The organism is Pseudomonas sp. 57B-090624 (assembly GCF_003234055.1).
Taxonomy (GTDB): Bacteria; Pseudomonadota; Gammaproteobacteria; order Pseudomonadales; family Pseudomonadaceae; genus Metapseudomonas; species Metapseudomonas tohonis.
The window spans coordinates 1-83,288 of the sequence record NZ_QKRU01000028.1; the positions used below are offsets into that span (position 1 = coordinate 1).

At 65.0% G+C, this 83,288-nt stretch carries 70 protein-coding genes; 21 read left to right on the forward strand and 49 right to left on the reverse strand.

Annotated elements, in window-relative coordinates; all coding sequences use genetic code 11:
* The 3 genes from DMX10_RS14835 to DMX10_RS14845 all read left to right on the forward strand — a co-directional run.
* Positions 1 to 1,170: hypothetical protein (locus DMX10_RS14835; protein ID WP_111261796.1), on the forward strand; the 1,170-nt coding region annotated here is incomplete at its 5' end.
* 4 nt (positions 1,171 to 1,174) lie between these two features.
* Positions 1,175 to 2,971, forward strand: coding sequence for a hypothetical protein (locus DMX10_RS14840; protein ID WP_111261797.1), 1,797 nt, complete (start codon positions 1,175 to 1,177; stop codon positions 2,969 to 2,971).
* 10 nt (positions 2,972 to 2,981) lie between these two features.
* Positions 2,982 to 4,040 (forward strand): hypothetical protein, encoded by a 1,059-nt coding sequence (locus DMX10_RS14845; RefSeq protein ID WP_111261798.1) that lies wholly within the window; start codon positions 2,982 to 2,984, stop codon positions 4,038 to 4,040.
* Positions 4,041 to 4,117: 77 nt separating this feature from the next.
* Here the strand turns inward: DMX10_RS14845 and DMX10_RS14850 are convergent, their stop codons facing one another.
* The 20 genes from DMX10_RS14850 to wecB all read right to left on the reverse strand — a co-directional run bounded on the left by DMX10_RS14850 (position 4,118) and on the right by wecB (position 38,039).
* Complete coding sequence (locus DMX10_RS14850) at positions 4,118 to 5,224, reverse strand: glycosyltransferase family 4 protein (RefSeq protein WP_111261799.1); 1,107 nt, start codon at positions 5,222 to 5,224, stop codon at positions 4,118 to 4,120.
* Complete coding sequence (locus DMX10_RS14855) at positions 5,221 to 6,315, reverse strand: glycosyltransferase (RefSeq protein WP_111261800.1); 1,095 nt, start codon at positions 6,313 to 6,315, stop codon at positions 5,221 to 5,223. Before DMX10_RS14855 ends, DMX10_RS14850 begins: the two co-directional genes overlap by 4 nt.
* A complete protein-coding gene (locus DMX10_RS14860) occupies positions 6,312 to 7,463 on the reverse strand; it encodes a glycosyltransferase (RefSeq protein WP_256604818.1) in 1,152 nt (383 codons plus the stop codon). The genes DMX10_RS14855 and DMX10_RS14860 overlap by 4 nt, the downstream gene beginning before the upstream one ends.
* Positions 7,456 to 9,621, reverse strand: a complete 2,166-nt coding sequence (locus DMX10_RS14865) for an alginate lyase family protein (RefSeq protein WP_111261802.1) — start codon at positions 9,619 to 9,621, stop codon at positions 7,456 to 7,458. The genes DMX10_RS14860 and DMX10_RS14865 overlap by 8 nt, the downstream gene beginning before the upstream one ends.
* On the reverse strand, positions 9,618 to 11,219 hold the full coding sequence (locus DMX10_RS14870) for a glycosyltransferase (RefSeq protein ID WP_111261803.1): 1,602 nt from the start codon (positions 11,217 to 11,219) through the stop codon (positions 9,618 to 9,620). Before DMX10_RS14870 ends, DMX10_RS14865 begins: the two co-directional genes overlap by 4 nt.
* A 1-nt stretch (position 11,220) precedes the next feature.
* Entirely contained in the window at positions 11,221 to 13,197 is a 1,977-nt protein-coding gene (asnB, locus tag DMX10_RS14875) for an asparagine synthase (glutamine-hydrolyzing) (protein ID WP_111261804.1), read from the reverse strand.
* A gap of 24 nt (positions 13,198 to 13,221) precedes the next feature.
* Positions 13,222 to 15,219 carry an asparagine synthase (glutamine-hydrolyzing) gene (gene asnB / locus DMX10_RS14880; RefSeq protein ID WP_111261805.1) on the reverse strand — a complete coding sequence of 666 codons (1,998 nt, stop codon included), beginning with the start codon at positions 15,217 to 15,219 and terminating at the stop codon, positions 13,222 to 13,224.
* A 10-nt stretch (positions 15,220 to 15,229) separates the two neighbouring features.
* On the reverse strand, positions 15,230 to 16,924 hold the full coding sequence (locus DMX10_RS14885) for a class I SAM-dependent methyltransferase (protein WP_111261806.1): 1,695 nt from the start codon (positions 16,922 to 16,924) through the stop codon (positions 15,230 to 15,232).
* Positions 16,914 to 17,780: a bifunctional 2-polyprenyl-6-hydroxyphenol methylase/3-demethylubiquinol 3-O-methyltransferase UbiG gene (locus DMX10_RS14890; protein WP_111261807.1), complete on the reverse strand. Its 867-nt coding sequence runs from the start codon at positions 17,778 to 17,780 to the stop codon at positions 16,914 to 16,916. The genes DMX10_RS14885 and DMX10_RS14890 overlap by 11 nt, the downstream gene beginning before the upstream one ends.
* Positions 17,777 to 18,817 carry a radical SAM protein gene (locus DMX10_RS14895; protein ID WP_111261808.1) on the reverse strand — a complete coding sequence of 347 codons (1,041 nt, stop codon included), beginning with the start codon at positions 18,815 to 18,817 and terminating at the stop codon, positions 17,777 to 17,779. Before DMX10_RS14895 ends, DMX10_RS14890 begins: the two co-directional genes overlap by 4 nt.
* Positions 18,817 to 20,520 (reverse strand): polysaccharide ABC transporter ATP-binding protein, encoded by a 1,704-nt coding sequence (locus tag DMX10_RS14900; protein ID WP_111261809.1) that lies wholly within the window; start codon positions 20,518 to 20,520, stop codon positions 18,817 to 18,819. The genes DMX10_RS14895 and DMX10_RS14900 overlap by 1 nt, the downstream gene beginning before the upstream one ends.
* On the reverse strand, positions 20,513 to 21,325 hold the full coding sequence (locus DMX10_RS14905; RefSeq protein WP_111261810.1) for an ABC transporter permease: 813 nt from the start codon (positions 21,323 to 21,325) through the stop codon (positions 20,513 to 20,515). Before DMX10_RS14905 ends, DMX10_RS14900 begins: the two co-directional genes overlap by 8 nt.
* Positions 21,322 to 24,021, reverse strand: coding sequence for a radical SAM/SPASM domain-containing protein (locus DMX10_RS14910; RefSeq protein ID WP_111261811.1), 2,700 nt, complete (start codon positions 24,019 to 24,021; stop codon positions 21,322 to 21,324). Before DMX10_RS14910 ends, DMX10_RS14905 begins: the two co-directional genes overlap by 4 nt.
* Positions 24,018 to 26,192, reverse strand: a complete 2,175-nt coding sequence (locus tag DMX10_RS14915; RefSeq protein WP_111261812.1) for an alginate lyase family protein — start codon at positions 26,190 to 26,192, stop codon at positions 24,018 to 24,020. Before DMX10_RS14915 ends, DMX10_RS14910 begins: the two co-directional genes overlap by 4 nt.
* Positions 26,189 to 28,042 (reverse strand): glycosyltransferase family 4 protein, encoded by a 1,854-nt coding sequence (locus DMX10_RS14920; protein WP_256604819.1) that lies wholly within the window; start codon positions 28,040 to 28,042, stop codon positions 26,189 to 26,191. Before DMX10_RS14920 ends, DMX10_RS14915 begins: the two co-directional genes overlap by 4 nt.
* A gap of 2 nt (positions 28,043 to 28,044) precedes the next feature.
* Positions 28,045 to 30,837: an acyltransferase gene (locus tag DMX10_RS14925; protein ID WP_111261814.1), complete on the reverse strand. Its 2,793-nt coding sequence runs from the start codon at positions 30,835 to 30,837 to the stop codon at positions 28,045 to 28,047.
* A gap of 5 nt (positions 30,838 to 30,842) precedes the next feature.
* Positions 30,843 to 33,479 carry a bi-domain-containing oxidoreductase gene (locus DMX10_RS14930; protein WP_256604820.1) on the reverse strand — a complete coding sequence of 879 codons (2,637 nt, stop codon included), beginning with the start codon at positions 33,477 to 33,479 and terminating at the stop codon, positions 30,843 to 30,845.
* Positions 33,480 to 33,547: 68 nt separating this feature from the next.
* On the reverse strand, positions 33,548 to 35,686 hold the full coding sequence (locus tag DMX10_RS14935) for a bi-domain-containing oxidoreductase (RefSeq protein ID WP_256604821.1): 2,139 nt from the start codon (positions 35,684 to 35,686) through the stop codon (positions 33,548 to 33,550).
* Positions 35,683 to 36,930 carry a UDP-N-acetyl-D-mannosamine dehydrogenase gene (gene wecC / locus DMX10_RS14940; RefSeq protein WP_111261816.1) on the reverse strand — a complete coding sequence of 416 codons (1,248 nt, stop codon included), beginning with the start codon at positions 36,928 to 36,930 and terminating at the stop codon, positions 35,683 to 35,685. The genes DMX10_RS14935 and wecC overlap by 4 nt, the downstream gene beginning before the upstream one ends.
* Positions 36,927 to 38,039, reverse strand: coding sequence for a non-hydrolyzing UDP-N-acetylglucosamine 2-epimerase (gene wecB / locus DMX10_RS14945; protein WP_111261817.1), 1,113 nt, complete (start codon positions 38,037 to 38,039; stop codon positions 36,927 to 36,929). Before wecB ends, wecC begins: the two co-directional genes overlap by 4 nt.
* Before the next feature lie 580 nt (positions 38,040 to 38,619).
* On the opposite strand from wecB, the gene DMX10_RS14950 reads away from it, so the two are divergent.
* Positions 38,620 to 39,063 (forward strand): hypothetical protein, encoded by a 444-nt coding sequence (locus DMX10_RS14950; protein WP_111261818.1) that lies wholly within the window; start codon positions 38,620 to 38,622, stop codon positions 39,061 to 39,063.
* On the opposite strand, the gene DMX10_RS14955 is transcribed toward DMX10_RS14950, so the two are convergent.
* On the reverse strand, positions 39,050 to 39,475 hold the full coding sequence (locus tag DMX10_RS14955; protein WP_111261819.1) for a hypothetical protein: 426 nt from the start codon (positions 39,473 to 39,475) through the stop codon (positions 39,050 to 39,052). The genes DMX10_RS14950 and DMX10_RS14955 overlap by 14 nt on opposite strands.
* 200 nt (positions 39,476 to 39,675) lie before the next feature.
* Here DMX10_RS14955 and DMX10_RS14960 point away from each other — a divergent pair, with 200 nt between their 5' ends.
* Both DMX10_RS14960 and DMX10_RS33185 read left to right on the forward strand, forming a co-directional pair.
* The gene (locus DMX10_RS14960) at positions 39,676 to 39,960 is read left to right on the forward strand and encodes a hypothetical protein (RefSeq protein ID WP_111261820.1); all 285 of its coding nucleotides are present in this window, start codon (positions 39,676 to 39,678) and stop codon (positions 39,958 to 39,960) included.
* Between the two features lie 150 nt (positions 39,961 to 40,110).
* The gene (locus tag DMX10_RS33185; protein ID WP_256604822.1) at positions 40,111 to 40,236 is read left to right on the forward strand and encodes a hypothetical protein; all 126 of its coding nucleotides are present in this window, start codon (positions 40,111 to 40,113) and stop codon (positions 40,234 to 40,236) included.
* A 108-nt stretch (positions 40,237 to 40,344) separates the two neighbouring features.
* Here the strand turns inward: DMX10_RS33185 and DMX10_RS14965 are convergent, their stop codons facing one another.
* The 3 genes from DMX10_RS14965 to DMX10_RS14975 form a co-directional block, all read right to left on the reverse strand.
* Complete coding sequence (locus DMX10_RS14965; RefSeq protein ID WP_111261857.1) at positions 40,345 to 41,298, reverse strand: FecR family protein; 954 nt, start codon at positions 41,296 to 41,298, stop codon at positions 40,345 to 40,347.
* Positions 41,299 to 41,365: 67 nt separating this feature from the next.
* A complete protein-coding gene (locus DMX10_RS14970) occupies positions 41,366 to 41,911 on the reverse strand; it encodes an RNA polymerase sigma factor (protein ID WP_111261821.1) in 546 nt (181 codons plus the stop codon).
* Positions 41,908 to 42,627, reverse strand: a complete 720-nt coding sequence (locus DMX10_RS14975) for an STN domain-containing protein (protein WP_236204856.1) — start codon at positions 42,625 to 42,627, stop codon at positions 41,908 to 41,910. Before DMX10_RS14975 ends, DMX10_RS14970 begins: the two co-directional genes overlap by 4 nt.
* A 173-nt stretch (positions 42,628 to 42,800) precedes the next feature.
* Between DMX10_RS14975 and DMX10_RS14980 the strand changes: the two genes are divergently transcribed.
* The 12 genes from DMX10_RS14980 (at position 42,801) to DMX10_RS15035 (ending at position 51,976) form a co-directional block, all read left to right on the forward strand.
* Positions 42,801 to 43,118 (forward strand): hypothetical protein, encoded by a 318-nt coding sequence (locus DMX10_RS14980; RefSeq protein ID WP_111261822.1) that lies wholly within the window; start codon positions 42,801 to 42,803, stop codon positions 43,116 to 43,118.
* A 252-nt stretch (positions 43,119 to 43,370) separates the two neighbouring features.
* Entirely contained in the window at positions 43,371 to 44,183 is an 813-nt protein-coding gene (locus DMX10_RS14985; protein ID WP_111261823.1) for an ABC transporter substrate-binding protein, read from the forward strand.
* Between the two features lie 135 nt (positions 44,184 to 44,318).
* Positions 44,319 to 45,044: an amino acid ABC transporter permease gene (locus tag DMX10_RS14990; protein WP_111261824.1), complete on the forward strand. Its 726-nt coding sequence runs from the start codon at positions 44,319 to 44,321 to the stop codon at positions 45,042 to 45,044.
* Between the two features lies 1 nt (position 45,045).
* A complete protein-coding gene (locus tag DMX10_RS14995; RefSeq protein WP_111261825.1) occupies positions 45,046 to 45,738 on the forward strand; it encodes an amino acid ABC transporter permease in 693 nt (230 codons plus the stop codon).
* A gap of 126 nt (positions 45,739 to 45,864) precedes the next feature.
* Positions 45,865 to 46,521, forward strand: a complete 657-nt coding sequence (locus tag DMX10_RS15000) for a YjfI family protein (protein WP_111261859.1) — start codon at positions 45,865 to 45,867, stop codon at positions 46,519 to 46,521.
* A gap of 26 nt (positions 46,522 to 46,547) precedes the next feature.
* Complete coding sequence (locus DMX10_RS15005; protein WP_111261826.1) at positions 46,548 to 47,252, forward strand: PspA/IM30 family protein; 705 nt, start codon at positions 46,548 to 46,550, stop codon at positions 47,250 to 47,252.
* A gap of 73 nt (positions 47,253 to 47,325) precedes the next feature.
* The gene (locus tag DMX10_RS15010; protein WP_111261827.1) at positions 47,326 to 47,883 is read left to right on the forward strand and encodes a rhomboid family intramembrane serine protease; all 558 of its coding nucleotides are present in this window, start codon (positions 47,326 to 47,328) and stop codon (positions 47,881 to 47,883) included.
* A 43-nt stretch (positions 47,884 to 47,926) separates the two neighbouring features.
* Positions 47,927 to 48,952, forward strand: a complete 1,026-nt coding sequence (locus DMX10_RS15015; protein WP_111261828.1) for an ion channel — start codon at positions 47,927 to 47,929, stop codon at positions 48,950 to 48,952.
* Positions 48,949 to 49,611 (forward strand): DUF2491 family protein, encoded by a 663-nt coding sequence (locus tag DMX10_RS15020; protein ID WP_111261829.1) that lies wholly within the window; start codon positions 48,949 to 48,951, stop codon positions 49,609 to 49,611. Before DMX10_RS15015 ends, DMX10_RS15020 begins: the two co-directional genes overlap by 4 nt.
* Before the next feature lie 16 nt (positions 49,612 to 49,627).
* Complete coding sequence (locus DMX10_RS15025; protein WP_111261830.1) at positions 49,628 to 50,053, forward strand: DUF350 domain-containing protein; 426 nt, start codon at positions 49,628 to 49,630, stop codon at positions 50,051 to 50,053.
* Between the two features lie 25 nt (positions 50,054 to 50,078).
* A complete protein-coding gene (locus tag DMX10_RS15030; RefSeq protein ID WP_111261831.1) occupies positions 50,079 to 50,810 on the forward strand; it encodes a DUF1190 domain-containing protein in 732 nt (243 codons plus the stop codon).
* Between the two features lie 8 nt (positions 50,811 to 50,818).
* Positions 50,819 to 51,976 carry a glutathionylspermidine synthase family protein gene (locus DMX10_RS15035; protein ID WP_111261832.1) on the forward strand — a complete coding sequence of 386 codons (1,158 nt, stop codon included), beginning with the start codon at positions 50,819 to 50,821 and terminating at the stop codon, positions 51,974 to 51,976.
* Positions 51,977 to 52,224: 248 nt separating this feature from the next.
* Here the strand turns inward: DMX10_RS15035 and DMX10_RS15040 are convergent, their stop codons facing one another.
* The 11 genes from DMX10_RS15040 to DMX10_RS15090 all read right to left on the reverse strand — a co-directional run bounded on the left by DMX10_RS15040 (position 52,225) and on the right by DMX10_RS15090 (position 65,085).
* The gene (locus DMX10_RS15040; RefSeq protein ID WP_111261833.1) at positions 52,225 to 52,953 is read right to left on the reverse strand and encodes a BPL-N domain-containing protein; all 729 of its coding nucleotides are present in this window, start codon (positions 52,951 to 52,953) and stop codon (positions 52,225 to 52,227) included.
* A 108-nt stretch (positions 52,954 to 53,061) separates the two neighbouring features.
* Positions 53,062 to 53,832 (reverse strand): hypothetical protein, encoded by a 771-nt coding sequence (locus DMX10_RS15045; protein ID WP_111261834.1) that lies wholly within the window; start codon positions 53,830 to 53,832, stop codon positions 53,062 to 53,064.
* A gap of 180 nt (positions 53,833 to 54,012) precedes the next feature.
* A complete protein-coding gene (locus DMX10_RS15050; protein WP_111261835.1) occupies positions 54,013 to 54,423 on the reverse strand; it encodes a hypothetical protein in 411 nt (136 codons plus the stop codon).
* A gap of 111 nt (positions 54,424 to 54,534) precedes the next feature.
* On the reverse strand, positions 54,535 to 55,872 hold the full coding sequence (locus DMX10_RS15055) for an LLM class flavin-dependent oxidoreductase (protein ID WP_111261836.1): 1,338 nt from the start codon (positions 55,870 to 55,872) through the stop codon (positions 54,535 to 54,537).
* Entirely contained in the window at positions 55,859 to 57,415 is a 1,557-nt protein-coding gene (locus DMX10_RS15060) for a DHA2 family efflux MFS transporter permease subunit (protein WP_236204850.1), read from the reverse strand. Before DMX10_RS15060 ends, DMX10_RS15055 begins: the two co-directional genes overlap by 14 nt.
* A 225-nt stretch (positions 57,416 to 57,640) precedes the next feature.
* A complete protein-coding gene (locus DMX10_RS15065) occupies positions 57,641 to 58,390 on the reverse strand; it encodes a tRNA-dependent cyclodipeptide synthase (protein ID WP_111261837.1) in 750 nt (249 codons plus the stop codon).
* 4 nt (positions 58,391 to 58,394) lie between these two features.
* Entirely contained in the window at positions 58,395 to 59,171 is a 777-nt protein-coding gene (locus DMX10_RS15070) for a 2OG-Fe(II) oxygenase (RefSeq protein WP_111261838.1), read from the reverse strand.
* A 279-nt stretch (positions 59,172 to 59,450) separates the two neighbouring features.
* The gene (locus DMX10_RS15075; protein WP_178082957.1) at positions 59,451 to 60,386 is read right to left on the reverse strand and encodes an aliphatic sulfonate ABC transporter substrate-binding protein; all 936 of its coding nucleotides are present in this window, start codon (positions 60,384 to 60,386) and stop codon (positions 59,451 to 59,453) included.
* A gap of 2 nt (positions 60,387 to 60,388) precedes the next feature.
* Entirely contained in the window at positions 60,389 to 62,851 is a 2,463-nt protein-coding gene (locus DMX10_RS15080) for a TonB-dependent siderophore receptor (protein ID WP_111261840.1), read from the reverse strand.
* Positions 62,852 to 62,914: 63 nt separating this feature from the next.
* Positions 62,915 to 63,409, reverse strand: coding sequence for a RidA family protein (locus DMX10_RS15085; protein ID WP_111261841.1), 495 nt, complete (start codon positions 63,407 to 63,409; stop codon positions 62,915 to 62,917).
* Positions 63,410 to 63,498: 89 nt separating this feature from the next.
* Positions 63,499 to 65,085: an FAD-dependent oxidoreductase gene (locus tag DMX10_RS15090; protein WP_111261842.1), complete on the reverse strand. Its 1,587-nt coding sequence runs from the start codon at positions 65,083 to 65,085 to the stop codon at positions 63,499 to 63,501.
* Between the two features lie 603 nt (positions 65,086 to 65,688).
* On the opposite strand from DMX10_RS15090, the gene DMX10_RS32960 reads away from it, so the two are divergent.
* Complete coding sequence (locus tag DMX10_RS32960; protein WP_178082958.1) at positions 65,689 to 66,204, forward strand: hypothetical protein; 516 nt, start codon at positions 65,689 to 65,691, stop codon at positions 66,202 to 66,204.
* Between the two features lie 464 nt (positions 66,205 to 66,668).
* Here DMX10_RS32960 and DMX10_RS15100 read toward each other — a convergent pair whose 3' ends face one another.
* From DMX10_RS15100 to DMX10_RS15135, 8 genes are all read right to left on the reverse strand, one after another.
* Positions 66,669 to 67,877, reverse strand: coding sequence for a dipeptidase (locus DMX10_RS15100; protein WP_111261843.1), 1,209 nt, complete (start codon positions 67,875 to 67,877; stop codon positions 66,669 to 66,671).
* A 154-nt stretch (positions 67,878 to 68,031) separates the two neighbouring features.
* Entirely contained in the window at positions 68,032 to 68,985 is a 954-nt protein-coding gene (locus tag DMX10_RS15105; protein ID WP_111261844.1) for an ABC transporter substrate-binding protein, read from the reverse strand.
* 15 nt (positions 68,986 to 69,000) lie between these two features.
* A complete protein-coding gene (locus tag DMX10_RS15110) occupies positions 69,001 to 69,834 on the reverse strand; it encodes a class II aldolase/adducin family protein (protein WP_074971354.1) in 834 nt (277 codons plus the stop codon).
* A gap of 28 nt (positions 69,835 to 69,862) precedes the next feature.
* Complete coding sequence (locus DMX10_RS15115) at positions 69,863 to 70,807, reverse strand: D-isomer specific 2-hydroxyacid dehydrogenase family protein (RefSeq protein ID WP_111261845.1); 945 nt, start codon at positions 70,805 to 70,807, stop codon at positions 69,863 to 69,865.
* The gene (locus tag DMX10_RS15120; protein WP_111261846.1) at positions 70,804 to 72,003 is read right to left on the reverse strand and encodes an acyl-CoA dehydrogenase family protein; all 1,200 of its coding nucleotides are present in this window, start codon (positions 72,001 to 72,003) and stop codon (positions 70,804 to 70,806) included. The genes DMX10_RS15115 and DMX10_RS15120 overlap by 4 nt, the downstream gene beginning before the upstream one ends.
* Positions 72,000 to 72,761 (reverse strand): ABC transporter ATP-binding protein, encoded by a 762-nt coding sequence (locus DMX10_RS15125; protein WP_111261847.1) that lies wholly within the window; start codon positions 72,759 to 72,761, stop codon positions 72,000 to 72,002. Before DMX10_RS15125 ends, DMX10_RS15120 begins: the two co-directional genes overlap by 4 nt.
* Positions 72,762 to 72,763: 2 nt before the next feature.
* Positions 72,764 to 73,600, reverse strand: a complete 837-nt coding sequence (locus tag DMX10_RS15130) for an ABC transporter permease (protein WP_111261848.1) — start codon at positions 73,598 to 73,600, stop codon at positions 72,764 to 72,766.
* 187 nt (positions 73,601 to 73,787) lie between these two features.
* Positions 73,788 to 74,708 carry a LysR family transcriptional regulator gene (locus tag DMX10_RS15135; RefSeq protein ID WP_021221877.1) on the reverse strand — a complete coding sequence of 307 codons (921 nt, stop codon included), beginning with the start codon at positions 74,706 to 74,708 and terminating at the stop codon, positions 73,788 to 73,790.
* Between the two features lie 107 nt (positions 74,709 to 74,815).
* Between DMX10_RS15135 and DMX10_RS15140 the strand changes: the two genes are divergently transcribed.
* Positions 74,816 to 75,424 (forward strand): hypothetical protein, encoded by a 609-nt coding sequence (locus tag DMX10_RS15140; protein WP_021221876.1) that lies wholly within the window; start codon positions 74,816 to 74,818, stop codon positions 75,422 to 75,424.
* Positions 75,421 to 77,004, forward strand: coding sequence for a rhodanese-related sulfurtransferase (locus DMX10_RS15145; protein ID WP_111261849.1), 1,584 nt, complete (start codon positions 75,421 to 75,423; stop codon positions 77,002 to 77,004). The genes DMX10_RS15140 and DMX10_RS15145 overlap by 4 nt, the downstream gene beginning before the upstream one ends.
* A gap of 468 nt (positions 77,005 to 77,472) precedes the next feature.
* Here the strand turns inward: DMX10_RS15145 and DMX10_RS15155 are convergent, their stop codons facing one another.
* The 6 genes from DMX10_RS15155 to DMX10_RS33065 all read right to left on the reverse strand — a co-directional run.
* The gene (locus DMX10_RS15155) at positions 77,473 to 78,429 is read right to left on the reverse strand and encodes an acyl-CoA desaturase (protein ID WP_111261851.1); all 957 of its coding nucleotides are present in this window, start codon (positions 78,427 to 78,429) and stop codon (positions 77,473 to 77,475) included.
* Positions 78,429 to 78,992: a hypothetical protein gene (locus DMX10_RS15160; RefSeq protein WP_111261852.1), complete on the reverse strand. Its 564-nt coding sequence runs from the start codon at positions 78,990 to 78,992 to the stop codon at positions 78,429 to 78,431. Before DMX10_RS15160 ends, DMX10_RS15155 begins: the two co-directional genes overlap by 1 nt.
* A 245-nt stretch (positions 78,993 to 79,237) precedes the next feature.
* Entirely contained in the window at positions 79,238 to 79,999 is a 762-nt protein-coding gene (locus tag DMX10_RS15165) for a hypothetical protein (protein WP_111261853.1), read from the reverse strand.
* Positions 80,000 to 80,192: 193 nt separating this feature from the next.
* Positions 80,193 to 80,873, reverse strand: a complete 681-nt coding sequence (locus DMX10_RS15170) for a DUF2007 domain-containing protein (RefSeq protein WP_111261854.1) — start codon at positions 80,871 to 80,873, stop codon at positions 80,193 to 80,195.
* A 1,004-nt stretch (positions 80,874 to 81,877) separates the two neighbouring features.
* Positions 81,878 to 83,047, reverse strand: a complete 1,170-nt coding sequence (locus DMX10_RS32505; protein ID WP_146603016.1) for a hypothetical protein — start codon at positions 83,045 to 83,047, stop codon at positions 81,878 to 81,880.
* A partial coding sequence (locus tag DMX10_RS33065; RefSeq protein ID WP_218281323.1) for a hypothetical protein occupies positions 83,048 to 83,288 on the reverse strand: 241 nt, incomplete at its 5' end.

An 83,288-nucleotide genomic window follows, 5' to 3' on the forward strand; every position in this document is an offset into this window, starting at 1 on the left:
CTTGTAGCTCTGCCAGACCCTGGGGCCGCCACCGCCCCGGCCGCCAACGCCAGCCAGCAAGCCTTCGATGACTACAGCTGGCGGCTGTTCATCGCCCTCAACTGGCCAGCCATGGCCGGCCAGCGCGGGCAGCCGGACTGCAGCCAGCCCCTCGGCGGTGCCGGCCCCAGGGTCTGGCAGAGCTACAAGACGGTGAGCGAGATCTTCCTGCCCAACGGGGCCGACCCCGGCCCCTGGAATTCACCGCTGGGCACGCGCAGCCTCGGCATCATCAACATCGCCGCCCTGAAGAACACCTCGGTGGTGCAGGCCGTGGACCAGGCCGTCGGTGGCTGGCTGATCGACCAGAAGGGCAACCCGACCTACTACGACATCTCCGCCAACCAGGCCTCCTACGACTACATCGTGCAGAACGGCTTCTACAACGCCAACACCGTGTCCAGGGCGCAGAACATCGCCTTCCCGGCCCAGGCCACCGAGGTGAAGGCCGCCTGGCGGGTGCTCACCAGCCAGGACGACGCCAGCCGCTACCTGACCACCCAGGCCCAGGTGGCGCAATTCGACGCCCAGGGCCGGCCCACCGGCAGCACGGCCCCGGCCACCCTCGGGCTGGTGGGGCTGCACATCATCGTCAAGGCGCCGGGCTACCCGCAGTGGATCTGGTCCACCTTCGAGCAGGTGGACAACGTCCCGGGTTCCTCCGCCGGCAACGGCACCTACAGCTACTACAACGCCAGCGCGCCGGCGGCCAGCGTCAACCAGTCGCCCTGCAACTGGCAGCAGCAGGGCGCCCAGCTGGTGTGCACGCCCAAGCCCGGCACCACCTTCCAGACCCCCGACCCGCTCAGCCGCGTCACCCCGATCGCCAGCACCACGGCCGCCGTCAACGGCCTCTACCAGCAGAACCTCGGCAGCGACGTGCTGCGCTACTACCAACTGGTCACCACCCAGCGCCCGCTGATGCCGGACAACCCCAGCAACCCGCTGGGCCAGCCGACTCCGGCGCTGTCCGCCAACGTCACCATGGAGAGCTACATCCAGCCCAACAGCAGCTGCATGAACTGCCACTCCATGGCCACGCCGGTGCACAGCCCCTACAAATCGGACTTCTCCTACCTGTTCAAATTCGCCAAGGCGCCGGCGACGGCGCCCCACAAGGACGAGGAATGACCCCATGAGCATCCTGAACGGACCCCGACTGAACTTCTGGGGCGGCATCCGCACCGACGTGAGCCTGCCCAACAACTCGCCGACCATTCCCCAGGGCGGTCGCAAGCTGCACCTGTTCGACCTGCCCAACTCCCAGATCGCGTCCGAAGCCGCCGGCTACAGCGACGACCAGCTCAATGAGTGGATCAACGCCCCGACCGGCGACTACTACACCGCCGGGGGCTGGAACCACTACGGCCAGCACGTGGTGGACATGCAGAACGTACTGATCAGCTCCCAGGGCACCCCGGGCGCCATCAGCACCACGGGCGACCTGGTGGGGCAACCGGTCTACCTGCTCGGTTCCAAGGACCCGGTGACCAACCAGCCGCCGGTTTCCGGCCCGATGATGGTGGACCTCGACCCCTCCAGCGGCATCACCACGCAGATCTACATCGGCGGGCTGCAGATCGGCGGCACCAGCAACCCGCAGCTGGTGATCCAGGCCGACGTGGTGGCCAGCAGCTTCGACGTGGCCCCCCGGCTGCTCAATGGCGAGGACGACGCCCCGGGCTCATCGCCGCTGTCCGGCACCTTCCAGGTCACCTTCCCATTGAGCGCCATCGTCAGCTGGAACCCGAACAGCGCGATGCTCAAGGCCATCATCCAGGCGCCCGGCGCCACCGGCATCGTGGTGCGCTTCGTGATGTTCGAAATGTGCCCGGGCATGACCACACCGCAGCTCGATGCCGACTACGCCGCCGGCCAGTACACCCCCAACCCCAGCATCGGCCGGGTCATCGGCACCCTGGCCCCGGCCTTCGCCGGCGAGCCGCTGATCTGCCCGGTCGGCCGCCAACTGGTGAACGGCGGCACCGGCGGTGCGGGTTATGCCCAGCAGTACAGCCTGAGTGGCCAGGCGATGCTCAGCCTGGACATGGTCAACCTGATCCCCAAGGCCGACTTCCGCGCGGTGCGCACCGACATCACCAGCCCCATAGGCCCGAACATCGACTACGGCCCGGTCAGCATCAGTGCCGGCAGCACTCTGCTGGCAACGCTGCCCGACACCAGCCCCTACCTGGTGGACTACTCCCTCTATGGCGGCATCGTCGACCTGCCGCTGACCGCCACCCAGTCGGCGGCGGCACAGGCCACGGCCCTTGCCATCGCGGCACCGAACACCGTCGACGGCACCACCCTGGCGGTGTCCGAAGTGACCTACCGGCTCTACAGCGACCAGCGCAACCTGTACATGGACGAATACCCCGACGGGGTGACGCTCGACCTGCAGGTGCGCTACCTGGGAGGGCCGGTGCCGGCCAACGGCAGCATCGCCCTGAAGACCTCCTTCCCGGGGGCCATCGTCGACCCGAACAACTGGAACTTGCTGCAATACAGCGCCACGGTCCCGATCAGCCAGGGCCAGACCCGCGTGTCGATCCCCCTGACGCGCAAGGAAGGAACCGCCGCCAAGGCGGGCTATACCAAGCTCGCCTTCTCCCTGGGCGATGGCAAGGGTTTCAGCAACTTCCGCTTCTATTCCACCACCGACTTCGGCATCCCCGCCGGGAGCATCCCCACCTGGGACCAGGTCTACCCGGCTGTGCTGCGCTTCCACTACCTGGCCTTCCCGGCCATGTCGCGCTTCATCCCGCTGAACCAGCAGGACGCCATCTGGAACGCCCGCGCGGCCATCGTCGCGCGCACCGCCGATGCCTATCGCGGCACCACCCTGTACATGCCGGTGGTGCGCTCCATGTCGCCAAGCCAGCGGGCCCTGCTCAAGGCCTATCTCACCAGCACGCCCTGGCAGCCCTGAGGAGGCGCACATGAGCATCCACATCCCCCACAGCCCCGAGGAAGACCTGCGCCCCACCGTCGTCGTCGCCGAGGGCCTGCTCAACCCCCGGGGCCTATGCCGGCAACCTGACGGCAGCCTGCTGCTGGTGGAAGCCGGCTCCGGCCACCCCGATGCGCCCTTCAGCGGTCGCATCAGCCGGCTGCGCCCGGCCCCTGGCAGCCCGGGCGCCTACCTGGCCCCAGAACCGGTGGCCCGGGGCTACCGCTCCATGAACATGCAGGTGCGCATGCTGCGTGATGAAGTCATGGGGCTCTCCGACGTGGCCTGCGCCGATGGCCGTTGCCTGGCCAGCCTCACCGACTACGTCGAAGGCTCGCGGGTGCTCGACCTGGGGCAGGACCCGCCGGTGCCGGTGTTCCACAGCCGCGGCAACCTCAACGCCCTGTGCTTTCACCCCGGGCGACGGACCTGGTTGTCGGTGAAGCCGGATACCAACCAGGTGGTGGAATTCGACGAGCGGGGCGAACGGGTCGTCGCCCAGATACCCGACATGGACCAGGGCCAGGACGCCGTGCCGGTCACCCTGGTGTACGAGCCCACCACCGGCGCCGTCCTGGTCAGCCTGTTCTCCGGTGAACGCCGGCTGGACCCGACGCGGCAAGGCATCGACTTCGTCGAGCGGGCCGGCCAGGTGATCCGCGTCTGGCCCGAAGACGGCTCCATCCAGCCACTGGTCGACGGCCTGCAACTGCCCACCGGCCTGGCCTTCACTCCGGGCGGCGGCCTGCTGGTCCTGGAACTGTGCCGCACCCTGCTGCAACCGCTCGATGCACAGTGGCGAGGCGAGGCGCGGCATGGCGGCTTCGAGCGCTTCAGCGGCCGCCTTCTGCACTGCGACCTGGCCAGCGGCACGGTCCGTGTCCTCGCCACCGGCCTCGACACCCCATCCAACCTCTGCCTGCTCGACGACGCCGTGCTGGTCAGCGAAGGCATGGGCCTCCACGGCCGCCCCCTGCCCCTTCCCGGCGGCGGGACGGTGCCGCTGGATGGGCGGATACGGCGGGTGTCGTTGCGAGGGCGGGTCTAGAAAACTTCGTTACGTAACTTGAATTTCAAATGTTACGTAACGGTATTCGATTGTCCCAGTGCGAGGCTGTACCGCGGTCACAGTAGCTCCCGATAGAGCTTGATGTAGTCGGTAACCATGCGTTGCGCCGTGAAATACTGCCAGTAGCGCTCTTGAGCGCGCGCTCCGAGCGCACTCGCCTGCTCCGGGTTGTCCCAGAGAAACTGCATGGCATTGCGCAACGCCGCCGGATCGCTCGGAGGCACCACCAGGCCGGTTTCACCGGCGATGTTGATGAACGTGGTGCCCGTGCCTATCTCGCTGGAGATCATCGGCTTGCCGAACATCGCGCCTTCCAGCAGAGAGATGCCGAAGGCTTCGGAACGCAGGTGGGACGGGAAGACCACCGCGTAGCTCAGCTCCAGCAAGGCGACCTTGTCGCTATCGGGCAACTGACCGAAAAAATGCACGTTGCGCAGCCCAAGGGCATGCGCCTGCGCGCGCAGTTCGATCTCGATAGGGCCGGCGCCGACTATGACGATGGGAACGTGCATGTCCCGCGCCGCCTCCATGAGGATGTGCAGGCCCTTGTAATAACGCAGCACCCCCACGAACAGGAAAAATTTGGGGCCGACCCTGGCACGCCATGCCTTGAGTCGTTCCGGGTCGGCGGCCGGGTAGGTTTCACGATCGAGGCCAATGGGGATGACACTGACCTTGTCTCGATAGCGTGCAAGCACTTCGCTGGTGGCCAGGTAGTTGGGCGAGGTGGCGACGATGCGGTCCACATCGCGAAGGAAGCAGCGCTTCAGCGGCCGGTAGATCTTGAGCAGGCGCTTCTGGCGGATGATGTCGGAGTGGTAGGTCACCACCGTCGGCTTGCGGATTCCGGTCGCGAAGTGCACCACGTCCATGAACGGCCAGGGGAAGTGATAGTGGATCACGTCGGCGTGGCGGGCCAGTTGGTAGAAGCGCAGGAACGCCGATGCCGAAAAACCGGTCGATGCGATCTGCAGGTCCATCTTGGCGCGGTGTACCAGGTAACCCCCGACATCGACGGTACGGGGAACGTGCCTGCGCGTAAGGGACAGCACGTCCGTCTGCACCCCCTGCTTGGCCGCACCTAGCCCGATCTGGTGGATCACCTGCTCGATCCCGCCCATCGATTCGGGCACCGAGGTCTTGTAGAAGTGGAGTACTTTCATGGGCTTCGAGTGACCGCCTCCATGCGTTCCAGGAATAGCTTCTTCGAGAAGCGTGCCGCTTGTGTCTCACAGGCCTCGCGCATCGCCAGGGCCCTTGCCGGGGGCATGTCGCCAATGGCTTCACGCAGGCTTTCCACGTCAAGGGCCGGCGCTACGAGAGTGCCGGTCTCGCCATCCAGAACAGTTTCCAGCATCCCTCCTTCACGCACGCCGATGACCGGTTTACCGGCTGCCATCGCTTCCACTGGCGACATGCCGAAGTCCTCGTCCGTGGGCACGTAGATCGCCGCCCGGGCACCGCCTACGCATGCACGCAAGCCCTCTTCATCCTGCCAGCCGGTGAAGACGATATTGGGCGCCCCCTTGGCCAGGGCCTTCAGTCGTGCCTCGTCGCGCCCTCCCGAGGCGATCACCAGTTTCTGTCCTGGTAAACCGAGGAAGGCCTGGATGATGAGGTCAACCCGCTTGTGTGGCTCGAGCCGTGCCAGTGAGACGAAGTAGTCCCCTTGCCCCGTCCACCTGAATCGTTCTGTATCCACCGGCGGATGAATCACCTCGGACTCCAGGCCGAGATGCTGGCGAATACGACTGCGTACGTTCTCGGAGTTCGCGATGATCCTGTCCATACGCCCTAGGGCGGCTTCGTAGCGCCGTCCCAGGGCATCGAAGGCTGCGGCGGCCAGCGGCCGGAGCGGCGGTGCAAAGCGCACGAGGTAGCGATCGCGCCAGTCATAGACGTATCTAGGGGGCGTATGGCAGTAGTAGATACGCGCGCCGCCTCCCTGGTTGAACACGGCCGATGGTGCGTACAAACCGCTGTAGACGACCGTCTCCGCATCGCGCAGAAAACCGGTGCGCCAGGTGAAGCAGGCCAGGGCCTCGGCGATGCGCGGCAGCGGCCGGGTACCCACCCCGCCCAGGCAACGCAGCCCATCTGCTCCCAGTAATTCTTCTACGGCGAGAAAGCGTGCCTGCTCGTAAATACGTGAAACCACCAGTTGATATCCCGGCAGGCCCCTCACCAGATCGAGGGACAGGCGCTCGGCCCCACCGCTGACCTGGAGGTAGTCGTAGAGAACGTATCGGCTCATGTCTCGCTCGCCCACGAGAACAGCGGCGCAAGCCGCTGGGGCCAGGAAGCCGACTGCGCATACCGCTGGTAATGCGGTGCCTGGTTCGGCTCTTCCAGTGCGACCCGCACGGCGGCGACGAACTCGGCGCTCGATGAGCACAGTACGGCTGGGCTACCCAGCCCCTCCAGTTCGGCCCAGCGGCTTGAAACAACGGGCAGGCCGGAAGCCAGGTATTCATAGAGCTTGAGCGGGTGAATATGGGCGACCAACTGCCCGCATTTCTCCAGGTGGAAGGGAATCAAACCCACCTGGGCGTGACGCAGGTAGCCGGCCAGTTGGTCGTGTGGCCTGACCCCGAGAAAGTGCACATTGGCGGGTACGGTGGCCGGTGGGCTGGCGCAAGGCCCGATGAGCACGAAGTTGACCCATGGCATGGCTCGCGCGCAGGCGTCGATCAGAGTCATGTCGACCCAGGTGCTGATGTCCCCCACGAATACGGCGATCGGGCCAGAAAGTGAGGCGTATTCGGCTGGCCGCGGGGGGTGCCCGGTGAAGCGTTCGAAGTCCACGCCGTTGGGCATGTACATCACATGGCGTGCACCCTGCTCGGATGCCCACTGCGACAAGCCTCGGGAAGCCGTGACCACCAGGTCGGCCCTCGCCAGAGCGTTCATCTCGCTGCGCTGGGCCCCTGCCCCGTAGCCGTCGAAACCGGCGTTGTAGTCGGCCAGTCGAACCACACAGCGTTTGTAGCGGATGTCGTCGAGCCAGGCCGGCTGGTAGATGCTGTCCAGCAACAACAGGTCGACCTCACCGAAACCGGCCTCGTGCACCCTCTGTTTGACGTTCGGCAAACTCAACTTGCTCCAGTTCGAGAACAGCCAGGGCGAGCGCAGGAAGCGCCGGTTGGAGGGCGCCAGGAGCGAGAACGGCACGTAGTGCCAGAGCTTGCCGTCCAGGTCGCGCTGGCCGCCGGCACGGTACTCGGCCAGGCGGGCCTGGAAGACCGAAGAACCCGGTTTCAGGAAATTGAGGGGGGTAATGGGCGCGGCGACGTAGGCGACCTCCCAGCCCTGATGCACGAACTGGGTGGCGATGGCATGGCTGCCGACGCGCATCGGTGAAGTCCAGCAATGAATGCCGATATGCAGGACACGCTTAACCATGGACGGTCTCCAGCAGACGCATGCTCCAGACACAACGCTCGGGGATGTCGCGCACGCGGATCACCCGGGTCTCCGACTTGCAGCCGTAACCTGAAGAGAACGCCCCCTCCTCCAGCGTGGACCGGCCGCCGGAAACTTCCAGTCGAACCCTTATCCCGCCGCTACTCAGCAGCCAGCCCCCCTCCTCCTGCTGCTGCGCCTGGACGCGGGGAGACAGGGGAAACGCCAGCTCACGTGCAGCCGCCCGGCATTCATCGATGACCTCGAAACCATCGTCCCGGATGGCCACGCTGCGGCGGTGCGGTGCGGCGAACCCCTCGTGCTCGCCGACGAAGCCTTCCGGGGTGGCCTGGATAACCCTCGATGTCGCCACACGACAGAGGCCGAACAGTCCCGTAGCGCCCTCCAGCCAGCCGCTCTGTTCGCCAGGCGCAGCGCTCAAGGTGGCGTGCGCGCGGGTGGAACGGAAGGCGTTGCGCTGCTCCGGAAGTGGCGTGTAGAGGTAGGTGCCCGGGTCCAGTACGAAAGGCTCACCAGCGAAGCAGGCCTCCAGCGAAAGCTGATCGTTGTGCGCATGGCCACCGTTGCCGAGTTGCCCCACCTGGCCGCAGCGTACCGATAGCCAGAGCGATGGGCGTCGATAGACGTAAAGCCCGAAATCGTCGAAGGCGTGGAACGCAGCGAGCGGCTCGATGGCCGGTGCACCCTCGCCTTCCCCGAGGTCTCCCGCCAGCGCATTGATCACCCATGCATCCAGCGATGCAGGCAGAGGCCGGTCGCCCTTGCAAAGCTGAGCCACACAGTCGATGAGCACCGCATGACCATCACTCCAGGGCGCATCCGGTCGTGCATCGGGGGTGAGTTTGAAAAAGCGGCCGCTGTCGTTGTCACCAACCTGCACGACTTGCCCATCCGGCCGGGTGATGGCGCGAGAGAAACCGGCCATCCGGGCCAGCTGATGCAGCGCTTCCTGCGAGTGCAGCGCCCAGCGGGCCGGCACGCTGCGTTGGGCTGGCAGCAGGCCTGGTCCGCTACCGTCGAGACGCTCGAGGATGGACAGGTCCAGAGCCTCCAGGCGCGCACCGATACGGTGGGCGAGCGCCACGGGGAACAACACCAGCTCCGCCGAGAGACGGTGATAGCTGGTGGACGCTTCGAAGTTGCTGCCATCGGCCTGGAACTGCTGGAACATTTCCTTGCCCAGTTCGTTGGCGGCCAGCACCAGCCAGGCATCGCTTTCAGAACTTGCAGCCAGGTAGGCCGCCACGAACAGCAGGCCCGCCACGTTGGACAGGTAGTGGTTGCTGCGCAGATGGGGGAACCACTCCAAGTGGGTCACGATATGGCGCCCGTGGGCCTGTACGCTGCGCCTGAACTCGGTATCGAACCCCGGCGCGAAGCCCATGCCGACGGCGACGAAGATGTCATGGGCCAACAGCAGGTTGGCGACTCGGATCGCCACGTCCATGGTGCAGGCCCAGTTCACGCCGAAGCGCGGCGGGTTGGCCGAGATGAAGTCGAGCACCTGGTCCTGGAACTCGACACGCAGCGCCTCACTCATCTCTATCTCGCCGGCCAGCCGGTGCGCGGCAGCGGCGAGGGCCAGGCGGGGTGCATGCTGCATGCGGGCGAGCTCCCAGGGCAGCTTGATGTCCACGCCGGGCAGATGCCCGTAACGGATCTGCGCCGATGGCGTAGTCACTGACCAGCGATAGCCGGAGCGCAGGTCCAGCTGCCAGTCGATGGACTGATAGCCGGGGGAGATCAGCCGTCTCAACCGCGCCCCATGGCGGCGGTTGGAAGGATTGATTTCCGTTGTCGCGGGAGCGTTGTAGCGGTGTCCCTCCAGCCCCGCCGGCTGGCAGCCGAGGTCGGGGCAGACGTTCCAGGCACCCAGCAGGTCGAAACGGTGGGCGCGTATGCGAGCTGCGTCGATGGCCAAGGCCTGGCGCCAGGGAGCCAGCATCTCCGCCGTGAGCGGTGGCAACAGCCTCTGCAGGGGCTGCACGGGCACTTGGCTCCCGAAGGTCGGCAGGAAGCGGTCGCGTGCTTGCAGGCGCAGCCGGGCCCAATTGCGCAGTACGAAGGCCGCCACGCGACGAACGATCTCGGCCGGCGGGTGACACAGCAGGCGTCTGATTCTCATCAATCCGTTCATGGGCACAGCCGCTCCAGCGAGGAGACGATTCGCTGCGTGTGGTGCCGCCAGGTGTGCCGTTCAAGCACCTCCTGCCGGGCGCTGGCACCCAGGTGTCGGCCCAGATCGGGCTGCTGCAGCACCACGGAGAGGCCTTCCGCAAGCCTGCCCGGTTCCCCCGGCTCGACCAGCCAGGCGCTGCGCCCATGGTCCAGGACCTCACCGATCTGCCCCAGCGCCGAAGCGACGATAGGACGCCCCATGGCCATGTACTCGAAGAGTTTCGTGGGTGACCCGAAGAACGGCGTGCCGTCGGGGTTGGGTACATGGGGGGCGACGAGCATTTCGCAGCAGGCCAGGTAGCGTGGCGCGTCCTGTTGCGGCACCTGGCCGGTGAACACGCAGTTCTGGCTTACGCCCAAACGCTCCGTCTTCTCCAACGTCGCCGCATGGCGCACCCCCTGCCCCACCAGCAGCAGGCGCACGCTCTCTCGGTACTCCGGGCGGCTCTCCAGCAGCCTGGCGAACGCCTCGACCAGCTCCTCGGTGCCGTGCCAGGGACCGAAAGTGCCGATGAAACCGATGACGGTCATGCCCTCCAGGCCCAGTTCCCGCCGCAACGCGGTGGCGTCGATGGCCGGGTGAAAAGCTTCCGCATCCACGCCGTTGGGGTTGACCAGGATGCGCTCGGCCGGCACGCCGCGTTCGAGCAGTTCCTGGCGCAGTACCTCGCTGACCACCACGATGAGGTCGGCTGCATCAAGGTTGAGTTGCTCGACCCGCTCGGAAAGCGCTGGCCGTGCCACCGGCGTACCCCAGTTGCGGCTGATCCAGACTTCCGAACCGTTGTATTCGGTCACCAGCGGTACCTCCAGCGCCAGGGCCAGCCTGGCGCCGGCATAGTTGTTCAGGCTGTAGCGCTGGTAGATGAAGGAAGGCCTGCGCCCGCCAAGGGCCGCTTTCGCCTCATCACTGGCGGAGCGACTGAACAGCAGCGCCGGGATTTCACGGAAATCCCAGAATACGGGGGGTGGAAGGATCGTCCGCACGGCGATGGCGGTATCCAGGATCGGATTGCCTGCCGTGGAAAGCACCAGTGGAGGCGTCCCAGTGGTGACAGCCAGGTTGTTGATCACACCGGCCATGTGGGTCACCGAGCCACCGACCTGGGTCGAGAACCACAGGTCCGTCTTCAGGTACAGGCAAGGCGCCCCGGGGTGCAGCGCCACAGCGCCGCGTTGCTGAGCCCGCTGTGACAGCTCTGCCAGTTCATCGCGGACCCCTTCCAACAGCCCGGGCAGGCGCAGCGCTTCGCCCACGGCCCGGGTCATCTGGCGGATCAATTGCCAAGGGCCAATGCGCAGGCGGGCCAGGCTCGTGTCGACGAGGGTGACCTCGCCACGGGCGAGCAGCCGCAGCACACCCATCACCAGCAGGGGCCGCGGGCGCAGGCCCAGGTGCGGCAGGACCAGGGTGACCGAGGCATGGCGGAACAGGTGGCGGCGCAGCCCGGGGCCACGCACGGTGGCCGCGAACTCGGTGTGCGACCAGGTTTCCACGCCTTGGGGCAGGTCCAGCCCCAGGGGCGGCTCGCCATCGCAGATCAGCAGGTGCGCCATATCAGTGGCCCCGCCCGCTCGGCGCTTCGATCCAGCGGTCGTACCAACTGGCCAGGTTGTACAGCGCCCACAGGTTGGTGCCGTAGTTGCCGCGGCCGTTGCGATGCGCCTCGAACAGGCTGCGGACGTAACCTTCGTTGAACCAGCCCCCTCTGAATAGCGCACATTGGCTGATCTCGAACTCGACCCGACGGCCCAGTTCGCCCTTGAGCCAGTGGGCCACCGGGGCACCGAAACCGACCTTGGGCCGGTCGATGACCCGGTCCGGGATCAGCCCACGTACCGCGTCCTTGAGGAGCGACTTGGTGCGCCCGCCCTGGAGCTTCCAGGCGGCGGGCATTGCGTAAGCCGCCTCGACCAGGCGGTGATCGAGGAAGGGTACGCGCGCCTCGATCGAGTGCGCCATGGTCATCTTGTCGACCCGCATGAGCAGCAGTTCGGGTAGGCGATAAGCCAGCTCCAGGTTGGTCATGCGCCGCAGCTGTTCGTCATCGCCGGCCGGTAGCAGGCTCGCGGCGGCCGCCATGATCGCGTCGCTGTCCGCCACCCGCAGGGCACTGTCGTCCAGCGGGCCGGAGCCCTCTGCGAAGTCGATGGTGCCCTTGTTGAGCAGGGCACTCTTCTGGATCTCCCAGAACGTCGCCGCGCCGCCCCAGAAACACTCCTTGTCACGGCTGGCGCGGAGGAGAAAGTCCAGGCCTGACGAACGGTACAGACCGTCGCGCCCGGCCCGCTCCGCCAACTGGCCGATTCCCCGGCGCACCCCTTGCGGCAGCCAGCGTCGATACGGCGTCCAGAAGCGCCGGTGCAGTTCCAGGTAACGCAGATAGCCGCTGTAGCCGGCGAACAGTTCGTCCGCGCCCTCGCCCACAAGCACCGCCTTGACCTCGCCCGCAGCCAACCTTGAAACCTGATAGAGCGGTAGGCACACCCAGTCGGCCAGCGGCTCATCCTGATGATGGACGATAGCGTCCCAGGACTGCTCGAACGAGTCCTGGGTCACCAGGATCTCATGGTGTTCGGAGCCGAAGTGACGGGCCATGTCGCGGGCGTACTCGCGCTCGTCCATCTCGGGGAAACCGTCATAGCCCACCGAGAAGGAGTGCACCGTCGCGCCGTTGGCACGGGCCGCCATGCCCGCCAGCAGGGAGCTGGAATCCACGCCGCCGGAAAGCAGCACCCCGACGGGCACATCGGCGGCCATGTGCTCCACCAGTGCCTCGTCGAAGGCCGTTCGAACGGCACGTACCGCCGCCTCGCGGTCCGTTGGTTGCGAAAAGCCCGCCAGGGTGGGATGCCAGTAGCGCCGGAACTCCAGCGGGCCGCCATCGACAATGCGCAGGTAGCACCCGGCCGGCAGTTTCTGAATGCCGCGGAACAGTGTCATGGGGGCCGGGGCCACCATGCCACTCAGGTAGTGGTACAGGGCGGCCGGGTCGATCTCCCGCGCCACATCTGGCACCTGCAGGATCGCCTTGATCTCCGAGGCGAACAGCAGGCGTGAACTGTTTCCCTGCACATAAAGCGGTTTGATGCCGACCCGGTCGCGCCCGAGGTAGAGCGTGCGCCGTGGGACGTCCCAGAGGGCGATGGCGAACATGCCGCGCAGGCGCTGCAACAGGCCTTCCCAACCCCAGGCCAGGTAGCCGTGGACCAGCACCTCGGTGTCCGAATGCGCGGTGCGGAATCGATAGCCGGCTGCCTCCAGCTCACGACGCAGGCCCACGTGGTTGTAGATCTCGCCGTTGAAGACCACGACCACCGACTGGCCGGCATCCGACATGGGTTGGGTCGAAGACTCATCGAGGTCGACGATGGACAGCCGCCGGTGCCCCAGCCCGAGGCGACGCGAAGGGTCGATCCACAGCCCGGCAGCGTCCGGCCCGCGATGAATCAGGCTGTCGCGCATACGGGCCAGCACCGGTTCGGAAACGGCCTGGCCGCCCTCCGCTACGAATACTCCGCAGATTCCGCACATGGCGTCAGGTTCTCGCAAGCGGCATCAGAAGCAATCGGTCCGTCCTTCGATCCAGGACTCATGCCAAAGCACGGCGTTGAGCACGGTCCACAAGTGGAAGCTGTAACCTCCTCCAGTGCCCATCTGGTGTTTCAGCATGTCGCGGAAGTAGTCATTGTCGAAGAAGCCCTCGCGGACCAGTCGCGATCGCTCGAATGCGGCGAGACAGCGTCGACCGAAGTCTTCCTGTTTGAACCAGGCCTCCATGGGTGCACCAAAGCCTTGTTTCTTGCGGTAGATCATGTCGTGGTCGAGATAGGGCTCGGCGGCCTTCTTAAGCACGTGCTTGCCCACGCCGTCGCGCAGCTTGTGCCGGGGGTGCAGAGTGCGGGCGAACTCGATGATGTCGTGATCCAGGAAGGGCGTGCGCGCCTCGATGGAGTGCGCCATGGTCAGCTTGTCCACGCGCATCAGCAGGTGTTCGGGCAGGCGCAGCTTCATTTCCAGGTAGGGGATCTTCTGCAGCACATCGGGCTCGAGCAGCTTGCCCCTGATGGATGACAGGTAGTGCGCGACTACCGCATTGCTGTCGGTGCCGTGGTGCGAGTCCGGCAGCAGGCCCTTGACCGGGCAGTCGATCTGACTGGCGAAGCTCGAGTGGTCGGGAGTGAGCTGGTCACGCATGCCCCCCCACCCGCACACCGCCCCGCCCCAGAACAGTTCCTGGCCGGAGCGCGCGCGCTTCTGGATCTCATTGTCTTCGGCTGTCAACGCCGGCAGCAGCGTCCTGGGTTGTGAAACGAAGCGTCGCCACCAGGGTAAGCGGGGCCCAGGCAATGCCGGGTTGTAGACCGTCATCGCCTTGTCCCGGTAATGGTCGCACCACCAGTAGCCGAGAAAGTTCTCGTCGGCGCCCTCTCCCACCTGCACGACCGTGGTGCCGCTCTCACGCACCAGCTTGGACAGGAAGTACAACGGAATGCATACGTTGTCGGCGATCGGCTCGTCCTGCAGGCGCACCAGTTCAGGCAAGAAGTCTTGCGCATCGCGGTGGTTGATCGTCATCTCGTGATGCTCGGTGCGGTAGCGCTCGGCCACTCGGCGCGCGTACTTGAATTCGTTGGTGTCGTCCTCGCCTTCGTAGCCGATCGAGAAGGTCGTGACCGGCGCGTCCCGCAGCTCGCTCATGAGCGCCACGTTGAGGCTGGAGTCCACCCCACCGGAGAGCAGCACGCCGAAGGGCACATCCGAGACCATCCGCCGCTCGATGGCCTGGCGCATCAAGGCGGTCATCTCCGACACCGCCTGTTCGTCGGTGCGTTCGCGGATGTCGGCAGCGCTGGGAATGCAGTCCCAGTACTTGCGCGCGCTGGCCTCGCCCCGTGCATCGACGGTCATTACATGGCCTGCCGGCAGTTTGAAGATGCCCTTGAACAGGGTCAGCGGAGCCGGCGTGACGATGAAGGTCAGGTAATGCCAGAAGGCGGCGGGTTCCATTTGCGGCGATACCGCAGGATGACCGAACAGCGCACGGATCTCCGAGGCGAACAGCCACTCGCCGGCCTGGGTACGGGTGAAGTACAGCGGTTTCTTGCCCGCGCGGTCTCGTGCCAGGTGCAGGATCGGGGCGTTCGGGTTGCGCGCATCGTAGATGGCGAAGGCGAACATGCCGTGGAACCTGTTGACGCAGTCGATGCCCCAGAGTTCGTAGGCACGCAGCAGCACCTCGGTATCCGAGTGGTCGGTACGCCAGGCGAACGACCGGATCTTGGAAATCTCGCGGCGCAGCTCCGCGTGGTTGTATATCTCGCCGTTGAAGCTCAGCACCACGGAGGCGTCTTCGTTCGCCATGGGCTGGGTAGCCGCCGTCGACAGATCGATGATCGACAGCCGACGATGCCCCAGTACGCAGCGCTCCTGCCGCTCCCGCCATATACCCGCACCATCCGGCCCCCGGTGCAGCATGCGATCCCGCATGTTAACCAGGGTCCGGTCATCGCATACCTTTGCCTGTGGGTTGAAGGCGCCCGTAATTCCACACATTGAACGGCTCTCAGCGGTCGTTGTTGATGTCGTTGTCTTGCACCCGGGTCTTGCGCCGCCACCCGTCGAGCAGGTGGGATAGCTTGTAGAGCCAGGTCGATTTGAGCTGCTGCAGCTCAGCCGACAGCGCGGCGCACTCGCGGGACACGGCCCCGAGGCGGCTGCCCAGTTGTTCCACCTCGGCCTCGCGGGCTGCCAGCAAGGCGTTGCGCTCGCTCACCTCTGCTTCTGCTCGATTCACCTCTTGACGCAGCTCGGTCACCTTGCACTCTTCCCTCGCCACGCGAGCGGTTACCTGAAGCAATTCCTCGGCTACGCGATTCGCCGCGTCCTGCGCCCGTGTCGCCCCCTCGTTGTATTGCTCGGCAAGCCTGAGCGCCTCGTCCCGCAGCCGGACGATTTCCTGATGGAGCGCTTCGCTCGCCCTACCGGCTTCTTCCTGTACCCGCAGCACTTCGCGCCGCTCCGTGGCCACCTGCTCAGTCGCGCTGGACCGTGCCATCGGCGTCGCTTGCGCCAGAAGTTCCTCATCGCGTCGCCGATCCATGGCACGCGCCTGCTCAGCCAGCCCGGCTGCATCGCTTTGGCGACAGGCCACCACGAAAAGGATGGGGGCTGTCAGCGAAAGGCGCTCGAGCAGCGAGACAGCAGGACCGATGGCGTTAAGCAGCGTGCGGGTTACCAATGGCAATGGCTCGGATTCGCTGCGGCCGCCCAGCAGGTCTGCCGCGCCTCGGTGACGCCCCAGCATGTAGGCCGCCAGCTCGGGAAGACTCATGCCGTACTGCCCATCGATGTGCAGCAGGGCAAGCCCGCAACGTGCCAGCAGCTGGCTGACATGCGATGCGCCGAACAGATTGATATGGCCCGGGGTGTCGTAGCCCCCGTGCACCACGCTGCAGTCTCCGCGCTGTGCCCGCAGCAGGGGTGAGTCGAGGTTGGGGACGGTGAAGGCGATCACGCCGTTCTCGGCCAGCAGGCGATGGCACAGACCGAGCATGGCCGCGGGGTCCGCCATGTGTTCCAGGGACTCCCAGAAGCTGATCAGGTCGAAGCCGCCTGGCGGTAGGGTCTGCTCGACGTGCCTGACATCCAGCCCGGCCTCCTGGCACAGGCGCAGACACTCGCGCGAGGACTCCACGCCGAACGCCTCGAAGCCATGCGCGCCGGCCGCTACCAGCGAGTTACCGAGGCCACAGCCCATGTCCAGGTAACGTCCACCTCGGCGCTGTGCGAACAGTGGGCTCAGTCGTGTGAAATAGTCATCGAACCGAGCCAGATCGGCGCTACGGTTCTCCTCGGACATGCGCTTGTTGAAGGAGCGCAGAGCGACCTCCGCCGCCTTGGGGCAGCGCTCGAAGAATCGCTCGAAAAGCAGTGCGTCGACCACCAGCGGAACATGCCAGCAGCCGCAGCGCCCGCACTCCTCGTAGGCGTAGCCGTCATAGGACTCGAAGATCCGGCGATGCCCCCCGGTCGCTCCACAAGCAGGACAGGCACGCTGTTCGAGCCCCGCGATGAGAGGGCGGCCGTCACGGTTCCACAGGTAGACAGCCTCGCACCAGTCAGCCTGACTCATGGTGCTGAAAGGCGTCCCTATGTCCGTATCAGGCGCCTTGTCGCCGTCACCCTGGGGCGTGACCAATGCAACGACCAGTTGGGCGAGATCGCCAGCCAGATCACCGGCGGCCCGCTCAATCGGCATGGGAAGCCCGGGCCGCAGAAACCTTCGGCACCACCGCTCGCGCTGCGTAGATCAGCAACTCGCGCAGGCTCGGGTCTGCTTGCATCTCCTGGTGGTTCTCGAAGTCGATGCCGGCGAGTTCGGTTAGGCCGTAGAGGCTGTAGTTGAAGGCCTCGGACTCTAGCGTGGCGAAGGAGGACGCCTCCAGCATCCACTCGATCTCGCTGGCGGTGTACTCGCGGTGATGCCCTTCGAAAGGCAGCTGGGTGGCGAACTGGCTCTGGATCGGCGGATGGATCGACTGCCCCCGCGAAAGCTTCTGGCGATTGTAGATGTAGGCCAGATTAGGCGTATCGAGGACCATCAGTCCTTCGGGAACCAGTGCCCGGTGCACGTCGCGCAGCAGCAGGCGCGGTGTATGCGGTACATGTTCGATCACCCCCATCAGCATCACGGCGTCATGATCGCCGGACGGCTCGAAGTCGGTGAAGTTCCGCACGGTCACGCCATGCTCCGCCAGCAATCGCTTGTTGTCATCGAAGCAGGCCCCGTAGCTGTCATAGGAGTCCAGCGCTGTAACCTGGTAACCGGCCTGGGCCAGCATCAGCGCGCAGTTGCCGAAGTACGCGCCGAAATCCAGCACTTTGGCACCTGGACTCGCATGCCGCCGCAACAAGCGCAGAGCGCGGACCATGCGGATCGAGCTGAGGTTGATGTAGTTGGCCCAGTTGAATCCCTTGAGGCCCGGCGAATGCGCTTCCAGGGCCGAGTAATCCTTGCCGTCGATACAGGCCATCACCTGCCGAGCGGCGTTGTCGGCGATGCGGAACTCATCCGGGAAATCACGCTGCAGTTCATCGGTGAAGCTGAGTCTCATGCCTTGACCTTTTTGATGAGCAGACCCTGGGTCTCGTATGCCAGCGTGCCCTGCCCGACCCAATGGTCGTTGCTGGTGACGATACCGTTGTGTGCCAGCCACTGCGGGTACTCTGCGGCGCGGTGGCGGACCTGGCCCTGCAGGATGGCGTTGAAATCTTCCCGGTCGCTGATGCCGTCCACCAGTTCCTGCTGGAAGTGCACGTCGCAGGAGCAGATCTTGTCGCCCTTGTAGCAGGGCTTGGAGCCGGGGATGGCCTCGAGCCGGTTCTCGAAGATGTTGCCCAGGACCGGTAGGCCGGTGCTGATGCAGGGGGTGATGTCGCCACCCTGGCTGAGCCGTGCGGCAAAGACCCGGTCGGCGGCTACGCAGGTACGGCCCTCGCCTACCAGTACGCCGCCATCGAGTTGCATGAGGCTGGAGTAGCCGGACATGTAGGATGCCAGGTAGGCGCGCTCTTCCGCCGTGTAGGCCTTGGGGTAGCGGGGATCGAACAGGGTGGTCGGCAGGAAGCCGACGCCCGCCTCCCGGCACTTCTCGTCGAGTACCGGCAGCAGGTGCAGCACCGCGGGTGCACCGACGAAGCGGACCAGGCAGGGAATGCCCAGCTCACGGGCTTCGCGGGCGTTGTCGAAGAACTTGTCCATGGAATGGCTGCCGATGTGCCAGTCCGGATGAAAGCTGAACTGGATGTACGCCAGCGCCTGGACGGCCTTGTCGGAAAAGGCTTTGCGCACGGGTACGGAGCCGTTGCTGTAGATCGCCACGCTGTCGCCCTGCCCGGCCAGCGCCTCGCAGAAACGATCCAGGTTGGGCATCAGCATCGGCTCGCCCCCGGTCATCTGGATCTTCCAGGGGCGCCCGGCGGGTCGGTTGTCGGCGAAGAAGCGCACCAGACGGTCGATGTAGGCCGTGTCGCGGAACGGTGCGAGTTGCTCGGTTCGCTCGACCGCGCCGCTATCCACCAGGCTGCAGTAACCGCAACGGAAGTTGCAGGTATCGAACAGCCAAAGCTCCATGATGTTGGGTGCAATCATCAGGCTGACTCCGGGCAGGTGCTGCTCACCGTCACACACATCGGTAGCAGGGTGCTGGCGCCGGCGAGCTTGCCGCCATTGCCCTTGATGGTGATCTCGAGACCGCGATTGAAGGCGAAATAGACGTCATCGTTGATGGAGTAGAACTTGCCGTCATTCTCTTCGAAATAGCCGGGTCGCACCGCGAAGACCGTGAAGGTGTAGGTGCCCAGTCCAAGCTTCAGACCGGACCATTCGAAGCGCAGTCGCCCGTAACCAGGCGCGACGCTTACATTACCGGCACTGAGGCGGGCGATATCGGTAACTCCATCACGGTGGAAGGCGAAGAGGAACTCTACAGGCAGCGGACCGCTCCGTTGCTCGGTCCGGTAGTTACAGAGCACGCTGATCGCCTCACCGGCGTCGAAGACGAAGCGGGCTTGTCCGTCCTCGCCACACAATTCGATGTCCTCCAACCAGATACGGCCCGAGCCGTGCACGTCGGACTGCTTGGCCAACTGGGTTTCCGGTGGCAGCAACCCGCTGCGTACCCGCGACCACGAAGACGGCTCTGCAGCCAGATCCAGCTCGCTGCGCAGCTCGCACTTGTCCTTGAGCCACAGCTCGCACAGCAGCCTGTTGTTCGCGCTGGCCACATAGTCGATCTCCACGGCCAACGCCGAGCCCAGGACCTGCTGACGGCTGAGGTCCAGCACCAGACGGCAACGCTTGACCGCCCCGCCGTCAGCCATCATGCGCAGACCGGCCTCGCCATCGACCTCGTCGAAACCCGAGGATGGCTCGAAAACCGGGTCACCGTGCCGCATGAGGTATTCGCCAAGCAGGCGCTCGCCATCGAACAGGCGCACCGCGCGGACCAGAAGCTGCCCCTGCAGCGGGGCCTGGCCTACGGTCGAGAGTTCCAGCAGGCATATGCCCGCCTTGCGTGTGGAGATGGCCTTGGCGCGCAGGCGAGCCTCTTCCTGCAGACGTACCGAGTGCTCGTAGGCGCGGATGACCTCGTCGCTGCGGCCATCGAGCAGCACACTGCCACGGTCCATCCAGATCATGCGGTTGCACAGTTTGGCGGCCGAATAGACATCGTGCGATACCAGTAGCACGGTCGTACCGCTCTCCTCCGCCATCTCGCGGATACGCTCGAAACTCTTGTTCGCGAAGTAGGCGTCGCCCACTCCCAGTATCTCGTCGAGTACCAACAGCTCGGGGGAGATGGCGGTGGATGTGGCGAACATGAGGCGTGCCATCATGCCGCTCGAGTATGTCTTGACCGGCTGGTCGATGTACTCCTCGAGCTCGGAGAAGGCGATGATCTCCTCTACCTTCCGATTGGCGCGCTCGCCTGTAACGGCCAGGTGCGCAAGGTATGCGAGCGCGTTTTCGCGACCCGTGAAATCCGGATGGAAACCGGTGCCGATCTGCAACAGCGCATGTGCGCCCTGGCTGACCTCGAAACGGCCCTCGGTGGGTTGCGTCACCCCCGTGATCAGGCGCAACAGCGTGCTCTTGCCGGCACCATTGCGACCGATGAAGGCGACCTTCTCCCCTTTGCGGATGGTCAGGTTCACATCACGGATGGCCCAGTGTTCCTGGTAGGCATCGACGCGGCGCAAGAGGCCCAGCATGTCGAGGAACCGGTAGTGAGGCTTGGCGTAGAGCTTGTACAGCTTGGACAGCCCTTCGGCGCGGATGATCACGTCACTCATAGTCCACCAGCATGTTCTTGAAGCGCCTGAAGAAGGCACAGCCCAGGGCGAAGGTCACCACGCAGATCAATGCGAACCAGCCCAGCGCCTCCAGGTCGATCGGGTGATTCCCCAGAAGGACGGTACGGAAAGCCTCCGTCATGTAGTACACCGGGTTGAGGTAGATCATCGCCTGGAAGCCGCCCGGCACCATCTCGGGCTTGAAGCCGATGGGCGATATGAACATCAGCAGCAGCAACGACAGGTTCACGAAGTTGGCGACATCGGGCAACGCCACCACCACTGCCGAAAGCACGAACACGCAACCCAGCAAGAAAAGCACCTGCAGCACGATGACCAAAGGCAGGAGCAGAAAGCGCCAACTGATATTGCCGTCACCTGTAACCAGTAACGCCACGATCAGGATGCTGACCACCTGCCCGGCCAGGGCAACCAGTACGGTGCGAACGGGGATCAGGTCCACCGGCAGCATCACGTTCTTCACCAGATGCATGTTCTGTCGCAGGGACACCGCACCACTGTTGAGCGCTTCGCTCATGCCGATGTAGGGCACCAGGCCGGCGAACACGTAGAGCGTGTAGTCGAACTCGCTGTACCCCGGGAAGCGCATCTTGAACACCACCAGGTAGACGAACAGGTAGATGCCCAGCAGCAACAAGGGGTTGATCAGCAGCCAGGCCTTGCCCAGCGCCGAACCCGAATAGCGCTTGGCCAGCTCCACGCGGGTAATCGACGTCAGCACTCCGCGGTAGGACCAGATCATCGACAGCACGCGACCGGCCGAGCGGGCGATCCGCAGGATCATCGCTTGAAGCCCCGGAAAAGTATCGCCACCACGGGTTTCCTGAGCCTGTCCACCAGCCGGGCGGCAATGCGCCGCACAACGTGTCGACCAGCCTGCCGGTTAGTGATGGCGTACTGGGCGATGCTGGCATCCGCCAGTGTGCGATCGAAGAATGGACCCTGGTAGCCGTAGGCCATGGGACAACGCTGGCAGGGCGGCAAGGGCGTATCGGAGTTCACCGTGCGTCGGAACTCGCGCATACGCTCGCCGTTCCAGATCTGCTGGAAGTCCTGTTCGAAGATGTTGCCCAGGGCGTAGTGTTCCTGGCTTGGCCCAGTGGTGATGCAGCAGACGTCCATCCGTCCATCCACCGTGAAGTTGTTGATGTCTGTCCAGGGCTTCTGGCAGTAGTAACGCACCTTTTGCTTCGGCGCAGGCTCAGTCTTCGGCTTGGCGACCACGGCGGCTGCCTCTGGCTCGCCAGCGATGGCCTCCATCTCGATGCTCTCCACGCCCTCGCGCTCCCTGTCGGGGGCGGCTTCCAGGGTGTCGCCCCAGTCGATGCGCGCCTTCAGGGCTGCCTCACCGCGCGCGAACAGCACCACCTGCAGGCGGTGGTTGTCCGCCGTATCGATGATCAGCTCCTGTTCGTGGTGGCCAGCCTCGAAGACGAACTGGTGCGTCCATTTCTGGAAGTCCTCGCTCAATACGCCGATGACCAGCCTACCCGCCAGGACCTCGACCTTGATGGGGAGCGCCAGGCGCGTGTTCGGTGCACAGGGATTGGAATAGGACTTGATCAGGTAGCGTCCGGACAGGTTCTCCTGGGCGTCGATATCCAGCAGGTTGCCTTCCCAGCGCGCTCGCACGCCGGGGCTGTCGATCTGCCAGCGTCGTGGTAACGGTAGCTTGAACTCGCTGCGGATACCGGCCCCGGGTCGCATGACCCGGATGAAATCGATGTCGGCGACGCAGGCCTCGGTGCAACTGAACTCCAGGGACACACGGGATGAACTTCCGGTCTCGAAAGCCAGCTCCACGTCCTGATCGCCCGGGACCGGCTGGATCACCAGGCTGGCCAATACCTCGCCGGCTTCACCCCGCACCGACAGCGTAAGGGAGGAGCCATCCTGCATCACCCGGGCCTTGAACAGCAGCTTCCTGCCAGGCTCGACCGGCGTCGCTGCGCTGCGCCAGGTACCCTGCCGCGGGCAACGCAGTACTGCTCGGTTCAGCGTCCAGGAAACGCTCATGGCCGCGTCGGAGCAGTGCCAGTCATTGCGGCGTGGAGCGAGGAGGCGTCCCTCATAGCCGGGCGGCATGATGACCCGGTCCACCGGGTCGGGGCGGACGGAGCGGAAAGTGGATGGATCGAGACGGATATCGCAGTCGTTGTTGGTGTAGGGAATCCTGCGTCGAGGTACGTCCTCCAGGTATTCCCGCGCTGCGTCCAGGGCATCGTTGACCTGCGATTCATAAGGCACGATCTCACGCAGGTCCTCCACCGCACCGAGGTCGGCGCCCAACTCCGAAAGCGGGCGGATCATGATGACGTTGACACGCAGGTCGTACTCGGCGAACTGCAGGAATTCCTGCAGTTCGTGGACGTTGGTCGCATGCACCACGAACGACACGAACACGCAGGGCGTATCGCTCCAGGCTCGCTGGTCGACGATGGTGCGGATGGTACGGGTGACGCGGTCGAACTCCTTGAGCTTCATCACCTCGCGATGCGTCTCGGCGGTAGCCGCGTTGAGCGAGAAGGTAATCGATTGAAGGCTGAGCAGATGCGGGATCTGCTCAGGCTCGATCAATGCCCCATTGGTGATCAGGTAGGAGGAGGCGCCCTTCTTCTGCAGCGTGACCAGCAGCGAATTGAATTCCTTGTAGATGGTCGGCTCACCATTGCCTTCCACACCGTACATGTAGGCGGTGTTCAGGGTCGGTGCGATGAAACGCTGGACCTTGTCGAACGGGAGCTGTTTCTTGATGATCCCGGTGCGTTTGATGGTCACCGAGCAGAAGTCGCACAACGCGTTGCACTGCCCGGTCGGGCACAGCGCAAGGTACATCGGAAGGCTCAGGCTCTCTTCGCGCCCCAGGCGCATCTCCATCCCGGCCACGAATGCGTTGAACAGGCGTGAACGTTTGCAGCGTCGGTGGATATAGCGCTTGAGCGGCCCCCAGGTAGGCAGGTAGGTATCGACGTCGAGAATGCTGTCATCGGCCACATAGGGGGCGCTCAACATCTCGAGCCCGCCCAGCCTGAACTCGCTGCCTCGGGAGTAGCTACCGAAGTAGTTGATCAACGCCAGTCGGAAACGCCCGGTCTCGCCGGGAGCGTAGGAGAACGCCAACCTGTGATGGCCCGTTTGCTCCACGGCCCGTTGGCGTTGCCAGTTTTCGGGGGCTCCCGCGCTGCCCTGGTCCTGGGACCTGATCAGTACCAATGCCAGCGGAGCGGCATGCAATACCTCGACTTCGAGATCGAAGGTATAGAGCCATCCCTTCTCCAGCTGGAACTCCGAGGACAGTACCTGCGAGTTGAGCGGGCCGTGGTCGCACAGCCAATGGCCCAGCCCCTTTTCTCCATTCGCACAGACGCCTTGCCAGGACACGCCTGCGGCGATTCCCGGTTCGACGAAACCGGTGCGCTTCCTGCGCCCCGTGTCACGCTCGGCCTTGTCGGTCACTTCGACGAGTGGAATGGTCTTCATGCATGCAGTCCTTCAGTTTCCGCCTTCCATAAGGCATTGGCGCGTTCGCATCCTTGCGCGTATGACGGGCCATTCAGGGGCGCACCAACGAATGTCGCACCGGTCAAGGTAGTCGACTCCGCCACGATGGCCGCGGTGCGTATACGCACGCCGTAGCCACTTGAATACCAGGCCTCTTCGATTGACCAGTGCAGCGTCGAGGGCGCCTCGAACATCGCCTCACCTCCCGCGAAATGGAGACGGGCCCGATTCGCTTGCACCGTGACCTTGACGCTGGGGTGGAGCAAAAAGTGCCATCGCAAGGTGTGACCGGGCCTGCGGCCAATTCGATCCTCGACAACCAGCGCACCATCACTGCTCAAGCAGAGGCGACGCTCGTGCAGCAGTTCAGGTGCCAGGCGCTGATAAGACGAGTTGCGTCCGATTACACCTACACAGTGGTCCATGCAGACCGGGAACTCCCACTCCGGGTCGCCCTGCTGTACCAGTCGGAACAAGGCCTTGGGGTCCATTCCGTGCTGCTCCTCGCCATCCACCTGGACAGTGTTATGGGTTGCGGTGGAACGGAATTCATTACGTGCATCGGGATCCTGTGTGTAGGTGTAGCTGCCTGCATCCACGAAGAGCGGCTGGGCGCCAATGGCCCACTCGATAGCCAACTGATCGTTGTGCTTGTGGTTGCCGATACCAAAGGTGCCACAAACCGAATTACTCATCGCTACGTAATTCTCCCCCTGTCGAAGTACGGCGACGCCGGCACGCTCGAACAACATCGCAGGTAGAGGTGGGGGCAGTTCCGTGCAGGTTGGGGCCGGGTCCCATGGGTCGCGCCAGAACAAGGCTTCGACTCGACCGGAGGTATCCACTGAACCGCCCAGAGCCTCGCAACCCAGGACTGCAGCTCCTGCTGCCAGCAAGTGATCCATGTGCTCCTGCTCGATCTCCCAGCGGTCGTAGGCTGCGAAAATATGCGCGCGTCCGTTATCGGCATCACCGATCTGCGGCAAGCGCCCGCCATCCTGGCGCAAGGCACGAACGAACTGGAGTGCCTTCACCAACCGATCACGGTACTCGGCCGAAAACGGTTGCTTGTGATGCAGTGACAGCGCATAGGCGGAGAGGAACATCTCCGTCACCAGGCGGTGGTACGGAACGCTGGACTCGAAGCCGCCTCCGTCATCCAGCAATTGCAGGCGCACCTGTTGTTCCAGTCCGGATTCGGCTATCCCTCTCCACACACAACCGGCATCCAGCCCTGGGAAGTTCATGGCCAGCCAGTACAGGCCGAACAGGTTCGCCAGACCATGGTTGGAAACGATGATGCGCCCGTCCAGGGTGCCGAACTCCAGGTTGGCGGTGATGTGCCGCCCGTGTTGCACCAGGCTCTTGAGGAAGCGACGCCACCAACGCCTGTCGAGTTCGCCGGAGCCCTGGAAGAACGACAGCCCTGCCTGCCAACTGACCAGGCGCAACGCCACGTCCATCGGGCAGGCCCAGTGCACGCCGATACCTGGCCGGGTATGAGCGATGAAGTCTGCAATGGTACGGGCATAGCAACGCGCGTACTTCTCGTCGCCGGTCAGCCAGTAGGCCTGCCCCAGCGCTGGGAAGTGCTGGCAGCGCGTCAGTTCCCAGGGGCCCTTCACATCGGCGTTACCACGGCGCATGGCAAATGGCGACCAGCGCCATTGGCTGAACACCGAGGCATAACGCTCGCCGGATATCGGGTCACGGTTCCAGTCGATACGGTGCCCGGCACCACGCTTGCCGCGGCGCATATCCACCGGGCCGCTGCCAAGCAGATCGAATTCGCCGCTTACCAATCGGTCGGCCTTCTCGATGATGCGCTCCGCTTCGCCGGGTACCGCCCGCAACTGGCGGACCACCTCATCGCGGTCGGATGGCAGGAAGTTGCGCCGGCCGAAGTCTCCTCGCCGCTGACGGATCAGATAGGCGTAGAAGCCGGGCCAGCCGTTGCGACGCAATATCGCGGTCATTTCGCCATCGGGCGGCTGGCGTGCGAGCAGGTACTGGCGCCACTCCCAATAGCGCTCCTGGCGAGTCTCCAGACCATGCAGCCAGGACTTCAGCCGCTCGCGGTGGGGCGCCGCGACCCTGCGCAGGCCAGCGCCGATCGACCGGCGCAGAAAACGAATGCCGCGGCTGATCATGACTGGCCCTTGATTGCAGCCGAGCGCTGCACCACGTGTCGGATGATCTTGTGCACGTGCTGCTCCCAGGTGAAGTTGTCCAGCAAAGCCTGGCGCGCATTGGCGCCGAGCGCAGCCCACAGGTCGGCTCGCGCGGCCAGCCCCGCAACGGCATCGACGAAGTCGTCCGTATCGCCAGGCCTGCACAGCACCGCGCGCTGGCCATCGATCTGTTCGGGATGTACCTGTGCCAGGTCCTCGGTGGTGAGCGATGGCGTGAGCACATCGCCGATCTGCTCCAGGCGGCTGGCCACGATGGCACCGCCAAGCGCCATGTACTCGAACAGTTTGGTCGGCGAGCCGAAGAACTTGCTATCGACCATGTGCCGGTTGTGCGGCGAAACCAGGATATCGGCGCACGCCAGCAGGTTCGCAGCCTCGGTCTGGGGAACCGTTCCGGGCAAGTGAACCCGATCCTGCAGCTTGTGACGCTTGACGGCGTCGTCCACGAGATGCCGGAAATTACCATCGCCGATGAGGAGAAAGCGCAGGTTCGGGTCGCGTTCGCACAAGCGCGGCAGTGCTTCAGCGAGTACATCGATGCCGTGCCAACCGCCAAAGGTGCCAACGAAACCGATCACGCTATTGTCGGCCTCCCACCCCAGTGCCATGCGCATGGCACGCTTCTGCTGCGTATCGATCGGCGCATAGTGCTCGGGCGAGCAGCCATTGGGGTTGAACAGGATCTTCTCTGGCGCAATGCCCTGCTGGATCAGGCCATCCTCGATCACCCGGGAGATCGCTACGATGGTCGTGGCCTGGGCGAAAGCCGCCCGCTCGGCTGCGGCGAAGGCCGCCTCCAGTTCATAGCCGCGCTCGTCGAAGCTGCGTTTCATGGAAATTTCCGAGCCGTTGTACTCGAGGATGTAGGGAATCCCCAGCTCGCGGCTCAGTTGCGCGCCGACATAGCTGCCCAGGATGGCCCGCTCGTAGATATAGGCCGGCTTCAGTTCGACCAGGCGGTCGCGCAGCCACCGATAGTAGAAGCGCGAGGCCTTCAGCACGTCGATCTCATTACAGGTCGACGACGGCGAATCCATGATTACCTGCTCGATCCCCATTGCATCGAGCAGATCGAAACGGTTGGCCATGAAACACACCAGCCTTTCGGTGCGCGCGGCCAGTTCCTGCGCCACGTAGCAGGTGTGCCCGTAGCTACCGCCGGCGGCGATCTTCACCCAGTAGTCGGTACGCAGGTAAACGCCGGTGCCGGGGATTTTGTTTTCGGGGCTGGGCACGCTGCCGATGGCGAGCGGATAAGGCGAGGCCTCGGCGATATGCCGCTCGATCTCGGCGACGATGGACGACTCCGAATCGCCGAGCATGCGGGCCAGGTCGGCGGGCATCCACTCGACCACCAGGTCGGTCACGTCCAGCGACGAAGGGCCACCCAGCGCGTTGCTGAACACCAGCGTCAGTCTCTCGGAGGTCCCCGGATCGATGACGAAACGCTCGGAGAAACGGCTTCTGGGCAGCGGATAGTTGCCAAGCCAGCTGGACTCGTCGGCATTCAGGCAACCAATGGCCATGGCGCCGCTGGCCAGTTCACCGGAAACCGACAGTACCGCCATCTGCCCGGGACGCGCCGCGATCGGCAGCGAGCGCAGCTGGTAGCCCCAGTCGGAGTCGTCGCTGGCCAGATGAAAACCTTGCTCTCGGGCCATGAAAGTACGAGCCGCAACGGGGCTCCAGCCGAACTGCTGCACACGTTCGATGCGTGCCACGCGCATTGAGTGCCAGGCGCCTGCGGCACGGCGTCGGAGGAAGCGAGCTACACGCAGCGGGAGCTGAAGAATCGACAGATGGCGCACGGCTAGACTCTCTCCGAGTACGCGACGTTATGGGTGGTGAGAACCTTGATCAGCGCTTCGCGGGTAGCGGGTTCGGCGCCGGTGATCGAGATCACGCCTTTTTTCAGCAGGCCCAGCCAGATATCCGGGCCCTCGATGCCCGCCTTGCGGAGCCGGGCACGCACGGGATCGAGCATCAGGTTCACCTGATTGACGTTACGGCACAGTTGACGGCTGCCTTCGACGCTGCAGCTACCGCCCGCCTGGACCACGTCTGCCACTGAGGAGTCCAGCGGCAACAGCAGATCACGCACCGCCTCTTCGGCGGAGTGCAAGCGCACGTCGGAAGCCGGCAGCGCCAGCGCTTCGTCCAGATCGAGTTGCATGTTGTCTGCAACCTTTACAAGCCCGGCATTGAAGGTGGGGTCGAAGATGTAGAAGCGCTTGGCATCGGCGGGGCCGACGGCTACTACCGTAGTGACATGGGTGAAGGTGCCTGGTATGCCGAAGTCCATGGTGAAGGCTTCATAGCCGAACATCTTCAACAGCCGCGCCTGGAACACAGCGAAGCCGCCGCAGGAGGCGCCATTGCGCTTGGCCTCGAACGACTCGGTCAGAATCTGCCCGAGCGGCAATCCGCTCATTACCGCATGCAGGGCCTCCTCACTTTCGATCACCAGCCGCGGCGACAGCCAGTGCATCAACTGTGTGGCGCCGCCCAACCCATCCGCCTGCCGCGCCATTTCCGGAGCCAGATTCAGAGCCGGAATCTCCTGCCTGATCCGCGTCATCATCTGCGCATCGGTGGTGCAATCCGCGCAAGCCGCCAGGCTGAACGCTTCCAGCTGGTAGGCGAACTGCTGGTCGGCGTAGATCAACAGTTCTAGCCGTGTGCCTGGCGCAACGGTGACGGACAAGGGGCCATCGGGCATGCGGAAGTAAGTGCTGGGCTGATCGTCCATGGTCAGGCGCCCGCTGACTGCCTGATCCCCCAACTGGCGCCCTAGAAGCTCCAGCCTGCGAACTCCTGGCTGGCTGGCTTCGACCACCAACCCCAGGCCCGCCGGGGGAGTTTCGCTGCTGATTCTCAGATTTCCGCGTGCCAGAGCGAGAGTGGGGGTCCGATAAGGCTGCACGGCCAGGCCGCTGTCCTCGCCGAAGAAATGCCAGGCTGCCGCCAGTCCACTCGTCTGCTGCCCATCGACGACGCAGTCCGAGCAGGCCGTCAGGCTGGTCTTTTCGATCACATAGGCATAAGGCACATCGGCATAGATCAGCAGCTCGACCTGGGCGCCGGGGGCCACCGTGAGGGACAAGGGGCCATCAGGCATGCGGAAGTAGGTGCTCGGCTGGCCGTCGATGGTCAGGCGTCCGCTCACGGGCTGAGCCCCCAACTGACGCCCTATCAGCTCCAGCTTGCGCGTCCCTTGCTGGCGGGGCTCGACCACCAGGCCCAGCCCCGCCGGGCCCATGTCGCTGCTGATCTGCAGATCGCCGCGATGCAGTACCAGATCGGGGTTCTGATAAGGCTGCACGCGCAGGCCACTGTCATGGCCGAAGAAATGTTCGAGCGCAGACGGTCCATGCAGGTCCAGCAGTGTCGAGCGCGATACTGCGAGTGCGGTCAGGCTGGCAACCATCAGGGCGGCAACGCCCAGCAACCGGGGGCGCCACAGGCGCAGATCGGCGACGGAGATACGCGGCAGCTGCCAGCCGAGGTGCGCCTGGCTCAAGTGCGGACGCAGCCTCAAGGCCGGCGCCTCGACCAGAGTCCAGGACAGTGCGGCCAGCACGAAGGCCACCAGCAGCGATGCCCAGGCCAGCCAGGCCTGCCCGGTCATGCCGGCGTAGTAGAGCCCTAGCGGTAATGGCATGTGGAACAGATAGAGCCCGTAGGACAGGTCGCGGCCGCGCATCCAGCCTGACAGCTGCGGCCAGGAGTGGGCGAGCGAGAGCACTACACCCGCCAGCAGCAAGGCGCGCAGGGCGATATCCAGGTCAGGTATGCGGTACCTCACGGCCGTTGAGCCGGTTTTCAGGAAATAAAGGCCGGTGATCACCCCCCATGCCAGCAGCCACCAGGCCGCTCGCCCGACGAAAATGACCTTCAGACGTTGCCAATAGATGGCCACCGTCGCCCCGGTGAGAAACAGCCAGAAGTAAGGGAGCGGACTGGAGTGGATCAAACCGGTGGAGCTCGTGGTCGGCTCGTTGAGCAGCATGGGGCCTACGTGCATGGCGTAGGCCAGCGAACCGCCGAAACACAGGAGGATCAGCCAGGGCGTCAGCTTCAGACGTGCCAGGGTTCTGGAGAGCACCAGCGGCACCAGCAGGTAGAACCCCAGCTCGACCGGGATAGTCCACAGCACATCGGCGGGATAGCTCTGGTACAGGCCCGTCCAGGTGAAAGGCCCCCAGTTGGCGACCAGGTTGCCGTAGAAGTTGGAGCCGATGAGCATCGCCGACAACAACCACTTCCAGAACATCGGCTCCAGCAGCATCGACACGGCGAACCCGCCGGTACAGGCCAGCAGCACGATGACCAGCAGGTACTGCAGCCACAGCGCCGGATAAATGCGCAAGGCCCTGCTGCCCAGGTACGCCCAGAGGCCACGCTGGCGGCTGACATAAGAGCGTGTGATCAGGAACCCGCTGACCACGAAGAATACGGGAACCCCGGGGAAGCACTTCAACAGCAGGTCGACTTCGCGTGGTAGCGGCACCTGCAGCCACCAGAAGGTGTGCGAAAACGCCACCTGCAGAGCAGCCAGCAGGCGGATCAGGTCGAAATTGTTGTCGTGCTTGTCGGCAAGCATATCGCTCAGTCGTCCACCTCAAGGGCTCCGGTTCCCATGAGCAGCTCCTCGACCCGCAGCGCCACCGCCGTGGTCTCGATGATTTCGTCGAAAGAGATCGGAGCCGCGCCCCCGCTGGCCAGTGCTTCGGCCAGCATCTTCATCTGCGTGGCCTGCCCCTTGTCAGCCTCGGTAGCTGACCAGAGCACCTCCCCGGTGCTGGCCTTGATCAGCTGCTTGAAGTCGTCGACGACATAGGCTTCGCCGTCGCAGAACACTTCGATGCGCTCTTTCGGCAGCCCCTGCTTGGGGCCGAGGGCGGTGTAGAACAGGTTGCCGATACTGCCGTCGGCATAACCGACCGTAGCGGAAAAATTGTCGGTAACGAGGTAAGGCCGTGCGCCCGGATTGATGCCCGTGGCGGAAACGGATATGACGGCCGCCCCAGCCAGGCAACGGAACACGTCGTACATGTGGCAGGCTTCGCCGATGTTGCGTCCGCCGCCCTGCTCGGTCTGGATCCAGTGGTCCAGCGGGATGTAGCCACCGTTGAGCCGGTAGTTGATCGCCAGCGGCGCTGTGCGGTTGGAGAGGACCTCGCGCAGCGCCTGGATGGCTGGGGAGAAGCGACGGTTGAAGCCCACCATCAGCAACGGTGGGTTCGCCAGGGAATCGTGGCACTCCACCAATGCATCGAGCTGTTCCCAGGTGATAGCGAGCGGTTTTTCGACGAATACGTGCTTGCCGGCCTTGAGCCCGGCCATCGCCTGGAAAGCGTGCTCGCAATGGCGGGTCGCTATGACCAGCATGTGCACATCAGGGTCATCGATGGCGGAGTCCAGGTTGGAGGCGAATACGCCAAGCCGCCGCTCACGCACGAAATTGCCGCCACGTACGGCGTCGCGACTGACGACTCCCCGCAGGAAAATCCCGTCCTGACGATCGAGCATGGGCACCAGCATGGACTGGCCATAAGCCCCCGCCCCCACCAGCAGGTAGTTGATCTTGTCCGCCTGTGGGGTGCGCGCACCACGCAGGTGGATGCGCTCTGCCTCGGACGGTTCGACCACGGAGCGGCCAGATGTGTAGTCGAGCAGCACGCCAATAGGCGCCTCCGGGCTGCTGGCCAACATCTTGTATAGCGTTGGCGCCTCGTCCACAGGGGCCACGATGTCCACCAGGGACTCCACGTCCAGGCGCCCGGCTGCGATCAGCTCCATGTAGCTCTGCATATTGCGGTTGAGCGTCCAGCGCACGTAGGCGAATGGATAGTCGCGGCCCTTCTCCTCGTAGTTCGTGTCGTATCGGCCGGGACCGTAGGAGGTGCTCATGAGCAGGTCGATTTCCTTGCGATAGAAATGCGCACGCTGCACGTTCAGGCCTATATCGCCAACGATCACCACGACGCCACGGCGCCGCGTCACTTCCATGGCCGTATTGATCACCGCATCGGACTTGGTCGCGGCCGTGATCAGGGTACGATCACAGCCCTGTCCTTCGCTGATGTCACGCACCAGACGGAGGAATTCCGCAGGATTGGCACTGCCATACTCCATGCCCAGCTTCCGTGCACGCTCCACGCGCCTGGCGTCGAGATCGAATCCGATCACCTGGCAGCCTGCCGCTCGCAGCAGTTGCACGGTCAGCAGGCCCAGCAGCCCCAGACCGATGACGGCGATCCGCTCTCCCAGATCGGGCTGGGCACGACGCACGCCTTGCATGGCGATGGTACCGATGGTGGTGGACGCGGCCCAACGCAAGTCACAGCCATCCGGGACGCGACACACCAGATTGCGCGGCACCAGCACATAATCGGCATGGTTGGCGCGGCCGGCACCGCCGCAGGCCACTCGGTCACCGACCTTCAGCCCCTGCACCCCGGCGCCCAGGGCAATGACGACACCGGCGGCCGAATAACCGAGGTTCCACCCCGTCTCGTCCATCTCGTTATGGGGATCGCCGTCGGGATTGGGAGCTACCAGCACCACGCCGAGGCGCTCGAAATCGGCGCGTGTCACGCCGCCCTGGGCATTGGAGATGACCAGCTTGGCCGCGCCCTCCCCTTGCGGGTCGAAGATCAACCGGTCGTCCAGCGCGCCTGGCGTCAAGGTACGGTTCCCCAGCCATTTGCTGCCCGCGTCATCGAGGATGCCGATGGCCAACCTGCCACTGTCGATGGTGCCGCGTATTTCGACCGCCACCTGGTAGCCCACGGGAACCTGGAAACTGGCGGTATGGGCCTGGTATTGCCAGTCCGAGTCGTCGCTCAGCAGTGTCAGGCGCCCCCCGTGATAGCTGAACTCCGTGGCCGCATCGCGCTCCCAGGAAATGGAGTCCAGATTGTGGTCGGGCTGCCGCGGTTGCGGGCGATCGGGAATGAGGCGAGCGATTCGGCTCTTGGCGATGCCTTTGAGTCGCGAAGCCGCCAGCCGCGGGTCAGCGATGGCCTTGGCCAGATAACGCCCGGCACGACTGGTGATCTCCCTGGCCTGGTCCAGCCCGGTGGGAGCCTCGCCTGAGGAGACGGGGCGCAAACCGGCAACCTCGGTCCCCACGCTGATCATCGAATAGTGGACCTTAACCAGTACGGCGCCGGGCTCTACGCCAGGTGCGGGCATGCGTGCGACACGTACGCGATCGTTGGCCAACAGGACTTGCCTCATCAACACGCTCTCTCGTCATGAGCCGATGCATCGGGACGGCCAGCGGCATCGCCTTGGCCATCCCGATGTCAGGACTGCAGTTGCTTCTCTATCGCCAGGGCCAGGCGGGTCGTCGCCAACTGGCTCCTGATGTTCCTTTCATCTATCACGCCCGAACCGATGGCATCTGCCAGTGCCACGAGTTCCTCGTACTGGCCCTTCTGGGGCACAGGCGACGTCCAGGATCTGGCGCTGTCGCCCGACACCGATATCGTCCGGTAGTCATCAATGCTCAGCACCTTGCCGTCGGTGTAGATGTCCATTCGCTCCTTGGGATGGCTGGCAGCTCCCAGAGAGGTGTACAGCAAGGACGCCACCGAACCATCGCTGTAGCGGATGGTTGCGGTGAAATTCTCGTTGGCGCGAATGCCACCTGCGCTGACGCCGATGGCGGTCGCTTCCACCGATACCGGTTCGGCGTCGGTGAGGAAGGCGAATAGATCATAGATATGGCAGGCCTCGCCGATATTGCGGCCTCCGCCCTCCGGCCCGTGCACCCAATGATCCGGAGACAGGTAGCCTGCATTCATGCGGTAGGAAATCATCATCGGCGCGCTGCGCTGGCCCAGCATCGCCTTGAGCTGGACGATGCCTGGCGAGTGGCGCCGGTTGAAGCCGGTCATCAACAAGGGCCTGGGGCAGGCATCGGCATTGGCATAGAACGCTTCGATGGCCGCCACTTCATCCTCGAGCAGGGCCAGCGGCTTTTCGATCAGGACGTGCTTGCCGGCTTCCAGAGCCTCCCTGGCCATCGCTCCATGCAGGTGATGACGCGTGGCGATAAGCACCAGGTCGACATCGGGATCGGCCAGCGCCTCCTGGTAGTCGATACCAGCGAAACTCGCTCCGAATTGAGTGGCCACAGCCTTCGCTGTACTACCCGTGCGGCTGACGACCCAGCGGACTTCATAGCGCTCACGCAGCCTGACCAGGTTGGGCAGATGCATCCCCTGGGCGAAACCACCCGCTCCGATGACGGCGACCCGAATTCTGCCGTCGGCCCGCGCGGGCTGGCGCAGCATCAAGCTGTGTACCCGCTTGGGAGGGGCGTCCACGGGATAGCGCAACAGAGCGAGCAACGGACGCGCCTGGCCCTTGGCCAGGCGCGCGTACAGGGCTTCCGCCTCAGCGAGATCGACTATCTCGGGCGAAAGCGCCTGCAGGTCTACCTTGCCTTGCTCCAGCAGATCCAGATAAGCCGCCATATTGCGATTCTCGGTCCAGCGCACGTAGGCAAGCGGATAGTCCTGCCCCTCCTCCTCGTAGTTCGGGTCGTAACGCCCCGGGCCGTAGGAAGTGGAGATAAGGAAGTCCAGCTCCTTGCGATAGAAGTCTTCACGCTTGAGGTCCAGTCCCACATCACCCACCAGGACCACGCGCCCCTTCTTGCGGCAGGCACGCATGGCCAGGCTTATGAGGTCGCTACTGGCGGATGCCGCAGTCACGACCACGGCGTCCGCGCCCAATCCGTCGGTCATCCAGGCCACCCGGGAAACCTGATCGTCCTGGGTCGGATCGATTCCAAGGTGCATGCCGCAGCGTCGCGCAACTTCAAGCCGTCGCGGGTCCGGATCGACACCGATGACTCGGCAACCATTGGCCTTGAACAGCTGCACAGCAAGCTGCCCGAGAACACCGAGACCAACGACCATGATGGTTTCACCCAGCGTCGGAGCCGTCCTGCGTACCCCTTGCAGGGCAATGGCGCCCAGGGTCACCGTAGCGGCATGCTGAGAAGGGAGTTCCGCTGGAACCGCCACCACCAGATTGACGGGAACGTTGATGAACTCTGCGTGGTTGGCGATACCTGCGCCGGCGCAAGCGACCCGATCACCAACCTTGAATCCTTCGACCCGATCACCCACCGCGACTACCGTGCCTGCGGCCGAGTAACCGGTAGGCTGGCCAGCCGCCAAGGTGCCACGAACCCGCTCGACGGTTCGGGCAAGGCCTTGCTCGCGCACCATGTCGAGCGCCCGGCGGATTTTTTCAGGGTGCTTCAGGGCCCGCTTGTAAAGCGGTTCCGCCGCTGACGCGACGCTCGCGGCCTCGGTGCCGACGCTCACGCAGGAATACTGCACGTGCACGAGAACGTGCTTGCTTCCCACCAGGGGGGCGGGGACATCTTCCAATCGCGCGGCACCCTGCTTCAACAGCAGTTGCTTCAACGCCACGCTCCCCGGGTATCGATCACGACCTTGTCTTCCAGCAACGAACGGTCGATGGTCAGGAACATCTTGTGGTTGACCAGCAGCAGGACGATGTCGGCATCGGCGATGGCCTCTTCGGCCTGCATGAACTCAACGTTGCGATACTTGGCCAGGGCCGGCGGCAATGTGTCGACGTGAGGTTCCACCGCATAGATGAGGCCATCTATCTCATGAGCCAGATGGGCCGCGATCTCCAGTGACGGGCTTTCACGGAGGTCGTCGATGTCCGGCTTGAAGGAGAGCCCCAGGCACGCGACCTTGGGATTGCGCAACCCCTTGACGGCGTCCTTGACCCGCTCGATCACCCAACGCGGCTTGCCATCGTTGACCAGGCGCGCGGTGTGGATCAAACGCGCCAGATCAGGGGTTTGCTCGACGATGAACCAGGGGTCGACCGCTATGCAGTGGCCACCGACCCCCGGCCCAGGCTGCAGGATATTGACGCGGGGGTGACAATTGGCGAGTTCTATCAGCTCCCACACATCGATGCCTTGCCGGTCGCAGATCAGCGAGAGCTCATTGGCGAAAGCGATGTTGACGTCACGGAAGGCGTTCTCGGTCAGTTTGACCATCTCGGCGGTACGAGCGCTGGTGGTCAGGCACTGGCCTTCGACGAATACCTGATAGAAGGCCGCGGCACACTCAGCACACCTGGGGGTCAGGCCACCGATGATGCGATCATTGCTCACCAGCTCGTGGATGATCCGCCCCGGGAGCACACGCTCGGGACAATATGCCAGGCGGATATCGGAGTCCTCGCCAGCCTGGCTCGGGAAACTGAGGTCGGGACGAGCCGCATGCAGCCACTGCTCCAACTTCTCGGTGGTGCCCACCGGCGAGGTGGACTCGAGTATCACCAGGTCGCCCTTCTTGAGCACGGGGGCAATGTTGGCAGCCGCTGCCCTGATGCAACTGAGGTCAGCCTGATGGTCATCCTTGAACGGCGTAGGTACCGCGACCATGAAGACATCCGCCGCTTCAGGCTGCAGCGAGGCACGAAATCGCCCGGAGGCTATAGCGCCGGACAGCAGCACATCGAGCTCTGCCTCGACGATGTGGATCCTGCCCGAGTTGAGCGTCGCTACAACGGATGGATTGACATCGACGCCCAGGACTTCGCAGCCGCGGCTGGCGATCAAGGCGGCAGTCGGCAGACCGATGTAGCCCAGCCCGATCATCGAAACACGCTTGAATTGGATCATCCGAGTATTCTCTGCACGATTCTCTGCGCGGCCATGCCATCCCCATAGGGATTGCCGGCCCTGGCCATCATTTCGTACTCAACCTGGCTGGTGAGTAGCCGTATCGTCTCCGAGACGATCTTTCCGCAGTCCGTACCGACCAATCGCACGGCCCCGACCTGCATTCCTTCCGGGCGTTCGGTTGTGTCGCGCATCAGCAGCACGGGCTTGCCCAGCGACGGTGCCTCCTCCTGGATGCCGCCTGAATCGGTGAGGATCAGGTGGCAACGCTTCATGAGGTAGACAAATGGCAGGTAGTCGAGCGGCTCGACCAGGTGCACCTGCGGGCAGTCACCAAGAATGCGGCGGACAGGCTCCTGGACGTTCGGATTGAGATGCACGGGATAAACGATCTCCACATCCTCACGAGCAGCCAGTTCACGCAGGGCGAGACAGATGTTCTCGAAGCCCTGGCCGAAGCTCTCTCGCCGATGGCCGGTTACCAGAATCATCCGGCGATGGGGATCGAGAAAGTCGAACTCCTGCTCGAAGCGCTGTGTCAGTGCATTGTCGCTTTCGATGCGCTGGACGACGGCGAGCAAGGCGTCGACCACTGTGTTCCCAGTCACGCAGACGGCCGAGTCGGCAATGCCTTCCCGTAGCAGATTGGTCCTAGCTGCTTCTGTGGGAGCAAAGTGATGGGCAGCGATCGCACCGGTCAGGCGCCGGTTGATTTCTTCGGGCCATGGGGAATAGATGTTCCCCGTACGCAAACCCGCCTCAACGTGCCCTACAGGGATGCGCCGGTAGTAAGCGGCAAGGCTGGCAGCGAAAGTGGTCGAGGTATCACCGTGCACCAAAACAAGGTCAGGCTTCTCGCTTTCCAGAATGCTTTCCATGCCTTGCATGACACGGGTTGTGATGTCGGTCAGGCTCTGCCCGGGGCGCATGATGTCGAGATCGTGGTCGGGAACGATGTCGAAGACTTCCAGCACCTGGTCCAACATCTGGCGTTGCTGAGCTGAAACGCACACGCGACTGTCGATCAGGGATTCCGACTCCAGACGCTTGACCACCGGAGCCATCTTGATGGCTTCGGGGCGTGTACCAAAAACGCTAAGTACCTTCATTCCCCCAGAATCCTTCTGAAGTCCCAAAGCAGTGAATTTCCCCGCCTAGATAAGTAGTTCCCCGTCCTTAGGCGCCTTGAAAAAGTCCTACCGGCTGAAGGGACAATATTGCGTGCCTATTTCTAGTCGCTTATCAGTGACTTAACAAGTTTGCGTCAACTTTTTTACAGGCTGATGACCCAATTGCCAGTAGCCGACTTCCGCTCCCGAGTTTAGGCACGGCTTTGAACATGACTATCAGATCAGGTGATATGGCACTTACAACGAGTAAAGCCTCAGACGACTACAACGGGCTGACGAGTGGATCGGACAAGCACCCAATCCGAGCCAATGTCCAAGTGCACGCCGCTGCATACAGAGTGGAAGATTGGTGGCCCTTAGCCACTGGGCAAACATGATCAATGTTATAGGCTTGAAGCAACCCCCCAAATTTCTCCTTGGCTGATTCGAGCGTTCATAGCTGACATTTCCATATTCTCGTTACGTTATTAGAATGATGCGAACTCGTCAGGAACGTCCCATGAACCAGCAGGAACCACCTTCTCCTCGCAAGCGCGGCCGACCAGCGAGCGGTAACGCGATGAGCAATGCCGAACGTCAGCGGGCGTATCGGCAGCGCCAGGCGGAAATCCGCCGCGCTTTGGACGAGGCTATCGATGGCGCTGCCCAGCAGGCCCTCGAAAGCACCGGCGCACTGCGATCACAGCGCGACCAGGCCCTCGAGGCGCAGGCCCGGGCCGAGCACAAGGCGCGGGAGTGGGAGGCCAAGGCCAAGTCGTTGCTCAAGCAGTTGCGCGAACTGGAACAGCGCAGGGATACCCCGCCCGCCTGGTACCAGGACCCGGGCATCGAATCCGTCTACGTGCTGGAGTCGCGCCTGCGCGAGGAGAAGCACTGGAAGCGCGTCGCCTCGATGGGGGCATTCACCCGCAAGGAAGTGGCGGATGAATGGCTGAAGTCCATGCTGGCCCACTCCAGCATGATCGAGTACCGGGTGAACCGGATCAGGTTCAAGACCGAGTGAGTCGCACCGCCCGCTTGAGCCGCCAGCAGTAGACCAGGCAGCCGGTGAGGCAGCCCAGCGAAAGGAGGCAAAGCAACAGCGTGCCGCGCTCCTGGGCGGTTACCAGCCAGTGGAGCTGGTACGGCAGGTAGGCCAGCAGCAGCCACAAAGCCGATTGGCGGGAGAAGAACAGCAACACCCCGGCAAGCATCAGCGCCAACGCGAAGAGGAAACTCGCAGCACCGGCGAGTACGGAGACTTCCCCGGCCCTCATGGCCTCCCAGATTGCCCCGCGGTTCCACAGCAGCGCCAGGAACTGGGCCGAGCAGAACGCCAGGATCGCCACGCGCAGCACGGTGGAGGTGATGCTCGGTCTGGTGCTGGTCTTCTCCGTCAGTGAGTCGCTCGTCGGGGGTTGAAACGGGTTATCCATGCCATGTGCTCCGTTGTGGGAGCGGGAAATCTAGCGTTCTTCGGCGACCCTCACCACCGCAAAATGCGGGCGTTCAGGTGCCGCTTCGATAAACCGAACCGGAACGCCGCCTCGCAGTCGAAAACCGGGTAGTCCCCATTTTCGTGCCAACCGTGACCGAGGCATCGGGTGCGGTGCGGCCGTACAAAGGAGACCCACCGATGGTCACTCACTACAAGGTCGCCGGGCACCTGGCCTGCGGTCGTCACGGCAACAACCTGGTTTCCACCACTGAACTGGCACGCGTCAAGTGCCGCACCTGCCGCAACACCGAAGTCTTCAAGGAAGCCCGCCGCACTGCGCGCAACGCCGCACGACGCGCCGCCCGCAAGGCCAAGGCCGAGAACGTCGCCATCGATTGGCGCAGCAGCTGGGAGCAGCACCTCACCGCCCTGCCCGGCCGCCAGCGCCTGCCGCGTGGTTTTGGCGAACAGGGCTTCGTCTGACCCGCACGCGGGGTTGCCGTCCTGGCGGCCCCGCCCTGGCTCCGCTCTTCCCTACAGGCTTTTGCCGCAACGCCGATGGCGTCCCTGTTCCCCCTGGCCGACAATCCCCGCCGGCCCTGAGCCCATGCTTTCCTGGAAATGGAATCCGCGATGCAGAACGCTCATATCGGCCTGGTCATCATCGGTCTCATCATCGCTTTTGGCCTGGCGCTGTTCTATTTCGACCACCTGCGCGAGCCCCGCAAGCCGTCACCTGCGGAGGATGAAGCCACCTGAAACGCCAACGGCCCGGTTTATCCGGGCCGTTGCGTTATGGGGATGATGGGTTTCGCTTCGCTCTACGCCATCCTACGAAATACGAAAGCCGCAGGCGTGCAGCACCGATCAACTGACCAGCACCACCCCGCCCGGCAACTCGGTGACCGTGGCGCCGTAGGCGTCGCGGATCAGGGAGGCGACCTCGGCCAACTGGTCGAGGCGGAAGCGGGCCTGGACCTTGCGCCGGCCGAGTTCGTCGTTGACCAGCAGGATCATCCCCGGGCGGTAGCGGTTGATCTCGTCGATCACCGTGGCCAGGGGCGCGTCGTCGAACACCAGCAGTTGTTGGCGCCAGGCCATGACCATCGCCGGGTCGAAGGCGATCGGTTCGCTGCGGCCGCCTTCGTCATAGGTCAGCTGGCGGCCGGGCGGCAGCAGCAGGCTGCGCCCGCGCACCTCCACGGCGAGGCTGCCTTCCAGGCAGGTGACGCAGATGGCATCGCCCACTGCACGCACGTTGAAGCGTGCACCGGCGGCATCCAGGGTGCCGGCTCCGGCCACCACGCGGATCGGCACCCTGGCCAGCACCTCCACCTCGCCTTCGAGCAGCTCGATGCCCGCCACACCGCCGCCCAGCGGGCGCCGGTTGATGCGGGTACGGGTGTTGAGCTCCAGGGTCAGCCCCTCGGCGAAATCCACGCGGCGCTGCTCACCCACCTCGGTGCTGTAGTCGGCGCCCAGGCCGGACAGCGCCCCCGGCAACGTGGGCCGTACCAGCACCACGGCAAGGGAGGCCGCGATGGCGCCACCGAGAAACGCGCGCCGGCCGAAGCGCCGGGACGGCAGGCTGGCCGCCGGGGCAGCCGGTTGCTGCAGCGCCACGGCGGCGGGCGCCAGGGCCTGCCACAGCTGCCGGGCACGGGTGAAGGCCGCGGAGTGCTGCTCGCTTTGCGCGCACCACAGGCGGAAGGCTTCGGCGTCACGGGTGGTGGCATGGCCGGAGGTGAGGCGGAGCAACCAGGCCCGGGCTTCGTCCTCCAGCCGGGTCTGCCCGGCGGTGCCGGAATCGGGTCCTGTCATGGCGTCGTCGTTCAAGCGCAGCTGTTCTCGGGAGTGATCGGCGGGGCGCTCGTGCCGCCCCTCGACCCTATGACTGTTTTCCGGCGCCGGGACCGAACCGTTGCACCACTTTTCTTTCCAGGCGGGCGGCGCAATGGCCCAGCGCGGCCTTCAGCTCCTTCTCCACCATGCGCGTGGAGATGCCGAAGCGCCGGGAAATCTCCAGGTGCGGCACCTCTTCCATGCGCGCAGCGATGAGGATCTGCCGGCGCCGGGGCGTCAGCTCCGCCAGCGCGGTGACCAGCGCGCGGATCTCGATCTGCCCGCCGACGATCACCGCCGGGTCGAGGTGCTCTTCGCCCAGGTGCAAGAGCTCCTCGACCTCCTCGCCGGTGAGCAGGCGCGCGTCCTGGGCACGGCGGTCGGCGGCGACGTTGAGGGCCATGCGATAGAGGTAGGCGCCGGGCTTCTGCACATCCTCCGGCTCGTCCATGCGATCCAGGCGCAGGTAGGTTTCGTGGAGCACATCGTTGGCCAGGTCATCGGACCCCAGGCGCCGCCTCAGGCGTGTCCGGAACTCCTCGTAGGAGGCCAGAAACAGCCTGAGCATGGTGCCACGCTCCTTGTCATTCATGCCCCCGCAGCTCCTTCCCACTTGTTGCATTCCATGCTGGCGGCCGCCTCCGGCACCACCAGCACGGTGACCGGCTGGGGCAGGGAGGACGGTGGCGCCCTGTCGATCGTCAGGCCCCGCAGGCTTTCCACCAGCGCCGCATCGCGCTGCAGATCACCGGTCGGCCCCAGCAGGCGGCTGTGTTCCACCATGCCAACCGGGCCGATCCACAGCTGCAGCGCGGCGCGATAAGCGCCGGGCCGGGTCAGTGGGGAACGGCACAAGGCCTTGCCCAATGCACCTTGCAGGGCCGCCGCGAAGCTGCCCTGTTCCCAGCGCGTCGTGGCGCCGTGGTTGCGCCCCGCAGGCGCGTTCGAAACCCTTGCCGGCAGCACGGTGAACGCACGGCCCTCGCTGTGCTGGGCCATGAGCCCGGTGCCCGTCAGCAGCCTCGCCAGCGCCTCGCGTGGGGCCAGCCGGCCGATGACCGAAGCCGAGCGCCGCCCGCGAGTGAGTTCGCGGTCCACCAGGATGGCCATGCCGCTGGTTTCGCTGAAGCGCTCCAGTGCCTTGGAAAGGTCCTGCGCCGGCAACTGGAACTCCAGCGGACCCTCTTCGGCCCGCCCCTCGCCCGCTTGCGCCGTGCATGGCCAAGCGGCCAGGCAGCAGGCTGCGATGAGGAGAACGATCAGCACCGCTGGCGCGAGGCAGTCCCTCGCCACGGCTTCCATTGACATAGGCGGATTCCGACCCGTACTGCGTGTCGATGTATCGCTGGCTTGACTCAGGAAGGCCATCCTGAGGTCTGATCATGTCGATTGTGTGACGGGCGTTGCAAAAAAGACTTCGCAGCGATGACGGTGCTTTTACCGTAGATTTCCCGGCAATGATCCAGCACATGGAGGCAATCATGTCCGCTCGCATCACCCTCGCCGGCCTCGCTCTCGCCCTCGCGCCCCTCCTGGCCATCGCCGATGAGGGCACCGCGCAAGGCAGTTGCATCAGCGCCGAGGTGAACGGTTACAAGGCCCTGTCCTATGACTGCCTCACCCAGCGCCTGGCCAACCCGCAAGGCGCCGAGGCGGCCCGGCGCAACCGGGCCGCGATGCAGGTGCCGATCGAGCGCCGCCCGGCCAACCAGCTGGGCCTCGCCACCCCTGCCGCGACCGGCATGCGCATGGGCGCCAACTTCGGCCATTCGCTTCAACCGCAGCGTCCCGCCCCCTGACGCGGCGCCAGGAACCGCTCTAGCACGCCACATCCAGCACAAGCCACGGCGGCTCCGCTTATTCCTGTATCGAATTTAAAAAGACAAATTAATTCTTTTTTGTCTGCTCCAGCCCCCTGCCAGAATCGCCTCGCCAGCGGGCAACCCCCACCGGCGAACGGCGACGCTTCCCACCCGGAAGCGATCGCCCCCCCGACAGATGAGCGGAGCCCGGCCATGCGCGCCAGGGCCCGCCGAAGGAGCTGGATATTCATGAAGAAGCTGACTGCCCTCACCGCCCTCGCACTCGCCCTTTCCACCCTCTCCGGCCTTGCCCAGGCCGACCGCCTCGACGATATCCGCAAGGCCGGCGTCCTGCGTGTCGCGGCCTTCGACAGCAACCCGCCGTTCGGCTTCGTCGACGGGAAGACCCAGCAGCTCGCCGGCCTGGACGTGGACTACGCCCGCGCCATCGCCGACAAGCTCGGGGTCAAGCTGCAGCTGCAACCCACCAACCCGGCCAACCGCGTGCCGCTGCTGGTGGCCAACAAGGTCGACCTGGTGCTGGCCAACTTCACCATCACCCCGGAGCGCGCCGAGCAGGTCAACTTCAGCATCCCGTACTTCTCCTCGGGGCAGCAGTTCATCGTCAAGAAAGGCACCCTGAAGAACACCGACGACCTGAACAGATGGCGCGTGGGCGTCGACAAGGGCACGGTCAACGAAGGCGTGCTGCGGGAGAAATTCCCCGGCGCCAAGGTGGTCGCCTATGACGACACGCCCTTCGCCTTCACCGCCCTGCGCAACGGCCAGGTCCAGGCCATCACCCAGGACGGTCCCAAGCTGATCGGCCTGCTGGCCAACGTGCCGGACAAGGACAAGTACGAAGTGCCGCCCTTCACCATCTCCAGCGACCTGATCGGCGTCGGCATCCCCAAGGGTGAAACCGCGCTGACCGAATACGTCAACCAGACCCTGCAGGAGCTGGAAGACCAGGGCCGCGCCCAGGCCATCTACGACACCTGGTTCGGCCCGGACACCAAGACCCCGCTGGCGCGCCTGTACAAGATCGGCACGGTGCACTGACCGCACTGTTCACCATCCCCCGCCTTCGCGGGGGACGGTGATGGGAGGGTCGTGCAGGCCCCGTCATCCCCGCGAACGCGGGGACCTACCTACGTCCCCGCGCTTGCGGGGATCGCGCATTGAAAGACCTCGACCATGTTCGGCGACCCCCTCGCTCCCCGTTACCTGCACTGGCTGCTGGACGGCTTCCTGCTGACCCTCGGCACCTCGCTGGTGGTCTGTGTCATCGGCACCCTGCTCGGCGCGCTGGTCGCCGTGGGTCGCCAGTTGCCCGGCCGCCTGTCCTGGCCCGCGCGCGGCTACCTTTCGCTGCTGCGCAACACCCCGCTGCTGGTGCAGCTGTTCTTCTGGTACTTCGGCGTGCCCGCGCTGCTGCCCGAGGGCCTGGTGTTCTGGCTCAACCTGCCCCATGAGCTGGCGCTGGGCCCGTTCACGCTGGCCTGGCCGTCCTTCGAGTTCCTCGCCGCCGTGCTGGGCCTGTCGCTCTACACCAGCGCCTTCATCGCCGAGGAGCTGCGCGCCGGCATCGCCTCGGTGCGCCCGCAACAGCGCGAAGCGGGCATGGCCCTGGGCCTGCGACCGGCCCAGGTGTGGCGCTGCATCATCCTGCCCCAGGCACTGCACACGGCCTTGCCGCCGCTGTTCGGCCAGTACATGAACGCCCTGAAGAACAGCTCCCTGGCCATGGCCATCGGCCTCGCCGAGCTGTCCTATGCCTCGCGCCAGGTGGAGACGGAAACCTTCAAGACCTTCCAGGCGTTCGGCATCGCCACCCTGCTCTACCTGGGCGCGGCGATCGCCATCGAAGTGGCGGGCACGCTGCTCCACCAGCACCGCCGGCACAAGCGCGGGGAGGCCTGAGATGGATTTCTCGGTGATCCTCGACAACCTCGATTACTTCCTGCTCGGCGCCTGGCCCGATGGCCCGCTGGGCGGCGCGGCGCTGACCCTGCTGCTGTCGGCGCTCTCGGGCATCGCCTCGGCGCTGCTGGGCCTGGTCCTGGGCATCGCCCTGGCGGTGCTCGAAGGCCGGCCACGCCTGGTGCTGCTGGCGGTGCTGGGGTTCTTCCGCGCCATCCCGGTGCTGATGCTGATCTTCTGGAGCTACTTTCTGCTGCCGGTGCTGTTCCGCATCGAGGTGCCGGCACTGGCGACCGTGGTCTGCGCGCTGTCGCTGATCGGCGGCGCCTACCTCGCCCACTCGGTGTGCGCCGGCATCCAGAGCCTGCCGCCGGGCCAATGGGACGCCGGCCGCGCCCTGGGCCTGCGGCCCTGGCAGGTGCTGCGGCTGATCATCCTGCCGCAGGCGCTGCCGATCATGCTGCCGTCGTTCCTCAACCAGTGGGTCTCGCTGATCAAGGACAGCTCCCTGGGCTACGTCATCGGCGTCGGCGAACTGTCCTTCGTCGCCACCCAGGTGAGCAACCGGGTGATGGTGCACCCGACGGAGGTCTTCCTCTTCGTGGCGCTGCTGTACTTCCTGATGTGCGCGGGGCTCGACCTGCTTGCGCAGTGGGTGATGCGATTCAATGCAGCGCCTCGCTCGCGGGGGTGATGGGTTAACGTGCCGACGAGTCGATATTTCCCTTACATGAAAGATAAAAAAATCTTTCATGTAAGGAATTGCGCGCCAGCGAAAATCGCAGTAATTTGCACGCCACACCCTTGAGGAGGAATGCAGATGCCTCGCAAGACCACTCCGGACAAAGCAGGCAGGAAGGCGGCCGGAAGCACCGGTAAGTCTTCGGCCGACTACGTCCGAGACATGCGCAACCGGCTCCGCGAAGCGGGACTGGTGAAACGTGAGTTCTGGATCCTTCCCGAGAACGTGAACGCCCTGAAGGGTATCGAGAGAGCTTTACGGCAGCCCTTCCTGGGCGACCGAGTCAAACTGGAGGACTACATGACCGAGAACAGCAACTGGACCCTCAGCTCGCTTCACAACGCCCTGGCCGAACTGGCCCTGGTGGCGTCTGGCGAGATTCTGCTGAGCGTCGTCGACGGCGAGCAGGCCGGGATCAGGCTGACCATGACCGAGTACGGCGACCTGCCGATCTACATGGCGGTCGAAGGGGACCACATCATGGTCGACGCCACCCTGGTGCCGCTCGACCTGGTGAAGGATGCAAACGAATTCAACGCGCTGGTGCTGCGTACCCGCGACCTGTTCCCGCTGTCCTCGGTCGGCGTCGAGGTCATCGACGGCCAGGAGGTGTACTCCATGTTCGGCGCCCTCAGCGCCGCCTCGTCGCTCACCGTGATCATCCAGGAGGTCTACACCCTGGCTGAAAACGTGATCCGCGCCGTCGAAGCCTTCGAAGACCACTTCAAGGCCTGACCGAATCCATTCAAGGAGAAGTTTTCATGAGTATCTGGAAGAAAATCATCACCGCCGTGCGTGGCGGCGCCTCCGAAGTCGGCGAAGCCATCGTCGACGCCAACGCCATCCGCATCCTCGAGCAGGAAATGCGTGACGCCGACCGCGCCGTGCTGCAAGCCAAGAACGGCCTGGTGGATATCAAGGCCAAGCAGAAGCTGTCGCAGCAACGCCTGGAGAGCCTCAACGCCGATGTCGCCAACTGGGAGTCCAAGGCCACCGCCGCGCTCAACAAGGGCGAGGAAAGCCTGGCCCTGGAATGCGCCAACCGCATCGCCGAGATCGAGGCCCAGCGTGACCAGGAGCGCAACCAGTCCGAGCAGTTCGGCAAGCAGGCCGACCTCCTCCACGCCCAGGTCAACAAGGCCGAAGGCCAGCTCAAGAGCCTGAAGCAGCAGATCGAGATGGCCAAGGCTCGCGAGGTGGTGCAGAAGGCACGCGTCGCGACCGCCGAAGCCACCGGTGGCGCCAACGGCAAGGTCGAGTCCGCCCTGGACAGCCTCAGCCGCCTGCGCCAGCGCCAGGACGAGCAGGACGCGCGCCTGGCCGCCGCCGAAGAGCTGCAGACCGCCGCCAACGGCGGCGACCTGGAGCGTCGCCTGCAGGAAGCCGGCATCGGCGCCCAAAGCGGCAGCGGAGCCGATGTACTGGCCCGTTTGAAAGCCAAGCAAAGCCAGGACGGATCGCAGTAGAATCCGCCCCCGGCAGGCGACCCTGGTCGCCTGCCCATCACCTCTACCCGCAAATGGAGTTCGGGAAACGCAGATGGATACCGGCAAGCGACTCAGGGTCATCCTGGCACTGGCGGCGATCATGGCCGTGGTCCAGGTGATCAACACCCTCACCGCCAACAGCCTGGTCCATCACGGCATCCTTCCGCGCACCCTGGGCGGGCTGCAGGGGCTGATCTTCGCGCCCTTCCTGCACGGCTCCTTCGCTCACCTGCTGAGCAACCTGCCCCCCTTCATCATCCTCAGCTGGCTGGTGTCAACCGAGGGGCTCGGCCGTTACATCCGCGTCGCGCTGCTGATCAGCCTCCTCGGCGGTGGCATGGTCTGGCTGCTTGCCCGCTACAGCATGCACATCGGCGCCAGCGGCCTGATCTTCGGGCTCTGGACCTACCTGCTGGCGCGTGCCTGGTACCAGCGCAGCTTCGCCAGCCTGGTGGTCGCCCTGGTGGCCCTCGCCGGCTACAGCGGCCTGGTCTTCGGCTTCATCCCCACCCCGGGGATATCCGTGGAATCGCATATCGCCGGTGCCGTCGCCGGTTGCATCATCGCCTGGTTGATGCACTCGAAGTCGCTGCTCGAAAGCGCTCACTGACCCCACCCCGAACCACTCTCGAAGGATCAATGGAGTTGATTCCATGTCGCTGATCTTGCTGTTGCGGCACCAAACCTCGGTCTTCTTCCAACGCTTCGGCTGGGCCGGCATCGGCTCGCTCCTGGCCGTCCACTATCTGGTCTCCTACCTGCTGCTGTCGCTGGCCGGGGAGCAGCACCTGCTGCAAGGGCAGGACTTCACCTATTTCTACTTCACCACCGCGACGACCGTGGGCTACGGCGACCTCTCCCCCAAGAGCGACTTCGGCAAACTCGTCACGGCGCTGTGGATCATGCTGGGCGGCATCGCCCTGCTGACCGCGGTCATCGGCAAGGCATCGACTTCGGTCGGCGAACTCTGGAGAAAGAACATGAAAGGCCTGGGCGACTACTCCAACCTCAAGGGCCACACCATCCTCATCGGCTGGGAAGGCGAAGCCAGCGAGCGCATCGTCGAACTGCTCTATCAGGACGAGGCCACGCAGGACGACAGCCTGGTGATCTGCGACGCACTGCTGGAAGAGAACCCCCTGCCCGGGCGCGCCTCCTTCGTACGCGGTGACTCGCTGGACAACCCCGTGCTGCTGCGCCGCGCCGGCATCGAGCGCGCCGAGCGCATCCTCGTGCACACCCGCTCCGACAGCCTCACCCTGGCCATCGTGCTCACCATCAAGGCGATCGGCACCCAGGCCCATGTGGTCGCGCACTTCAACGATTCCGAGCGCGCCGCACTCGCCCGCCGCTATGCGCCCGAACTGGAGTGCACCTCCAACATGGCCATCGAGATGCTGGTGCGTGCCTCGCAGGACCCGGGCTCCAGCACCGTGGTCACCGAACTGCTGTGCGTCGGTGATGGCGCCACCCAGTTCCGCCATGTACTGCCCGAGGGCTTCAGCGGCACCTGCGGCGAGCTGTACATCCGCCTGCGCCAGGACCACGATGCCACCCTCATCGGCTACCGCGCCTCGGGTTCCAGCCGCTTCGAGATCAACCCGGCCAACACGCTGGAAATCCGTGGCGGGGAAATCTTCTACATCGCCAACGAGCGCCTGAAGGAGAACGCACTATGAGCAAGCTCAAGCGCTGGCTGGGCCTGGAGCCACCGCTGCCCTCCAGTGAGGCGCGCCGCCACCCCAGCGACAGCCGCCCCCTGGGGCTGGCCTCGGGGCGGATGCTCTGCCTGGACCGCTCGCTGGCGACACTGCTCGAAGGCCAGTCCCACGTCACCCTCCCCGGCGACGAGAAGATCTGGGCCGTGGGCACCCTGGAGCTCGGCGAGGGCAAGCGGATCAAGCGCTACTACCTGGACGACGAGAACTACTTCCTCCAGGTGATCATGAACGGCCCGCAGGACAGCGACATCGAGTCCGTGATCCTGTTCGGCTACCACCAGGTCACCCCCATCGCCAGCCGCGAGGAGCTGCTGCGCCTGGCCGGGCCCAACGCCCGCATCGGCATGCAGGTCTATGAGCTGGAGGGCGAGGAGTACGGCCGCCAGTGGGGGAGCGAGGACGGCCAGACCGAGCTGGTGCCCTTGCACGAATACGTCGTCAGCCCCGACGCCAGTTACGGTGTCGAGCATCAGAGCATGCTCTACGCCCGCGAGATCGGCTTGCTCAACCGGAGGGAGTTCCTGCTCTTCTCGGTCGAGGAAGACGAAGAAGGTGCCATCGCCCTGACCACCGCTGTGGGCGTGACACTGCAGATCACCGACATCCAAGTTCTCTGACCAAGGAAGATCCACCATGCTCGACGCGCTCCGCATGTCGCTCAACTCCACCGCCGTCATCGGCTTCGTCATCTACATCCTGGTTGCGGCGGCGCTGTTCGCCCTGTTCCAGTTCATCTACACCCGCGTGACCCCGCACCGCGAGTTCGCCCTGATCCGCGAAGGCAACAGCGCCGCCGCCATCGCCCTGGCCGGTTCGCTGATCGGCTTCGCCCTGCCGGCCAGCAACATCATCACCTACAGCGTCAGCGTCCTCGATTTCGTCGTCTGGGTCGTGATCGCCGCGGTCGTCCAGCTGTTGGCGTTCTTCGTCACCAGCCTGGTGCTCAAGGACCTGCCCGGCCGCATTTCCAGGGGCGAGCACGCCGCTGCCATCTACTCCGGCGCCGTGGCCATCAGCATTGGCCTGCTCAACTCCGCCTGCATGACCCCATCGACCTGATCACCGGCAGCGCAAGGAGACCCAGATGAGAAAGCGCAATTCCATCCAGCTGGTGCTTGCCGGCACCCTGCCGCTGACCCTGGCCGGGTGCAACGACCCGCAGGACACGGTGCAGATCACCGCGACCAAGACCTTCGAGAACGTGCAGGCCTGCGTGGACGACAAGTTCCCGGTCGACGTCTGCTCGGACGCGTACATGACGGCCATGGCCGATCACAAGCAGATCGCCCCGACCTATGACAGCCAGGCCGCGTGCGACGCCGACTTCGTGGCCAACTACTGCCTGCCCACCTCCAACGGCCAGTTCATGCCGCGCCTGGGGGGCTTCGAGCTGTCGATGACCAACGAGGTGTCCCGCACTGCCTACGAGCAGGCCGAGCAGCAGGTGGTGCAGAGCACCGGCCACAGCGACAACGGCCTGCTCACCGGCATCCTCATCGGCCAGATGATGGGCAGCGGCGGCAACCACTACTACTCCCAGCCGATCTACCGCTACCGCGACGCCCGGGGCACCTACAGCACCTCCACGCTGTCCCGCCAGATCGAACAGGGCAAGACGTTCAGCCGCTCCAGCCAGGCGCGCAACAGCCCGACATCGACCTACACCCAGCAGACCCTGGGCAAGAGCCTGAGCAGCAAGGCCGGCACCAGTGGCTCGGCGGTGGCGTCCACCATCTCCCGCGGCGGTTTCGGCTCCCAGGCAAACGCCCGCGGTGGCTGGGGTGGCAAGACCGGCGGTTCCGGATTCGGGGGCTGACACCGCTCATGAAGAAGATCAGCATCGAAGAACGTCCGGGCTGGCAGGCACAGGTCGAGCGCGAAGGCTTCCTGTTCCACACCATCGACGGCGAACGCTACTGGGATGAGCGCGGCTACTACCTCTTCACCCGCGAGCAGGTGACCCGTGATATCGAGCAACCCACCCGCGAGTTGCACGAGATGTGCCTCGACGTGGTGCAGCGCGTGGTGGAGAGCGAGGAGCTGCTCACCGGCCTGGCGATACCGCCGGCGTTCTTCGATCTGGTCCGCACGTCCTGGCGCGAGGGGCACCCGCACCTCTACGGCCGCATGGATTTCAGCTACGACGGCAGCGGTCCGGCCAAGCTGCTGGAGATCAACGCCGACACGCCCACCTCGTTGCTCGAATGCGCCTCGGTGCAACTGCTCTGGCTGGAAGACCAGATACGCCGTGGCGTGCTGCCCAGCGACGCCGACCAGTTCAACACCCTGGCCGAGGACCTGATCCGCGCGTTCGGCACCTTCAGCAAGGAAATCCCCTTCCATTTCTCCGCCATCGCAGGCTCGGTGGAAGACCGGGGCACCACCGACTTCCTCGCACAGATGGCGCGCCTGGCCGGCATCGATGCGCGGCACATCGACATCGAGGACATCGGCCTCACCGGCGATGGCCGCTTCGTCGACCTGCAGGGGCAATGGATTCCCCGGCTGTTCAAGCTGCACGCCTGGGAACACATCTTCAGCGAAGCCTTCGGCAAGGCCGTACCGGGGTGCGACACCCAGTTCGTGGAGCCGGCCTGGAAGTCGATCATCAGCAACAAGGGCATCCTGCCATTGTTGTGGAAATTCAACGAAGGCCACCCCAACCTCCTGCCCGCCCGGGTTGACGCCGACCCGCGCACGCCGGTGCCAAGGGGCTGGGTGCGCAAGCCGTTCTTCTCCCGCGAGGGCGCCAACATCGAGATCCGCACCCCGGAGGACCACGTGGTGGTGCAGGACGGCCCGTACACCGATGCGCCCTACATCCTCCAGCAGTTCTCCCCCCTGCCCCGCTTCGGCGACAGCTACACCCTGATCGGTTCCTGGGTGGTTGGCGACACCGCCTCCGGCATGGGCATTCGCGAGGACGACAGCCTGATCACCAAGGACACCAGCCGCTTCCTGCCCCATGTGGTGATGGATTGAGTCGTGCGCGTTCGCGCAGTGCAATGCGCCAGGCGCCCATGGCCTTCCCTCGCAGGATGGCGTTGAGCCAGGCGAGCCCCATCGGCAACGACGGCGGCCGAGCTCGACCCATCCTGCAGGGCCGTGCATAGGGCGGGCTGATACACGGCCCGCCACCCTCGGCGCCAACCCTGGGAGCCGAGCCGGTGGCTTAGGCGGCAGTCATCACCAGGCAGGTGACGCGGCAACTGCAGCCGTGCAGCGCGGGATCATGGCTCGTGCCGCAGTTTCATCTGCGCCAGCATCGCAAGCAGAAGGTCCTGGTGCTGCTTCGCATCGGGCGGTAGTCCGTCGGCGGCGTACCAGGCGCTGTCCGCTTCGTAATGCGGGCCGATGAGACCGACCGTGCCGTTGCCGTAGGACGAGATTCGCGCGGCGATGCGCCGGGATTTCGTGTAGTACGCCATCGCCTCGGCACCCGCCGGGAGCCGGCTGCCGAAATGCGGCCCGGCCTGGTAGTAGACGTCGCGCTGCTCGTGTCCTGCGGGCAGCTGGATGGAGATGAACTGCGCCGCGTTGTCCTTCGGGATTTCCTGGTCGACCTCCGCCAGCTCGACCAGGCCGAACGCCGGGATGCGCTCCTTCTCATCGGCATAGCCCCCTGCCAGGTAGCCGCCGGCGCAGATGCCCAGGTACTGGCCACCCTGGGCGACGAAGTCGCGGATGGCCTGCACCTGGCTAGCGGACAGCTCCGACAAGGTGTCCATGATGTCGTCCGAACCGCCCGGTTGTACGTAGAGATCGGCGTCCTCGAGCACATCGGCGCTCAGGTGGTCTTCATCCACCAGGCGGACGGTGTAGCGCTCCTTCTTCAACAGCTCGGCGACCGTCTGCCCGCAGCCGTCGCAGGTGCCGGCACCGTCGAAGATCACCGCCACTTCGGCCTTGGCCAGCAGCGGAAACACCAGGGCCAGGGCGGCCAGTACAGTCTTGTTCATCACGCACAGTTCCTTTGTGTCAGAGGACGTTCAGGCCCTTTCAGCAGGCCTGCATGGCAATCCGTTGATCGTGGAAAAGGTTCGCCCCCTCCCCCGTCGTCGCCGGCTTCACAGGTGAGCGTCGACCTCGCTGGCAATGCGCCCCAATGCCAGCCACACCGTGTGCTCCCGCTGGAACGGCAGCGCGGGCTCGACGGTGATGTCCAGGCGCGTCAGCCCGCTGAGGATGTCCTTTCGCTCATCCCGGGGCAGGATGGCCACGTGCCGGAATGGCTGCCGAAAGCCCTTCGAGAGCACCAGTGTCGGGGCATCGCCAGTGATTCGAATGGGCAGGGATTCAGCTGAGACGATGGGCTGCGCCAGGACCGAGAACACCGGGTCGATGCTCTTCTCCAGCTCGACGAAGCCCACCAGGACCAGCAGCACCTGGCGTTGGCTGGGCAATGCCAGCGAGAAGACCGAGCCCACAGGCGCCGTGGTACGGGCTTTCCTGGGCTTGGGCGGCGACACCTTCACAGGCTTTTCCGCCGGCTGAGGGGTAGCCAGCCTGGCTTCGAGCGCTTTGAGGGTCTTGCGGCGGGCCGGCACATCCCGGGGCGCATCGCGCTCCCACACGAACAGGTCCCCGCCCGCGCGCAGCAGCGACAACGCCTTGTCCTTGAGCGTCTCGTCCAGCCGGCCGTACTTCCAGGCCGTGTCGGCCAGGGCGACGTACACCAGGCAGGCCACCTCAGGCTCGCCCAGCCGTGCGGCATGGCGGCCCAGCACCTTCTCGCAGGCCTCGCCGTGGGAAAGCCCGTGCTTCAGGTGCTGGATGTAGTCATCCCGTACATCACAGGTCGTGTCATCGGAATACAGCCCCGTGCCCCAGGCGCCCATGTCCTACATCTCTCCAGTAATTTGAAAGGGTTGGCGCCGCGCTGCTGGCGCGACACGACAGCACACTAAAGCAAAGGCCCAGGGCGCCGCAGTGCGCTGCTCACGGATTCGGCGCGGGCCAGCAGAATGCATCACCGCCCTGCCCTCACCGACCTGGCACGCGCCCACGAGGCTCGGTCGTCACATCGCCTGCCTGAGCCGCCAGCTGTACACCAGGCAGCCGATGAGGCAGACGAGCGAAAGGAGGCACAGCACCTGCGTACCCCGCTCCGGGGCCGTTGCCAGCGCGTACAGCTGGTAAGGCAGGCAGGCCAGCAACAGCCAGCGTGCCGACCGCTGGGCAAAGAACAGCAACGCCCCGGCAAGCATCAGGAGGAAGGCGAACAGGAAGCCCCCGGCAGCACCGAACACGGAAATCTCCCCGGCCCGCATGGCGTCCCAGATGGCTCCGCGGTTCCACAGCAGCACCAGGAACTGGACCGAGCAGAACGCCAGGATCGCCAGGCGCAGCGCGAGGGATGCCGGGCTCGATGGGCTGCCGCCCTTCTCCGTGGGGACATCGGTGGTCGGGGATTGGAAAGGGTTGTCCATGTGCTGCCGCTCCGTGATGAAAGCGGGAAATCTACCGCTCTTCGGCCTCGATCACCACGCCGGAGCGGAACGCCCGGATTAAAGGCCGGGCATTCCGACAGCCTGGCCGCGCTAGGCGAAATGCCGGTTGGCGACGCGCTGCAGGCCGAGGTTCTCGCGCAGGGTGCGACCTTCGTATTCGCGGCGGAACAGCCCCACACGCTGCAGCTCCGGGATCACCAGGTCGACGAAGTCCTCCAGACCGCCCGGCAGGTGGGTGAACAGCAGGTTGAAGCCATCCGCCGCGCGCTCTTCGTACCAGCAGGCCATCTCCTCGACTATCTGGCTCGGCGTGCCCACCAGCAGGCGATGGCCGCCGGCACCGAGCGTGCGCAGCAGCTGTGCGGCGGTGGGTTTCTCGCGGCGGATCAGGTCGATCACCAGTTGCTGGCGGCTCTTGTGGCGTTCGGTGACTGGCAAGGGATCGGGCAATACCACGGGCGCGTCCGGCGGCAGGCGTTCCAGGTCGATGCCGATGTCCACCAGAAAGGACAGCGCCTTGAGCGCCGCCTCCGGGTCCACCAGCGCCTGCAATTCCTCGTGCTTCTCCTGCGCCTCGCTGGCGGTGCGCCCCACCACCGGGGCCAGGCCGGGGAACACCTTGAGTTCGCCCTCCTCGCGCCCGGCCAATGCCAGGCGCTGGTGGATATCGGCATGGAAAGCCTTGCCCTCCTCCAGGGTCTGCTGCGCGGTGAACACCAGCTCGGCGGTGCGCGCTGCCAGGGCGCGGCCAGCCTCGGAGGAGCCGGCCTGGGCGATCACCGGCCAGCCTTGCAGCGGCCGGGGCGCATTCAACGGGCCGCGCACGCGGAAGTGCTCGCCTTCGTGGTCGAGCACGCGCATGCGCGCCGGTTCCAGCCAGGTGCCGGAGGCCTTGTCCAGGGGGAAGGCGTCGTCGGCCCAACTGTCCCAGAGCCCGGTGACCACCTCGAAGAACTCCCCGGCGCGCGCGTAGCGGTCGGCATGCTGCAGGTGCTCGGCGCGGTTGTAGTTCTCCCCGCCGATCAGCGCCGTCACCAGGTTCCAGCCGGCACGGCCGCCGGACAGGTGATCCAGCGAGGCGAACTTGCGGGCGATGGTGTAGGGCTCGTTGTAGCTGGTGTTGGCGGTGGCGATCAGGCCGATGTGCCGGGTCGTCACCGCCAGCGCCGGCAGCAGGGTCAAGGGGTCCCAGCGCAGGCTGTAGGCGCTGCTGCGCAGCACGCGCGGGTCCAGCTCGCCCACCGCCACGTTGTCGTTGAGGAACAGCGCATCGAAGCGCCCACGTTCCAGGGTCTGGGCGTAGTGCCGGTAGCGCTCGAAGTTGATCGAGGCGTCGGCGTCCGCCCGGGGGTGGCGCCAGCTGCCGGCATGGGCGCCGGAGCCGGAGAGAAAGGCACCCAGGCGCAGGCGACCGTCACGCCTTGCCATGGCTGGGCTCCTGCTCGGCAGCCGCCTCGGCAGGCGCGGTTGCCTTGGCCCGCAGCAGCACGGCAACGCTGGCCCAGACCAGCAGCACGCTGGCGGCGAGGAACAGCATCACCGCCTGGTAGCCCTGGAGGAAGGCGCCGTGCACCCAGCCCTGCAGCACCTCGGGGGCCTGCACCAGGTGCTCGCCCAGCAGTGCCACGCCCTGCTCCGGCGCGGCCGCCGCACGGGCCAGCCAGTCGGTATCGGCCGCCACGCCCGTGGAGCCGGCCAGGGCGTGGGCAGCGAATGCGCGGTAGAGGCCCACGCCGACCGCCAGCCCGAGGCCGCCGCCGACGTTGTGCAGGGTCATCAGCGAACCCATGGCCACCGAGCCCACCTGCTGCGGCACCGAGGAGATGCCCAGCACCGTGGACGGCCCGAGGATGCAGGCCCAGCCCAGCCCCATCACCGCGAAGGCGCCCAGCAGGTACGGCAGCGAGGTGCCCTCGGCGAAGCCGGCCTGCAGCAAGGCCGACAGGGCAAAGAACAGCAGCCCGGCCTGGATCAGCAACGCCGGGCCCTTGCGGTCCACCAGCCGCCCCACCACTGGCGACAGCAGCGCCACGCCCAGGGTGGTGGGCAGCAGCAGCAGGCCGCTGGCCTGCACGCTCTCGCCACGGATCAGCGACAGGTACAGCGGCATCACGAAGAAGGCCACGCAGTAGAACAACGCCAGGCCGAAGCTGGCAGTCACCGCAGCGACGAAGCGGCGGTTGGCGAACAGGCGCAGGTCGACGATGGGCGCGCGCACCCGCAGCTCCACCGCGACGAAGGCGACGAAGGCCAGCGCGGCCAGGCCGATCAGGCCCAGGGTGGTGGCCGAGGCCCAACCCCAGGCACCGCCCTGGACGATCACCAGCACCAGGCTCGGCAGGCCCACCAGCAGCAGCGCTGCACCGGCCCAGTCGAGCCGCGCGCCGTCCTGCTCGGCACGGGATTCGTCCGCCGCCAGGGCGATGATCGCCAGGCTGAGCAGCACGAAGGGCACGTTGACCAGGAAGATCCACTGCCAGCCGAAGGCGCTGGTGATCACCCCGCCGAGCACCGGCCCCACGGCGAGGCCGACGCCGTTGACGCCGAACAGCACGCCGAAGGCCTTGCCCTGCTCCTCGCTGGCGAAGGTGGCCGAGACGATGGCGCCGGAGGCCGTGTACAGCACCGCACAGGCCAGCCCCTGGGCCACCCGCGCCGCCACCAGCGCATCGATGCTGGTGGCCAGCCCGGCACCGAGGGAGGCCAGGCCGAATACGGTGAGGCCGATATTCAGCACCCGCCGGCGGCCATGCAGGTCGGCCAGCCGGCCCACCAGCACCATGGTGCTGGAGAGCGCGAGGATGAAGCCGTTGATCACCCATTGCAGGCTTTCCACCGAAGCACCGAGGTCGGCCTGCAGGGCCGGCAGCGCGGTGTTGACGATGGTGAAATCCACGCAGCCGAGAAAACTGGCGATGCTCACACCGAGCAAGGCCCACCATTTGCGTTGCTGTTGCGCAAAAACGCTCATGGGAACTCCTTCCGTGATTACAGGGTTTGGAGGCCGTCGTCCGTGTGGCGTGGGGCCGTTTTTGGTGCTGGAAATTTGTAGGAGCGAATTCATTCGCCCAGGCAGCCCCTTAGGGCTGCTTTTTTCGCGGATGAATCCGCTCCCACAGAAGAGCGCCGGGCTCACCTTGTGGGAGCGAATTCATTCGCGATGGGCGGCGCGAGCCGCCCCTAGATGACCTGGCCCTCAGATCGCAATCGCACTCCCCGCCCAGGCCGGGTGCACGGCGCCCGGCAGGGTGAAGGGGATCGGGATGCCGCGCTTCTTGAACTTCAGCGGCAGCCAGTGCACCCGGTCCGGCGCGTGGGGCTCGATCAGCAGGCGCCGGGCGGTGGCCATGGCATTGGTCATCTGCTGCGGGTAGATCACGTAGTCGTAGCCCTCCTCCGCCCACAGCGGGAGGATGATCGGCACCTCCTCCAGGATGTACTCGCGGCACTGGGCGGCCGCGCGCTCGACGTCGGCGTCCGGGTCGCGCAATCGCAGGCGCTCGATGAACACGCCGATGGTGGCCTCGATGGCGCCGCGCAGGTCCTCGCTCTCGCGGTAGAGCTGGTCCACCTGCTGGCGCAGCTCCGCGTAGCGGTCGGAGGCCAGCTCCTGGTTCCAGCGGCTGATGGTCACCGGCGCCTCCAGGCCGGCCAGGTACTTGCGGTTGCGCGCCAGCCAGGCGTCGCCGTCGCGGATCGAGGCGGAAAGCGCCTCGCCCGGCGATTTGCCGTGCTTGTTGTGGCGTTGCAGGGTGTCGGCCACCACCACCTTCACCCGGCTGAAGCCGGACTTGTTGATCAGGTGCACGGTGGAACTGAGCTTCTGCTCCTCGTGGTACTCCTGGCCCACGCTCACCGCCAGCACACAGCGCTTGCCGGTGAAGTCCAGTTCTTCGCCGCCCTTGTTGAAATAGGCCTTGAGGTTGATCGCTTCCACATCGCTCATGTCTTTAGCTCCAGTAGGCAAGGGGCTGGTCGTCGCCGAAATAGCCGATGAATACGCCGAGGGTGACCCGGGTGGCGGTGGCCGAGGGGCGCACCGCGTGGATCAGCCGGGGGTTGAGGAAGATCAGCTCGCCGGGCTCGGGCTTGATCACCAGGTCCGGCGGCGGCAGCAGGTGGCGCTCGATGCCATAGGCGCGCTCGCCGCGCAGGCGGTCGTACTCGATCTCGTCGGGGTGGATGCCCCAGATCTCCAGCTCGCCGCCGTCCTCGGGTATCTGCAGGTAGATGTTGGTGGAGAGCTGGGTCAGCAGCTTCGGCTCGTGGTCCTGGGGCGCGTTGCGTTCCAGGTTGTCGGTGTGCGGGGTGAGGTCGACGCCGTTGCCCTGGAAGCGGGCGATGCCGACGAAGCACTTCTCGCCGTTCACATCCAGCAGCCGCGCGCCCTTGGGCCAGACCTCGTCGAGCAGCAGGCGCAGCTCGTCGATGGGCGATGCCAACGGGCTGAACACGCTGCGGATCTTGCGGATATTGGTGATGGCCTGGGCGTGGTAGTCGACCCGGCTGGCCTCGTCGCCGATCTCGATATAGGCCTTGCCCAGGCGCACGAATTCGGTCTGCTCGCTGAAGGCGCCGCGCAGCTCGTGGCGGCTCAGGCGGTCGAGCGCCAGGGCCACGGTATCGGCCGAAGCGAAGCCTTTTATGAGAATCCCGTAAGTGCGGGCGTGGATAACATCGTGTATATGCGCTGCGGTCAGTTCTTCGACCGTGGTAATGGTCAGCATGAAGACTCCTTGCGTATCCATGGAAGTTGTCGTTCGGATTAACGGCAGGCGTCCCTGCCTGTTATGTGCGCGTGATCGGACGATCACCTGACTTGCATATTCAACAAGCGCCAAAGGCTTGTGAAATATCGATTTTCTCTAGCATCCAAACTTTGTTTCCAATTAATACGGGGTTATTTCAAATCAACCCGAACAACTATTAACGCCTCGCATGAAGATCATGAAAGTTACAGTTCAAAGTTGCGGGAAACAGCAACTTGAAATGCGATCGCGGCAAACTTATCGGGCATTGTTGAACTGTCGATCCACCTGGGTTTCGGCTTCGAATCCCGGGCCGATCACGCCCTCGTCCCGGTACAGCCGGGCGGTGTCGGCGAGGTCCTGCACCAGGGCCTCGTCCACGTCCACCCGCCTGGGTTGCGAATAACGGTTGGAGCGCAGGTGCACCTCCAGCGGCAGGCCGCTCTGGCGCGCCTGGATCGCCGAGAAGGCCTCGACATGGGCGTTGGCCCATTCCCAGGCGCGGGCGACGCGCTGGAGGAAGTCCCGCAGTTGCTCTGGCTTGTCGCGGATCGCCGCCGGGTTGGCCACCAGCAGCATGTTGCCGGCGAACAGCCCTTCCCCGCTGACCAGCACCCGCGTGCCGCCTTCCAGCTGCACCATGCTGGTGTACGGGTCCCAGGTGGCCCAGGCATCCGCCCCGCCGTTGGCCAGCAGGCTGCGGGACTCCCCCGGCTGCAGGAACACGAACGTCGCATCGCGCCCGCTGCGGCCCACCGAGCGCAACGCCGCCAGCGCCAGGTAATGGCCGATGGAGCCGCGCGTGGTGGTGATGCGCGTGCCCACCAGGGACGCGGCATCGGTGAGCGGCGAACCCTCGGGCACGACGATGGCTACCGCCGTGGGCGTGACCTTCAGGCGCACCACGCCCACCGTCTTCAACCCGGCACCGGCCGAGGCGGCGAAGACGAAGGGCGCGACGCCCAGGGTGCCGACATCCACCGCGCCGGCGCTCAGGGCCTCGGCCGTGGGCGCCGCCGCGCCGAAGGCGGCGAACTCGATGGGGTACGGCACCGACTCCAGTTCGCCGGCGGCCTGCAGCAGCACCTGCAGCGAGTTTTTCTGGCTCGACACGCGCAGCGCCTCGGCGCCCAGCACAGGGGCAGCCCCCAGCGCCAGGCACAGCAGGCCCGCCAGCAAACGGCCCTTGCCCATCATCAGAACGCCAGGCTCACGCGGCCGTAGTAGTAGCCGCCACCCAGCCCGTACGGGGAGAACATGCCGTACTCGTAGGTGCCGGCCCAGGGCACGATGCCGATGCTGTCCGGGTATTCGTCGAACAGGTTGTTGGCGCCCAGGGCCACGGTGAGGTTCTGGGTGACGTCGTAGGCGACGTCGATGTCGGTGATCCACTTGGCGCTGTAGGTACGGTCGTTGGCCGGGATGTTCGAGCCCTCGGTGTACTCGCCGTAGCGGGTCAGCGTCAGGTTCAGGGTCCAGTCGTCCACCTTGTAGTTGGTGTTGAGGATCCACTTGTCCTTGGGCGTGGCCTTGGTCAGGTCGGTCTGCTGCTGGCGGTCGAACAGCACGTAGCCGGAACCCAGGCTGGACAGCTCGGACGGCGTCTCGGCCAGGTCGCGGATGGTGGTCTTGTTGCGGTTGTAGGCCAGGCTCCAGCGCACGGTGCCGTATTCGTCCAGCGGCTGGCGGTACTCGGCCACCAGGTCGACGCCCTTGGTGCGGGTGTCGGCGGCGTTGGCGAAGTACTGGCCGGAGAGGTTCGGCGACAGGCCGTTGGCCACCAGGATCGCCGACACCGCCGGGCCGGTGAGCACGCCGGTCTGCAGGATGCGGTCGTCGATGTCGATCAGGTAGAAGTCGGCGGTCAGGCGCAGGCGGTCGGTGGGCTCGGCGGTGAAGCCCAGGCTGTAGTTGCGCGAGGTTTCCGGTTCCAGGGCCTTGGCACCGAGGGCGATGGCTTCCGGCGAGCCGGGGCGCATCTGCTTGGTGCGCGCGGTGGTGGTGGAGCCGCCGGCACCGAAGATAGTGACCGAGCTGGTGGAGGAGAACACGTTCTGCGCCAGGGACGGCGCGCGGAAGCCGTTGCTCACCGCCGCCCGCACCGCGTAGCCCGGGGCGAACTCGTAGCGGGTGGTGAACTTGCCGCTGAGGGTCTCGCCGATGTCCTGGTTGTAGCGCTCGTAGCGCAGGGCGAAGGCGTTGTACCACTGCGGGGTGACGTTGAGGCCGAAGTCCACATAGGCGGCGCCGCTGTGGCGGATCATGTCGCCGGCGTCCTCGGGGGTGGTGCCGTTGACCGAGAACAGGCCCGGGTCGGGTCGGCGCCCGGCCAGGCTGCCGCTGGGAATCACGTAGTTGCCGTAGTTGTAGGAGTTGGGCTCGCCCTCGGTGAGTTCGTACTTCTCCCAGCGGTATTCGATGCCGGCGGAGGTTTCCAGGGGGCTGTCCAGGCCGATGTCCAGCGCGCGGGTCAGGTCCAGGTTGGTGGTCCACTGGTCGAAGATCTCGTCAGTCAGGTGGAAACGCCGCTGGCTGAAATCCGGCCCGTTGGAGAGGTTGAGGTTGTTGTCGGTGTAGAGCTTGGCCTTGTCGCGGCCGTAGCTGGTGGAGAGGTCCCAGTCCCAGTCGGCGGCCAGGCCCTTGAGCCCGGCGAGGAACTGGTAGTCCGTCTCGTTCACCTCGCGGGTGGCCTGGCCGCCCTTGGGGTACGGCTGGTTGGCCAGCCAGTTGGTGGCGGTGATGTCGGTGGGCGCGCGGTGGCCGAGCACCTTCTTGCCGTCGCGGTAGCTGAGGGTGGAGAAGGAGTAGAGCTTGAGGTCCTCGCCCAGGGGCAGCTCCAGGTTGTAGGCGCTGCTGTAGGTGCGGTCACGGCCCAGGCCGTACTCCTCGCCCCAGCCGTGGCGCTGGGTGATGCGCGGGTCCGGCTGGCCGTTCTCCAGGGTGCCGAAGTTGCCGCGCACGGCGCCGGCGCGGTCGTAGGGCTCCTGCACCTTGGCGTCGAAGGAAAGGTTGAAGAAGCCGCCCTCCCCCAGGCCGAAACCGAAGTTGGCGGCCTCGTGGCCGGTGGTGCCGTCGCCGCTGTAGTACTGGCCGAGGGAGCTGTCCGAAGTGATCCCCTCGGCGTCCTTCTTGAGGATGATGTTGATCACCCCGGCGATGGCGTCGGAGCCGTACTGGGCGGCGGCGCCGTCGCGCAGCACCTCGATGCGCTCGATGGCGGCGGTGGGGATCAGGTCCAGGTCCACCGGCACGGCGGCGGTGCCGACCCGGGCGTTGTTGTTGATCATCGCGGTGTTGTGGCGGCGCTTGCCGTTCACCAGGATCAGCACCTGGTCACCGCCCAGGCCGCGCATGCTGATGCCGCGCACCAGGAAGGCGGTGCCGCCGCCGTTGATGGTGGGTGCGTTGAAGGACGGCAGCAGGCGCGTGAGCATGTCCTTGAGGCCGTTCTGGCCGCTGGTCTTCAACTGCTCGCCGGAGATCACGTCCACCGGCGCGGGGCTGTCGGTCACGGTGCGCTGCTGGCTGCCGCGCACGCCGGTCACCACCACGGTGGACAGGGTCGGGTCGCTGGCGGCCAGCGCCTCGCCGCCCAGGGCGAGGAGCAGCGCGGCGCTGAGGGGGGAAAGCGAGAAGGTCTTGCTGAAGGCGTTACGCATCACGGGACTTCCTGTAGGCGACCGCAACCCGGCCGCATCTGGCTCGATCTGTGGGGGATTGGGTCAGCGGGCCTTGGCGGCCATCGCCTCGACTTCGATCAGCGCGCCGGGCAGCACCAGGCCGGCCACCTGCACCGTGGTGCGGGTCGGCTTCAGCGGCTGCTTCTCGCTGCCGAAGAACTGCCGGAAGCCGCGCTGCAGGCCCTCGAAGTCCATGCGCCCGTCCAGTTTCGGGTCGCCCACCAGGTACACCCGCAGTTGCACCACATCGCCCAGGCCGAGGCCGCGCGGGGCCAGGGCGGCCTCCACCTTGCGCAGCACGGCGACGGTCTGCGCCTCGGTGTCGCCGGCGGCGCGCAGGTCATCCTTGGCGGCCTTGGGGTCGGCCGGGTCCGGGAGGATGCCGGAGACGAAGGTCAGCGCCGTGCCCGGCGGCAGGGTCGCCGACTGCAGGATCGGCGAGTTGGGATAGGTCGAGGGCACCCGCTCGATCTCCGCGGCCTGGCCGACGGTGGCGAAAAGGACCCCCAACCCCAGAAGGGCATGTTTGAAAGGCATCGCGAAAGCTCCAAGGTCTGTGTTGGCGCCAGCCTCGGAGGTCCGCTACCTGGCAGGTGGATCTGGTTATGGATGCGGCGCGGCGTGGTTCAGGCCGTTTGCCGGTGTTGCGACGTGCCTTGCGCACGCTCGAAGATGTTCCGCACCACGCGCCGGGCAGCGCCGGCGGCGGCCTCCTGCCAGATGCCCACGCCGCTGTGGGCGAGGCCGTCGCTGGTCAGGTGCACGCGGCCCTGGGCCTGGTTGAGCAGGCCGTAGTCCGGCTCCGCCACCTCGTGGCTGATCCAGGGGCCGAGGCTGTGGGGAATGCGGTTCCAGGCGATAGCCAGTGGCTTGCGCAGGTCTTGCCCGTGGCCGGGGTGCAGCAGCTCCACGGCCTGGCGCGACAGGGCGATCTGCTCGTCGATGGTCTTGTCGCCGAATTTGCGCGCCACCTCGCCGTTGTTGTACGCGGCAATGAGGATGCCCTCGGCCTGGTTGAAGCCACCGCTGGGGTACCAGAGCCCGGAGGCTTCCTGGTTGATGAAGGAAAGCCCGCCGTAGATCTGGTAGTCGGTCTCCCAGAAGCGCCGCGACTGCCAGGCCACCTTGTTGGCGTAGCCGAACTGCACCGCCGAGATCGCCTGGCGCACCGGCGCGGTGAAGTTGCTGTCGACCTTCGCCAGCAGCGGCAGCGGCAGCGCGATCACCGCGTAGTCGCTGGTCACCTGCTGCTCGCGGCCGCTGCGGCGGTCGCGGTAGCCGATCTCCACGCGGTCCTCGTGGTTGCGGATGGAGCGCACCTCCGCACCCAGGCGCAGGGACGGCTGCAGGTGGCGCTGGAAGGCCGCCGGGATGCGGTCCATGCCGCCCACCGGCTGGAACATGGTGGGCGAGAACTCCGGGTATTCGTCGATCATCAGCGCCGTGCCCAGGGCCGGGTTGAGCAGCGTGCGCAGCGGCAGCGGCTCGTTCTTCTGCGCCACCTGGTCGCCGGCACCAGGCCAGACCTTGTAGCCGGAGCGCGCCGAGCCGAGGTAGTCGAGCTTCTCCGACAGGTCACCCCAGGTCTTGAGGAAACCCAGCAGGTTCTGCCGGTCGGCTGCGTTCAGCTCCTGGTCCAGGGCCTGGCGGTTGACCGCCTTGGCCAGCAGCTCGGCGATGTGGCCACGGCTGTCGTTCACCGCCTGGCGGATCTGCATCGGCGGCGCGGACAAGTCCGGGCGCACCAGGGCGTTGCGGCTGGTGTTGACCAGCACCTCCAGCTCCACGCCCAGCTCGCGGCAGTAGCCGAGCATCAGCTGGTGGTGGCTGGGCAGGCGCGCGGGGCCGGCGTTGAAGTAGAAGCCTTCGTCGAACTCGGCGACCTGGGTGGTGCCGTCGGTGTACTCGACGCGATCGCCACGGCGCAGCGTCCAGTTGCGCCCGCCGACCCGCTCGCGGGCCTCCAGCAGGGTCACGGTGAACCCCGCCTTGCGCAGCTCGTAGGCCGCCACCAGCCCGCCGATACCGGCGCCGACCACGGTGACGCTGGCACCCTGCCCCAGGCTGCTGGCCGGTTGCAGCGCCGCGTAGGTCTCCTGGCTGGCACCCGTGGCCGGGCTCATCACCCCGAGCACACCCATGGCCGCCATGGCGGCGCGGTAGCCCCCAACGGCACCGATGCGGGCGATGAGCTGTCGTCTGGTCAAAGGCATTGCAGGCACTCTCCTTGATTCCCTTCCACCAGGCACGGCTCGCCCGATGGCGCCCTTCCCTGGCTGCACCCGGATATCGCATCCGGTTATAGATTCACATCCAAGAGCTTCGAAATCGCTCTATGTGGAGCCATCCTATGGGGCGGAATTTGATAAGAGAAATACATTTTGAGCATATGCAAATATTAAAATGTTTCATTTTTATCAATCTGCATATTGCGCGAAACGCATAATCATCTTGAAACATCATGCCCACGTACCCCAAGGCACGGGCGACGCGGTGTTGGCGCGAGCGAAGGGGGAAATGGGATGGCGATCGTAGGAGCGAGCTCTGCTCGCGAAGGGCATGGCACCACCGTAGGTTGGGCTGAGGCACGAAGCCCAACGTTGCGGTGTCGGCGATCACTGCGTTGGGCCTCGCTACGCTCGGCGCCAACCTACGGTCCGTAGCCCGGACTTCAGTCCGGGGATGCCACAGGCTTCGTTCCCGAGCTGAAGCCCGGGCTACCGTCCACTCCAACCTTGCAGACGCACTGGGCGCACTCCAACCGCAGTGGTTACGATCGCCGTTTCAGCCAATCACCAAAGCTTATGACCAGGACCATGCATATCTATCTGCTCATGCACATCTGTGAATCATCAGACGGGATTCGAGACCATCGAATCATTGGCGCGTATGCCTCTCGAGAGGACGCGGAGCGCTCGGCAGAAACGCTCAAGAAACAACCCGGATTCGTGGAGCATCCCGATGGTTTCACCACCCTCAGCTATGAACTGGGAAAGGATCACTGGGCAGAGGGCATAGTCAGCTGGAGTTCGGAGGAAGCTCTCGAATTCGAGATGGCCTGCTCCGAGTTGGTTACGCACACCGCGCACATGAACACCCTGTCCTATCTGTTTGCCAGGGAAAGCGGTAGATGGTTCCGGCTAAGTGAACTGATTGCCAAGGACGACTGGAGAGGTACGGACGATGGCTACCGGGAGGCTTCGATAATTTGGCTGCCGGCGCCCGAGGGTGATGCGGGCTACGCCCTGGTTCTGATCCGCAGGAATGACACGGGGCATAGTTTTACCGCGACCTACAACATGAACGTGCTGCCAAGGTACGAGGTTCATTGACCCTGCGCCTCACCAGTCTTCCGACGAGCACCCATCTTTTTTAGCCCCGACTTCAATCCGGGGATATCGGGGACATGGAGAACAGATGAAAAGGAAAGTCTCGCTGCGCATAGCAGCCTATGTGACTACTGCGGCCGCAGTGCTGCTACCCGCAATACCTTTCGCAGTCTTCCCAATGGCCCTTCTTGATTACAAGACCCCATCCTTCTGGGTCGGTGCTCTGCACAACCATGTTCTTCCGGCAATGGGCAGCATGAGTCCAGAGAATCCATACAGACGGCTCTGGGCGCAATACATCACCTGGGTATGCGATCAGCATGGCGATCGCTGCAGCACCCAAGACGGACCGCCCTGACAAATAGCGGTGTCGGCGATCACTGCGTTGGGCCTCGCTGCGCTCGGCGCCGTAGCCCGGACTTCAGTCCGGGGATGCCACAGGCTTCGTTCCCAGGTTGAAGCCCGGGCTACTTCGAGGCGGCGTTTGCTTCCGCTGCCGCCAACACCCGCAGCAGGTTGCCGCCCCAGATCGCGGCGAGGTCCTGCTCGCTGTAGCCGGCGGCGAGCAGGCGTTGGCTGATGCGTGGCAGGTCGCTGACGTCGCGCAGGCCTTCCACGCCGCCGCCACCGTCCCAGTCGGCGCCGATGCCGACGTGTTGCGGGCCGACCACGTCGAGGATGTGCAGCAGGTGCGCCATGAAGTCGTCCAGGCGCGTGGGCGGCAACGGGTAGCGGGCATCGGCCTCGCGGATGCGTCGGGCGAGGTCGGCCACCTGTTCCGGGGAGAGGCTGGCGGCCAGGCGGAACTCGCGGTAGAGCGGGCCGAGGACCTTGTCCCGCTCGGGGTTTGGCGGCCGGGGGACCAGGTCGCTGGGGAAGCTGTTGACCTGTATCACGCCGCCCTTTTCCGCGAGCCTGCGCAGCCGCGCGTCGTCGAGGTTGCGCGGGTGCGGGCCGATGGCGCGGGCGCCGGAGTGCGAGGCGATGACCGGGGCGCGGGACAGCGCCAGCACCTGGTCGAACACCGCGTCGGAGGCATGGGACACATCGATGAGAATCCCCAGCCGGTTGGCCTCCCCCACCAGTTCGCGCCCGGCCGGGCTGAGGCCGTGCCATTCCGGCAGCGCGGTGGCCGAGTCGGCGAATGAATTGTTCTGCGCGTGCACCAGGCCGAGCATGCGCAGCCCCAGGCGCCGGTAGGTGGCCAGACGGCCCGGGTCGGCGGCCAGGGGCTCGGCGTTCTCCATGCTGATCAGCACCACGCGGCGGCCGGAGGCGACGATGCCGGGCACCTCCTCCGCCCGCGTGGCCAGGGCGAGCTCATCGGGCCGCGCGGCGACCATGTCGCGGATGCGGGTGATCACCGCCAATCCGTGCTCGCTGGCCAGGGTGTGCCCTTCCGCCGTGCGCGGGCCCTGGGGCGTGAACACGGCGAAGAAGCCGCCATCCAGCCCGCCCTCGCGCATGCGCGGCAGGTCGACCTGGGACAGGTCGTCGGCGTAGCGGTGGCGCTGGCTGATGTCCCAGCCGGGCCGCGCCAGTTGCATGGGGGTGTCGAGGTGGCTGTCGAGCACCAGCAGCCGCTCGTGGAGGGCGCGGATAGCGGGCGGGACGTCGGCAGCCTGGGCGCTGCCGGTGAGCAGTGCCAGGGCGATCAGGGTTGGCTTGAGGTGCATGGGGCCGTGTCCTTGCGGGCAATCGTAGGTCGGGTGAAACCCGGCTTGGTCCAGTAGGCCCCCGCGTTCGCGAGGGTGACGGTTGTGGGGAAGGCCGTACGCACCCCACGCCATCCCCGCACATGCGGATACCCATTGAAAAACAGCGAGCCCATCAGCCCCAGCGGAAGCTCCGATCCCACAACGGCGCCACATCCAGCCGCTGTGGCAGCACACCGGCCTCGAAGAAGGTGTCGGCCACGGCCTGCTGGGAGCGCACGGCGGCGTCGTCCACCGCCTGCAGCACGCGGGGCCCGCTCTGGGCCTTGTACTGGGCGAGGAAGACCTCGCGGGGGATGCCGAGGATCTTCTCGCTCTTGGCCGCCCAGGCCTCCGGGTTGTGCTGCACCCATTGCCAGCTACGGTACTCGCGCTGGACGTAGTCCTCGATGGCGGCGCGCTTGCCCGGGTCGTCGATGGCGCGCTGGTTGGCGGCGATCACGTAGTTGCCGGAGAGATACCCCTGCCCCGTGCGCAGCACCCGCGCGCCGCTGCGCAGTTCGGCGAGCTGGATGAAGTAGCCGAAGGTCACCCAGACATCCAGGTTGCCGTTCTGGAAGGCGGCGAAACCGTCCTGGGGCGTCAGCGCGAAGGGCTGGATGTCGGCCAGGGTCAGACCCTGCTCCTTGAGCGCGCGCAGCAGCATGTAGTGCGAGGAGGTGGAGCGGATGTAGCCCACGCGCTTGCCCGGCAGCTCCGCCAGGGACTGCATGGCCGAGCCCTTGGGCACCACGAAGGCCTGGTTGTTGACGTCGCCGGTGAGCACGGCGATGAGCTTCACCGGCGCCTGGTTCCTGATGCCGAAGATGGGCGGGATCTCGCTCATGGGCGCCAGGTCCAGGGTGCCGCTGATCAGCGCCTCGAAGCCGAGGTTGCCGCCGTTGAACTCGGCGTACTTCACCGTGTAGGGCGGGCGCTCGATGCCCGCCTCGTCGAAGAAGGTGGGCGCCGCGCCCTTGTAGGTGGCCACGTTCAGGCCGATGCCGTTCCAGTCCCGGGCGAAGGCCGTGGGCAACGCGCAGGCGAGCCCGGCCAGGGCGGAATACTGGAGGAAGTGACGGCGGTTCATGGGGGCTCCTTGCAATCAGTCGAGGAAGTCGGGCTCGTCGCGCAACAGGCGGTCCCAGTAGGGCTGGAAGCTGAACCAGCCGCCGAATTCGGTGCCCACCTGGCGCGCGGTGTGTTCGGCCACGGCCGGGGGAATGGGCCGGGGCGTGCCGGCGGCCTCGGCCAGCAGCTGGGCGTGGGCGGCGTTGTCCAGGGCGATGAAGCGCCAGACGGCTGCCTCCACGGTGCGGCCGACGGTGAGCAGGCCGTGGTTCTGCAGGATCAGCGCGACGTTGCTCGGCCCCAGGGTGGCGGCGATGCGTGCGCCCTCGCTGGCTTCCAGCACCACGCCGGTGAAGTTGTCGAACAGCGCGTGCTTGCCGTGGAAGGCGCAGGCGTCCTGGGTCAGCGGGTCGAGCAGGCGCCCGAGGCTGGACCAGGCCTTGCCATAGAGCGAATGGGCGTGGGCGGCGGCGACCACGTCCGGGCGCGCCTCATGCAATGCGGCGTGGATGGCGAAGGCGGCGAGGTTGAGTGCGCCCTGCCCTTCGACGATCTCGCCGTGGGGATTGACCAGCAGCAGGTCGGAGACGCGGATATGGCCGAAGTACACGCCCACCGGGTTGACCCAGAAGTGGTCGGGAAACTCCGGGTCGCGCACGGTGATGTGCCCGGCGCCGCCCATGTCGAAGCCGTGGCGGGCGAACAGGCGGAAGGAGCCGGCCAGGCGCTGCTTGCGCAGCAGGCGCTCGGCCTCGACCGTGGGCTGCTGCGGCGGCTCCTGCCAGCGGAATACGGTGTGGCCGTCGCGGGGCAGCGAGTAGGCCGTGGGTTGCGGGGTGCCGGTGAGGCCGGTCAGCCTGGCGGTCATGCGGTTTCTCCTTGAAGGGCCGGCGGGCTCAGTAGCCACGCGTGGCCTGCACCAGGTTCTCCAGCGGTTGCCCGCTGTGGAAACGTTCGAGGTTGCGCGCCAGCAGCGCGGCGAGGTTGCGGTACACCTGCGGCGTGTTGGCCGAGGTGTGGGGGCTCAGCCGTACACGGGGATGGCTGTAGAACGGGTGCCCGGCCGGCAGCGGCTCGGGGTCGGTGACATCGAGGCTGGCCAGGGCCAGGCGCCCGTCGTCCAGGGCTTGCAGCAGTGCAGCCTGGTCCACCAGGGCGCCGCGCGCGACGTTGATCAGGTGCAGGCCGGGGCGCGCCGAGGCCAGGGTCTGGCGGTTCACCACATGGCGCGTCTCGTGGGTGGCCGGCGCGGCCAGCACCAGGTGGTCGGCACGGGCGAAGAGTTCATGGATGTCGCCGGCGCGCTGCACGCCGTCCAGGCCGAAGGGCTGGGGTGAACGGCGCAGGGCGAGCACCTGCATGTCCAGCGCCAGGGCCTTGCGCGCCAGGTCCCGGGCGATGCTGCCGAAACCGTAGAGGCCGAGGGTGCTGCCGGCCAAGGACGCCAGCGGGCGTTGCCGCCAGGCGTCGGCGCTGTCGATCCACAGCCCGGGCAACTGCTTGGCGGCGGCGAAGATGGCCGCCAGGGCGAACTCGGCGATGCTGCTGGCGGTGGCGCCCCGGGCGCTGGCCACCGGCGGGCCGTCGAACAGCCAGGACGGGAAGACATCCAGCCCCGAACTCGCCAGTTGCACGAACCTCAGGCCGAAGGGCCAGCCTGGGGGCGGCTCGGCGGCGTTGCGCCAATCGGCGTAGGGCGCGGCGAGCAGCACCTGTATGTCCGTCGGCAGCGTGCTGGGCACCCCACGAGGCAGGTCCAGCACCTCCACGCCCGGCAGGCGCGCGCGCAGCAGGTCGTTGAAGGTGCCGTCCAGTTGGCTGGCGATGCGCGCCCGGCTCATGCCTGCCCGCCCCGACTGGGCAAGGCGAAGGCGGTGCGGCCGGCGGCGCCGAGGATGGCGTCGTTCTGCGGGGTGTGGATGCGGCTGCAGAGCACATCGCGGTAGTGCCGCTCCAGGGGGTTGCCCCGGGCAAGGGCCGGGTTGCCGATGGCTTCCACGCCCAGCTCCACGGCGGCGATGGCCTGGGTGGTGACCAGGTACTTGACCTGGGTCGCCTCGCTGGCGGGAATGCGGCCTTCGGCGGCGGCGTCGAGCAGCACGCGGTTGGACAGCAGCAGCGCGTCGATGCGCCCCACCAGTTCCTGGAAGCGCGGCAGGCTGGAGAGCGGCGCGCCGAGGTTGGCCGGCGTGCGCTCGGCCAGCCAGCCCACCAGCCAGTCCCGGGCGGCGCGGGCGACGCCGTCGTAGATGCTGGAGAGCAGCACGGCGAGCCAGAGCACGCCGCTGGAGTCCAACTCCGAGGGGCGCGGCTGGCTGGCGGGGAGGATGTCCACGGCGTATTCGTCGGGCACCAGGACGTCGTCGAAGACCACGTCGTGGCTGCAGGTGGCGCGCATGCCCAGGTGGTCCCAGGTTTCCTCGATGCGGATGCCCGGCGTGTCGCGGTGCACCAGCCAGGTGCCGACGCGGGGCTCGGCTTCGTCGCTGCGCGCCCACACAGACAGCCAGGTGAGCCCGGGAATGCCGGTGGAGTAGATCTTCCGCCCGCTGATGCGCCAGCCCTCGGGCACGCGCCGGGCGATGGTGCCCGGCAGGCCGCCACGGGCGGGGGTGCCCAGGTCCGGCTCCACGCGCAGGGCGTTGATCAGCGCGCCCTCTTCCACCGCCTCGCGGGCCAGGCGCAGGCGCAGGTGCTCGGGCCAGGCCTGGTTGGCCTGCAGGCGCGCGTGCTGCAAGTACTGCATCACCAGCACCAGGGCGGTGGACGGCTCGCCCCGCGCCACGGCGGCGATCACCCGGCGCGCCTGGGCCAGGCTGGCCTCGCTGCCGCCGAGGCGACGCGGCACGGTGAGGGCGATGAGGCCGTGCTCGTGCAGGCGATGCAGGTTGGCATGGGGGAATTCGCCGTGGCGGTCGTAATGGGCGGCGCTGGCGGCGAACTCGTCGCTGAGCTGGGCCAGCAGGTCGGCGAAGGCCGGGGAATCGAGGTCGGGCACGCGGGCCGTCTCCTTGGCGGTTTTCAGGTCGAGGCTCATCGTTGGGCGGTCCGTGCGAGGGTGTGGACGAAGGGGCTGGCCGGCGCTTCGACGCCGAGCAGGGTGAGCAGGTGCTGGCGCAGCTCCTGGAAGCCGCGGCTGGCGACCTCCCGCGGCCGCGGCAGGCGCACGGGGATCTGCTCGGCGATGCGCCCGGCCTCCAGCACGACGACGCGATCGGCCAGCAGCACGGCCTCGTCGACGTCGTGGGTGACCAGCAGCACCGAGGGCTGGTGGGTGCGCCACAGCTCGATGATCAGCTGGTGCATGCGGATGCGGGTCAGGGCGTCCAGCGCGGCGAAGGGCTCGTCCAGCAGCAGCAACTCCGGCTCGCGCACCAGGGCGCGGGCCAGGGCCACGCGCTGCGCCTCGCCGCCGGACAGGGTGCCGGGCCAGGCGTCGAGGCGATGGCCCAGCCCCACCTCCTGCAAGGCGGCCAGGGCGCGGGTCTGCGGGTTGGCGCCGCGCAGGCCGAGGGCGACGTTGCGCCAGGCGCGCTTCCAGGGCATCAGCCGGGGCTCCTGGAACACCGCCGCATGGGCCTCGGGCACCTCCAGCGTGCCGCCGTCCACCGCGTCCAGCCCGGCCAGGGCGCGCAGCAGCGTGGTCTTGCCCGAGCCGCTGCGCCCCAGCAGGGCGACGAATTCGCCGGCGCCCAGCTCCAGGTCGAGGCCGTCGAGCACCGTCTGGCCGGCGAAGCGACGGGTCAGCCCGCGCACGCGCACCGGCGGGCGCAGGCGTTGCAGCGCAACATCCATGGTCAGTTCCTTATGAAGGTGGGGCGCCAGGCCAGGGCCAGGCGTTCGAGCAGGCGCACCAGGGCGTCGATGGACAGGCCCAGCACGCTGTAGACGATGAGGCAGATGACGATCACGTCGGTGCGCATGAAGTCGCGGGCGTCGTTGACCAGGTAGCCGAGGCCGGCGCTGGCGTTGATCTGCTCCACCACCACCAGGCCCAGCCAGCTGATGCCGAAGGCATAGCGCAGGCCGACGAAGAAGGATGGCAAGGCGCCGGGCAGAATGACGTGGACCACCAGTTCCAGGCGGCTGAGGCCGAACAGGCGCCCGGCTTCCACCAGCTTGGGATCGACGCCGCGGATGCCGGAGAACAGCGTGAGGTAGACCGGGAAGGTGGTGCCGAGGGCGATCAGGGCGATCTTCGGTGTCTCACCCACGCCGAACCAGAGGATGAACAGCGGCACGATGGCCAGGAACGGCAGCGTGCGCAGCATATGCACGGGGGAATCGATGATCAGCTCGCCGCGGCGCGACAGGCCGGCCAGCAGGGCCAGCACCGTGCCGAGGGAGACGCCTATGGCCAGCCCGCTGAGGGCGCGCTTGAGGGACACCCAGAGGTGCCCGGCCAGCTCGCCACTGGCGATCATCTGCCAGAGGGTGTCGCCGATGGCGCTGGGCGCGGCGATGATGCGCGCCGGCAGCAGGCCCGTGCGGGAGGCCAGCTCCCAGAGCAGGAGCAACACCAGCGGGCTGACCAGGCGCAGGCCGAGGTTGCTCCAGCCCTTCCAGCGCAGGGGCGCCAGCAGGGCCGTCAGTGCGGTGCCCGGGGGCACCAGGGCGTTGCTTCGCCGGGACATTCCTTCTCCTCGCTCGGGGCCTTTCCAATGGTCGGGGGCCGCAGGCGGGAGGTTGGATCGAGCCCGCTGCAGCCTGGCTTGACCCACATGCTATCCATCTAAAAAACCGCAGTGAAATTCGATCTGGTTCTAATCTAATATACAAATCGCGCATCTAACCAATGCAGTTACATGCAAGATGCTTTGGTTATGAGCCTGCCGCAGCCCCCTCCTCCGCCTGGTGCGCCACGCGCTGGGCCACGGTCTCGCCGAACAGCGCCACCGGCGCCTGGAGGTTGCCGAGGAAGCGCGGGTGGATCAGCCACAGGTCGATCACCGGCTTGAAGTCGCTCACCGGCACCACCTCCAGGCGCTCGCGGTGGCGGCTGTTCTCCAGCAGCGGGCGCGGCACCAGGCCGAAGCCCAGGCCATTGGCGATCAGCCCCAGCTGCAGCTCGGTGCCGAAGGTCTCAAGGTTGATGCGCAGCGACAGCCCCTCGTCGCTTAGGGCACGTTGCAGGCCGGCGCGGAAGCCGCAGCCATCGGGGTTCAGCACCCAGCCGCGCTGGTAGCAGTCGGCGAGCTTGCAGGAGCGCTTGCGCACCTCGCCCTTGGCCGCGACCACCACCAGGTCCATGCGCGCCAGGGAGCGCCCGACGATGCCTTCGGGGAACACCTTGCCCGCCGGGAACAGCGCGGCCACGGCGTCCAGCTCGCCGTTCTCCATCTTGCCCAGCAGGTGGCTGCCCCAGCCGGTGGAGACCTGGGTCTGCAGGTCCGGATAGAGGGTCTTGAGCTGGCTGAGGGCGTCCAGCAGCACCACGTCGCCCACCGTCTGCGGCACGCCCAGGCGCAGCACGCCGCTGGGGGAGGAATCGCTCAGCACCAGTTCGCGCAGGGCGTCCATCTCGCGCAGCACCGAGCGGCATTGCTCGTACACGCGCATGCCCATGGGCGTGGGCTTCAGCGGCTTGGTGTTGCGGTCCAGCAGGCTGACGCCGAGGGCCTCCTCGAAGTTCTGCACGCGCCGGGTGATGGCCGGCTGGGTGAGCTGCAGGGACTCCGCCGCCTGGCTGATCGACTGGCTGCGGATGACGGCCACGAATGCATCAATATCATCTATCTTCATTCTTTATTAGCATAATAAATGGCTGGAAGAATACGCAAGAAGAATAATATCTTTTACCCCGGCACGGTAGCGGTTACCGCTGCGCACTCACGGACATCGAGGGAACCATGTCTCAAACGCCCAACCTCGGACGGCTACGCGGCTTCATCGTCGACCTCGCCGACCTCCTCGCCCAGGCACCGGACGAGCCACGGATACTCGACCAGGGCGCCGCGCTGCTGCGCGACCTGGTGAGCACCGACGACTGGCTGCCGGACGCCTACGCCCAGCCCAGCCCGGAGCGCTACCAGCAGTACCTGCTGCACGCCGACTCGCGCCAGGCCTTCTCCATCGTCAGCTTCGTCTGGGGCCCCGGCCAGTCCACCCCGGTGCACGACCACCGCACCTGGGGGCTGATCGGCATGCTGCGCGGCGCCGAACTCAGCCAGGGCTTCGCCCGCAACGCCGACGGCAGCCTGCGGCCCGAAGGCGCGGCCGAATCCCTGCAGCCGGGCGATGTGGTTGCCGTGTCGCCCCGGGTGGGCGACATCCACCAGGTGCGCAACGCCTTCGAGAACCGCACCTCCATCAGCATCCACGTGTACGGCGCCAACATCGGCGCGGTGCGCCGCGCCGTCTATGCCGAGGGCGGCGTCGAGAAGCCCTTCATCTCCGGTTATTCCAACCTCCACCTGCCCAATATCTGGGACCTGTCGAAAGAGAGCCTGGCGCCATGAGTCGTATCCCCCTTCGCCGTTTTGCCGACATCCGCTCCGCCCTCCTCGCCCACGAGGAAGTCGCCCTCATCGACCTGCGCGAGGAGGCCCCCTTCGCCGAGGCGCACCCGCTGTTCGCCGCCAATATCCCGCTCTCCAAGCTCGAGCTGGAAGTGCTCGACCGCGTGCCCCGCCGCGACACCGCCGTGACCCTCTACGACGACGGCGAAGGCCTGGCCGAACGCGCCGCCGAGCGCCTGCTGCAACTCGGCTACAGCGACGTGGCCCTGCTGGAGGGCGGCCTCGCCGGCTGGCGCGAGGCCGGCGGCGAGCTGTTCCGCGATGTCAACGTGCCCAGCAAGGCCTTCGGCGAACTGGTGGAAAGCCAGCGCCACACGCCCTCCCTCGCCGCCGAAGAGGTGAAGGCGCTGCTGGACGCCAAGGCCGACGTGGTGGTGCTCGACGCCCGCCGCTTCGACGAATACCAGACCATGAACATCCCCGGCTCCATCAGCGTGCCCGGCGCCGAACTGGTGCTGCGCGTGCGTGAACTGGCGCCGGACCCGAGCACCCGGGTGATCGTCAACTGCGCCGGTCGCACCCGCAGCATCATCGGCACCCAATCCCTGGTGAACGCCGGCATCCCCAACCCGGTAGCCGCCCTGCGCAACGGCACCATCGGCTGGACCCTGGCCGGGCAGACGCTGGAGCACGGCCAGCAGCGCCGCTTCACCGAGGTCAGCATTGAAACCCGCGAGCAGGCCGCGCAGGCAGCCCGCGCCGTAGCCGACAAGGCCGGCGTACAACGCGCCAGCCTCACGCAGCTAAGCGAATGGCGCACCGAGGCCGGCCGCACCACCTACCTGTTCGACGTGCGCACCGAAGAGGAATACCGCACCGGCCACCTGCCCGGCGCCCGCTGGGTCGCCGGCGGCCAACTGGTGCAGGAGACCGACCACTACGCCAGCGTGCGCGGCGCGCGCATCGTCCTGGCCGACGCCGACGGCACCCGCGCCAACATGACCGGCTCCTGGCTGGCGCAACTGGGTTGGGAGGTGCATGTGCTCGATGGGCTCACGGCAGCGGACTTCAGCGAGAGCGGCGCCTGGCGCCCCGCCCTGCCCCCCCTGCCCCAGGTCGAAGCCATCGCCCCACAGACCCTGGCCACCTGGCTGGAGCATGGCGACACGGCGGTGCTGGACTTCACCGCCAGCGCCAACCACGTCAAACGCCACATCCCCGGCGCCCGCTGGGTGCTGCGCGCCCAACTGCGCGAAGCCCTCGCCACAGCTCCGAAGGACGAACGCTACGTGCTCACCTGCGGCAGCGGCCTGCTGGCCCGCTTCGCCGTGGACGAAGTAGCGACCATCACCGGCAAACCCGCCTTCCTGCTCGACGGCGGCAACACCGCCTGGGCCGACGCCGGCCTGCCGGTTGAAGCCGGCGAAAGCGGCCTGCTGTCACCCCGCATCGACCGCTACCGCCGCCCGTACGAAGGCACAGACAACCCGCGCGAGGCCATGCAGGCGTATCTGGATTGGGAGTTTGGGTTGGTGGAGCAGTTGGGGCGGGATGGGACGAGTGGGTTCTTTGTGGTGTGAGGAAGGACGCTGAGTGCCTGCTCTCTGCCAGGAGCAGGCATTCACGTCAGTTAATTGGAATGGATACCACCTGCCTATGGCAGCCCATCAACTCTCTCTGACCTTCCCAAGCAGACTTATCGCTCTGACGCCTCGTATGTGTAGTTCTCGGCGATAATTCGGGTTGCAAAACCTACAAGACCCGCAGCACTGAACATCAGGACGAAGATCCAGGGCCATAGGAATCTGTACCAGTTGTCATGCCTCAGATTAAGCAGAGCCATGACCAGCGCGATCAGGGCAATCAGCCCGTACCCATTGATTGAAATGAAGAAAATGATAATGAAAAGGAAAGATGACTTGTGCCACGGGGTCTCCAGCACAGGATTCTTTGGTTCTTCCTTCATAAGGGCACTTGTATGTGGCGGAATTTGTTCCGCTCTCCTGTTGATTGAGTTCTAATTTTTGTACAGACCTGCTGCCGATCATCTAGTCATTGCGGCACATAACCTCCTCCGCCCCCACCTTCAACGCCGTAATCCCCTCCCGAGGCGGCAGGTTGCTGGGCACATTCACATCCCAGGCCAAACCAAGACGCTGGAGCAGTTGGATGAAGTGCCAGCCCAGGTCGATCTGACCGGGATATAGCCCATGGCGAGCTGACGCCGGGAATGCGTGGTGATTGTTGTGCCAGCTCTCGCCAAAGGTGGGGATGGCGGCGATGGGCACGTCATGGGCCTGCACGCCGGCGCCATCCACCTCCCAGGTCTGGGGGCCCCGGGTGTGAGCGAAGTAGGAAATGAACCAGTGCATGGTGGTGCAGGCCGCAACCCGGACCGACACGCCCCACACCAGCCACGGCATGCCACCGATCAGGTAAAGCGCGATGCCGATGGGAAGCTGCTGGAGCATCCAGGTCTTTTCCAGGAACTGGTAGAAGCGATCGTTGGCGATCTCCGGCCCCGGATTGAAGCCCGGCGGATGATCGAGCACAAACTTGCAGTGCAGGTTGTACCAGGCGTCCTTGAGCAGGCCCTGGCGGTGGGCAAGGTAGTCGTGGCAGGCCGGCTGCCGCTGGGACCAATCGCGGGTGTCATGGGTGCGGATGGTCCAGAACGGGCCGCCGATACCGACGATGGTCCCCATCCACACGAGAAAGCGTTCAGTGGACTTCGAGCACTTGAAGCTGCGGTGAATCAGCCGCCGATGAAACCCCACCGAATGCCCCGCACACAGGGTCGCCGCACTGAGCGTGAGGAAGACCAGCCAAGCACCCCAGCTGAAATAGAGCGGTGCCAGCACGAGGGCGCTGGTGAAGATGAAGCTGTTCCAGAGCGACCGCCATGTGTCCCAGACGATGGTGCCCGTCAGCGGGCTGGCGCCGTTGTCCAGCACCAGGGAGTTGACCTTGAACGCGCCGGAGGCAGCGCCTGCGTGAGTGGACATCAGAAGATCTCCGCTAGGACAAAGGCGATACCCAGCAGCGGCAGCGCGATGACGCTTGCCGAGCAGGCAACCAGGGCCAGGTATTCGAGGTAATGCCGGGGCGTCGCGGCTACGGGGGCGGAAGGCAGTATCTCGGCGCGAACGTCCGCCACCCTCCTCTCCAGCAGCTCCGGATAGGCGTAGCCCTGGTACAGCGTGCGGCTGTGCTTGCCGCGCACGAAGGCCGAGAAGCTGCGCCTGGGTACGACACAGGCACCCATGCCCACCAACGGCAGGCAGAACAGTGTGCTGAGTGGGTTGGGGTAACGGCCTGCGGCGAATTCCCAGGCGGCCATCTCGAACTCGCCGGTTGGCCGGAATGGGTAACCGGTGAGGACGTGATGAATGTCATGGAGGGGCAGCGCCCGGCGGCGCCACTCGAAATTCGGCAGATAGACCTTGAGGTCGCGGCAGCCTACGGGTGACCAGCGCTTGGCAGTGACACCACCGTCGACTGGGAAGCCATGGCGGGTATAGAACTGGGCGACGGCTTCTTTCAGCGAAGCATTCGGATCGACTTCCATATCACCTGACTCCTTTCAGGTTCGCCGTGTCTTACGGGCTTCGTGGGCACGAAGCTTGTGCCGTCGGCTGCGCCATTCTTGATGCAGCGGGCGTATGGATCAACTGGGGACAGAAGAAATTTCAGTGTCGATTTGGGTAGGAAGCTGAAGCAGGCTCCCGCCTAGTGCATGCTTCATGGAGCGACTCGATCAATGAGCGCTCTGCCACGTGAATCCTTGCCGTATCGCCTGCTCCGTTTGCTGTCTCAAGCCTCTTTCCCATACGGACTAGGCAGATCGTTGCGTTCGAGCAGGTATTCCATCGAGTTGTTGATCGCCCACACCATCAGCGCATCCAGCGTCATGTCGAGGGGTTTGCCGCTCAACAGCGGTTCAAGCCGCTGCAGGGTGCCCGGGTAGTCTTCGGTGTGGAAGCGGAACCGCCCGTAGTTGCCGTGGCGGTCCACCAGTAGATAGGTGCAGTAGTGGTCATCGTCTGACCAGCGACCGAAGCAGAAGTAGTTGGCGCTCAGGTGCGCGATCTGTTCTTCCGTCAACTCTTCCCTGGCGAAGTACTCGCCGAAGTTCCAGGCGATCGCCGGGCAGAACGCGTGCAGGCACGGGTAGGAGGTCGAGGTCGAACGCCCATAGATCTCGAGGATGCGACGGTCGCCCCAGCGGCCACGATCCGCAATGACGTCGTAGATGGCGAAGCGCTTCCTGAACAGCGCCTTCAGCTCCTCCGGTATCGCGAACGCATGCTGCGTCTCGGCGCTCAGTAGATCCTCGTCGGATACAGCGCCCGACCACTCGAACAGCGTGCCGTCCTGGAAGTACTCGTCGAAGTACAGCTCATAGGTCTCCCCTTCCTCGTCGTAGAACGCATGCAGGCTCCGGCAGAACGACTCGAAACGGTTCAGTGCCTCAGGCCAGGTTTCGTCCGCCTCGCCACGGAGATGCTCGCCGTAGCTGTTTTCACCAGCGGGTTTGGGCTGGATGCCGAGGATGCCTTTGATTTTCTTGAACACGATGGGGGCCTGATGAGGGATCTGGAGGATGCGAGGACATTAGATGAAAAGGGCTTTATCTGGATGGGCGTGGTTATCGAAACGCGTATCGGGTGACAAGAACCTTGCCGCTCCAAGGCACTAGCCTTTCGAGTCAACTGCGATGAAAGAAGCGGCGCTTCGCTGATCGCGAAGACCCAATCCATGTCAATTTCTAGCGGCAGTCCTGCCTATCCATTTCAAACCTATTGAGCAACCGACCATTTTCTGCGGAATAAACATATCGAAGCGTTAACCCCCTGCTCAACGGTGAGTTCTCACCTTTCTGATCAGCACATTGTTGTTCAACCACGGAAGCACGCATTGCGCTGAAATCGATGTCCTTCTCGTAGGTCTCGAAATCAAGGAGTGTCATATCGAGAGCAATCACGTAGTCGTCAGTGAACGTGGCCTTAGTCAGCACGGTGATTTCATCGAGCTGTATTGGCGTCTTCGTGTTGATTTTCTCGACCTCTGCCCTCGCCTGCTCGGCCAGCGATGCTGACTGATACGGCGCTGGCCCGATGCCCACTATCCATCCTCCTAACGCGCCAACCGCGATGGCTATCAGGATGACATACCGCCATTTGAGGGGCTTTTTTGTGTTCGCCTTGGGAGCTTCGTGCCCTTGCTCGGCGACCAGGTCTTCGCTGAAGTCAGTCGCCAGTATGGTGCGGGCCTGTTCGACGCAGGCTTCTGGCACCTGCAGTCGCACGCCTCCCATGGCATTGGAGTAGAGCCAGTCCGCGGTGATGGTGTGCTCATCGGCGACAAACGCGGGAATGCCTTCGGATTCCAGTTTGGCGCGGGCGACATGCGCTTCGATGGCTAATGAATAACGAGCGATGGTGATCATTACGTCCCTGTCTTATCGAGGCCGAAAGGCGGTGCTTTCAGTGGGGCACCTACGCCCCTTTTGAGGAGCACGTATGCGTATGCCCCCTGCTTCGCCGCCGCTGCTAACGATGCGGTTTTTCTGCACTTGGACGCAAGCCGTCTGGTATTCGGCCACGGCATCGCATCGTGATGACCACACGGAGCATTGCGCGTTGAACTAGTGGCTCAGCGATGAGGTGATCCCCGCGCTTTACGACAATCACCGCAAAGTCGATGCCAGCCAACGACGCATCTTGATGGCCTGGGCGAACCAGCGTCTCGGCGCGCTGCGCTGGCAGAGGGAACTATGGATCGCGCGACGGGACCTGGCGCGCTTCATGGTGGCGCACGATGACCCAGCATTGAGTGACGGGCCGGCTTGGAAGCGCTTCTTCTAGGGCTCGGCCGGCAACACCGCCTGGGCTGACGCCGGTCTGCCGGTGGAAACCGGAGAAAACGGCCTGCTGTCACCCCGCATCGACCGCTACCGCCGCCCCTGCGACGGCTCCGATAACCCGCGTGATGCCAGACCTATCTCGATTGGGAGTCGGGCTGGTGGAGATGTTGGGGTGGGATGGGGACCCACGGGTTCTTGTTTGAACGGGAGTAGAGGCAGCTGCCTGCAAAGGACCTGCCTTAGCTCAGCTAAACGGTAATTAGAATTTCATTCTCAGAGCTGAGAATTGAGCAGTCCAGATGCGCTCATTTCCACCCCAGACTGAAACTACTTACATCAAGTATTTCGACTGCTCCTGAAGTTTGTCGTATGCACCGCATGCCTTTGCCACATTAATGCCTGCCTCGGAAATTTTAATCATCTTTCATGAGCGCCGTGATAGGTCAGCGACTACTGCTCACGAGGCACTAAAACAGCAAGCGCCGTTATAGCATAAAGAAAGAGGCTAAAAAGGCGAAAACCCTCTCTCTTATACGAGAGTTGCGAGACCACAACTTCCTAGAGACTGAAAATCATGCAAAACAACATCAAACAAAAAACAAAAAAGGTGTTAATAACAGGCACAAAAGCGTGAGGGGTTTTACTATTGTTAAAAATTTTATAGCCAAATCAACTATGTCCTCACCGAAGAAATTAGATCGCGAGTCATAATGCTCTACCTTGCACCCAGTTATCATAGTGGGCAACCAATATTTTTCATAGAATCTTTTTTCATCTTTCAAGTCTTGAAAATATAGACTATGGCCACCTTTGAAATATCGATTTATGAACCTGCTCGAGGTTTCCCTAGCAAAACCTACACGCCCTGCATCTCCTAACCCCAGCAATAAAACACGAGCCAGTATCAAGATAAAATCAGTAGTCCCACATTCATTGGTAGTGACCTTAGACGCAGCGACCACATGATCAATATCTTGATTATGGCTTAAGGGGCTACCGCAGAGAAACACAGCTTCAATAGAGTCGCGACTAGCGGATTTCAGGGCCTCGGAGATAATAAGTGTGCCAAAGCTATGAGCAACGATAAAAATTTCTTTACCCTTATTATTGTCGAGAATATTCTTCACGCGATTAGAAATCATCCTGATCTTTCTATTTCGCAAGAACGGAATTGCAAATGATAGAATATCAAAGAATCCGTACTTAACCTCAAAAAACTCAAAACTCTTAGAGTACTTAGATATTTCAAGACTTAGCTGGTCCTGCCATTTCCCGTATGTGCGTATGCCATGTGCAGATATTAGTATTTTTTCAGCATGCGTTTGCTGTTTTTTTTGCTGTACAGCGATGAGCACATTAACTTGTGCAAGCAGCGCATCAAGCCAGTCTTGGTTACTAGTGCTGCCGTCAAGAACTACGGACGCATGCTCTAAAAAAGCACTTTTATATACACTCAACTCTGAAATATCTGCAGTGAGGCCAATAATCAATCCGGGGCGTATGTATGGTTTCTTGGGATTGTTTATGTCCGACAATAAATTTATGCTGTGCAACGCCTGCGGAGTAGACCCCTGCTTCTTAGGTAACAATATATCCAAAATCAACAAATCAAATGGCTCACTCAATAGCTCTCGCCCGCCATCCGCTGTTGTGACAACGGTCAACTGAATAAACTTAGACGCAATTTGAGACATCAGTGTTTTTTGGATAAGCTCGATGCGCTCCCGTGAGTCATCGACAACAAGAATTTTCAGCATCTATAAAGTCTCTAATACTAACGAAAGCTTTTCTTTCCAAACCGAGTTCGTAGAATCAAAAAAAACGCAACCCTTATATATTTCTCCAAGCCCTGCAAGGATGCTGTCAATTTCGGGTATTCGGAATAGCCGGTTGATGAAGGGAACTTCTAACCGGCTTCCGAAGGCGGTGTAGTGATGTTGATGGGAGGCTCCAAGAAGCGCTCCAAGAGCTTCCCTATAGGCACCCCCATGTCCACCA

Excerpts from the sequence above, each read along its gene's own strand:
- DMX10_RS14840 (WP_111261797.1), top strand. The coding sequence starts at position 1,175 with ATGAGCATCCTGAACGGACCCCGACTGAACTTCTGGGGCGGCATCCGC.
- DMX10_RS14845 (WP_111261798.1), top strand. The coding sequence starts at position 2,982 with ATGAGCATCCACATCCCCCACAGCCCCGAGGAAGACCTGCGCCCCACC.
- DMX10_RS14850 (WP_111261799.1), bottom strand. The coding sequence starts at position 5,224 with ATGAAAGTACTCCACTTCTACAAGACCTCGGTGCCCGAATCGATGGGC.
- DMX10_RS14855 (WP_111261800.1), bottom strand. The coding sequence starts at position 6,315 with ATGAGCCGATACGTTCTCTACGACTACCTCCAGGTCAGCGGTGGGGCC.
- DMX10_RS14860 (WP_256604818.1), bottom strand. The coding sequence starts at position 7,463 with ATGGTTAAGCGTGTCCTGCATATCGGCATTCATTGCTGGACTTCACCG.
- DMX10_RS14865 (WP_111261802.1), bottom strand. The coding sequence starts at position 9,621 with ATGAACGGATTGATGAGAATCAGACGCCTGCTGTGTCACCCGCCGGCC.
- DMX10_RS14870 (WP_111261803.1), bottom strand. The coding sequence starts at position 11,219 with ATGGCGCACCTGCTGATCTGCGATGGCGAGCCGCCCCTGGGGCTGGAC.
- asnB (WP_111261804.1), bottom strand. The coding sequence starts at position 13,197 with ATGTGCGGAATCTGCGGAGTATTCGTAGCGGAGGGCGGCCAGGCCGTT.
- asnB (WP_111261805.1), bottom strand. The coding sequence starts at position 15,219 with ATGTGTGGAATTACGGGCGCCTTCAACCCACAGGCAAAGGTATGCGAT.
- DMX10_RS14885 (WP_111261806.1), bottom strand. The coding sequence starts at position 16,924 with ATGCCGATTGAGCGGGCCGCCGGTGATCTGGCTGGCGATCTCGCCCAA.
- DMX10_RS14890 (WP_111261807.1), bottom strand. The coding sequence starts at position 17,780 with ATGAGACTCAGCTTCACCGATGAACTGCAGCGTGATTTCCCGGATGAG.
- DMX10_RS14895 (WP_111261808.1), bottom strand. The coding sequence starts at position 18,817 with ATGATTGCACCCAACATCATGGAGCTTTGGCTGTTCGATACCTGCAAC.
- DMX10_RS14900 (WP_111261809.1), bottom strand. The coding sequence starts at position 20,520 with ATGAGTGACGTGATCATCCGCGCCGAAGGGCTGTCCAAGCTGTACAAG.
- DMX10_RS14905 (WP_111261810.1), bottom strand. The coding sequence starts at position 21,325 with ATGATCCTGCGGATCGCCCGCTCGGCCGGTCGCGTGCTGTCGATGATC.
- DMX10_RS14910 (WP_111261811.1), bottom strand. The coding sequence starts at position 24,021 with ATGAAGACCATTCCACTCGTCGAAGTGACCGACAAGGCCGAGCGTGAC.
- DMX10_RS14915 (WP_111261812.1), bottom strand. The coding sequence starts at position 26,192 with ATGATCAGCCGCGGCATTCGTTTTCTGCGCCGGTCGATCGGCGCTGGC.
- DMX10_RS14925 (WP_111261814.1), bottom strand. The coding sequence starts at position 30,837 with ATGCTTGCCGACAAGCACGACAACAATTTCGACCTGATCCGCCTGCTG.
- DMX10_RS14930 (WP_256604820.1), bottom strand. The coding sequence starts at position 33,479 with ATGAGGCAAGTCCTGTTGGCCAACGATCGCGTACGTGTCGCACGCATG.
- wecC (WP_111261816.1), bottom strand. The coding sequence starts at position 36,930 with ATGATCCAATTCAAGCGTGTTTCGATGATCGGGCTGGGCTACATCGGT.
- wecB (WP_111261817.1), bottom strand. The coding sequence starts at position 38,039 with ATGAAGGTACTTAGCGTTTTTGGTACACGCCCCGAAGCCATCAAGATG.
- DMX10_RS14950 (WP_111261818.1), top strand. The coding sequence starts at position 38,620 with ATGAGCAATGCCGAACGTCAGCGGGCGTATCGGCAGCGCCAGGCGGAA.
- DMX10_RS14955 (WP_111261819.1), bottom strand. The coding sequence starts at position 39,475 with ATGGATAACCCGTTTCAACCCCCGACGAGCGACTCACTGACGGAGAAG.
- DMX10_RS14960 (WP_111261820.1), top strand. The coding sequence starts at position 39,676 with ATGGTCACTCACTACAAGGTCGCCGGGCACCTGGCCTGCGGTCGTCAC.
- DMX10_RS33185 (WP_256604822.1), top strand. The coding sequence starts at position 40,111 with ATGCAGAACGCTCATATCGGCCTGGTCATCATCGGTCTCATCATCGCT.
- DMX10_RS14965 (WP_111261857.1), bottom strand. The coding sequence starts at position 41,298 with ATGACAGGACCCGATTCCGGCACCGCCGGGCAGACCCGGCTGGAGGAC.
- DMX10_RS14970 (WP_111261821.1), bottom strand. The coding sequence starts at position 41,911 with ATGAATGACAAGGAGCGTGGCACCATGCTCAGGCTGTTTCTGGCCTCC.
- DMX10_RS14975 (WP_236204856.1), bottom strand. The coding sequence starts at position 42,627 with ATGTCAATGGAAGCCGTGGCGAGGGACTGCCTCGCGCCAGCGGTGCTG.
- DMX10_RS14980 (WP_111261822.1), top strand. The coding sequence starts at position 42,801 with ATGTCCGCTCGCATCACCCTCGCCGGCCTCGCTCTCGCCCTCGCGCCC.
- DMX10_RS14985 (WP_111261823.1), top strand. The coding sequence starts at position 43,371 with ATGAAGAAGCTGACTGCCCTCACCGCCCTCGCACTCGCCCTTTCCACC.
- DMX10_RS14990 (WP_111261824.1), top strand. The coding sequence starts at position 44,319 with ATGTTCGGCGACCCCCTCGCTCCCCGTTACCTGCACTGGCTGCTGGAC.
- DMX10_RS14995 (WP_111261825.1), top strand. The coding sequence starts at position 45,046 with ATGGATTTCTCGGTGATCCTCGACAACCTCGATTACTTCCTGCTCGGC.
- DMX10_RS15000 (WP_111261859.1), top strand. The coding sequence starts at position 45,865 with ATGCCTCGCAAGACCACTCCGGACAAAGCAGGCAGGAAGGCGGCCGGA.
- DMX10_RS15005 (WP_111261826.1), top strand. The coding sequence starts at position 46,548 with ATGAGTATCTGGAAGAAAATCATCACCGCCGTGCGTGGCGGCGCCTCC.
- DMX10_RS15010 (WP_111261827.1), top strand. The coding sequence starts at position 47,326 with ATGGATACCGGCAAGCGACTCAGGGTCATCCTGGCACTGGCGGCGATC.
- DMX10_RS15015 (WP_111261828.1), top strand. The coding sequence starts at position 47,927 with ATGTCGCTGATCTTGCTGTTGCGGCACCAAACCTCGGTCTTCTTCCAA.
- DMX10_RS15020 (WP_111261829.1), top strand. The coding sequence starts at position 48,949 with ATGAGCAAGCTCAAGCGCTGGCTGGGCCTGGAGCCACCGCTGCCCTCC.
- DMX10_RS15025 (WP_111261830.1), top strand. The coding sequence starts at position 49,628 with ATGCTCGACGCGCTCCGCATGTCGCTCAACTCCACCGCCGTCATCGGC.
- DMX10_RS15030 (WP_111261831.1), top strand. The coding sequence starts at position 50,079 with ATGAGAAAGCGCAATTCCATCCAGCTGGTGCTTGCCGGCACCCTGCCG.
- DMX10_RS15035 (WP_111261832.1), top strand. The coding sequence starts at position 50,819 with ATGAAGAAGATCAGCATCGAAGAACGTCCGGGCTGGCAGGCACAGGTC.
- DMX10_RS15040 (WP_111261833.1), bottom strand. The coding sequence starts at position 52,953 with ATGAACAAGACTGTACTGGCCGCCCTGGCCCTGGTGTTTCCGCTGCTG.
- DMX10_RS15045 (WP_111261834.1), bottom strand. The coding sequence starts at position 53,832 with ATGGGCGCCTGGGGCACGGGGCTGTATTCCGATGACACGACCTGTGAT.
- DMX10_RS15050 (WP_111261835.1), bottom strand. The coding sequence starts at position 54,423 with ATGGACAACCCTTTCCAATCCCCGACCACCGATGTCCCCACGGAGAAG.
- DMX10_RS15055 (WP_111261836.1), bottom strand. The coding sequence starts at position 55,872 with ATGGCAAGGCGTGACGGTCGCCTGCGCCTGGGTGCCTTTCTCTCCGGC.
- DMX10_RS15060 (WP_236204850.1), bottom strand. The coding sequence starts at position 57,415 with ATGAGCGTTTTTGCGCAACAGCAACGCAAATGGTGGGCCTTGCTCGGT.
- DMX10_RS15065 (WP_111261837.1), bottom strand. The coding sequence starts at position 58,390 with ATGAGCGATGTGGAAGCGATCAACCTCAAGGCCTATTTCAACAAGGGC.
- DMX10_RS15070 (WP_111261838.1), bottom strand. The coding sequence starts at position 59,171 with ATGCTGACCATTACCACGGTCGAAGAACTGACCGCAGCGCATATACAC.
- DMX10_RS15075 (WP_178082957.1), bottom strand. The coding sequence starts at position 60,386 with ATGGGCAAGGGCCGTTTGCTGGCGGGCCTGCTGTGCCTGGCGCTGGGG.
- DMX10_RS15080 (WP_111261840.1), bottom strand. The coding sequence starts at position 62,851 with ATGCGTAACGCCTTCAGCAAGACCTTCTCGCTTTCCCCCCTCAGCGCC.
- DMX10_RS15085 (WP_111261841.1), bottom strand. The coding sequence starts at position 63,409 with ATGCCTTTCAAACATGCCCTTCTGGGGTTGGGGGTCCTTTTCGCCACC.
- DMX10_RS15090 (WP_111261842.1), bottom strand. The coding sequence starts at position 65,085 with ATGCCTTTGACCAGACGACAGCTCATCGCCCGCATCGGTGCCGTTGGG.
- DMX10_RS32960 (WP_178082958.1), top strand. The coding sequence starts at position 65,689 with ATGCATATCTATCTGCTCATGCACATCTGTGAATCATCAGACGGGATT.
- DMX10_RS15100 (WP_111261843.1), bottom strand. The coding sequence starts at position 67,877 with ATGCACCTCAAGCCAACCCTGATCGCCCTGGCACTGCTCACCGGCAGC.
- DMX10_RS15105 (WP_111261844.1), bottom strand. The coding sequence starts at position 68,985 with ATGAACCGCCGTCACTTCCTCCAGTATTCCGCCCTGGCCGGGCTCGCC.
- DMX10_RS15110 (WP_074971354.1), bottom strand. The coding sequence starts at position 69,834 with ATGACCGCCAGGCTGACCGGCCTCACCGGCACCCCGCAACCCACGGCC.
- DMX10_RS15115 (WP_111261845.1), bottom strand. The coding sequence starts at position 70,807 with ATGAGCCGGGCGCGCATCGCCAGCCAACTGGACGGCACCTTCAACGAC.
- DMX10_RS15120 (WP_111261846.1), bottom strand. The coding sequence starts at position 72,003 with ATGAGCCTCGACCTGAAAACCGCCAAGGAGACGGCCCGCGTGCCCGAC.
- DMX10_RS15125 (WP_111261847.1), bottom strand. The coding sequence starts at position 72,761 with ATGGATGTTGCGCTGCAACGCCTGCGCCCGCCGGTGCGCGTGCGCGGG.
- DMX10_RS15130 (WP_111261848.1), bottom strand. The coding sequence starts at position 73,600 with ATGTCCCGGCGAAGCAACGCCCTGGTGCCCCCGGGCACCGCACTGACG.
- DMX10_RS15135 (WP_021221877.1), bottom strand. The coding sequence starts at position 74,708 with ATGAAGATAGATGATATTGATGCATTCGTGGCCGTCATCCGCAGCCAG.
- DMX10_RS15140 (WP_021221876.1), top strand. The coding sequence starts at position 74,816 with ATGTCTCAAACGCCCAACCTCGGACGGCTACGCGGCTTCATCGTCGAC.
- DMX10_RS15145 (WP_111261849.1), top strand. The coding sequence starts at position 75,421 with ATGAGTCGTATCCCCCTTCGCCGTTTTGCCGACATCCGCTCCGCCCTC.
- DMX10_RS15155 (WP_111261851.1), bottom strand. The coding sequence starts at position 78,429 with ATGTCCACTCACGCAGGCGCTGCCTCCGGCGCGTTCAAGGTCAACTCC.
- DMX10_RS15160 (WP_111261852.1), bottom strand. The coding sequence starts at position 78,992 with ATGGAAGTCGATCCGAATGCTTCGCTGAAAGAAGCCGTCGCCCAGTTC.
- DMX10_RS15170 (WP_111261854.1), bottom strand. The coding sequence starts at position 80,873 with ATGATCACCATCGCTCGTTATTCATTAGCCATCGAAGCGCATGTCGCC.
- DMX10_RS32505 (WP_146603016.1), bottom strand. The coding sequence starts at position 83,047 with ATGCTGAAAATTCTTGTTGTCGATGACTCACGGGAGCGCATCGAGCTT.